The organism is Cupriavidus sp. FW305-F7 (assembly GCF_058782875.1).
In genome coordinates this window covers 56356-163173 of the sequence record NZ_JBYSYC010000015.1, presented here as the reverse complement: position 1 = coordinate 163173, position 106818 = coordinate 56356, and the positions used below count along the sequence as shown (strand labels likewise).

The 106818-nt window shown below is 66.1% G+C and carries 103 protein-coding genes, 1 tRNA gene and 3 pseudogenes (1 of these 107 only partly in view); 44 read left to right on the top strand and 63 right to left on the bottom strand.

Annotation, left to right across the window (positions count from 1 at the left end):
• The 5 genes and pseudogenes from AC3WL8_RS16575 to AC3WL8_RS16555 all read left to right on the top strand — a co-directional run.
• Positions 1-165 (top strand): annotated as a pseudogene (locus tag AC3WL8_RS16575) (NAD(P)(+) transhydrogenase (Re/Si-specific) subunit alpha); the annotation flags it as partial.
• Between the two features lie 57 nt (positions 166-222).
• Positions 223-585: an aspartate 1-decarboxylase gene (panD, locus tag AC3WL8_RS16570; RefSeq protein WP_013957958.1), complete on the top strand. Its 363-nt coding sequence runs from the start codon at positions 223-225 to the stop codon at positions 583-585.
• A 155-nt stretch (positions 586-740) separates the two neighbouring features.
• The gene (locus AC3WL8_RS16565; RefSeq protein ID WP_013957959.1) at positions 741-1082 is read left to right on the top strand and encodes an NAD(P) transhydrogenase subunit alpha part 2; all 342 of its coding nucleotides are present in this window, start codon (positions 741-743) and stop codon (positions 1080-1082) included.
• Positions 1082-2554, top strand: coding sequence for an NAD(P)(+) transhydrogenase (Re/Si-specific) subunit beta (locus AC3WL8_RS16560; RefSeq protein WP_211982330.1), 1473 nt, complete (start codon positions 1082-1084; stop codon positions 2552-2554). The genes AC3WL8_RS16565 and AC3WL8_RS16560 overlap by 1 nt, the downstream gene beginning before the upstream one ends.
• A gap of 223 nt (positions 2555-2777) precedes the next feature.
• Positions 2778-3824: a response regulator gene (locus AC3WL8_RS16555; RefSeq protein WP_010813222.1), complete on the top strand. Its 1047-nt coding sequence runs from the start codon at positions 2778-2780 to the stop codon at positions 3822-3824.
• 27 nt (positions 3825-3851) lie between these two features.
• Here the strand turns inward: AC3WL8_RS16555 and AC3WL8_RS16550 are convergent, their stop codons facing one another.
• The 9 genes from AC3WL8_RS16550 to AC3WL8_RS16510 form a co-directional block, all read right to left on the bottom strand.
• On the bottom strand, positions 3852-5105 hold the full coding sequence (locus AC3WL8_RS16550; protein WP_013957961.1) for a THUMP domain-containing class I SAM-dependent RNA methyltransferase: 1254 nt from the start codon (positions 5103-5105) through the stop codon (positions 3852-3854).
• Between the two features lie 64 nt (positions 5106-5169).
• Complete coding sequence (locus tag AC3WL8_RS16545; RefSeq protein ID WP_013957962.1) at positions 5170-5775, bottom strand: 2-hydroxychromene-2-carboxylate isomerase; 606 nt, start codon at positions 5773-5775, stop codon at positions 5170-5172.
• Between the two features lie 45 nt (positions 5776-5820).
• Positions 5821-6237, bottom strand: a complete 417-nt coding sequence (locus tag AC3WL8_RS16540; protein WP_492378455.1) for a CopD family protein — start codon at positions 6235-6237, stop codon at positions 5821-5823.
• A 50-nt stretch (positions 6238-6287) separates the two neighbouring features.
• Positions 6288-7568, bottom strand: coding sequence for a glutamate-5-semialdehyde dehydrogenase (locus AC3WL8_RS16535; RefSeq protein WP_013957964.1), 1281 nt, complete (start codon positions 7566-7568; stop codon positions 6288-6290).
• Positions 7569-7656: 88 nt separating this feature from the next.
• Positions 7657-8715, bottom strand: coding sequence for a DNA polymerase III subunit delta (gene holA, locus AC3WL8_RS16530; RefSeq protein ID WP_492378454.1), 1059 nt, complete (start codon positions 8713-8715; stop codon positions 7657-7659).
• A 7-nt stretch (positions 8716-8722) separates the two neighbouring features.
• A complete protein-coding gene (locus tag AC3WL8_RS16525) occupies positions 8723-9238 on the bottom strand; it encodes an LPS-assembly lipoprotein LptE (RefSeq protein ID WP_013957966.1) in 516 nt (171 codons plus the stop codon).
• A 34-nt stretch (positions 9239-9272) separates the two neighbouring features.
• A complete protein-coding gene (gene leuS, locus AC3WL8_RS16520) occupies positions 9273-11894 on the bottom strand; it encodes a leucine--tRNA ligase (protein ID WP_013957967.1) in 2622 nt (873 codons plus the stop codon).
• 182 nt (positions 11895-12076) lie between these two features.
• Complete coding sequence (gene dapB / locus AC3WL8_RS16515) at positions 12077-12874, bottom strand: 4-hydroxy-tetrahydrodipicolinate reductase (RefSeq protein WP_013957968.1); 798 nt, start codon at positions 12872-12874, stop codon at positions 12077-12079.
• 111 nt (positions 12875-12985) lie between these two features.
• On the bottom strand, positions 12986-13600 hold the full coding sequence (locus tag AC3WL8_RS16510; RefSeq protein WP_211980286.1) for an outer membrane protein assembly factor BamE: 615 nt from the start codon (positions 13598-13600) through the stop codon (positions 12986-12988).
• Between the two features lie 245 nt (positions 13601-13845).
• On the opposite strand from AC3WL8_RS16510, the gene fur reads away from it, so the two are divergent.
• Positions 13846-14277 carry a ferric iron uptake transcriptional regulator gene (gene fur / locus AC3WL8_RS16505; RefSeq protein ID WP_010813212.1) on the top strand — a complete coding sequence of 144 codons (432 nt, stop codon included), beginning with the start codon at positions 13846-13848 and terminating at the stop codon, positions 14275-14277.
• Between the two features lie 95 nt (positions 14278-14372).
• Here the strand turns inward: fur and AC3WL8_RS16500 are convergent, their stop codons facing one another.
• Positions 14373-15368, bottom strand: a complete 996-nt coding sequence (locus AC3WL8_RS16500) for a LysR family transcriptional regulator (protein WP_013957970.1) — start codon at positions 15366-15368, stop codon at positions 14373-14375.
• A 296-nt stretch (positions 15369-15664) separates the two neighbouring features.
• Here AC3WL8_RS16500 and AC3WL8_RS16495 point away from each other — a divergent pair, with 296 nt between their 5' ends.
• Entirely contained in the window at positions 15665-16276 is a 612-nt protein-coding gene (locus tag AC3WL8_RS16495; protein WP_492378453.1) for a flavin reductase family protein, read from the top strand.
• Between the two features lie 69 nt (positions 16277-16345).
• Here the strand turns inward: AC3WL8_RS16495 and gap are convergent, their stop codons facing one another.
• Both gap and tkt read right to left on the bottom strand, forming a co-directional pair.
• Positions 16346-17344 (bottom strand): type I glyceraldehyde-3-phosphate dehydrogenase, encoded by a 999-nt coding sequence (gene gap, locus AC3WL8_RS16490; RefSeq protein ID WP_492378452.1) that lies wholly within the window; start codon positions 17342-17344, stop codon positions 16346-16348.
• A gap of 84 nt (positions 17345-17428) precedes the next feature.
• The gene (tkt, locus tag AC3WL8_RS16485; RefSeq protein ID WP_211980288.1) at positions 17429-19462 is read right to left on the bottom strand and encodes a transketolase; all 2034 of its coding nucleotides are present in this window, start codon (positions 19460-19462) and stop codon (positions 17429-17431) included.
• Between the two features lie 302 nt (positions 19463-19764).
• Between tkt and AC3WL8_RS16480 the strand changes: the two genes are divergently transcribed.
• The 3 genes from AC3WL8_RS16480 to AC3WL8_RS16470 are packed head-to-tail and all read left to right on the top strand — an operon-like array spanning position 19765 to position 21628.
• Complete coding sequence (locus AC3WL8_RS16480) at positions 19765-20193, top strand: VOC family protein (RefSeq protein WP_013957973.1); 429 nt, start codon at positions 19765-19767, stop codon at positions 20191-20193.
• The gene (locus AC3WL8_RS16475; protein ID WP_013957974.1) at positions 20193-20945 is read left to right on the top strand and encodes a 16S rRNA (uracil(1498)-N(3))-methyltransferase; all 753 of its coding nucleotides are present in this window, start codon (positions 20193-20195) and stop codon (positions 20943-20945) included. Before AC3WL8_RS16480 ends, AC3WL8_RS16475 begins: the two co-directional genes overlap by 1 nt.
• A 59-nt stretch (positions 20946-21004) precedes the next feature.
• Positions 21005-21628, top strand: a complete 624-nt coding sequence (locus AC3WL8_RS16470; protein WP_211980289.1) for a YidB family protein — start codon at positions 21005-21007, stop codon at positions 21626-21628.
• Positions 21629-21704: 76 nt separating this feature from the next.
• Here the strand turns inward: AC3WL8_RS16470 and AC3WL8_RS16465 are convergent, their stop codons facing one another.
• From AC3WL8_RS16465 to AC3WL8_RS16455, 3 genes are all read right to left on the bottom strand, one after another.
• Positions 21705-22322: a barstar family protein gene (locus AC3WL8_RS16465; RefSeq protein ID WP_492378451.1), complete on the bottom strand. Its 618-nt coding sequence runs from the start codon at positions 22320-22322 to the stop codon at positions 21705-21707.
• On the bottom strand, positions 22319-22690 hold the full coding sequence (locus AC3WL8_RS16460; protein ID WP_492378450.1) for a guanyl-specific ribonuclease: 372 nt from the start codon (positions 22688-22690) through the stop codon (positions 22319-22321). Before AC3WL8_RS16460 ends, AC3WL8_RS16465 begins: the two co-directional genes overlap by 4 nt.
• 393 nt (positions 22691-23083) lie before the next feature.
• On the bottom strand, positions 23084-25408 hold the full coding sequence (locus tag AC3WL8_RS16455; RefSeq protein ID WP_153954204.1) for an NADP-dependent malic enzyme: 2325 nt from the start codon (positions 25406-25408) through the stop codon (positions 23084-23086).
• A 402-nt stretch (positions 25409-25810) separates the two neighbouring features.
• Between AC3WL8_RS16455 and thiL the strand changes: the two genes are divergently transcribed.
• The 3 genes from thiL (at position 25811) to AC3WL8_RS16440 (ending at position 28039) form a co-directional block, all read left to right on the top strand.
• The gene (gene thiL, locus AC3WL8_RS16450; protein WP_211980290.1) at positions 25811-26791 is read left to right on the top strand and encodes a thiamine-phosphate kinase; all 981 of its coding nucleotides are present in this window, start codon (positions 25811-25813) and stop codon (positions 26789-26791) included.
• Positions 26792-26917: 126 nt separating this feature from the next.
• On the top strand, positions 26918-27484 hold the full coding sequence (locus tag AC3WL8_RS16445) for a phosphatidylglycerophosphatase A family protein (RefSeq protein ID WP_013957980.1): 567 nt from the start codon (positions 26918-26920) through the stop codon (positions 27482-27484).
• Between the two features lie 57 nt (positions 27485-27541).
• Positions 27542-28039 carry a CinA family protein gene (locus AC3WL8_RS16440; protein WP_013957981.1) on the top strand — a complete coding sequence of 166 codons (498 nt, stop codon included), beginning with the start codon at positions 27542-27544 and terminating at the stop codon, positions 28037-28039.
• Between the two features lie 73 nt (positions 28040-28112).
• Here the strand turns inward: AC3WL8_RS16440 and pyrF are convergent, their stop codons facing one another.
• Positions 28113-28931: an orotidine-5'-phosphate decarboxylase gene (pyrF, locus tag AC3WL8_RS16435; RefSeq protein ID WP_013957982.1), complete on the bottom strand. Its 819-nt coding sequence runs from the start codon at positions 28929-28931 to the stop codon at positions 28113-28115.
• 187 nt (positions 28932-29118) lie between these two features.
• On the opposite strand from pyrF, the gene AC3WL8_RS16430 reads away from it, so the two are divergent.
• Together AC3WL8_RS16430 and corA are read left to right on the top strand one after the other, a co-directional pair.
• Positions 29119-30018 (top strand): DMT family transporter, encoded by a 900-nt coding sequence (locus AC3WL8_RS16430; RefSeq protein WP_153954203.1) that lies wholly within the window; start codon positions 29119-29121, stop codon positions 30016-30018.
• Between the two features lie 583 nt (positions 30019-30601).
• Complete coding sequence (gene corA / locus AC3WL8_RS16425; protein ID WP_013957984.1) at positions 30602-31567, top strand: magnesium/cobalt transporter CorA; 966 nt, start codon at positions 30602-30604, stop codon at positions 31565-31567.
• 61 nt (positions 31568-31628) lie between these two features.
• Here corA and mtgA read toward each other — a convergent pair whose 3' ends face one another.
• From mtgA to mpl, 8 genes are all read right to left on the bottom strand, one after another.
• Positions 31629-32330 carry a monofunctional biosynthetic peptidoglycan transglycosylase gene (mtgA, locus tag AC3WL8_RS16420; RefSeq protein WP_041228464.1) on the bottom strand — a complete coding sequence of 234 codons (702 nt, stop codon included), beginning with the start codon at positions 32328-32330 and terminating at the stop codon, positions 31629-31631.
• Between the two features lie 74 nt (positions 32331-32404).
• Positions 32405-33292, bottom strand: coding sequence for a shikimate dehydrogenase (aroE, locus tag AC3WL8_RS16415; protein ID WP_013957986.1), 888 nt, complete (start codon positions 33290-33292; stop codon positions 32405-32407).
• Positions 33292-34224, bottom strand: a complete 933-nt coding sequence (locus tag AC3WL8_RS16410) for an energy transducer TonB family protein (RefSeq protein WP_013957987.1) — start codon at positions 34222-34224, stop codon at positions 33292-33294. The genes aroE and AC3WL8_RS16410 overlap by 1 nt, the downstream gene beginning before the upstream one ends.
• A gap of 108 nt (positions 34225-34332) precedes the next feature.
• Complete coding sequence (locus tag AC3WL8_RS16405; protein WP_013957988.1) at positions 34333-36435, bottom strand: ribonuclease catalytic domain-containing protein; 2103 nt, start codon at positions 36433-36435, stop codon at positions 34333-34335.
• A gap of 266 nt (positions 36436-36701) precedes the next feature.
• Complete coding sequence (gene fabG, locus AC3WL8_RS16400; RefSeq protein ID WP_492378449.1) at positions 36702-37442, bottom strand: 3-oxoacyl-ACP reductase FabG; 741 nt, start codon at positions 37440-37442, stop codon at positions 36702-36704.
• Positions 37439-38101, bottom strand: a complete 663-nt coding sequence (locus AC3WL8_RS16395) for a chorismate--pyruvate lyase family protein (RefSeq protein WP_492378448.1) — start codon at positions 38099-38101, stop codon at positions 37439-37441. Before AC3WL8_RS16395 ends, fabG begins: the two co-directional genes overlap by 4 nt.
• Positions 38098-38712, bottom strand: coding sequence for a YqiA/YcfP family alpha/beta fold hydrolase (locus AC3WL8_RS16390; protein ID WP_013957991.1), 615 nt, complete (start codon positions 38710-38712; stop codon positions 38098-38100). The genes AC3WL8_RS16395 and AC3WL8_RS16390 overlap by 4 nt, the downstream gene beginning before the upstream one ends.
• 18 nt (positions 38713-38730) lie before the next feature.
• Complete coding sequence (mpl, locus tag AC3WL8_RS16385; RefSeq protein WP_492378447.1) at positions 38731-40116, bottom strand: UDP-N-acetylmuramate:L-alanyl-gamma-D-glutamyl-meso-diaminopimelate ligase; 1386 nt, start codon at positions 40114-40116, stop codon at positions 38731-38733.
• Between the two features lie 202 nt (positions 40117-40318).
• On the opposite strand from mpl, the gene AC3WL8_RS16380 reads away from it, so the two are divergent.
• The 10 genes from AC3WL8_RS16380 to AC3WL8_RS16335 all read left to right on the top strand — a co-directional run bounded on the left by AC3WL8_RS16380 (position 40319) and on the right by AC3WL8_RS16335 (position 49133).
• Positions 40319-41008: a UDP-N-acetylmuramate--alanine ligase gene (locus tag AC3WL8_RS16380; protein WP_492378446.1), complete on the top strand. Its 690-nt coding sequence runs from the start codon at positions 40319-40321 to the stop codon at positions 41006-41008.
• 36 nt (positions 41009-41044) lie between these two features.
• On the top strand, positions 41045-41593 hold the full coding sequence (locus AC3WL8_RS16375; RefSeq protein ID WP_013957994.1) for a TlpA family protein disulfide reductase: 549 nt from the start codon (positions 41045-41047) through the stop codon (positions 41591-41593).
• Positions 41594-41789: 196 nt separating this feature from the next.
• Complete coding sequence (gene aroQ / locus AC3WL8_RS16370; protein WP_211980293.1) at positions 41790-42287, top strand: type II 3-dehydroquinate dehydratase; 498 nt, start codon at positions 41790-41792, stop codon at positions 42285-42287.
• A gap of 165 nt (positions 42288-42452) precedes the next feature.
• The gene (gene accB / locus AC3WL8_RS16365; protein ID WP_114130930.1) at positions 42453-42914 is read left to right on the top strand and encodes an acetyl-CoA carboxylase biotin carboxyl carrier protein; all 462 of its coding nucleotides are present in this window, start codon (positions 42453-42455) and stop codon (positions 42912-42914) included.
• Between the two features lie 246 nt (positions 42915-43160).
• The gene (gene accC / locus AC3WL8_RS16360) at positions 43161-44513 is read left to right on the top strand and encodes an acetyl-CoA carboxylase biotin carboxylase subunit (protein WP_018312111.1); all 1353 of its coding nucleotides are present in this window, start codon (positions 43161-43163) and stop codon (positions 44511-44513) included.
• Between the two features lie 43 nt (positions 44514-44556).
• Positions 44557-45459 (top strand): 50S ribosomal protein L11 methyltransferase, encoded by a 903-nt coding sequence (prmA, locus tag AC3WL8_RS16355; protein ID WP_013957998.1) that lies wholly within the window; start codon positions 44557-44559, stop codon positions 45457-45459.
• 9 nt (positions 45460-45468) lie between these two features.
• Entirely contained in the window at positions 45469-46935 is a 1467-nt protein-coding gene (locus AC3WL8_RS16350) for a DUF3426 domain-containing protein (protein WP_492378445.1), read from the top strand.
• 99 nt (positions 46936-47034) lie between these two features.
• Positions 47035-47535, top strand: a complete 501-nt coding sequence (gene tpx / locus AC3WL8_RS16345) for a thiol peroxidase (RefSeq protein ID WP_013958000.1) — start codon at positions 47035-47037, stop codon at positions 47533-47535.
• A 145-nt stretch (positions 47536-47680) separates the two neighbouring features.
• Entirely contained in the window at positions 47681-48628 is a 948-nt protein-coding gene (locus tag AC3WL8_RS16340; protein WP_211980295.1) for a carbohydrate kinase family protein, read from the top strand.
• Positions 48629-48665: 37 nt separating this feature from the next.
• Complete coding sequence (locus AC3WL8_RS16335) at positions 48666-49133, top strand: outer membrane lipoprotein (protein ID WP_013958002.1); 468 nt, start codon at positions 48666-48668, stop codon at positions 49131-49133.
• Positions 49134-49418: 285 nt separating this feature from the next.
• Here the strand turns inward: AC3WL8_RS16335 and AC3WL8_RS16330 are convergent, their stop codons facing one another.
• Together AC3WL8_RS16330 and AC3WL8_RS16325 are read right to left on the bottom strand one after the other, a co-directional pair.
• A complete protein-coding gene (locus AC3WL8_RS16330) occupies positions 49419-50003 on the bottom strand; it encodes a histone H1-like DNA-binding protein (RefSeq protein ID WP_492378444.1) in 585 nt (194 codons plus the stop codon).
• Positions 50004-51278: 1275 nt separating this feature from the next.
• On the bottom strand, positions 51279-51542 hold the full coding sequence (locus AC3WL8_RS16325) for a hypothetical protein (RefSeq protein ID WP_148271588.1): 264 nt from the start codon (positions 51540-51542) through the stop codon (positions 51279-51281).
• Between AC3WL8_RS16325 and AC3WL8_RS16320 the strand changes: the two genes are divergently transcribed.
• A complete protein-coding gene (locus tag AC3WL8_RS16320) occupies positions 51531-51995 on the top strand; it encodes a DUF2147 domain-containing protein (RefSeq protein ID WP_013958005.1) in 465 nt (154 codons plus the stop codon). The genes AC3WL8_RS16325 and AC3WL8_RS16320 overlap by 12 nt on opposite strands.
• 134 nt (positions 51996-52129) lie before the next feature.
• Here AC3WL8_RS16320 and AC3WL8_RS16315 read toward each other — a convergent pair whose 3' ends face one another.
• Positions 52130-54235, bottom strand: a complete 2106-nt coding sequence (locus AC3WL8_RS16315) for a TonB-dependent receptor (protein ID WP_492378443.1) — start codon at positions 54233-54235, stop codon at positions 52130-52132.
• Positions 54236-54413: 178 nt separating this feature from the next.
• Positions 54414-55292: a LysR family transcriptional regulator gene (locus tag AC3WL8_RS16310; RefSeq protein ID WP_013958007.1), complete on the bottom strand. Its 879-nt coding sequence runs from the start codon at positions 55290-55292 to the stop codon at positions 54414-54416.
• A gap of 130 nt (positions 55293-55422) precedes the next feature.
• On the opposite strand from AC3WL8_RS16310, the gene AC3WL8_RS16305 reads away from it, so the two are divergent.
• The 3 genes from AC3WL8_RS16305 to AC3WL8_RS16295 all read left to right on the top strand — a co-directional run bounded on the left by AC3WL8_RS16305 (position 55423) and on the right by AC3WL8_RS16295 (position 58339).
• A complete protein-coding gene (locus AC3WL8_RS16305) occupies positions 55423-55815 on the top strand; it encodes a tautomerase family protein (RefSeq protein WP_013958008.1) in 393 nt (130 codons plus the stop codon).
• Positions 55816-56018: 203 nt separating this feature from the next.
• Positions 56019-57410, top strand: coding sequence for a GntP family permease (locus AC3WL8_RS16300; RefSeq protein WP_211980298.1), 1392 nt, complete (start codon positions 56019-56021; stop codon positions 57408-57410).
• 95 nt (positions 57411-57505) lie between these two features.
• On the top strand, positions 57506-58339 hold the full coding sequence (locus AC3WL8_RS16295) for an aldo/keto reductase (RefSeq protein WP_211980299.1): 834 nt from the start codon (positions 57506-57508) through the stop codon (positions 58337-58339).
• 22 nt (positions 58340-58361) lie between these two features.
• Here AC3WL8_RS16295 and AC3WL8_RS16290 read toward each other — a convergent pair whose 3' ends face one another.
• A complete protein-coding gene (locus AC3WL8_RS16290) occupies positions 58362-58784 on the bottom strand; it encodes a hypothetical protein (protein WP_211980300.1) in 423 nt (140 codons plus the stop codon).
• Positions 58785-58989: 205 nt separating this feature from the next.
• On the opposite strand from AC3WL8_RS16290, the gene AC3WL8_RS16285 reads away from it, so the two are divergent.
• Positions 58990-59568, top strand: coding sequence for a BPSL1445 family SYLF domain-containing lipoprotein (locus AC3WL8_RS16285; RefSeq protein WP_211980301.1), 579 nt, complete (start codon positions 58990-58992; stop codon positions 59566-59568).
• Positions 59569-59676: 108 nt separating this feature from the next.
• Positions 59677-60576 carry a recombination-associated protein RdgC gene (locus AC3WL8_RS16280; RefSeq protein ID WP_492378442.1) on the top strand — a complete coding sequence of 300 codons (900 nt, stop codon included), beginning with the start codon at positions 59677-59679 and terminating at the stop codon, positions 60574-60576.
• A 54-nt stretch (positions 60577-60630) separates the two neighbouring features.
• Here the strand turns inward: AC3WL8_RS16280 and AC3WL8_RS16275 are convergent, their stop codons facing one another.
• Positions 60631-61074, bottom strand: a complete 444-nt coding sequence (locus AC3WL8_RS16275) for a thioesterase family protein (protein WP_013958014.1) — start codon at positions 61072-61074, stop codon at positions 60631-60633.
• Between the two features lie 284 nt (positions 61075-61358).
• On the opposite strand from AC3WL8_RS16275, the gene AC3WL8_RS16270 reads away from it, so the two are divergent.
• Together AC3WL8_RS16270 and AC3WL8_RS16265 are read left to right on the top strand one after the other, a co-directional pair.
• Positions 61359-62351 (top strand): Bug family tripartite tricarboxylate transporter substrate binding protein, encoded by a 993-nt coding sequence (locus tag AC3WL8_RS16270; protein ID WP_211980303.1) that lies wholly within the window; start codon positions 61359-61361, stop codon positions 62349-62351.
• A 241-nt stretch (positions 62352-62592) separates the two neighbouring features.
• Positions 62593-64095 carry a methyl-accepting chemotaxis protein gene (locus tag AC3WL8_RS16265; protein WP_492378441.1) on the top strand — a complete coding sequence of 501 codons (1503 nt, stop codon included), beginning with the start codon at positions 62593-62595 and terminating at the stop codon, positions 64093-64095.
• Between the two features lie 12 nt (positions 64096-64107).
• On the opposite strand, the gene AC3WL8_RS16260 is transcribed toward AC3WL8_RS16265, so the two are convergent.
• Positions 64108-64815, bottom strand: coding sequence for a FadR/GntR family transcriptional regulator (locus tag AC3WL8_RS16260; protein ID WP_013958017.1), 708 nt, complete (start codon positions 64813-64815; stop codon positions 64108-64110).
• A 93-nt stretch (positions 64816-64908) separates the two neighbouring features.
• Positions 64909-66246 (bottom strand): MFS transporter, encoded by a 1338-nt coding sequence (locus tag AC3WL8_RS16255; protein ID WP_492378458.1) that lies wholly within the window; start codon positions 66244-66246, stop codon positions 64909-64911.
• 349 nt (positions 66247-66595) lie between these two features.
• On the opposite strand from AC3WL8_RS16255, the gene AC3WL8_RS16250 reads away from it, so the two are divergent.
• Positions 66596-67144, top strand: a complete 549-nt coding sequence (locus tag AC3WL8_RS16250) for an ureidoglycolate lyase (protein ID WP_013958019.1) — start codon at positions 66596-66598, stop codon at positions 67142-67144.
• A gap of 49 nt (positions 67145-67193) precedes the next feature.
• Here AC3WL8_RS16250 and AC3WL8_RS16245 read toward each other — a convergent pair whose 3' ends face one another.
• The 9 genes from AC3WL8_RS16245 to AC3WL8_RS16205 form a co-directional block, all read right to left on the bottom strand.
• Positions 67194-67376, bottom strand: coding sequence for a nuclear transport factor 2-like protein (locus AC3WL8_RS16245; RefSeq protein WP_148271590.1), 183 nt, complete (start codon positions 67374-67376; stop codon positions 67194-67196).
• Positions 67377-67677: 301 nt separating this feature from the next.
• Positions 67678-68538, bottom strand: a complete 861-nt coding sequence (locus tag AC3WL8_RS16240; RefSeq protein WP_211980307.1) for a c-type cytochrome — start codon at positions 68536-68538, stop codon at positions 67678-67680.
• A 288-nt stretch (positions 68539-68826) separates the two neighbouring features.
• Positions 68827-69042, bottom strand: coding sequence for a cupin domain-containing protein (locus AC3WL8_RS16235; protein ID WP_492378440.1), 216 nt, complete (start codon positions 69040-69042; stop codon positions 68827-68829).
• Positions 69039-69299, bottom strand: a complete 261-nt coding sequence (locus AC3WL8_RS16230; RefSeq protein ID WP_492378439.1) for a hypothetical protein — start codon at positions 69297-69299, stop codon at positions 69039-69041. The genes AC3WL8_RS16235 and AC3WL8_RS16230 overlap by 4 nt, the downstream gene beginning before the upstream one ends.
• Positions 69300-69609: 310 nt before the next feature.
• Positions 69610-70425: an enoyl-CoA hydratase/isomerase family protein gene (locus AC3WL8_RS16225; protein WP_153954187.1), complete on the bottom strand. Its 816-nt coding sequence runs from the start codon at positions 70423-70425 to the stop codon at positions 69610-69612.
• Positions 70422-71657: a CaiB/BaiF CoA transferase family protein gene (locus AC3WL8_RS16220; protein ID WP_013958024.1), complete on the bottom strand. Its 1236-nt coding sequence runs from the start codon at positions 71655-71657 to the stop codon at positions 70422-70424. Before AC3WL8_RS16220 ends, AC3WL8_RS16225 begins: the two co-directional genes overlap by 4 nt.
• 76 nt (positions 71658-71733) lie before the next feature.
• The gene (locus AC3WL8_RS16215; RefSeq protein WP_211980309.1) at positions 71734-72699 is read right to left on the bottom strand and encodes a Bug family tripartite tricarboxylate transporter substrate binding protein; all 966 of its coding nucleotides are present in this window, start codon (positions 72697-72699) and stop codon (positions 71734-71736) included.
• A 62-nt stretch (positions 72700-72761) separates the two neighbouring features.
• Positions 72762-73700, bottom strand: coding sequence for a LysR family transcriptional regulator (locus tag AC3WL8_RS16210; protein WP_211980310.1), 939 nt, complete (start codon positions 73698-73700; stop codon positions 72762-72764).
• A gap of 200 nt (positions 73701-73900) precedes the next feature.
• Positions 73901-74746 (bottom strand): GDSL-type esterase/lipase family protein, encoded by an 846-nt coding sequence (locus AC3WL8_RS16205; protein WP_063712334.1) that lies wholly within the window; start codon positions 74744-74746, stop codon positions 73901-73903.
• Positions 74747-75343: 597 nt separating this feature from the next.
• Between AC3WL8_RS16205 and AC3WL8_RS16200 the strand changes: the two genes are divergently transcribed.
• A complete protein-coding gene (locus tag AC3WL8_RS16200) occupies positions 75344-76387 on the top strand; it encodes an SGNH/GDSL hydrolase family protein (RefSeq protein WP_041228469.1) in 1044 nt (347 codons plus the stop codon).
• A gap of 199 nt (positions 76388-76586) precedes the next feature.
• Here the strand turns inward: AC3WL8_RS16200 and AC3WL8_RS16195 are convergent, their stop codons facing one another.
• The 3 genes from AC3WL8_RS16195 to AC3WL8_RS16185 form a co-directional block, all read right to left on the bottom strand.
• Positions 76587-77036, bottom strand: a complete 450-nt coding sequence (locus AC3WL8_RS16195; protein ID WP_492378438.1) for a hypothetical protein — start codon at positions 77034-77036, stop codon at positions 76587-76589.
• Between the two features lie 455 nt (positions 77037-77491).
• A complete protein-coding gene (gene dapA, locus AC3WL8_RS16190) occupies positions 77492-78388 on the bottom strand; it encodes a 4-hydroxy-tetrahydrodipicolinate synthase (RefSeq protein ID WP_013958029.1) in 897 nt (298 codons plus the stop codon).
• A 318-nt stretch (positions 78389-78706) separates the two neighbouring features.
• Positions 78707-79681: a LysR family transcriptional regulator gene (locus AC3WL8_RS16185; protein WP_211982334.1), complete on the bottom strand. Its 975-nt coding sequence runs from the start codon at positions 79679-79681 to the stop codon at positions 78707-78709.
• A gap of 98 nt (positions 79682-79779) precedes the next feature.
• Between AC3WL8_RS16185 and dsdA the strand changes: the two genes are divergently transcribed.
• Together dsdA and AC3WL8_RS16175 are read left to right on the top strand one after the other, a co-directional pair.
• Positions 79780-81120, top strand: coding sequence for a D-serine ammonia-lyase (gene dsdA / locus AC3WL8_RS16180; RefSeq protein ID WP_211982337.1), 1341 nt, complete (start codon positions 79780-79782; stop codon positions 81118-81120).
• 93 nt (positions 81121-81213) lie between these two features.
• Positions 81214-81775, top strand: a pseudogene (locus tag AC3WL8_RS16175) (MFS transporter); the annotation flags it as partial.
• 282 nt (positions 81776-82057) lie between these two features.
• Here the strand turns inward: AC3WL8_RS16175 and AC3WL8_RS16170 are convergent.
• From AC3WL8_RS16170 to AC3WL8_RS16140, 7 genes are all read right to left on the bottom strand, one after another.
• Entirely contained in the window at positions 82058-83242 is a 1185-nt protein-coding gene (locus tag AC3WL8_RS16170) for a ribonucleotide-diphosphate reductase subunit beta (protein ID WP_013958036.1), read from the bottom strand.
• 138 nt (positions 83243-83380) lie between these two features.
• Positions 83381-86314 carry a ribonucleoside-diphosphate reductase subunit alpha gene (locus AC3WL8_RS16165; RefSeq protein ID WP_211980311.1) on the bottom strand — a complete coding sequence of 978 codons (2934 nt, stop codon included), beginning with the start codon at positions 86312-86314 and terminating at the stop codon, positions 83381-83383.
• A gap of 493 nt (positions 86315-86807) precedes the next feature.
• The gene (gene ampD / locus AC3WL8_RS16160) at positions 86808-87425 is read right to left on the bottom strand and encodes a 1,6-anhydro-N-acetylmuramyl-L-alanine amidase AmpD (RefSeq protein ID WP_013958038.1); all 618 of its coding nucleotides are present in this window, start codon (positions 87423-87425) and stop codon (positions 86808-86810) included.
• Entirely contained in the window at positions 87422-89044 is a 1623-nt protein-coding gene (locus AC3WL8_RS16155) for a sigma-54-dependent transcriptional regulator (RefSeq protein ID WP_013958039.1), read from the bottom strand. The genes ampD and AC3WL8_RS16155 overlap by 4 nt, the downstream gene beginning before the upstream one ends.
• A 25-nt stretch (positions 89045-89069) precedes the next feature.
• Positions 89070-91175, bottom strand: a complete 2106-nt coding sequence (locus AC3WL8_RS16150) for a sensor histidine kinase (protein ID WP_492378437.1) — start codon at positions 91173-91175, stop codon at positions 89070-89072.
• On the bottom strand, positions 91172-91477 hold the full coding sequence (locus AC3WL8_RS16145; RefSeq protein ID WP_013958041.1) for a PP0621 family protein: 306 nt from the start codon (positions 91475-91477) through the stop codon (positions 91172-91174). Before AC3WL8_RS16145 ends, AC3WL8_RS16150 begins: the two co-directional genes overlap by 4 nt.
• Positions 91478-91483: 6 nt before the next feature.
• Positions 91484-92422 (bottom strand): cytochrome C assembly family protein, encoded by a 939-nt coding sequence (locus AC3WL8_RS16140; RefSeq protein WP_211980314.1) that lies wholly within the window; start codon positions 92420-92422, stop codon positions 91484-91486.
• Between the two features lie 132 nt (positions 92423-92554).
• Between AC3WL8_RS16140 and ffh the strand changes: the two genes are divergently transcribed.
• Positions 92555-93949: a signal recognition particle protein gene (gene ffh, locus AC3WL8_RS16135; RefSeq protein ID WP_013958043.1), complete on the top strand. Its 1395-nt coding sequence runs from the start codon at positions 92555-92557 to the stop codon at positions 93947-93949.
• 54 nt (positions 93950-94003) lie between these two features.
• Complete coding sequence (locus AC3WL8_RS16130) at positions 94004-94546, top strand: hypoxanthine-guanine phosphoribosyltransferase (protein ID WP_013958044.1); 543 nt, start codon at positions 94004-94006, stop codon at positions 94544-94546.
• A gap of 47 nt (positions 94547-94593) precedes the next feature.
• Here the strand turns inward: AC3WL8_RS16130 and AC3WL8_RS16125 are convergent, their stop codons facing one another.
• From AC3WL8_RS16125 to AC3WL8_RS16110, 4 genes and pseudogenes are all read right to left on the bottom strand, one after another.
• The gene (locus AC3WL8_RS16125) at positions 94594-95208 is read right to left on the bottom strand and encodes a LysE family translocator (protein ID WP_013958045.1); all 615 of its coding nucleotides are present in this window, start codon (positions 95206-95208) and stop codon (positions 94594-94596) included.
• A 106-nt stretch (positions 95209-95314) separates the two neighbouring features.
• Complete coding sequence (locus AC3WL8_RS16120) at positions 95315-95797, bottom strand: type II secretion system protein (RefSeq protein WP_492378436.1); 483 nt, start codon at positions 95795-95797, stop codon at positions 95315-95317.
• Positions 95769-96160, bottom strand: a pseudogene (locus tag AC3WL8_RS16115) (type II secretion system protein). The gene AC3WL8_RS16120 and the pseudogene AC3WL8_RS16115 overlap by 29 nt, the downstream one beginning before the upstream one ends.
• Positions 96135-96545: a general secretion pathway protein GspG gene (locus tag AC3WL8_RS16110; RefSeq protein ID WP_211980317.1), complete on the bottom strand. Its 411-nt coding sequence runs from the start codon at positions 96543-96545 to the stop codon at positions 96135-96137. The pseudogene AC3WL8_RS16115 and the gene AC3WL8_RS16110 overlap by 26 nt, the downstream one beginning before the upstream one ends.
• Between AC3WL8_RS16110 and AC3WL8_RS16105 the strand changes: the two genes are divergently transcribed.
• Complete coding sequence (locus AC3WL8_RS16105; protein WP_492378435.1) at positions 96538-96972, top strand: lytic polysaccharide monooxygenase; 435 nt, start codon at positions 96538-96540, stop codon at positions 96970-96972. The genes AC3WL8_RS16110 and AC3WL8_RS16105 overlap by 8 nt on opposite strands.
• A gap of 16 nt (positions 96973-96988) precedes the next feature.
• On the opposite strand, the gene AC3WL8_RS16100 is transcribed toward AC3WL8_RS16105, so the two are convergent.
• From AC3WL8_RS16100 to AC3WL8_RS16090, 3 genes are read right to left on the bottom strand one after another with little or no spacing between them, the layout of a single operon-like run.
• Positions 96989-97882: a 2OG-Fe(II) oxygenase gene (locus AC3WL8_RS16100; protein ID WP_013958049.1), complete on the bottom strand. Its 894-nt coding sequence runs from the start codon at positions 97880-97882 to the stop codon at positions 96989-96991.
• Positions 97879-98622, bottom strand: a complete 744-nt coding sequence (locus tag AC3WL8_RS16095) for a lytic transglycosylase domain-containing protein (protein WP_013958050.1) — start codon at positions 98620-98622, stop codon at positions 97879-97881. Before AC3WL8_RS16095 ends, AC3WL8_RS16100 begins: the two co-directional genes overlap by 4 nt.
• Positions 98623-98627: 5 nt before the next feature.
• Positions 98628-100349 carry a proline--tRNA ligase gene (locus tag AC3WL8_RS16090; protein ID WP_492378434.1) on the bottom strand — a complete coding sequence of 574 codons (1722 nt, stop codon included), beginning with the start codon at positions 100347-100349 and terminating at the stop codon, positions 98628-98630.
• A gap of 192 nt (positions 100350-100541) precedes the next feature.
• Between AC3WL8_RS16090 and AC3WL8_RS16085 the strand changes: the two genes are divergently transcribed.
• On the top strand, positions 100542-101225 hold the full coding sequence (locus AC3WL8_RS16085; protein ID WP_013958052.1) for an RNA pyrophosphohydrolase: 684 nt from the start codon (positions 100542-100544) through the stop codon (positions 101223-101225).
• Positions 101218-101799: a CNP1-like family protein gene (locus tag AC3WL8_RS16080; RefSeq protein ID WP_013958053.1), complete on the top strand. Its 582-nt coding sequence runs from the start codon at positions 101218-101220 to the stop codon at positions 101797-101799. The genes AC3WL8_RS16085 and AC3WL8_RS16080 overlap by 8 nt, the downstream gene beginning before the upstream one ends.
• Before the next feature lie 90 nt (positions 101800-101889).
• Here AC3WL8_RS16080 and proB read toward each other — a convergent pair whose 3' ends face one another.
• From proB to rplU, 4 genes are all read right to left on the bottom strand, one after another.
• On the bottom strand, positions 101890-103008 hold the full coding sequence (gene proB, locus AC3WL8_RS16075) for a glutamate 5-kinase (protein ID WP_013958054.1): 1119 nt from the start codon (positions 103006-103008) through the stop codon (positions 101890-101892).
• A 97-nt stretch (positions 103009-103105) separates the two neighbouring features.
• Positions 103106-104203 carry a GTPase ObgE gene (gene obgE / locus AC3WL8_RS16070; protein WP_013958055.1) on the bottom strand — a complete coding sequence of 366 codons (1098 nt, stop codon included), beginning with the start codon at positions 104201-104203 and terminating at the stop codon, positions 103106-103108.
• A gap of 133 nt (positions 104204-104336) precedes the next feature.
• Positions 104337-104597: a 50S ribosomal protein L27 gene (rpmA, locus tag AC3WL8_RS16065; protein ID WP_010814747.1), complete on the bottom strand. Its 261-nt coding sequence runs from the start codon at positions 104595-104597 to the stop codon at positions 104337-104339.
• 39 nt (positions 104598-104636) lie between these two features.
• Positions 104637-104948 (bottom strand): 50S ribosomal protein L21, encoded by a 312-nt coding sequence (gene rplU, locus AC3WL8_RS16060; protein WP_006576525.1) that lies wholly within the window; start codon positions 104946-104948, stop codon positions 104637-104639.
• Between the two features lie 530 nt (positions 104949-105478).
• Between rplU and ispB the strand changes: the two genes are divergently transcribed.
• Entirely contained in the window at positions 105479-106408 is a 930-nt protein-coding gene (gene ispB / locus AC3WL8_RS16055) for an octaprenyl diphosphate synthase (RefSeq protein ID WP_492378457.1), read from the top strand.
• A gap of 130 nt (positions 106409-106538) precedes the next feature.
• Positions 106539-106615 (top strand) — tRNA-Pro (locus tag AC3WL8_RS16050).
• A gap of 110 nt (positions 106616-106725) precedes the next feature.
• On the opposite strand, the gene AC3WL8_RS16045 is transcribed toward AC3WL8_RS16050, so the two are convergent.
• Positions 106726-106818: the 3' end of a helix-turn-helix domain-containing protein gene (locus AC3WL8_RS16045; RefSeq protein ID WP_249221207.1), read on the bottom strand. The gene runs 189 nt beyond the window's last position; only the last 93 of its 282 coding nucleotides appear in the window; the start codon falls outside the window, past its right edge — the gene reads right to left on this strand; it ends in the stop codon at positions 106726-106728.

Below are 106818 nucleotides of genomic sequence, written 5' to 3'. Positions count from 1 at the left end.
AGCATGGTCGCGGCCGACGCCTCGGCGCTCTATGCCCGCAACGTGCTGGACTTCCTCAAGCTGGTCGTCGACAAGGACGGCCAGTTCACGCTGAACCTTGAAGACGACATCGTCGCGGCCTGCCTGATGTGCAGGGACGGCCAGATCGTGCGAGAGGCGGCGTAATTTCCACGGGAGCCGTGCGCCCACTGCTTTTGCATCAAATATAAGGACGTATCACCCATGCAACGCATCATGCTCCGCGCCAAGCTCCACCGCGTCACCGTGACGCAGGCGGACCTCAACTACGAGGGTTCGTGCGGCATCGATCAGGACCTGCTGGACGCTGCCGACATGAAGGAGTTCGAGAAGATCGAGCTGTACAACGTGAACAACGGCGAGCGCTTCTCCACCTACATCATCAAGGGCGAGCGCGGCAGCGGCGAGATCTCGCTGAACGGCGCCGCGGCGCGCCGCGCGCACCTGGGCGACCAGCTGATCATCTGCACCTACGCGCCGATGAGCGACGAGGAGATCGCCGCCTACAAGCCCAAGGTCATCCTGGTGAACGAGAACAACGGCATCAAGGAAATCAAGAAGTTCTGATGGCGGCCTGCCGCAGGGTTGCTCCCCTCTCCCGCTTGCGGGAGAGGGAGCGCGCCGTCAGTCAGAGCCACTGGCCCTTGGCACGCCGTAATGCAGCAAAGAAAAAACACAGTAAAACGCCGCATCCCGGATTCAAAGCAACGGAGGAGAAGTCGATGGAGATGGTGAACCACACGGTGATCAACCTGATCATCTTCGTGCTGGCGATCTACGTGGGTTACCACGTGGTCTGGACGGTTACGCCAGCCCTGCATACACCCCTGATGGCGGTGACCAACGCGATCTCGGCGATCATCATCGTCGGCGCCATGCTCGCCGCGGGCCTGACCGAAGGCGGGGTCGGGCGCGTGATGGGCACGCTGGCAGTGGCACTGGCCGCGGTCAATGTGTTCGGCGGCTTCCTGGTCACCCAGCGCATGCTGGAGATGTTCAAGAAGAAGGAACCGAAGGCCAAGGCGCCTGAGGCCAAGCCGGCGCTGGCCAGGGAGGGCGCGTGATGACCGGTCTTGTCAGCATGAACCTCGTCACCCTGCTCTACCTGGTGGCCTCAGTCTGCTTTATCCAGGCGCTCAAGGGCCTGTCGCACCCGGCCTCGGCGCGCAAGGGCAATGCCTTCGGCATGATCGGCATGGCCATTGCCGTGGTGACCACGCTGGTCCTGATCATCAAGCTGAAGAATGAATTCCTCGCGGCGGGCACGGCCCAGTCGTCGGTGGGCACGGGCCTGGCGCTGATCTTCGCCGCGCTCGTGGTCGGCGGCGGCATCGGTGCCTACGTGGCGAAGAAAGTGCAGATGACCAAGATGCCCGAGTTGGTCGCGGCGATGCACTCGCTGATCGGCCTGGCCGCGGTGTTCATCGCGGTGGCGGCAGTGGCCGAGCCGGCGGCGTTCGGCATCAGCCCGGCAGGCTCGCACCTGATCCCGCTGGGCAACCGCATCGAGCTCTTCATCGGCTGCTTCGTCGGCGCGATTACGTTCTCGGGCTCGGTGATCGCCTTCGGCAAGCTGGCCGGGCGCTACAAGTTCCGCCTGTTCCAGGGCGCGCCGGTGGTGTTCGCCGGCCAGCACTGGCTGAACCTGCTGCTGGCGGTGGCAATGGTGGGCTTCGGCGTCATCTTCTTCCTGTCGCAGGACTGGCTGCCGTTCCTGATCATGCTGGCGATCGCCTTCGTGCTGGGCGTGCTGATCATCATCCCGATCGGCGGCGCCGACATGCCGGTGGTGGTGTCGATGCTGAACTCGTACTCGGGCTGGGCAGCGGCGGGCATCGGCTTCTCGCTGAACAACCCGATGCTGATCATCGCTGGCTCGCTGGTGGGCTCCTCCGGTGCGATCCTGTCGTACATCATGTGCAAGGCGATGAACCGGTCGTTCTTCAACGTGCTGCTGGGCGGTTTCGGCGGCGCGACGGCGGCGGCGGCGACGGGCGATCAGCAGCAGCGCCCGGTCAAGTCGGGTTCCGCCGACGATGCCGCGTTCCTGATGGGCAATGCGGAGACGGTCATCATCGTGCCGGGCTATGGCCTGGCCGTGGCGCGCGCCCAACACGCGCTCAAGGAACTGACCGAGAAGCTGGCGGAAAAGGGCGTGAACGTGAAGTACGCGATCCACCCGGTGGCGGGCCGCATGCCGGGCCATATGAACGTGCTGCTGGCCGAGGCCGAGGTGCCGTACGACCAGGTCTTCGAGATGGAAGACATCAACAGCGAGTTCGGCCAGGCCGACGTGGTGCTGGTGCTGGGCGCCAACGACGTGGTCAACCCGGCGGCCAAGAACGACCCCCAGTCGCCGATTGCCGGCATGCCGATCCTGGAGGCCTACAAGGCCAAGACCATCATCGTCAACAAGCGCTCCATGGCCGCCGGCTATGCCGGGCTGGACAACGAGCTGTTCTACATGGACAAGACCATGATGGTGTTCGGCGACGCCAAGAAGGTGGTCGAAGACATGTTCAAGGCGGTCGACTAAGGCCGTCCGCGCGCCGCGCGCAGGCCCGGGCCATCCCGGCCCTGCCGCGGGCGCTTCTCCCGCCCGGCGCCCGCCGGGCTCCTCCTGCCGCCGGCCCTGACTGCAAGGCCTGTCTTGCAAGGCAGCCGTGGCGCGCTATACTGGCCTGCGAATGCGCACACCGGCTTGCCGCTTGCGCCACGCCTGTGCCTAACCACTGCGCCGAACCCCTGCCCGCCGCTCCATGACCTTCAACCCGCACGACAGGAACCTGTCGGTCTTCCATCACCCGGTCCTGACCGTCCTGGTCGATGACAGCAAGTCGTTCATCGACAGCCTGGCGTTCCAGATGGATGCCTCGCGCGCGGTGATCACCTTCACCGATCCGCGTGAAGCGCTGCAATGGATCCGCGAGGCCTATGCCACCCGCTTCCCGGGCTTCCTGCCGGTGCGCGTGACGCACGACGACCTGACCTTCCTGACCGAGCGGCGCACCGTGCAGCTCGACATCGACCGCATCTACCGCCAGATACACGACTTCAAGCGCTTCCTGCAGCCGGGCGTGGTGGTGGTCGACTATTCGATGCCGCAGATGGACGGGCTGGAATTCTGCCAGGCGCTGCAGGACCTGCCCTGCAAGACCATCCTGCTGACCGGCACCGCCGACGAGAGCATCGCCGTGCAAGGCTTCAACCACGGGCTGATCGACCGCTACGTGAAGAAGCATGAAAGCAATATGGTCGAGCGGCTGGACCAGGAAATCGAGGCCATGCAGCAGGCGTACTTCGCCACGCTGTCGCGCACGCTGCGCGAGCTGCTGACGCGGCATTCGTTCTCATTCCTGTCCGATCCGGCCATCACCGAGCGCGTGCGCCAGCTCATCGCGCGCTATGGCTTTGTCGAGTACTACCTGTACCCCAACCCGGCCGGCATCCTGCTGCTGACCGCGCAGGGCCACGCCACGCTGATGGTGATCGAGACCCGCGCCGGGCTGATGAGCCAGGTGGAGTCGGCCGAAGCCTACGACGCCCCCGCGGCACTGATCGAAGGCCTGCGCGAAGGCCGGCTGGTGCCGTTCTTCTGGCCCGGCAACGGCATGTACACGCCGGCGTGCGTGGACTGGGAACAATACTGCCTGCCGGCGGAGCGCTGCGAAGGCAATGAAGAATTCATCTATGCGCTGTTCGACCTGCCGCGCCACCTGCTGCAGGAGCCGGTGGTCAGCCTGCAGGGCTTCCTGGCGGACTTCAGCCGCAATCCGGATGCACTGACGGGGCGCAAGCGCCCCTGACCCCGCCGCCCGGCGCCGCGGGCGCCGTCAGTCCGCCTGCGGCACCCGGTTGGCGCCGCGCACCATGTCGAAGCGGAACAGCCGGCATTCGATATTGCCGTTGTAGAGCGGCGTGCGGCGCGACTCCTTGAGTCGCAGCCGGCGCGGGAAACCCATGTCGCCGGTAAACACCCACGCCTGCCAGCCCGCGAAATGCTGCTTGAGCGTGGTGGCAAAGGCACTGGCGAACTGGTTGGCGGCGGCCTCCTCCACCTCGTCGCGCGGCATCTCTTCCTCTGGCAGGCGGCGCTGGCCACGCACCGCGATGCGCTCGCCGTACGGGGGATTCATCAACAGCAAACCCGGCTCTTCAAAAGGCGGCTGCACGAAGCGCGCGTCCACCTGCTTGGTGCGCGCCTCGCCCGGCAGGCCGGCACGCTCCCAGTTGGCGCGCGTGATGGCCAGCATGTCAGTGGAGATGTCCGAACCCACCACCTGCAGTTCATCGGCCGAGGCCAGCATGCGGACGCGCTGCGCGTCCGACTTGAGCTTCTGCCAGGCCTTGGTGTCCATGCCCTTGAGCCATTCGAAGGCAAAGCTGCGGCTGCCGCCCGGCGCGATGCCCAGCGCCACCTGCGCGGCCTCGATCAGGAAGGTGCCGCTGCCGCACATCGGGTCGTAGAAAGGCCGGAAGGTCTGGCCCGGCACCCAGCCCGCCAGGCGCAGGATGCCGGCGGCCAGGTTTTCCTTCAGCGGCGCCTCGCCCTTCTCGGTGCGCCAGCCGCGCTTGAACAGCGGCTCGCCGGTGGTGTCGAGGTACAGCGTGCAGTCATGCTCGGTTAGATGGGCATAAATGCGCACATCCGGGCTGGCGGTATCGACGCTCGGGCGCGCGCCCACGCGCTCGCGCAGGGCATCGCAGACCCCGTCCTTGACGCGCAGCGCGGTGAAATTCAGGCTGCGCAGCGGCGACTTGTGCGACGTGATGTCCACACGCAGCGATTCATCGGGCGAAAACCACTGCTCCCAGCGCACGCCGCGCGCCAGCGTATAGATGTCGTCCTCATGCCGGTAGCCGCGCGCCGCCACGCGCATCAGCACCCGGCTGGCAATGCGCGAATGCAGGTTGACCGCATAGGCGGCGGCCATCTCGCCCGAGAAATTGACGCCGCCCGGCACTTCCTGGTGCACCGTGAACGGCGCCAGCGCGGCCATGCCCGGCATCGCGGCGATCTCGCGCAGTTCTTCGGCGAGCGCGCTCTCCAGGCCGCGCGGGCAAGGGGCAAAGAAGGCTTGGGTCATGTGTTGGGTATCCTACAAACAAAAACGTCCGCCGTAGCGGACGGGGATCTATCCGAAGCTTAGCTCAAGCCGCCGCCAGGGCGCGCTCGAGGAAATCCAGCCGGTCCTGGCCCCAGAAGGGCTGGCCGTCATGGACGTACCACGGCGCGCCGAATACGCCGGCCGAAATCGCGTCCTGGGTGTTCTGCGCATAGGCCGCCTGCACCGACTGCGCCTCGCTGGCCTTGAGCAGGCTGGCGCCGTCCAAGCCGGCCTCGTCGGCGATCTGCGCCAGCGTGGCGGCATCGGCGATATTGCGCTGCTGCGCCCAGACTGCCGCGCCAATGGCGCCGGTCAGCTGCATCGCGCGGGCGGTGCCGTGTGCCAGCTGCGCGGCGATGATCAGCTTGCTGGCCGCGTCGCCCGATACCGGGAAGAACGTCGGCTGCGGATGCAGCGGCAGGTCCAGGAATTCGCTCCAGCGCGCCAGCTCCACCAGGCGGTAGGCCTGGCGCTGGGGCGGGCGCTGCGACAGCGGCAGCCCGCCGGAGACGGAAAACACCTTACCCAGGTCGCACGGCTTCAGGTTCACCTGCGCGCCATGGCGTTCGGCGATGGCGGCAAAGCGCGCATGGCCCAGGTAGACGAACGGCGACTGCGGCGTCAGGTAATAGTCAACCAGCTTGCTCATTTCGGTTCCGCAACAGGATTGGCAACAACAGACCGGGCGCCAGGCTCAGAACGGCTTGACGACCACCAGGATCACCACCGCCAGCAGCACCAGCACCGGCAGCTCATTGAACCAGCGATAAAACTTGTGCGAGCGCGTATTGCGCCCCGCCTCGAACTTGCGCAGCAGCACGCCGCAGCCGTGGTGGTAGCCGATCAGCACCAGCACCAGCGCCAGCTTGGCATGCATCCAGCCCTGCCCCGCGCCGCGGCCGTAGCCCAGGTACAGCCACAGCCCGAACACCACCGCCGGCACCGCCAGCATGGTCATGAAGCGAAACAGCTTGCGCGCCATCAGCAACAGGCGCTGTGTGCTGGCGGCGTCGGTTTCCATGGCCAGGTTGACGAAGATGCGCGGCAGGTAGAACAGGCCGGCGAACCACGAGACCACGAAGACAATATGCAGCGCTTTGACCCAGAGCATCGGCAGAGAGACGTTCGAGAACGATTGTTATTGTTGTTGGCGCGCGAGCGTCAGGTGCGGATCTCGCCGTGCCCGAATACCACGTACTTCAGCGACGTCAGCCCTTCCAGCCCGACCGGGCCGCGTGCATGCAGCTTGTCGTTGGAGATGCCGATTTCCGCGCCCAGGCCGTACTCGAAGCCATCGGCAAAGCGCGTCGAGGCATTGATCATCACGCTGGCCGAATCGACCTCGCGGATAAAGCGCATGCCCGCCGAGTAGTTCTCGGTGATGATCGAATCGGTATGGTGCGAGCCGTATTCGTTGATATGGGCGACGGCCTCGTCCAGTCCGGCCACGGTCTTGATGGCGAGGATCGGGGCCAGGTATTCCAGGCGCCAGTCTTCCTCCGCGGCATCGACCAGGCCGGTGAAGCCCGCCGCTTCCAGCGTGGCGCGGGTGGCCGGGCACACGCGCAGTTCGACGCCCTTCTCCTGGTAGATGCGGCACAGCGGCGGCAGCGCGGCGGCGGCGATGTCCTGCGACACCAGCAGCGTCTCCATGGTGTTGCACGGCGCATAGCGCTGCGTCTTGGCGTTGTCGCAGACGCGCACGGCCTTGTCCAGGTCGGCAGCGGCGTCGATATAGACGTGGCAGATGCCGTCCAGGTGCTTGATCATCGGCACGCGCGCTTCTTCCATCAGCCGCGCGATCAGGCTCTTGCCGCCGCGCGGCACGATCACGTCGACGTATTCAGTCATCGTGATCAGCCGGCCCACGGCAGCGCGGTCAGTAGTCTCGATCACCTGCACCGCCTCGGACGGCAGCCCGGCCGCGGACAGGCCCTCGGCCACCAGCGCCGCCAGCGCGGTGTTGGATTCGATTGCTTCGGAACCGCCGCGCAGGATGGTGGCGTTGCCCGACTTCAGGCACAGCGCCGCGGCGTCGATGGTCACGTTCGGGCGCGACTCGTAGATGATGCCGATCACGCCCAGCGGCACGCGCATCTGGCCGACCTGGATGCCGGTCGGGCGGAACTTCATGTTCGAGATCTCGCCGATCGGGTCGGCCAGGGCGGCGATCTGCTCCAGGCCCGCGGCCATGGTGGCGATGGCCTTGTCCGACAGCGTCAGGCGGTCGATAAAGGCGGCGTCCTGGCCGTTGGCGCGGGCGCGTTCAACGTCACGCGCGTTGACCGCCTTGAGCTTGTCGGCATCGCGGCGGATGGCAGCCGCGATGGTCAGCAGCGCGCGGTTCTTGTCGGCCGTGGAGGCACGCGCCATGGCGCGCGACGCGGCGCGGGCCTGGCGGCCGACGCGGTCCATGTATTGGTTGAGGTCGAGCTCGTTCATGTCAGTGGCCCTGGGGTGGTGGCCGTCAGTGTGTTTTCCGTCCCCCCGCCGCACGCGGCGGGGGAAGCAAACCTGTGGAGTTGCGCGTTCAGCGCGCGATCATCAGGGCAAGCTGCTGCAGCCCGTCCCATGGTTCCGCCGGCAGCGGGCTGCCGCCTGGTGGCGGCAGGTCCGACAGGCCCTTGACCTGGCGGTCCAGCCGCGCCGCCAGCGCCAGCGCCGCGTCCAGCCTTGGCTTCGCCAGGCGCTGCGCGGCCTGCGGCACCAGCCGCTCGCGCGGGCCCCAGACGCGCAGCTCGCGCATCAGCACACCCGCCGGCTTGCCGGCCGCCAGCCCCTGCCGGACCTTGGATAATACGCGAATTTCCTCGGTCAGCGCCCACAGCACCAGCACCGTGGCCTCGCCCTCGCCGCGCAGCCCTTCGAGCATGCGCACCAGCCGCGGCACGTCGCCAGAAAGCATCGATTCAGACAGCTTGAACACGTCGTAGCGGGCCACGTTCAGCACCGCATCGTGCACCTGGTCGAAGGTGAGTTCGCCGGGCGGGTACAACAGCCCCAGCTTCTGGATTTCCTGGTGCGCCGCCAGCAGGTTGCCCTCGACCTTGTCGGCGATAAACTGCAGCGAACGCCGGCCAGGCTCGCCGCCCTCGACGCGCTGCTGCTGCAGCGACAGCCGCTCGCCGACCCAGGCCGGCAGCCGGGTGCGGTCCACGGAGTCGACCTTGATCGACACGCCGGCGCCTTCCAGCGCCTGGAACCAGGCCGACTTGGACGCGGCAAAATCCAGCCGCGGCAGCGTCACCAGCAGCACCACGTCGGGCGACGGCTGGGCGGCCACGGCGCGCAGCGCCTCGCCGCCGTCCTTGCCGGGCTTGCCCGACGGGATGCGGAGTTCAACGATCTTGCGGTCGCCGAATAGCGACATCGACTGCTGCGCCTCGACCAGCTGGCCCCAGTGGAAGCCGCGCTCGGCCACCAGCACGTCGCGCTCGGAGAAGCCGGCTTCGCGCGCCGCGGCGCGCAGGCGGTCGACGGCCTCCAGCACCAGCAGGTGTTCGTCGCCGTGCACCACGTACAGCGGCGCCAGGCCCTTGGCCTTCGCCTGCCGCAGGTGTGCGTCGAGCCCGTCGAGCTTGAGCTGCATGCCGTGATCAGATGGCCTTGACGGCGGCCAGCCGGCGCATCAGCTGCTGCACGATATCGCGTTGCATGTCGCGGTACAGCTGCTGCTCTTCGTAGTCCTTGGCCAGCGTGTTGGCTTCGTTGTAGGTCAGGTCGCGCGTCAGCACCAGCTGCGACGGCGGGATCAGTTCCTTGCCGGCGGCGTCGCGCAGGCGGAAGGTGAAGCGCTGTGTCAGGCGGTATTCGCGCACCACGCCGGTGGTGGTGATCGACAAGATCGACTTGGTGCGGGTGTCCTGCAGCACGTCCAGCAGCGCGTCGGCCTCCTTCTGGTCGACCACCACCTGGGTGTCGGAGCCGCCGTGGATGGCGCGGCGCAGGTCCGCGCCCATCAGCGAATTGGCCGGAATCCCGATATAGAGCCGCTTGAAGGCGAAATCCGAGTTGCCGCGCATGTGGAAGCCGCAGCCGGCCAGCAGGCCTGTTGCCGGCACTGCCAGCATTGCCGCGAGCACCTTGCGGCGCCCCATGTTCAGTCGCTTCATTCTTGGCGATTCCTTGTCAGGTTCCGAGACCAGCTTACAACACCACGTTGACCAGGCGGCCGGGCACCACCACGATCTTCTTCGGCGCCTTGCCCTCGGCGAACTTGGCCACGGTCTCGCTGGCGGCGGCGGTTGCCTCGATGGCGGCGCGGTCGGCGTCGGCGGGCACGGTGATGCTGCCGCGCACCTTGCCGTTGATCTGCAGCACCAGTTCGATCTCGCTGCGCACCAGCGCGGCTTCATCGACCTGCGGCCACGGGGCGTCGAGCAGGTCGCCGGCTTCGGCGGCGTAGCCCAGCTGGTCCCACAGGCCGTGGGTGACGTGCGGCACCACCGGGTACAGCACGCGCAGCAGGATGCCGAAGCACTCGCGGCGCGCGGCCGGCGAAGCGGTCTTGGCGTCGTCCAGCGCGTTCAGCATCTTCATCGTGGCGGACACCACGGTGTTGTACTGGATGCGCTGGTAGTCGTAGTTGGCCTGCTTGAGCACGCCGTGGATCTCGCGGCGCAGCTCGGCGTCATCGGCAGTCGGCGTGCCGCCGGCGCCGTCGCGGATGGCCGCGGCATTGGCATAGCCGTAGTTCCACACGCGGCGCAGGAAGCGCGAGGCGCCCTCCACGCCCGAGCCGCTCCATTCCAGCTGCTGCTCCGGCGGCGCGGCGAACATCACAAAGAGGCGCGCGGTGTCGGCGCCGTACTGGTCGATCAGCGCCTGCGGGTCGATGCCGTTGTTCTTGGACTTCGACATCTTCTCGACGCCGCCGATCACCACCGGCTGGCCGTCGGCGATCAGCGTGGCGCCCACCGGGCGGCCGCGCTCGTCGGTGCGCAGGTCGACCTCGGCCGGGTTGTACCAGTGCTTCTTGCCCGAGGCGTCTTCGCGGTAGTAGGTCTCGTTGAGCACCATGCCCTGCGTCAGCAGGTTGGTGAAGGGCTCGTCGAACTTGACCAGGCCCAGGTCGCGCATGACCTTGGTCCAGAAGCGTGCGTACAGCAGGTGCAGGATCGCGTGCTCGATGCCGCCGATGTACTGGTCCATCGGCATCCAGTAATCGTTGCGCGCATCGACCATGGTGGCCGCGTCCGGGCAGGTATAGCGCATGTAGTACCAGCACGAGTCGATGAAGGTATCCATCGTGTCGGTCTCGCGGCGCGCCGGCTTGCCGCACGACGGGCAGGTGCACTGCAGGAAGCGCGCATCCTTGGCCAGCGGGTTGCCGGTGCCGTCCGGCACCAGGTCTTCGGGCAGCACCACCGGCAGGTCTTTCTCAGGGACCGGCACCACGCCGCAGCTGTCGCAGTGGATCAGCGGGATCGGCGTGCCCCAGTAGCGCTGGCGCGAGATGCCCCAGTCGCGCAGGCGCCAGGTCACTTTCTTCTCGCCGATGCCCTTGGCGCCCAGGTCGGCGGCAATGGCTTCGACCGCGGCCTGGTAGCCGAGGCCGTCATACTTGCCGCTGTGGATGCAGGTGCCGTTTTCCTTGTCGCCGTACCATTCCTGCCAGGCTTCGGTCGAGTAAGGCTGGCCCTTCACGTCGATGACTTGCTTGATCGGCAGCTTGTACTTGAGCGCGAAGGCGAAGTCGCGCTCATCGTGCGCGGGCACGCCCATCACGGCGCCGTCGCCATAGCTCATCAGCACGTAGTTGCCGACCCACACGTCGACCTTCTCGCCGGTCAGCGGGTGCACCACCTGCAGGCCGGTCGGCATGCCCTTCTTCTCCATGGTCGCCATGTCGGCTTCCATGACCGAGCCGTGCTTGCATTCGTCGATGAAGGCAGCCAGTTCGGGGTTGTTCAGTGCGGCGTGCGTGGCCAGCGGGTGCTCGGCGGCGACCGCGCAGAAGGTCACGCCCATGATGGTGTCGGCGCGCGTGGTGAACACGTACAGCTTGCCGTCATTGATCGGCTTGCCGTCCTCGCCCGGGATGTCGTGCGGAAACGCAAAGCGCACGCCCACGCTCTTGCCGATCCAGTTCTGCTGCATCACCTTGACGCGCTCGGGCCAGCCCAGCTGGTCCAGGTCGCCCAGCAGTTCCTCCGCATACTCGGTGATGCGCAGGTAGTACATCGGGATCTCGCGCTTTTCCACTACCGCGCCCGAACGCCAGCCGCGGCCGTCGATGACCTGCTCGTTGGCCAGCACGGTCTGGTCGACCGGGTCCCAGTTGACGGTGCCGGTCTTGCGGTAGGCGATGCCCTTTTCCAGCATCTTCAGGAACAGCCACTGGTTCCAGCGGTAGTAGTCCGGGCTGCAGGTGGCGACTTCGCGTGACCAGTCGATCGCCAAGCCCATCGACTGCATCTGCTTCTTCATGTAAGCGATGTTGTCGTAGGTCCAGGCCGCCGGCGCCACGCCGTTGTTCAGCGCGGCGTTCTCGGCCGGCATGCCGAAGGCGTCCCAGCCCATCGGCATCAGCACATTGTTGCCGTTCATGCGCAGGTAGCGCGCCATCACGTCGTTGATGGTGTAGTTGCGCACGTGGCCCATGTGCAGCTTGCCCGACGGATACGGCAGCATCGAGCAGGCGTAGAACTTGGGCTTTTCCTTGCCGTCGGCCCCGGCCGCATGCTCCGACACGCGATAGGCGTCGATGGCTTGCCAGTGCTGCTGGGCGGCTTGTTCAACGGCGGAAGGAAGGTATTTGTCTTGCATGGTCGGGACAGCAGTCAGGACAACGTTTGCGCGGCAACTGGCCTGCCGGCATCCGGGGGAATCGTTGGAATGAGAGCAGCGGGCGCGCCGCTTGCGCGGCGCCCGCCGGGCGTGCAATGCGAAAGAAGACGATTATAACCGTGGCGGCAGGCCAGTTTCGGCCCTGCGCGCCCCGCTGCGCCTTACTTCAGGCCCAGCACGTCCTGCATGTCGAACAGGCCGTTGGGCTTGTCGGCCAGGAAACGGGCGGCGCGCACGGCACCGTCGGCATACGACTGGCGGCTGGACGACTTGTGGCTGATCTCAATGCGCTCGCCGATGCCGGCGAACATCACGGTGTGGTCGCCGACGATATCGCCGCCGCGCACGGTGGCAAAGCCGATCGAGTTGGGGTCGCGCTCGCCGGTGTGGCCTTCGCGGGCATAGACGGCGCAGGTCTTGAGGTCACGGCCAAGCGCATCGGCAATCACTTCACCCATCTTCAGCGCGGTGCCCGAGGGAGCATCGACCTTGAAGCGGTGATGCGCCTCGATCACTTCGATGTCATAGCCGGTCGACAGCAGCCTGGCGGCCACTTCCAGCAGCTTGAAGGTGGCGTTGACGCCGACGCTGAAGTTGGCGGCAAAGACGATGCCGATCGACCTGGCGGCCTCAGCCAGCGCGGCCTTGCCGGCTTCGTCGAAGCCGGTGGTGCCGATCACCATCTTCACGCCCAGTTTCTTAGCCGCGGCCACGTGGGCAAGCGTGCCTTCGGGGCGAGTGAAGTCGATCAGGCAGTCCGCGCCGGCCAGCACCGCTTCCACATCGGCGCTGATCGCCACGCCGGTCTGGCGGCCCAGCAGCAGGCCGGCGTCCTGGCCCAGCGCCGGCGAGCCCGGCACGTCGAGCGCGCCCGCCAGGCTCACGCCCTCGGTGTTCAGCACGTGTTCGATCAGCATGCGGCCCATGCGGCCCGATGCGCCTGCAATGGCGATGTTCATGGTGTCTGGCTCAGCGGAATATGCGCAATGCGCGGAAAGTGATCGAGCCGGCCATGCCTGGCCGGCCCGGAAAACTGGGGGCGCGCCGCCGCCGGCGCGCCGTGTGGCGGATCAGTTGGCGGCCGGCTTGGGGGCCTCGGCCGGCACGGTGGCCTGGGCCGGCGATGCCGCAGCGGCGGGTGCCGCTTCCGGCTGCTGCGCCTGCCGCGGTACAAAGTTCTCCACCGTGGTCTGCGGTTCGGCCGGTGCGGCCGCGGTGGCTGCCGCGCCAGTGGAGATCTTGCCCGGCGTCTGGTCCTTCAACGCCTTTTTCATGCCGTCGATCTCGGCAATCAGCTCATACTCGGACGGCAGTTCATCGCCGCTGAATTTGACCAGCCGGTCGCCTTCAAAATACACCGTATAGCGGCGCTGCTGCACCACCGGGGTATTGCCGCGGCGGAACGAGAACACGTAGTCCCAGCGGTCGGCGTGGAACACGTCATTCAGCAGCGGCGTGCCGAGCAGGAACTTGACCTGGTCGCGCGTCATGCCTTCGCGCAGTTGCGACACGGCCTCGCGCGAGACGAAATTGCCCTGCACGATGTTGATCCGGTACGGCGTAATGGCGTTGGCTACCTTGCGCGAGGTGGAATCGTAGGCTGAGCAGGCGCCGGCCAGCAGGGCCGCGGCCAGCAGGGAGACAACCAGCGTCGGGCGCATGGCGGACGAACGGATAGAACGCATGTATCTCGCTTCCGGGAGGGAAAGAAAAGTACGGCGGCAAGGTACCGCAAGGCGGGCACAAAAACGGCGCAAAATGCGCCGATTGCACCACACACGCCTGTTGCGCCTGCCGCGACAACCACATGGGACGGCAACTGTGCCGGGCGCGTGATGCCGACTTGGGACATCACTACCGCGAGCGACTTTTGCTGCCAAAACCCTTATGATTCAACTATCCAGTCATTGTACTCTAGGGAGTCACCCACATGCCGAGTCCGGCGGACCTCAAGAACATCGGCCTGAAGGCGACCGTGCCCAGGCTGAAGATTCTTGAAATTTTTCAGACCAGTGAACAGCGGCACCTGAGCGCGGAAGACGTCTACCGTATCCTGCTGAACGAGCATATGGATATCGGCCTGGCAACCGTCTACCGCGTGCTGACCCAGTTCGAGCAGGCAGGCCTGCTCTCGCGCAACAACTTTGAATCCGGCAAGGCGATTTTCGAACTCAACGAAGGCAAGCACCATGATCACCTGGTGTGCCTCGACTGCGGCCGCGTCGAGGAGTTCTTCGACTCTGAAATCGAGCACCGCCAGCAAAGCATCGCGCGCGAGCGTGGCTTTACGCTGCAGGAACATGCACTGTCGCTGTACGGCAATTGCACCAAAACAGACTGTCCCCACAGACCCAAACGATAAGCCTGCACGCTCCCCAGCGGAGCGCAGACGGCAACAAAAAACCGGCGCCTGGCGCCGGTTTTTTGTTTGGGCTGCTCGCCGCAGGATGCTGCTGCTCAGGGCGCCTGCAGGTCTTGCAGGTCCTGTTCGGTCACCACCCGTGCCGGGCGTGCCGGCGGCAGGCCGACGAACTCGCCCACCACCTGGCGGAACAGGCTGCGCGCCCACACCAGCATCGGATGGGTGTTGCGGCTGCGGTGCCAGAACATGTTCAGGCCGAGCGTGGTGTTCAGTTCCGCCGGCAGCGGGAACGCCTTCAGGCCATAGGTCTCGCAGGCCATGTCCTTGGTCAGCGCATTGACGGTGAAGATCATGTCGGTCTGCGAGGCCAGTTCGGCCTGGGCACGCCATGAATGTACCGTCAGCGTCGCATTGCGCTTGAGCCCGCGCTGCTGCAGCGCGTAGTCGAGCGGGATCAGCGACGGCGCCGGGCGGCCGGCGCCGCCGGAATGCGCCATGAAGATATGGCCGCAATCCAGGTATTGCTCCAGCGAGCAGTGGTTCTTGAGCACCGGATGGCTCTTGCGCGCGCAAACCCACAGGTTCAGCGACGTCACCATCTCCTCGACGATTTCCGGGTGGCGGGTCGGGAACGGGGAAAAGGCCAGGTCAAGCTCGTTGGCGCGCATCGAGGCGACGTCCGTTTCCCACGAATGGGATTCGACCAGCTTGATATGCAGGTCCGGCGCCAGCTGCTTGATGCGCAGCACAAAACGGTTGAATACCGTGTCGCCCAGCTCGGCGGCAAAGCCGATGCTCAGCGTGCCGGTGGCAATGGCCGGATCGAAATTGTCGGCATCACCCTCGTTGATCGACGACCACAAGTCCAGCATGTCGCGGATCTTCGGGCCCAGTTCCAGCGCACGCGGCGTTGGCGTCAGGCCGTGCGGGACGCGGATGAAGAGGGGATCGTCAAAGATTTCACGCAGCCTGCCCAGCGAGTGCGATACGGCCGGAGCGGTCATATGCATCTTTTCCGCGACATAAGTGGCGTTTCGCTTGCTCAGTAGTTCGGTGAAGATCACTAAAAGCTTCGTGTCTACGTTCACCATGATCAGGCCTCGGTCAGATTATTCTTAGCTAGATGGCCCCACCACTTACACTGGCTGCACATCAGATTTCAACGGCGTCTTAATAGTGTAAGAGGAAAAAACAAGCTCGGAAAGCAAATTCGGCATTTCTAAAATGGCCGTCTACGACATAATTCTGAAAAATTGCGCGTTTTTTCCACTAATGACCGCATTTGTGGACATTTCCCGCGCTGCAGCATCCACCAGTGCATCGTTGTATAGTGGGTCCGCCGCTTCCATTTTTATCATTCTTTTCCGACGGCTCGATCCCGGCCATCATGCCTGAACATTTCCGCCTCCCCGTACCACTCCGGAAAGCCTACCGCTTGCTGAACCACGGCCCCACCGTGCTGGTCAGCGCCGCCGCCGCCGGCAAGCGCAATATCATGGCCGCCGCCTGGGCCATGCCGCTGGACTTTTCCCCGCCCAAGGTGGCAGTGGTGCTGGACAAGAGCACCTGGACCCGGCGCCTGCTGGAAGACAGCGGCGAGTTCGTGCTGCAGGTCCCGACCGTCAGCCAGGTCGACCTGACCGAGGCGCTGGGCTCCAGCTCCGGCCTGGCGCTGATGGAGCAGGAAGGCACCGACAAGTTCGACGCCTACGGCCTGGGCACCTTTGCCGGCACGGTGGTCGGCGCGCCGCTGCTGGACGGCTGCGCGGCCTGGCTGGAATGCCGGCTGCTGCCGGAACCGGCCACGCAGCAGACCTACGACCTGTTCCTTGGCGAAGTCGTGGCCGCGCACGCCGACGCGCGCGTGTTCAGCAACGGGCGCTGGCATTTCGACGGCCATGATGCGCTGCGCACCATCCACCATGTGGCTGGCGGCCATTTCCTGGTGGACGGCGACGCAGTCGACGCGCGCCCGCTGCCCCCCCGCCCGGCTGCCTGAACATCACTGCGCCGGAAAATGAAAAACGCGCCCGAAGGCGCGTTTTTCTTGACTGCGGAAGCTGCCGGATTACTTGGCCGCGACGCGGACCATTTCCAGCACCTTGTTCGAGTAGCCCCACTCGTTGTCGTACCAGCTCACGACCTTGATGAAGGTGCCGTCCAGCGCGATGCCTGCTTCAGCGTCGAAGATCGAGGTGCGGGCATCGCCGCGGAAGTCGGTGGCGACGACCTTGTCTTCGGTGTAGCCCAGCACGCCCTTGAGCGCGCCCTGGCTCTGGGCCTTCATCTCGGCGCAGATTTCTTCGTACGTCGCCGACTTTTCCAGCTCGACGGTCAGGTCAACCACGGACACGTCCGAGGTCGGCACGCGGAACGACATGCCGGTCAGCTTCTTGTTCAGCTGCGGAATCACCACGCCCACGGCCTTGGCAGCGCCGGTCGACGACGGGATGATGTTCTCCAGGATGCCGCGGCCGCCGCGCCAGTCCTTGTTGGACGGGCCGTCAACGGTCTTCTGGGTGGCGGTGGCAGCGTGCACGGTGGTCATCAGGCCGCGCTTGATGCCCCACTTGTCGTTCAGCACCTTGGCCACCGGTGCCAGGCAGTTGGTGGTGCAACTGGCGTTGGAGATGATCGCCTCGCCATTGTACGACTCGTGGTTCACGCCGTACACGAACATCGGGGTGTCGTCCTTAGACGGGGCCGACATGATCACCTTCTTGGCACCCGCGTCGAGGTGCTTCTGCGCGCCTTCCTTGGTCAGGAAGATGCCGGTCGACTCGACCACCACGTCAGCGCCGATCTCGCCCCACTTCAGCTCGGCCGGATCCTTGACCGCGGTCAGGCGGATCTTCTTGCCGTTGACGACCAGGGTGTTGCCGTCGACCGACACTTCGTCGTCGAAGCGGCCATGCACCGAGTCGTACTTCAGCATGTACGCCAGGTAGTCGGGCTCCAGCAGGTCGTTGATGCCAACGACTTCGATGTCCTTGAAGTTGGCGACTGCGGCGCGGAACACCATGCGTCCGATGCGGCCGAAGCCGTTGATGCCGATCTTGATGGTCATGACTGTCTCTCCTGAGGATCGATTGAAACCTGTGGGCGCCGCTGCTGCCGCGCGGCGCACCACGCGGCTCCAGCGCCCGGATGCTTAGATAAGGGTGTCCTTCACCGTGCGGACCACGTTGTCGACGGTAAAGCCGAAGTGCTTGAACAGCACGCCGGCCGGGGCCGATTCACCGAAGGTGTCGATGCCCACCACCGCCTGGACCTGGTACTTCCACCAGAAGTCCGTCACGCCCGCCTCGACCGCCACGCGCGGCACGCCGGCCGGCAGCACGCTGGCCTTGTAGGCGGTGTCCTGCTTGTCGAACACGGTGGTGGCCGGGACCGAGACCACGCGCACATGCACGCCTTCGGTAGCCAGTGCGTCAGCGGCGCCGACGGCCAGGCCCACTTCGGAGCCGGTGGCCAGGATCACGGCGTCCGGACGCTTGGTCTTGGGGTTGACGCTGTCGCGCAGCACGTAGCCGCCGCGCGCGATGCTGGCACGGGTGGTTTCGTCGCGGCGCTGGAACGGCAGGTTCTGGCGGCTGAAGATCAGGCAGCTCGGTCCGTTCTCGCGGCGGATCGACTCGGCCCAGGCCACGGCGGTCTCGGTGGTGTCGGCGGTGCGCCAGACGTCCATGTTCGGGATCAGGCGCAGGCTGGCGACGTGCTCGATCGACTGGTGGGTCGGGCCGTCTTCGCCCAGGCCGATCGAGTCATGGGTGAACACGAACAGCGAGCGGATCTTCATCAGCGCCGCCATGCGCAGCGCGTTGCGGCTGTAGTCCGAGAAGGTCAGGAAGGTGGCGCCGTAGGGAATGTAGCCACCATGCAGCGTGATGCCGTTCATGATGGCGCTCATGCCGAACTCGCGCACGCCGTAGTTGATATGGTTGCCCCAGGCATCCACGCGCACGGCCTGGCTGCCCGACCAGTTGGTCAGGTTCGAGCCGGTCAGGTCGGCCGAGCCGCCGAGGAACTCGGGCAGCACCGGGCCGAAGGCCTCGATGGTGTTCTGGCTGGCCTTGCGGGTGGCGATGGTCTCGGCCTTTTCCTCGCACTTGGCGATAAATGCTTCGACGGCGGCGTCGAACGAACCCGGCAGCTCGCCTTTCATGCGGCGGCGGAACTCGCCGGCCTCATACGGGTGGCGCTCGGCGTAGGCATCGAACAGCGCGTTCCAGGCACGCTCCAGCGCCTGGCCATTGGCCTTGGCGTCCCAGGTGTCGTAGACCTCGGCCGGCACTTCGAACGGGGCGTGGGCCCAGCCCAGCGCCTCGCGCGTGGCCAGCACTTCGGCGCCGCCCAGCGGGGCGCCGTGCACGTCGTGGCCGCCTTCCTTGTTGGGCGCGCCCTTGCCGATCTTGGTGCGGCAGCAGATCAGGGTCGGCTTGTCGCTGGCCTTGGCCTGCGAGATCGCCATGTCGACGGCGGTCACGTCATGGCCGTCGATGCCGCGGATCACGTTCCAGCCATAGGCTTCGAAACGCTTCGGGGTATCGTCGTTGAACCAGTGCACCACGTCGCCGTCGATCGAGATGCCATTGTCATCCCACAGCGCGATCAGCTTGTTGAGCTTCAGCGTGCCGGCCAGCGAGCTGGCTTCGTGCGAGATGCCTTCCATCAGGCAACCGTCGCCGAGGAAGACATAGGTGTGGTGGTTGACGATGTCGAAGCCGGGGCGGTTGAATTCTTCGCCCAGCAGGCGTTCGGCCAGCGCCATGCCGACGGCATTGGTGATGCCCTGGCCGAGCGGGCCGGTGGTGGTTTCCACGCCCGGGGTGATGCCGTATTCCGGGTGGCCGGCGGTCTTGCTGTGCAGCTGGCGGAAATTCTTCAGCTCTTCGACCGGCAGGTCGTAGCCGGTCAGGTGCAGCAGCGCATAGATCAGCATCGAGCCGTGGCCGTTGGACAGCACGAAGCGGTCGCGGTCGGCCCACTGGGGGTTGCTCGGGTTGTGCTTCAGGTGCCGGCCCCACAGCGCCACGGCGATGTCTGCCATGCCCATCGGCGCACCGGGGTGGCCGGAATTGGCCTGCTGGACGGCGTCCATGGCAAGCACGCGGATGGCGTCGGCCATCAGCTTGGCGGGCTGGGAAGCAAAAGGACTTGTGGCGGGATGGGCAAGGGCGGACATTCTGGCGGATTCGGGCGTGAGCCTGACGGCAGGAAAACCGCAATTTTAGCAGAAGCTAGGGGGTTTTCCGGACTCCCGGACAGCGCCTGCGGCGCAGCGAGGGCGATCACCGCAAGCCCCATGCGCCCCCCGCCCCCGGTCATCGGAACTATCCGGCCACGGACATGCCTGATGCTTCACCCCAACCAGCCCGGCCGGCCGCTGCGCCGCACTTCGACAGCGTAGCGCGGCACGCGTAAGATGCACTCTCGCACCGCGCGGCACGCCAGCCGCGCCGGGTTTCCCGCACTCAGGAGACGATCATGACCAGACCGGCCAACACCCCCTGGCTCACCCCCTACCTGACCGTCGCCAACGGGCGCGCCGCACTGGACTTCTACAGCCGAGCCTTCGGCTTCGCCGCCGGCAACGTGGTCGACGAAAACGGCGTGCCGACCCATGCCGAGATGCACTACCAGGGCCAGCTGGTGGTGATGTTCGCGCCCGAGGGCGCCTGGGGCAGCACCGCGCGCACGCCGCGCTCGCTGGGCGTCGAGTGCCCGCAGACCTTCTATGTCTATTGCGACGATGTCGACGCCATGCACCAGCGCGCGGTCGACGCCGGCGCGGTCAGCCTGATGGCGCCGGCCGACCAGTTCTGGGGCGACCGCTATTGCATGGTCGAAGATCCCGACGGCTACCGCTGGGGCTTCGGCAAACCGCTGGACCAGGCAGCAGGCCAGGCAAGCTGATGGCACCTCGCTTCTTCGTCGGCGGCACAGACACCGTCCTGGCCGCCGAGTCCGATTTCCCGCTGCCCGAGCCAGTGGTGCGCCACGCGCAGGTGCTGCGCCTGGTGCCGGGCGACGCCATGACGCTGTTCGACGGCCGCGGCGGCAGCCACGCGGCCACGCTGGTCGAGCTGGGCAAGCGCCACGCGCTGGCGCGCATCGGCGCGCATGACGCGGCCGAAGCCGAGCCGCCCTTCCGCGTCACGCTGGCGCAGGGCCTGGCCGGCGGCGACAAGATGGACTGGCTGATCGAAAAGGCGGTCGAACTGGGCGTCACGGCAATCCAGCCGCTGCAGGCCAGCCGCTCGGTGGTGCGCCTGTCGGGCGAGCGCGCGCACAAGCGCCACGCGCACTGGCAGGCACTGGTGCAGGCCGCCTGCGAGCAATGCGGACGCAACCGCTTGCCGGAGGTTGCGCCGGTCGCTAACTTTGAAACATGGCTGGCGCAGTCCGCGGCTGGCGGTGCCAGGCTGCTGGTATCGCCGCGCGCCACGTACTCGCTGCCGGCGTTCATCGCCGAACAACGCGAAGCCTTGCTGGCCGGCGGCGTCACGCTGCTGATCGGCCCCGAAGGCGGCCTGGCGCCCGAGGAGGAGCAGGCGGCAAGGCAAGCGGGTTTCACCGGCGTGTCGCTCGGCCCCCGCATCCTGCGTACTGAAACCGCCGGGCTGGCATGCCTGGCAACCCTTAATGCCTTGCTTGGCGGATTCTGACGGCGGCGGCCATCCGGTCATCGCGTCAACCTTGCAACCCTGACTGAAAGGAGTCGACCATGGGACTACTCGATAGCGTGCTGGGCGGTGTGCTCGGACAACTCGGCGGCGCGCGCGGCGAGGCTGGCGATACCGGCGGCGGGCTCGACCCCAAGCTGATGATGGCGCTCGGCCTGCTGGCAACGCTGGCCATGCGCGGCCGCGGGCAAGCCGGCGGCGGCGCGGGCGATGCGCCGGCGGCCGATGATGGACTGGGTGGCCTGGGCAGCCTCGGCGGGCTGCTGGGCGGCATGCTCGGCGGCGGCGGTGCCGGCGCGGCGCCCGGCGGCGCCACCGGCGGCCTGGATCTTGGCTCGTTGCTCGGCGGCCTGCTTGGCGGCCAGGGTGGCGCGCCGGCCAACAGCCAGGCGCTGGGTGCGGCCGCCGGCGGCATCGGCGCGCTGCAGCAGATCCTGGCGCAGGCCGGGCTGGGCGAGCAGGTGAACTCGTGGATCGGCAGCGGCGCCAACCAGCCGGTCACGCCGTCGGCGCTGAGCAGCGCGCTGGGCAACACCGGCGCGCTCGAATCGCTGGCACAGACCACCGGCATGTCGCAGGACGACGTGGCCGCGCAACTGAGCGAAGGGCTGCCGGAGCTGATCGACCGGCTCACGCCACATGGGCATCTGCCGGCGCAGGAGTAAGGCCAGCACCTCGCCGGAAAGCAAAAAGCCCGCTGATGCGGGCTTTTTGCTTGCTATACCGGCCAGGCCAGCGCAATCAGGCGAACGAATAAAACACCCGGAACTGCACCTTGCGCTCGCCCCAGTACTCGGCGGCGTCGCGGAATACGTCGAGCAGCACCTCGCGCCCTTCCTTGTCGAACTTCTGCGCAATCGGCAGGCCTTCCAGCACGATCACAAAGCCCGGCTGCGGGCCGGCCTTGTAGATCATGTCGGTCAGGCAGTCAGCCAGCGCGTCGAAGTTCTTGCCGAAGTGCTTCGGGAAGGTGAACGACGTGGCGATGGTTTCCAGGATCTCGGCCTTGCTCGCGCAATGGGCGCAATTGGCATAGAGGAAATGCTGCCCGAGATCGGCGGCCGCCTGGGCCAGCTCAGGCACGCGGAAGGCGCGGATCGACTGGACGATGTTCGGACGCACCGTCTTGAACAGATTCATGGCCCCCTCGCTGGTGCCGTCATTCCAACCGGGACCGGCGGGCATGGCCACGGGCGCGGTCGCGGGCGGGAGTTTTTGCATGAGCTCCTGGCTCGGCATCATCAGCACGTTGTCGTATAGGTTCTGGGCCTGCTGCTGAGCCCGCTGCCAGCCATCTCCGGCGCCGCGCTCTTCGCGGGCGGCAAGGGCGTCGCCCAATCCGAAAATGTCAGTCATCATTTGAGTATCCGTTTGAAGCTGTTGTAGTGATCTTCCGTGTAGTAACAATCGTTGGCAGCGCGTTGTTCCCCGCCGCAGACGATCCGCTTGGCTCCCCGGTTCCGGCTCCTGGCGCTCTTGACCGTGTATTCGCGGTAATACCCGCGTTCACGTTGCGGCAGGATGCGCTCGTAATTGCCGAATCTCGATCCGTCCTTGTCATACAGGAACGGGCCGCCGGCTTCGATGCGCTCCAGGATCTGCCGTGCATCGTTGGGCAACTGCTGCACTGCAATGGTTCCCATCCCTTCGGTCTGCACCTGCCGCGCCAGTGTCGGCTGCGCCAGGGCCAGCACCAGCGCCGCGCCGGTCATGGACCGGGCCAGCATGCGCGTTGCGTGCCGCATCAGAGAAACTTGGAAACCCACGTTGCTTGTCTTGGTTGAACCGGAAATCGAGCCTGCCGCTGGTTGGGTAGACGATCTATCTGTCCGGGCCACCCTGGCCAGCGCCCTGCGCTACCCGTAGAGGAGCGCGATGGATGCCGGCCGTACCGGGGCGCTCATGGCGAGCGCCTGTATCAAAGGCGTAAGGTTACGCGCATGCACGAAATTAAGCAATCCCGGCCCGGCGGCACCGATAATTCTTCAATTGTTTCAATATGTTAAGCGTATGTGTGCGCATACTAACCATGCATATATGGATGCAAAAAAAGCCGGGCGAACCCGGCTTTTCGTCACAATAGCCTGCTACCGGCCATGCAACCGGCGCTACCAGGCGGTTTAGCGCTTGGCAGCGGCGTCCACCACGACCAGCGAGGTCATGTTGACGATGCGGCGCACCGTGGCCGACGGCGTCAGGATGTGCACCGGCGCCTTCACGCCCAGCAGGATCGGCCCGATCGCGACGTTGTTGCCCGCAGCAACCTTGAGCAGGTTGTACGAGATATTGGCCGCGTCGATGTTCGGGCAGACCAGCAGGTTGGCTTCGCCCTTGAGCGCGCCGTCCGGCACCAGCTGGTCGCGCAGCTTCTGGTCGAGCGCGCTGTCGCCGTGCATTTCGCCGTCGATCTCCAGGTCCGGGGCGCGATCACGCAGGATGGCGAGGGTTTCGCGCATCTTGCGGGCCGAAGGCGCTTCGGACGAACCGAAGTTCGAATGCGACAGCAGCGCGATCTTGGGCTCGATGCCGAAGCGCTTCAGTTCCTCGGCGGCCATCAGCGTGATCTGGGCCAGTTCTTCGGCGGTCGGGTCGACGTTGACGTGCGTATCCACCAGGAATATCTGGCGGCCCGGCAGCACCAGGCCGTTCATCGCCGCGTAGACCTTGTTGGTGCCGCCCAGCACCTGGTCGATATAGCGCAGGTGCGCCGCGGTGTTGCTGACGGTGCCGCAGATCATGCCGTCGGCCTCGCCCTTCTTGACCAGCATGGCGCCGATCAGCGTGGTGCGGCGGCGCAGCTCCAGCTTGGCGTACTCGGGCGTGATGCCCTCGCGCGCCATCATGCGGTAGTAGGCGTCGGAGTAGTCGCGGAAGCGCTCGTCGTGCTCGGGGTTGACCACGGTGAAGTCCACGCCGGCGCGCAGGCGCAGGCCGAAGCGCTCGATGCGGTGCTGCAGCACGGCCGGGCGGCCGATCAGGATCGGGTTGGCCAGCTTTTCGTCAACGATCACCTGCACCGCGCGTAGCACGCGCTCTTGCTCGCCTTCAGCGAAGACGATGCGCTTCTTCTCCATCTCGACCTTGCGCGCGGCGGCGTAGATCGGCTTCATCAGCGTGCCCGAGTGGTACACGAACTGCTGCAGCTGCAGGCGGTAGGCGTCCATGTCCTCGATCGGACGGGCGGCCACGCCGGACTTCATCGCGGCCTCGGCCACGGCAGGCGCCACCTTGACGATCAGGCGCGGGTCGAACGGCTTCGGAATCAGGTACTCGGGGCCGAACGACAGGTCCTGGATGCCATAGGCAGTGGCGACGATGTCGCTCTGCTCCTGGCGTGCCAGCTCGGCCAGCGCATTGGCCGCGGCGATTTCCATCTCACGCGTGATGGTGGTGGCGCCGCAGTCCAGCGCCCCGCGGAAGATGAATGGGAAGCACAGGACGTTATTGACCTGGTTCGGGTAGTCGGTACGGCCGGTGGCCATCACCGCGTCCGGGCGCACTTCCTTGACCAGCTCCGGCGCGATTTCCGGGTTCGGGTTGGCCAGGGCCAGCACCAGCGGCTTGTCGGCCATGCGCTGGACCATGTCCTGCTTGAGCACGCCAGCGGCGGACAGGCCCAGGAAGATGTCGGCGCCGTCGATCACTTCGGCCAGCTTGCGCTTGTCGGTCTTCTGGCAGAAGCGCGCCTTTTCCGGGTCCATCAGCTCGGTACGGCCTTCGTAGACCACGCCGGCCAGGTCCGTCACCCAGATGTTCTCAATGGGCAGGCCGATATCGACCAGCAGGTCCAAGCAGGCCAGCGCGGCCGCGCCGGCGCCCGAGGCTACCAGCTTGACCTTCTTGATGTCCTTGCCGACCACCTTCAGGCCGTTGATGATGGCCGCGGACACCACGATGGCGGTGCCGTGCTGGTCATCGTGGAAGACGGGGATCTTCATCTTCTCGCGCAGCTTGCGCTCGACGTAGAAGCACTCCGGTGCCTTGATGTCTTCCAGGTTGATGCCGCCGAAGGTGGGCTCCAGCGCGGCGATGATCTGGACCAGCTTCTCCGGGTCCTTTTCGTCGACCTCGATATCAAACACGTCGATACCGGCAAACTTCTTGAACAGGCCAGCCTTGCCTTCCATCACCGGCTTGGAAGCCGCGGCGCCAATGTCGCCCAGGCCCAGCACGGCGGTGCCGTTGGTGATCACCGCGACCAGGTTGCCGCGGGCGGTGTAGCGGAAGGAGTTGGCCGGATCGGAAACGATCTCTTCACAAGCGGCGGCCACGCCCGGCGAATAGGCCAGGGCCAGGTCGCGCTGGTTCGACAGCGGCTTGGTCGGCGTGACCGAGATCTTGCCGGGGGTGGGAAACTCGTGGTACTCGAGCGCCGCTTTGCGCAGCGCCTCACGCTGCTGCTGTTTCAGATCGTCTTGGGACGGGGACTGCTGAGGGCTGGTCATCGGCGCATCTTCCAATCGGTGGAGCCGTCATTGACGAGGCAGGGGACGATCGGCGGACCGGCTCCACGTGCCCGCCCTTCTCTTCCTTTGGAACCCAGCATTTTATATAGTGAAATACTATTTCACAATAAGCGTTTTGCTTGGGGCACCTTTGCGATTCGGTACAATATGCCCCATCCTCCGGGGCAATACCAGCAAGCGTAGCGCCTGCCCGCAGAAGTGGCGCACCGCGTGCCGGTCATGGCTGTCGTGCGCGGCAGTATCTTGCTGAAATGCCGAGCGCACCCCATCCTGACGCGCTGCGCCGGCGCCGCGGGATTGCCCCGGATCGCCAATCATCTTCGCGCAACGCGCAGCCCTTCCGATCCCGTCCACCCGGCGGGGCGGATCTTCCCGACGACGATGTCCCACGCCCAGCCAGCCCAGCTTTCCGAGTTCGACCTGATCCGCCGCTATTTCACGCGGCCGGTGCGCAAGGCCGCGCTCGGCGTAGGCGATGACTGCGCGCTGATTGAGGGCCGCCCCGGCCATCACCTTGCCATCAGCACCGATATGCTGGTCAGCGGCCGGCATTTCTTCCCGGACGTGGCGCCGCGTGCACTCGGCCACAAGGCGCTGGCCGTGAACCTGTCCGACCTGGCCGCCATGGGCGCCGAGCCGCGCGCGTTCACACTGGCGCTGGCCCTGCCCGAGGCCGACCCCGCCTGGCTGGCCGAACTGGCCGACGGCATGCTGGCGCTGGCCGACGCCCACGGCTGCGAACTGGTCGGCGGCGACACCACGCGCGGTCCGCTGACGCTCTCGCTGACGGTGTTCGGCGATGTGCCGCTGCGTGCCGCGCTGCGCCGCGACGCCGCCCGGCCCGGCGACGATATCTGGATTTCCGGCACGCTTGGCGACGCCCGCCTGGCGCTGGGCGACTGCCGCGGCGAATGGCTGCTGCCGGAGCCCGAGTTCAGCCAGGTGCGCCCGCGCATGGACACGCCCACGCCACGCGTGGCACTGGGCATGGCCCTGCGCGGCATGGCGCATGCCGCACTCGACATCTCCGACGGCCTGGTCGGCGACCTGGGCCATATCCTGGAACGCTCGCAAGTCGGCGCGCTGGTCGACGTCGATGCGCTGCCGCGCTCGGCGGTGCTGGCCGGCCAGCCGGACGCGATCCAGCGTGAATGCGTGCTGGCCGGCGGCGACGACTACGAGCTGTGCTTCACCGCACCCGCCGGCAACCGCGACGCCATTGCGGCGATCAGCGAACGCCTGGCGCTGCCGCTCACACGTGTCGGCGCGATCACGCCCGAGCCCGGCCTGCGGCTGGTCGACGGTGCCGGCAACCCGACCCGGTACGAAGGCGCCAGCTTCGACCATTTCGCTGCCCCCTGACACCGGGTCACAGGCATGTCATGATGCCGGCATCGGCGCGCTGCGCGGGCGCGGGAGTCCCGCAGGCATGGCAGTGCAAGCCGGCCATAACCATAAGCAGTAACTGCATCACACGAGCCAACTTTGATGTCCACCTTCCCTCCCGGGGCCGCGCCGCGCGACCCCGCCCTGACCCTGGAAGCCGGCCAGACCGTCAAGGTCACGCGCCCGAGCGCGCGCTTCATGCTGGCCCATCCGGCCCACCTGATCGCCTTCGGCTTCGGCTCGGGCCTGTCGCCCGTTGGGCCGGGCACGGTCGGCACGCTCTACGGCTGGCTGTCGTTCGTGGTGATTTCGCTGTGGATCGCGCCCACCACCTGGCTGTGGATCATCGCCGGCGGCTTCCTGGTCGGCCTGTGGGCGTGCGCACGCACGGCGCGCGACATGGGCGTGCACGACCATGGCAGCATGGTCTGGGACGAGATCGTTGCCTTCTGGCTGGTGCTGGCCTTTGTCATGCCGACCGGCTTCTGGGGGCAGTTTGCCGCCTTCCTGTGGTTCCGGCTGTTCGACATCGCCAAGCCGGCGCCAATTGGCCACTATGACCGCACGCTCAAGGGCCCGGGCCTGCGCGGCGGCTTTGGCGTGATGTTCGACGACATCTTCGCGGCCTTCTATACGCTGCTGGTGTTTGCGCTGTGGCGCTCGTTCTGAGCCACGCATCGCCAGCCATGACAAGCTGATTCCCCCCAAAACTACCCTGTATCCACCATGTCTGTCAGCCGCCTGCTCGACCAGCTCGCCATCCAGGCCGGCGTCGCCCTTGCCGACAAATCCCTGATGCTGGCCACTGCCGAATCCTGCACCGGCGGGCTGGTGGCTGCCGCCATTACCGATGTATCCGGCTCGTCCGGCTGGTTCGAGCGCGGCTTCGTCACCTATTCCAATGAAGCCAAGTCCACCATGCTGGGCGTGCCCGCCAAGCTGATCCGCGACCACGGCGCGGTCAGCGAGGAAGTGGCGCGCGCCATGGCCGAAGGCGCGCTGCTCAACAGCCGCGCTCAGGTGGCGCTGTCCGTCACCGGCGTGGCCGGCCCCAACGGCGGCACCCCGGAAAAGCCGGTGGGCATGGTCTGCTTCGGCTGGAGCAACCGCATTACCACGCATACCGAGACCCAGCGCTTTCGCGGCGACCGCGGCCAGATCCGCCGGCAGGCGGCCGAGCATGCCATGCGGGGGCTGCTGGAGCTGATCCGGAACGAGGCCTGAAGCCGGCGGCCGGCAACCTCCGCCCAGTAAAAAACCGCGCCGTCTCCGGTGCGGTTTTTTTCCGTGCCCGGCCTCAGCCGTGGCGATAGCGATTGATAGTCTCGCGCGTCTGCAGCGCGACATTGCGCGCCGCAGACGCAAAATCCTTCTCGCGGCTGGCGTAAAGGATGGCGCGCGACGAGTTGATCATCATGCCAGTGCCGTCCGCGGTGCGCCCCGCCTTGACCGTGGCCTCGATGTCGCCACCCTGGGCGCCGATGCCCGGGATCAGCAGCGGCATGTCGCCGACGATCTGGCGCACGCGCGCAATTTCGTTGGGGAAGGTCGCGCCGACCACCAGGCCCATCTGGCCGGTGGTGTTCCAGCGCTCGCGCGCAGCCTCGGCCACCAGCTGGTACAGCGGCTTGCCGTCGACCTGCAGGAACTGCACGTCCGAGCCGCCCGGGTTGGAGGTGCGGCACAGCACGATTACGCCGCGGTTCGGGTAGGCCAGGTAGGGCTGCATCGAATCGAAGCCCATGTACGGGCTGACCGTGACCGCGTCAGCCCTGTACCGCTCGAAGGCCTCCAGCGCGTAATGCTCGGCGGTCGAGCCGATGTCGCCGCGCTTGGCGTCCAGGATCACCGGGATGCCGGGGTGGGCGTCGTGGATATAGTGGATCAGCTGCTCGAGCTGGTCTTCGGCGCGCTGCGAGTGGAAGTACGCAATCTGCGGCTTGAAGGCACAGACCAGGTCGGCGGTGGCGTCAACGATCTCGCGGCAGAACGAAAAGATGGCGCCGCCCGCCCCGGTCAGGGACAGCGGCAGCTTCTGCGGGTCAGGGTCGAGCCCGACGCACAGGAGGGAATCGTTGCGCTGCCAGGCGGCAGCAAGCTGCTCGGTGAAAGTCATGGGTACTCGGAATATCCTGGTGGCGCCGGCGCACCATTGGCCGCGACCGGCGCGGTTGGCCGCAGCGGCGTGAAAACCTCTCACCCCTGCAGCATATGTCGCTTCCGGCAATTTTACCCGCTGCGTGCTATCGTTTTGCGCTTCCTCTCAAAACAAAGCGCGGCATGACGCACAGCCGCGCCCCGTCATGTCTCTCGATCGCCGCGGTATCTTCCTGCTTGTCGTGCTCACCCTTGCCTGGGGTATCAACTGGCCCATCATGAAGGTAGGCGTAGCGCACTTTCCGGCACTGGGCTTCCGCCTGCTGTGCATGGCGGGCGGGCTGGTGGCGCTGGGGCTGGCGCTGCGGCTGCGCGGCGATTCGCTGGCCGTGCCGCGGCGCGAATGGGGCACGGTGGTCCGCCTGGCCATTCCCAACATGGTGATCTGGCACCTGTTTGCGATCTGCGCGGTCAAGATGCTGTCCTCGGGCCGCGCCGCCATCCTGGGCTACACCATGCCGATCTGGGCAGTGGTCTGGGGCCTGGTGTTCTTCCGCGAACGCATTGGCGCCTGGGCCTGGCTGGGCATCGGCTGCGCGCTGGCCGGCACGGTGCTGCTGCTTTCCGGCGAGATCACCGCGCTGACCGGCAGCCCGGCCGGCACGCTGCTGATGCTGCTGGCCGCGGCCGGCTGGGGCTTCGGCACCCAGCTGATGAAGCGCACCCAGACCGACGTGCCCATCGGCGCCATGACGTTCTGGATGCTGGCCGTGACCCTGCCCTTCCTGGCGGCCGGCTCGCTGCTGCTGGAAGACGGCTGGCGCATGCCCACGGCCATCGAATGGGGCGCCATCGCCTACAACGCGGTGGTGGTCTTCGCCTTCTGCCACCTGGTCTGGTTCGGGCTGGCGCGCAGCCTGCCGCCGGTGGTATCGAGCCTGTCGATCATGTTCATCCCGGTGGTCGGCGTGTTCTCGGGCATGTGGATGCTGGGCGAGCAGCCGCACTGGCAGGATTACGCGGCGATCGTGCTGATGTTCCTGGCGCTGTCCTCGGTGATGCTAGCGCCGCTGCTGTGGCGCCGGCTGCAGGGCGTGCTGGGCTGATCGCCGAGTGGGCGCGCCCCCCGGTCGTGAGAGGGCAACAGCGGGCCGTGTGCGCGGAGATTTCACTTAACAAGCCACCCAACGTTGGGCTACACTCGCGGCCATCACAATCCCGGAGAAATTACGTGGGCAGTAGCATCGGGTGTTCGAGTTGCCGCAGCAGCGCTGCGACCTCTGCGAATGCCATGTCACTGCGGGCTGCGTAACGACGACCCGCCCGGAGCACCCGGCTCCGCGCCTCGTCGGCCTCGCCCGCAGCAGAACTGCGGGCGAGTGTCTTTCCGTGCCACCGGCGGCGCCATCCATGCGCGCCGCACCGCGTGCGGATTTTCCCTCTCCCGGCTAGCCAGCCAACCCAGGCAAACGCCATCGCCTTGTACTGCCCGCCGAGTCCGTTGCGTCCGGCAGCCGCGGTACAGCGCGATCACGCTTGCCCGTGGCCCGGCCCTGGCAGGGCGCCTTCCGGCGTCTCGCCAGGCCATGCAGGGCATGACGGACTACCTGGGAATGCGGCGAGCCGCCTGCGCTTGTCTTCGCGCTTGTCTTTGTTTTTCGTCGCAATCAGCAATAAGGAATCCCGGGGATGATCAACCTGTTCGTCCTGCAGAAAGGCCGGCTTGCCCAGGAGCAGGTCGACGAGCGCAATGAGCTGCTGCAGCACAAGCCGATCTGGATCGATGTCGTCAATCCCGACGACGAGGAACTGAACTGGATCAAGGAAGCCTATGGCGTCGCCCTTCCCGAACTGGAGGACCTGGGCGACCTGGAAGCGTCCGCGCGATATTTCGAGGGCGAGGACGAGAATATCCATATCCGCACCGACTTCCTGCTGGACGAGGAAGAGGCCTTATCGCGCAACGTGCGCGTGGCTTTCGTGCTCACGCGCGACGTACTATTCTCCATCCACGACGAAGACCTGCCGGTGTTCCGGCTGGTGCGGCTGCGCGCGCGTATGCGCCCGGGCTCGGTGCGCAATGCCAAGGACGTGCTGATGGACCTGTACGCGACCGACGCCGAATATTCCGCCGACTCGATCGAGGAAATCTACGAGCGGCTTGAAGAAGCGAGCCGCCGCGTATTGGCCGAGAACGTGACCGATGCCGCCGCCGCCGACGTGCTGGAAACCATCGCCCGCGAGGAAGACTTGAACGGGCGCATCCGCCGCAACGTGATGGACACGCGCCGCGCGGTGTCCTTCCTGATGCGCAGCCAGTTGCTGTCGGCCGAGCAGCAGGACGAGGCCCGCCAGATCCTGCGCGACATCGACTCGATCGAGAACCACACCGCGTTCCTGTTCGACAAGATCAACTTCCTGATGGACGCGACCGTCGGTTTCATCAACATCAACCAGAACAAGATCATCAAACTGTTCTCGGTGGTGTCGGTGGCGCTGATGCCGCCCACGCTGATCGCCAGCATCTATGGCATGAACTTCAAGTTCATGCCGGAGCTGGACTGGGCCGCGGGCTATCCGTGGGCGATTGCGCTGATGGCGGTGTCGGCGGCGATTCCGCTGGTGTATTTCCGCAGGAAGGGCTGGCTGAGCTGAGGCGCTGAATCTGCCGCTGCCTCGCTCCCCTCTCCCGCGCGCGGGAGAGGGGAGCAAACCCTCAGTCGGGCAGCGTGGCTGCGCCCATCCGCCGCGCGATGATGCCCGCCTTGGCGCGGAAGTTCACGCGCACGTTGGCGCAGTACTCCTTCTTGTCGAAGCACTTGGGCGCAGGCAGCGCCGCGGCCAGGCGCGCGGACTGGCCCACGCTGAGCTTGTCCGCGCCGGTGCGGAAGTAGTGCTGCGCCGCGGCCTGCGCGCCGAACACGCCCTCGCCCCACTCCACCGAATTCAGGTAGATCTCGTAGATGCGCTGCTTGTCCAGCCAGAACTCGAGCATCCACGTGATGGCCAGTTCCTGGCCCTTGCGCAGGTAGTGCTGCTCGGACGACAGGAACAGGTTCTTGGCCAGCTGCTGCGTGATTGTGGAACCGCCGCGCACGATGCGCCCGCGCTTCTTGTTGCGCTCCCACGCATCGAGCATGGCATCGAGCTCATAGCCGGGGTGGTTGACGAAGTCGGCATCCTCGCTGGCGATCACCGCGCGCTTGAGGTTGCGCGAGATGCGGTCGTAAGGCACCCATTGCCGGTCGAGGCCGCAGTTCCAGACGTTGATGCCGCACAGGCGCCAGCGCTCGGCGCGCATGAAGGTGGTGGTGGTCGGGTTGATGTACTGCCACGAGGCGATCTGCACGAAGAAGTACAGCTGCATCGCCACCACGCCCGCGGCCACGCAGCCGAGCAGGTAGCCCAGCCAGCGCACCGGGTTGAACACGGCACGGGCCGGCGCGGCGCTGGCCGTGCGGTTGCGGTTGGCCACGGCTGGCGGCGCCCCGGTCAGCCCTTGCGTTCGGCCTGCAGCGCGGCGCGCAGCTCGGCCAGCACGGGCGCGGTGCGGGGCCGCACGCCACGCCAGATATAGAAGGCCTCGGCGGCCTGTTCGACCAGCATGCCCAGGCCGTCGCTCACGCGCGCGCCGCAGCGGGTGGCGAACTGCAGGAACACGGTAGGCTCGGCGCCGTACATCATGTCGTAGGCCAGCACGCCTTCGCCCAGCAGGAACTCGGGCACCGGCGGCACTTCGCCATGCAGGCTGCTGGACGAGGCATTGATCACCACGTCGACGGCTTCGTCCTCGGACAGCCCGTCGAGCGCGTCGAGCCCGCCGCCCCACAGTTCCACGCCGTACTGGTCGGCGGCTTCGACAAATTCTTCCAGCATGTCGCTGGCGCGCGACGCGGTGCGGTTGGCCACCACGATGCGCGACGGCCGGCATTCGATCAGCGGCAGCATCGCGCCCATGGCGGCGCCGCCAGCGCCCAGCAGCAGCACGCGCTTGCCTTCGATCAGCGTGTCGAGGTTGTCCTGGATATCGCGCACCAGGCCGATGCCGTCGGTGTTGTCGCCATGGATCATGCCCTCTTCGATCCACAGCGTGTTGACCGCGCCAGCGGCCTCGGCGCGCTCGGTCAGGCGGTCGGCCAGGTCATAGGCCTCCAGCTTGAACGGCACCGTCACGTTGCAGCCGTAGCCGCCATCGGCAAAGAACTGACGCACGGTGTCGGCAAACCCGTCCAGCGGCGCCTCCAGGCGGTCGTATTGCACCGCTTCGCCGGTCTGGCGCGCAAAGGCGGCGTGGATCGCCGGCGAGCGGCTGTGCGCCACCGGGTTGCCGATCACCACATAGCGGTCGGAAGTGGCTTGGGAAGAATCAGTTGATGTCATCAGCGTGCCTGCAAGCGGGTTTCCAGCCCGCTGCGCGAAAACTTGAAAGTGGAAATGACTTCAAGGATGTCCTGGCGCGACGCCATCTCGGCGGTAAAGGGGCCGAACGGCGCGGCCGCGCGCACGATCGCCACGGCCTGGCGGTCCAGCGCGGGATCGCCCGAGCTCTTGACCACGTCGATGGCATCGACGTTGTAGCCGTCGCGGTTGTAGCCGAGCTTGCCCAGCCGATTGACGTTGATCACCAGGATCAGCTGGCCGTACAGCGGCTTGCCGTTGCGTTGCGGGAAATCAGTTGTGCCGCGCGCCTCGATCTTGTGGCGCAGCCGGTCGTAGTACTGCGCGTAGTCGACCGCCTGGGCGCTGGTGGCGGTCAGCTGGAAGCGCTTGGGCCGCTTGGCGTAGTGGTCCAGGTTGCGGCCGATCTCGGCCTCCAGCCTAGCCATCTCGTCGGTCGAGGTGCGCTCGTCCTGGCCGCGCTGCGGGGTGTCCTGGCGCTTCTCGCCGGGCTTGAGCGGCTGGTTGCGCACCGGCGGCGCGGCCTCGCGCGACTGGGTCAGCAGGCGTTGCTGCTCCTGCTCCAGCTGCTCGACGCGGCGCTGCACCTGGCGCACCAGGTCGCCTTCCTGCGTCTGGGTCTGCGCGGGCAGCGGCGTGGTGGCGCGCTGCAGGTCATGGTCGCCGCCGCCGTCCAGGTTGGCTTGCGCCAGCGCGGTCGGGTTGCGCGGCTTCTGCGCCGACTTGGCATTGACCAGCACCACGTCCAGCGCGGCATCGCTGCGCTTGATCTCGAACACCTCGGGCGCGGCCACCCGCACCATCAGCAGCAGCACGTGCACGGCCACGGAAATGGCCAGCGCCTTGGCCAGCGTACTGCTGTTGTGCCACCTGGCATGCCACCAGTGGCGGGGAGCGGCGAGAGTGGCGTTCACGATGGATGGAGGGTGGCTGAAGGGGCCGGCGGCGGCCTGGCAAGACCGGGGCCACTAGCCCCGGATCAGACAGGCATTGTAAGTGAGCGCCGCCGATTTCCGAAGGCTTCAGCCGGCCGCCGGGGTGCCGGTGTCGCGCTCGCCCGACGCCGCCCCGGCATCGTCGTCGCCAGGTTCGGCCGGGGTTTCGGCCGAGACCCCGGCGGCCTGCTCAGCGGCTTCCTCGGCGGCCGCCTCGGCAGCGGCTTCGGCGGACAACTCTGCGGCTTCCTCGTCGCTTTCCAGCTCTTCCTCGGGCACTTCGCCTTCACCGGCGAAGATTTCCAGCACCCGGCAGGACACTTCCAGCGTGATCTCGTCGGTCTCGCCGATCTCCAGCAGCACCTGCGTGCCGCGCTGCGCCTGGACCAGCTCGGGCACGCGCGTGACCAGCGGGATCTCGGTAAAGCGCACCGCGCCTTCCTTGAGCACCGAGGCCACCATGCGCTCGCGCTTTTCCTGCTTGAGCCAGCGCAGGCACCAGTAGCGCTCCATGGTCGACTGGTGGTCGGCATAGGCGGCGTAAGTGCCTTCGAAGTCCGCCACCGCGGCAAGCAGGTCGGCGTCCTTGGGCTTGAACGGCGCCACCAGCTTGGCGGTCACGCCGTGCTGGGCCACCGCCAGGATCTGCCACTGGTTGACCAGGTCGACATAGCGGCGCAGCGGCGAGGTGCTCCACGCGTACTGCGCCACGCCCAGGCCCTCATGCGGCGCCGGGTAGGTCTGCATGCGGGTGCGGTGCATGCCCCACGCCTTCTGCGTGCGGTAGATGCCCGGCACGCCGTTGTCGGCCAGCAGTTTGCCCCAGGTGCTGTTGGCCAGGATCATCAGCTCGGCCACGATCTTGTCCAGCGGCGAGCCGCGCTTGCGCTGTTCGATGCGCACGCGCTGGCTGCCGTCGGCCTGGTCGTCCAGGTAGAAATTGAAGTCGGCGCGGTTGTGGGTCTCGGGGCGCAGGCCGCTGGCCAGGCGCGCCTTCTGGCGCTCGTCGTACAGGTAGCCGGCAAAGTGCCACAGCTGCGTCAGTGCGTCGCGGAACGGGTAGTCGCCGGTGCCCGCGGCAAGCGCAGCCTCGGTGATGACATCGTCGAGCAGGTTGTGGCGCAGGTTGGCGGCGATCGGCACCATCTCGGCGCGGGTCTCGCTGCCGGTGATCAGCCACACGGTCGGGTCCACCGTCACGTACAGCGACAGCGCCGGGCACGTGCGCCCTTCCTGCAGCGTGTAGCGCTCCACCACGGCGTCGGGCAGCATGGTGATCTTGTCGCCCGGGAAATAGACCGTGGACAGCCGCTGGCGCGCGACCGCATCGAGCGGTTCGCTGCGGCGGATGCCCAGCGCGGGCGCGGCGATATGGATGCCGATGCGCAGCTTGCCGTCGGGCAGCCTGGTCACGGACAGCGCATCGTCGATCTCGGTGGTGGTGACGTCGTCGATGGAGAATGCCTCCACGTCAGCCACCGGCAAATCGGCGGGCGGCTCGGGCACGTCGGTATCCGGGAAGCCGGTGCCCTTGGGGAAGCATTCCGCCAGGAACTTGGCCTCATGCAGCGCGCGCGCGCTGGCGACACCGCCGGCGGCCACCATCAGCCGCATCGGGGTCATGCCCAGCGCCGTGCAGGCCGCATCCATGGCCTTGAATTCCAGGCTGTTCTTGTCCGGCTTGAACAGCAGCTGCAGCACCTTGTTGCGGAACGTCTCCGGCAGCGTCAGCGCCTTGAGCTGGTCTTCATACTCGGCCTGCACCAGCGCCTGCTGGCGCTTGCGCTCGAGCGCGGCCAGCGCCGCCTTGAGCTGGTCTTCGGGCGCGCGCTGGTAGCGGCCGCGCCCCTTGCGGCGGAAGTACACCGGGTTGCCATGCAGCGCCATCGCCAGCGCCGCCTGCTGCACCGGGCCGGGCTCGGCGCCGTAGTACTCGGCGGCCAGCTCGGCAAAGCCGAATTCTGCCTCTGGCGCGCATTCCCACAGGAAGTCCAGGTCGATCTCGGCCGTCATGTCGCCGGTCTGGCGCACCAGCTCGATTGCCGACGGCTGCGCGAACTGCAGCAGCACGTCGCGCGACTTGACCTTGGTGCGCTTGCCCGCTGGCAACTCCACCTGGTAAGCCTCGCCCTGCTGGTTCAGCACGGTGCCGGCGCGGATTTCGCCGCCTTCTTCGAACAGCAACTGCATCGATCGGTACTTTCAGAAATGCGCGGAACCGCGCCTGGCCGCCAAGAGGCAGCGCCGGGGCGGGTCCTGTGGGAGAAATGGTGCAACCGGGCGCAAATTCGTGCGAACGGAAGCGAGTGCGGCGCGCGGGGTGCGAATCGCTGGCCGCGAGCCGCGCCGTATCGGTACGGCCCGAGACCTGGAATGATACCGCACCCCGCTCCGGCGGCTGCGGGGGCCGGCGCACCGGCAAGGTGCGTGCACCCGGCCCGCAGCGGCGCGCAGGCTCAGAGCGACATGCCGCCGCTGGCCTCGATCGCCACGCCGTTGACGTAGCTGGCGTCGTCGCTGGCCAGGAAGGCGTAGATGCTGGCGATCTCGGCCGGCTCGGCCAGGCGGCGCAGCCAGCAGGACGATTTCATGCCGTCCAGCACCTTTTCCGGCACGGTCTGCAGGATCTCGGTATTGACGAAGCCCGGGCACACGGCGTTTACGCGCACGCCCTTGGGGCCCAGCTCGCGCGCCCAGGTCTTGGTAAAGCCGATCACGCCGAACTTGCTGGCGGCGTAGTTGGTCTGGCCGAAGTTGCCGTACAGGCCGACCACGCTGGAAGCGTTCAGGATCACGCCCTTGCCCTGCTCGGTCATCAGGCCGGCCACGGCCTGCGCGCAGTTGAAGACGCCCTTCAGGTTGACGTCGATGACGGCATCGAACTGGGCCTCGGTCATCTTGGCCAGGCGTGCATCCTTGGTGATGCCGGCGTTGTTGACGAGGATGTCGACGCGTTCGTGCGCGGCCAGCACGGCGGCCACCATGGCATCGACTTCGTCGCGCCGGGTCACGTCGACGCGGTAGGCCGACACGGTGGCGCCGGTGGCGGCCAGCTTGTCGGCGGCCTCGCGCACGCGCCCTTCCTGCACGTCGCACAGGACAACGATGGCGCCGTCGGCGGCAAAGCGCTGCGCGGTGGCAAACCCGATGCCGGCGGCGGCACCGGTGATGACGGCAACCCGACCCTGCAGTTTCATCTCGCGATCTCTTTCTTGGTTTCGGTAGTGTGTGTGGAGGGGCTTCGGTCTGTGGTCCGCAAATACCTGGGATGCGGAATCGCCTCGGTCCCCGGGGATGGCCGCGACAGCAGGTCCGGCAGGAACACTTCTGTCACGAGCATGACGCCGCCGCCTCGCCGGAACACCGAGCGCCGCGCCGGCAGCATGGGCAGTGGCGCCATGGCCGGCAGCACGCGCTGCAAGGCCTGGCGCAGCGGATGGTGCGGCAGCAGCCGCGCAAACTGGAACGGCTCGCGCGCCACCGCCGGATCGACAAACAACCGACCGCCAAGCGGGCGCTCGCCCAGCCCGCGCAGGAACGGCCAGTCGCGGCGCGCATGGCGGCAGCGCACCACGGTATGGGCAAACACGGCGGGAATATCGTCGCAGATCAGCAGCACCTCGCGCGTCAGCGCGGGGGTGCGGTCGTGCTGGCCCAGCACCTGCCATTCATCGGCCAGCGGGCGCTGCGGGCGCTGCAGCAGGCGCGCCACGCGAAAGCGCTCCGACGCTGCCACCAGGCGCGCCGTCAGCGAGCCGTCGTCACCGGTCACCCAGCGCCGCAGGTTGGGCGTGATGACTGCATCGAAGGCCAGGTGCGGGCTCCAGCCGCAGCGGCGCGCGGACTGCGCGCTCATGCCGGGCCTGCGCCGGCCGGCACCTTGCCGCCGGGGCCATAGCCGCAGAAGGCGAGCACATCGTCGACGTAGTCGGCAAATTCGCTGATGCCGTGGTCGCTGCCCTCGATCACGCGGATGTTCGCGCCCGGGCAGGCCGCGACCATCTCTCGGTAGTCCAGTACCTCGTCGCCGGTGGCGGCGATCAGGTAATAGCGTTCGGGATCGGTGATGGTGTCCACGCGCAGGTCCAGCAGCTCCTGCAGGTGGCGGCGCTCGACCGTGACCGAGCCGCCGCCGTGCCACAGCGGCTGTTCACCCAGGTACGTTTCCAGGTCGGTCCAGGGGTGGATGGCCGGATTGAGCAGCACGGTCTTGCAGCCATGGCGCTCGCCCAGCCAGCGGGCATAGAAGCCGCCCAGCGACGAGCCGACGATGGCGATCTCCTGGTCGCCGCCGGCCTGCGCGGCGCGGATCGCGGCCTGCGCCTGGGCAATGGCCATTTCGGGCGAGACATTGAGCGTGGGGCAGGCGTAGTAGCGGCCCACGCCCCACTCGCGCATGCGCTCCTGCACCAGCCGGGCCTTGAACGACTGGGGCGAGGAGCGGAATCCGTGCAGGTACAGCAGCATGGTCGTCCTTCCCGCCGGTCAGCGTGCGGCGCCCTGAGCCAGGGCGTCCAGCAGCTTCTGGTGCACGCCGCCGAAGCCGCCGTTGCTCATCACCAGCACGTGGTCGCCCGGCTGCGCCGCGGCACACACGGCCTGCACCAGCGCGCCCAAGTCCTGGAAGGCGGCAGCCTTGTCGCCCAGCGGCGCCAGCGATTCGGCCAGGTCCCAGCCCAGCGCGTCCCTGCCGGCCGGGGCGCCGTAGCCGAACACCAGGTCGGCCTGCTCCAGGCTGGCCGGCAACTGCGCCTTCATCACGCCCAGCTTCATGGTGTTGGAGCGCGGCTCCAGCACCGCCAGGATGCGGGCATCGCCGACGCGGCGGCGCAGCCCTTCCAGCGTGGTCTGGATCGCGGTCGGATGGTGGGCGAAGTCGTCATAGACCGTCACGCCGCCGGCCACGCCGCGCACTTCCATGCGGCGCTTGACGTTGGCAAAGCGGGACAGCGATTCGATCGCCTGCGCGGCCGGCACGCCCACATGACGCGCGGCGGCGATCGCGGCCAGCGCATTCATGCGGTTGTGGGTGCCCTGCAGGTCCCATACCACGGTGCCCTGGACGGCACCGCCAAACCAGACGTCGAAGGCGTCCTTGCCGGGCGCCGCCGTGGTGGCAGCATCGCTCTCGCGCCAGTCGCCTACGCCAAACTGCTCGACCTCGCTCCAGCAGCCGCGCTCCAGCACGCGTGCCAGGCTTTCCTCCACGCCGTTGACGACGATCCGGCCCTGGCCGGGCACGGTGCGCACCAGATGGTGGAACTGGGTCTCGATCGCCGCCAGATCCGGGAAGATGTCGGCGTGATCGTATTCCAGGTTGTTCAGGATTGCGGTGCGCGGGCGGTAGTGGACAAACTTGCTGCGCTTGTCGAAGAAGGCGGTGTCGTACTCGTCGGCCTCGATCACAAAGAAGTCCGATTCGGTCACGCGTGCCGAGATGCCGAAGTTCTGCGGCACCCCGCCCACCAGGAAGCCGGGGTTATAGCCGGCATCCTCCAAGATCCAGGCCAGCATCGACGTGGTGGTGGTCTTGCCGTGCGTGCCGGCCACCGCCAGCACCCACTTGCGCGCCAGCACGTGCTCGCCCAGCCATTGCGGACCCGACACATAGGGCAGGTTGCGGTCGAGGATGGCCTCCATCAGCGGATTGCCGCGCGAGACCACGTTACCGATCACGAACAGGTCCGGCTCCAGCGACAGCTGGGCGGGGTCGAAGCCTTCGATCAGCTCGATCCCCTGGGCCTCGAGCTGGGTGCTCATCGGCGGGTAGACATTGGCATCGCAGCCGGTGACGCGGTGGCCGGCCTCTTTTGCCAGTACCGCCAGGCCGCCCATGAAGGTGCCGCAGATGCCAAGGATATGAATATGCATGGGTTCCCGGAAAGACTTGAAGCCCGCAGGCGTGGGGATTCGGCACCCGGCGTGGCGCGGCGGCACGGCGGCTGTTTCAGGCCGTGTCTTGCGGTGCGGTGGCCGGGCAGGAAGCCTTCGATTGTACCCGAGCGCCCGCGGCCTTCGCTGCACTGCGGCAGCGCGCGCGCCGGTTGCGCGGGAGCCTCCGGTATCATGGGGCATGACCCGACGCACCACCCCCGACCCTACCCGCCTGCGCGAGGAAATCGCCCAGGCTGCCGCCCGGATGATTGCCGAGGACGGTGCCGACTACGCCACCGCCAAGCGCAAGGCCGCCCGCCAGGTGCTGGGCGAGCAGCGCGTGCCCGGCGAATGGCTGCCCGACAACGAGCAGGTCGAAGCCGAGGTACGCGCCTACCAGGCGCTGTTCCACGCCGACAGCCAGCCCCGCGTGCTGGCGCTGCTGCGCCGGCTGGCTGTGCTGGCCATGGAAGACCTGGCGCCGTTCCGGCCTTACCTGGTCGGCGCCGTGCTCAACGGCACCGCCACCGAGCACTCCGATATCTATCTGCAGTGCTTCTGCGACAGCGCCAAGGATGCGACGCTGCACCTGATCAACGCCGGCGTGGACTTCGAGACCAGCGAGAGCCGGCATTTCAGCGGCCGCGGCGAGGTCGAGACCCTCAGCTTCCTGTGGAAGGGCCAGTGGCCCGACCGCCGCGAGGCCCGGCTTCTCGCCGGCGAGGTGCGCGCGGAACTGGGTGCCCCAGTCGGCATTCATATAGCACTGTATGATGCCGTCGACGAACGCGGCGCCGTGCGTGCCGACGCCTCGGGGCGCCCGGCCCGCGCCGACGTGCAGGCGGTACGGGCGCTGATGGACGCGCCCGGCGATGCCGACCCGGCCTGACGCCCGCCCCCTACTACACAGGTCCGAGCCATCCCCATGACTGAAACCGTTTCCTCGCCCGCCCGCCGCTCCCGCCTCTGGCTGTGGATCGCCGTGGCCGTGGTCGCCTGCGCCACCGGCGCACTGGCCGGCCATTTCGTGTTCTCGCCCAAGCCCGCCAGCGACCAGGCGGTGGAAACCTTCTTCCAGACACGCCTGCCCGACGCCGCCGGCGCTGACCTGGACCTGGGCAAGCTGCGCGGCAAGACCGTGGTGATCAACTTCTGGGCGCCCTGGTGCGGGCCGTGTGTCGAGGAAATGCCGGAGCTGACCGCGCTGCATGAGGAATACAAGAGCCGCCAGGTCGAGTTTGTCGGCATCGGCATCGATTCCGCCGCCAATATCCAGCAGTTCACCACGAAGGTCCCGGTGGCCTACCCGCTCGCCGTGGCCGGTTTTGCCGGCACCGAGCTGTCGCGCAACTTCGGCAACAGCGCCGGCGGCCTGCCCTATACGGTGGTGATCAACCCGGACGGATCGGTGAAGTATCGCAAGATGGGACGGGTGACGGCTGAGGAACTGCGGGCCGTGCTGCCACGGGCCTGAGCATATTCTTCCGCCAAGTTCGCTGAATTTCGGTTTTCTTCAGCGATTTGTTTCGCCGGGGCACCAAAACGGCCGAAAAGTGCTTCAAGGGCCGCCGAAGCGTCGCAAAGGTCGCCAAGCCTTGTATCGCGCGCTAGACAAATCCCTCTAAGCTACGGTAATCTCCGCGCAATTTCGTTGATCTGGTCGAGCCGCCGTGACTGCAACCCGCTCCCTCCGTCGCTCAGCCCGCTACCGCAAGGTGCTGGTCCTGCATGGGCCAAACCTGAACCTGCTGGGCACGCGCGAGCCAGAAACCTACGGGCACACGACGCTTGCCGATATCGACGCGGCCCTCGCCGAACGCGCGGCAAAAGCCGGCGTTTCGCTGGATACGTTCCAGTCCAACCATGAGGGGGCACTGGTCGACCGCATCCACGCCGCACGCGCGGAAGGGGTCGAGTTCATCATCATCAACCCGGCTGCCTACACGCACACCAGCGTGGCACTGCGCGATGCCCTGGCCGGCGTGGCGATCCCGTTCGTCGAGGTGCACCTGTCCAACGTGCACCGGCGCGAAAGCTTTCGCCACCACTCCTATTTCTCTGACGTGGCGGTCGGAGTGATCTGCGGGCTCGGCTGGCAGGGTTACCTGCTGGCGCTGGACTATGTGCTGGACCAGGAGCAGCCGCCACCCGAGAGTTCGGGGAGCTGAACTCCCAAGATTTTTTCGACAACCTGCGCGCGCCGCCCGGCGGCCTGCGCCCGTTGGCGTGCCTCGGCACGGCGGGCGCGGATTTCCGGTGGCCGGCAACACGATTCTTCCGCCGCGGCCCGTCCCGGGCAGCGGCCGGATAACCCGATTCAGGAGGATAAAAAGATGGACCTGCGCAAGCTGAAGACGCTTATCGACCTGGTGGCCGAATCCGGCATCTCCGAGCTGGAAGTCACCGAAGGCGACGGCAAGGTACGCATCGTCAAGCAACCGCCGCAAATCGTCGCCGCGCCGATGGCCATGCCGCAGATGCAGGCGCTGCCGCCCGCCGCGGCCGCCGCACCGGCTGGTGCCGCGGCACCGGCTGCAGAGCCCGTCGCCCAGCTGCCCGCCGGCCATGTGGTGACCTCGCCGATGGTAGGCACGTTCTACCGTGCGCCGTCGCCGGGCGCCGCGCCGTTCGTCAACGTCGGCGACTCGGTCAAGGAAGGCCAGACCGTCTGCATCATCGAAGCCATGAAGCTGCTCAACGAAATCGAGTGCGACAAGGCCGGCGTCATCAAGGAAATCCTGGTCGAGAACGGCCAGGCCGTCGAATACGGCCAGCCGCTGTTCGTCATCGGCTGATCCTGACCGGCATGCCATGCCGCACGCTGCCATCGGCCACGCAAGTGGTCCCCGCAGCAGTGCCCGCGCGGCATGCCGTGGCGTTGTTTGGCGCCAGGGACGTTGTGGGCTTCGCGGCCCGTTCCGTGCAGTTCCATGCAGTTCCGCGCAGTATGGCGGCCGCGGCGGCGACAGCCCCCGGGCCGCGCGCCCGGCGTGCCGTTGCGGCACGCAGCGGGACCGCTACTGTTCTCGCAGAGAGAGACCATGTTTGAAAAAATTCTGATCGCGAACCGCGGCGAAATCGCTCTTCGCATCCAGCGCGCCTGCCGCGAACTGGGCATCAAGACGGTCGTGGTGTACTCCGAGGCCGACAAGGAGGCCAAGTACGTACGCCTGGCAGACGAAGCCGTCTGCATCGGCCCGGCCCCGTCGCCGCTGTCGTACCTGAACATGCCGGCCATCATCTCGGCCGCCGAAGTGACCGACGCGCAAGCCATCCACCCCGGCTACGGCTTCCTGTCCGAGAACGCCGATTTTGCCGAGCGTGTGGAGAAATCCGGCTTCGTCTTTATCGGCCCGACCGCCGACAGCATCCGCCTGATGGGCGACAAGGTGTCGGCCAAGCAATCCATGATCAAGGCCGGCGTGCCGTGCGTGCCCGGCTCGGACGGCGCCCTGCCCGACGACCCCAAGGAAATCCTGGCCACTGCGCGCCGCGTGGGCTACCCGGTGATCATCAAGGCCGCAGGCGGCGGCGGTGGCCGCGGCATGCGCGTGGTGCACACGGAAGCCGCGCTGATCAACGCCGTCAACATGACGCGCGAAGAAGCCGGGCGCGCCTTCGGCAATCCCGAGGTCTACATGGAGAAGTTCCTTGAGAACCCGCGCCATGTGGAAATCCAGATCCTCGCTGACCAGCACCGCCAGGCGATCTGGCTGGGCGAGCGCGACTGCTCGATGCAGCGCCGCCACCAGAAGGTGATCGAGGAAGCGCCCGCACCGCACATTCCGCGCCGCCTGATCGAGCGCATCGGCGACCGCTGCGCCGAGGCCTGCAAGAAGATGGGCTATCGCGGCGCCGGCACGTTCGAGTTCCTGTATGAGAACAACGAGTTCTATTTCATCGAGATGAACACGCGCGTGCAGGTCGAGCACCCGGTCACCGAGATGATCACCGGCATCGACATTGTGCAGGAGCAGATCCGCATCGCCTTCGGCGAGAAGCTGCGCTTGCGCCAGAAGGATGTGCAGTTCCGTGGCCACGCGATCGAATGCCGCGTGAACGCCGAGGATCCGTTCAAGTTCACGCCGTCGCCGGGCCGCATCACCGCCTGGCACATGCCCGGCGGCCCGGGTGTGCGGGTCGACTCGCACGCGTATGATGGTTACTTCGTCCCGCCCAACTACGATTCGATGATCGGCAAGATCATTACTTACGGTGCCACGCGCGAGCAGGCCATTGCCCGCATGCGCATCGCGCTGTCGGAAATGGTGGTGGACGGGATCCAGACCAACGTGCCGCTGCACCGCGAGCTGATGATGGATGCCAACTTCGTTGAAGGCGGCACCAGCATCCACTACCTCGAGCATCGCCTGGCGGAGCGCGCGAAGGCCTGACGCAACGTTACCCGCAATAGACAAGCAGCAAGCAAGGAAGCCCGTGGCATTTCAGGAATGTGTGATCGAAGTGGCGCAGGACCAGGCCGAAGCCTGGTCTGATGCCCTGTTCGACCTCGGCGCGCTGTCGGTCTCGGTGGAAGATGCCGATGCCGACACGCCCGACGAGCAGCCGCTCTTTGGCGAGCCCGGGCTGGAACCGAAGCAACTCGCGTGGAACCGCTCGCGCGTGGTGGCGCTGTTCGGCGACGATGCCGATCCGGCCGTGGTGGTAGCGGCAGCCGCCAACCAGCTTGGCATCGATCCGGTGCCGGCCTACCAGCTGCGCGCGGTCGAGGACCAGGACTGGGTGCGGCTGACGCAATCCCAGTTCGAGCCGATCCGCATCGGCGAGCGCATCTGGGTGGTGCCGTCGTGGCACGAAGCACCCGAGCCCGATGCCGTGGTGCTGGAACTCGACCCGGGCCTGGCCTTCGGCACCGGCAGCCATCCCACCACGCGGCTGTGCATGCAGTGGCTGGAGCAGAACCTGAAGCCGGGCGAGACCGTGCTCGACTACGGCTGCGGCTCCGGCATCCTGGCCATCGTGGCGCGCAAGCTGGGCGCGGGCGACACCGTCGGCATCGACATCGATCCCAACGCAGTGGAAGCGTCGCGCTACAACGCCGAGCGCAACCGGGTGGAAGCCTCGTTCGCGCTTCCCGAATCGGTATCCGAGGCCAGCTACGACCTGGTGGTCGCCAATATCCTGTCCAATCCGCTCAAGCTGATGGCCGCCATGCTGAGCGCGCGCGTGCGCGCCGGCGGACGGCTGGTGCTGTCCGGCGTGCTGGAGCGCCAGGCGGATGAAGTCGCCGCGGCCTACGCGCCCTGGCTGCCGCTGACGGTGTGGCGCAGCGAGGAAGGCTGGGTGTGCCTGCATGGCACCCGCGGCACCCGCCCCTGATTCACACCGATGGCCGCCGTCAAGCTAGTCACGCGCTGCCCGGCCTGCCGCACCGCCTTCCGGCTGGTCGCGGACCAGTTGCGCCTGCGCCAGGGCCTGGTGCGCTGCGGCCAGTGCGAAACGGTGTTCGACGCGCGCGAGCACCTGATCGAGATTCCGCTGCCGACCGACGCTGCGTCCTCGGCATCATCGGCGCCATCTGCGGCAACTTCACCGGCCGCGCCTGCCGCCCCCTCGGCGCCACCCGCATCGGCTGACGCCGCGCCTGCGCCGCAGCCTGCCTTCACCCCGACCATCGACCCCGGCTATGACGTGCCGGCGCTGGACGCGCCGACGATGCTGATGTCGTCGCCGGAGGACATGGCCATGCCGGCACCCGCCGGCATGGAAGACACCGAGATCGATCAGGCGCTGCGCGAAGCCAACGAAGCCGTCGCCCATCGCGATGCACGCGACGCAGAACGCCAGGCTGCCGGCCCGGATGCGGCAGGGCCCGCCCCCGTCACGGCACCGGAGCAAGCCGAGGATACGCCGCCACAGCCGGCCCCTGCGTCGGCCTGGCCGGTACTCGATCACGGCGCGCTCGATACCCCGGCCGCACCGGCGGCATCCCCGACTTCTGCGGCGGCACCGGCAGCGCCGCAACCCGCCGACGCCGAGCCCGCGCCAGTGGCACCCGCTGCCAACATCCCCAGCGCAAGCGAGTTCCTGCGCGCGGCGTCAGCCGATGCCGGGTCCGAGCCGACCGCGTGGCCGGATGAGGCATCGGCCCGCCCCGCCGCCCCACCCGCCTCACCCACCGTTGGTGACAACGACAACGCCCCCGGCCCCGACACCGGCCAGCCCTTCAGCGTCACCGGCGGCGCCGTCGCTCGCGAGCAGACCACGCGCCGCTGGGCGCGCACCGAAGCACCAACCGGCCCGGTCTTCGCCCCCGACTTCCTGCGCCATGCGCGTGAGCGCGAGCGCGAACGCCAGCCCCGCAAGCCAGTGGCCGTGCCGCGCTCCGCCTGGCGCGTGGCCGCCGTGGTGCTTGCCATCGCCGCGGCCGTGCAAGTGGTCTACCTGGCACGCAGCCAGCTGGCCGGCCAGTTCCCGATGCTGCGCCCGGCACTCGAGGCCGCTTGCGCGCCGCTGGGCTGCGACGTGCCGCCGTGGCGCGACATCGATGCGCTGCGCATAGAGACCTCGCAGCTGCAGCGCCAGGATGAAGACGGCGACACCTACCTGCTGGCGGTCACGCTGCGCAACCTGGGCCGCGCCAGCACCGCCCTGCCCGCGATCGAGCTGGTGATGACCGACCTGCAGGACCAGCTGCTGCTGCGCCGGGTGCTGCAACCCGCGGAGTACCTGGAGCCGTCGCAGAAGGCCTTTGCCGCGCAGGGTCTTCGCGCGGGCACGGAGCTGCCGGTTCGGGTACGATTCCGAACGCAGCAGGCGCCAGCCAACTATCGCGTGCTGATTTTTTACCCCTGAATTCCCGGCCCGCCGCCGGACCCAATCCGAGTCCGGCGGCAGGCCGCGCCCCCCGCTCCGGACACGAACCGGAAATCCATCAGACAACAAGGAGTAGACATGAGCAACGTCACCCTCGGCGGCAACGCCATCGAAGTCGCAGGCAAGTTCCCGCAAGCCGGCGACAAGGCCCCCGCCTTCTCGCTGGTCGGCAAGGACCTGAAGGACGTCACGCTGGCCGACTTCGCCGGCAAGCGCAAGGTGCTGAACATCGTCCCGAGCCTGGATACCCCGGTGTGCCAGGCCTCCGCGCGCAAGTTCAATGAAGCCGCCAGCGGCCTCGCCAACACCGTGGTGCTGACGATCTCGGCCGACCTGCCGTTCGCCATGGGCCGCTTCTGCACCGCTGAAGGCCTGGCCAACGTAGTGCCGCTGTCGACCATGCGCGGCGCCGAGTTCAAGGGCAACTACGGCGTGGACATCAAGACCGGCCCGCTGGCCGGCGTGACCGCCCGTGCCGTGGTGGTGCTCGACGAGAACGACACCGTCAAGTACAGCCAGCTGGTGCCGGAAATCAAGACCGAGCCGGATTACGACGCCGCCCTGGCCGCTCTGAAGTAATCAGCGGCACGCCCGGGAACCCTCGGGTTCCCGGACGGCAGCGGCCGCCCGCATCCCGGGGCGGCCGCTTTTTTGTTTTCTGCCTGACCGATATCGCCCGCAAGGGCTCCGTTCCACTCAATCATCCCAAACACCTGGAGAGAGCATGGCCAGCCTGATCTGCGGCTCCGTCGCCTACGACACCATCATGACGTTCGACGGACGCTTCCGTGAACACATCCTGCCGGACCAGATCCACATGCTGAACGTCTCGTTCCTGGTGCCCGGCATGCGCCGCGAGTTCGGCGGCTGCGCCGGCAACATCGCCTACACGCTGAAGATGCTGGGCGGCGATCCCGTGGTGATGGCCACCGTCGGCACCGATGCCGAACCCTACCTGGACTACCTGCGCAAGCTGGAGATCGCCACCGGCCACATCCGCGTCCTGCCTGAGACCTTCACCGCGCAGGCGATGATCACCACCGACCTGGACAACAACCAGATCACCGCCTTCCACCCTGGCGCGATGAGCCAGTCGCAGCTGAACAACGTCAAGGATGCGCTGGGCGGCGCCAGCGCGCCGGGCCTGGGCATCGTCGCGCCCGACAGCCGCGAGGGCATGCTGCACCACGCGCGCCAGTTCGCCGAGGCCGGCGTGCCATTCATCTTTGACCTGGGTCAGGCCATGCCCCTGTTCAACGGGGAAGACCTGCGCGAGTTCGTTGAACTCGCCAGTTACGTGACAGTCAATGACTACGAGGCGCAGGTCCTGCTGTCCCGAACCGCCTGGACCAGCGCCGAGGTTGCCGCCAAGGTTCGTGCCTTCATCGTCACGCACGGCGAGCGCGGCGCCAGCATCTTTGCCGATGGTCACCAGTACGCGATCCCGGCCGTTGCTGCCGAGCGCATCGTGGACCCGACCGGGTGTGGCGACGCCTTCCGTGGCGGCCTGCTTTACGGCATTGAAAACGGATTAGACTGGGAAACGACTGGCCGCCTGGCATCGCTGATGGGTTCGGTCAAGATCGCGCAACAGGGTCCGCAGAACCACTGGTTGTCGCGCGAGGAAATCGGCAACCGGTTCCAGTCTGCATTCGGGTACCGCTACGCCTGACCTGCGGCCAGCGCGTGGCTTTTTTTCGGGAAACGACATGAACAACAAGCTACGTGGCGGTGCCGTTGCCGTCCTTGCCGTCACCGCCCTGGTTGCCGGCTGCGCTACGCAATCCAACTCCAACAGCGTCTATGGCACGGGCCAGGCGCAGCGCGAACAGACCGTGCGCTACGGCGTGGTCGAAGGCATCCGCGAGGTCACCATCCAGGGTAACCAGAGCGGCGCCGGCACGCTGGCGGGCGGTGCCATCGGCGGCATTGCCGCCGGCAGCACCATCGGCGGCGGCAACGGCGCGGTGGCGGCCGGGATCCTCGGCGCGGTGCTCGGTGGCATTGCCGGCAGCGCGGCCGAGAACAAGATCAACCAGCGCCGCGGGCTGGAAATCACCGTGCGCCTGGAGAACGGCGAGATGCGTGCGATCACGCAGGAGGCCGACGAAGCCTTCCGCCCCGGCGAGCGCGTACGGCTGCTGTCCTCGGGCGGCGTGACCCGGGTCACGCACTGAGCCCTCGCGGCCCCGCAGGGCCGCCCCGGGGCGCAGCAAAGCGCGCCGCACCCGCAAGGGTCGCGGCGCATTTTCTTTTCGGCTTTGCAATTCCGTAACAGTGGCGGACCGCTCCCGCACGCGGCGCGCGCCCATGAAAAAACCCGCCGGGCGGATGCCATCGGCGGGTCGGCAAGACCTGGTGTCTTGCGGACCGGATACGCAGTATCCGGTCATGCGGGCACGCGCTGCGTGCCGGTGCGGTTCCTTGCGGAACGCGTAAGGTCCACTCCGTGGCGGAGCAGCTTACGGACGGTTGCCCGTCGGGAACGGCCAGGCAGCAGCCGGGTTCAGCGCGGTCTTGGCAGCCGAAGCGGGAGCAACGGCAGGGGCCGCGGCAGGCTTGGCGGCAGCCTTCTTGGCAGCCGGCTTCTTGGCAGCAGCCTTCTTGGCAGCCGGCTTCTTGGCGGCAGCCTTCTTGGCAGCAACCTTCTTCACTGCAGCCTTCTTGGCCGGAGCCTTCTTGGCGACAGCCTTCTTGGCGACAGCCTTCTTGGCGACAGCCTTCTTGGCCACGACCTTCTTGGCGGCAACCTTCTTCACTGCAGCCTTCTTGGCCGGAGCCTTCTTGGCTGCAACCTTCTTGGTCGCGACCTTCTTGGCGGCTACCTTCTTCACCGCAGCCTTCTTGGCCGGGGCCTTCTTGGCGGCTGCCTTCTTGGCCGGTGCAGCCTTCTTGGCTGCGACCTTCTTCACAGCGGCCTTCTTGGCCGGTGCCTTCTTGGCGGCCGGTGCTGCCTTCTTGGCGGCTACCTTCTTCACAGCAGCCTTCTTGGCGGCCGGCTTGGCGGCCTTCTTAGCCGCCGGCTTTTTCTTTGCAGCAGTTGCCATGGATAACTCCTTCACTAGAGAGTGAATATCGAATGACCTAAGTTGGCGACCCGACCGACCCGAGGCGCACTACAGCAGCGCGGCCCCAGTCGAGCGAGCGATTCATCGGCGTGCGGCCCGACCACTGCTGCACGCTAATGAATTTGGTTGCAGGCGCACCGCCCGTGGCGGTGACTTGGCGGCCGGAGCGAGCCCGCAAGCGGGTCTCGGGCACGTGCCGCGCCCTGGAATATTCGATCAGCCCGCACCGCCCGTTGAGCCGGCGCACGGCCAGAAATGAGGAGATATCGGACAGCTGGCCTGCGGTGCGGGCTTGGCCTCGCGCACGGCAGGCGGCATTCATTCGGTGGTAGCGGGTCCAACCCGTTAATGGACCAAGGGAGACTGCACGCGTTTTAAGAAGCCGGTCCGGCCTGGTCTGCGTCAAAGTTCTCGTGCTCCTCAGCTACTACCTTCGTCACTGCATCGAAGCGCGCATCGCGCTCGTCGTTCCATCTTGCTTCCTGCTTCTCTGCAATGAAGTGAGACTCTTGTCAAGGCGAATCATAATTCGTTTGCACGATGATGTTAAGAAAAAAGTGCAAAAAAACTTGCCTGCATGTTTCGCTCGAACTAGTTCTCACGCGCGGTGTCACGAAGACGTTGCCGATAGCATCGCAACGCGTCGCTCGCACGCTGGTGCCGATGCTCGTTTCGCACGCTCGCACAGGCAGCGCGACACCCCATCGCACGCACCGCGCATCGCAGCTTTTACACACCGCGACAGACGCTGACGACCAGCATCGCAACGCGCGCCTGACGACTGCGCAACGACGCTGCGCGTGTCATCACGTTTTCCGAAAAGCCGCATGGACAAAGGCTTTGCGGGCGATGCACCGATACGCGTGCGGCAGCCGTCGACTGGTGCGGACACGTTCCAGAACACGCGCGCGCCGCGTTGTGCGGCAGACGCCCTGCATGCTTTACACACTCGGCAGCGCACGCACACGCCGCCATGCGAGCGAGCCTCGCTCATGCTCGCCTCGCGCTTCGCGCGACAGCGTCGCACACACCGTCCGAGAGTGATGCGTGCACGCAACGGTTTGCATCGACGCAACAGCGCGAAGACATCGCGAGGGCATCAAAGCGTTGCGATCGAGCCAAGCCGCGACGCTCGCGAAGCATCGCGGCAACACTTCGGCAGACGCTTCGATCAAGTCATCGGCATGCGTGTTCGATCTGCGCGCTTGCCGTGCGATCCGGATCGCGCGCGCCGTGCCTCGCGTGTTCGCGCTCTCACCCTCGCCGCTCGCCGCACCACTCGCCTCGCCCTGCCGGCAGCGCGTCGTACGTCCGCTTAGAGGATTGCTTCAGCGCCCGCCCGCCGGTGTCTTTTGCTGCATCACAATAACCCGCAAACGGCAGCTGCATGCGGCTTTGCGGGTAGCGGGCGATGGCGGCGGAAAGGCGCGCGCCGCGCCGCGCCGGATTGCGGCGCGGCCCCGGCGCCAGTAGATTGGCGTGGCTACGAACCTCAAAGGAGACATCATGCGCATCCATTCCCCCCTTGCTTCGACCCTGCGCGCCGCCGTGCTTGCCGCCACCCTGCTCGGCAGCGCCGCGGCGATGGCGCAGGCCACGCCCAGCGGCACGTGGAAGACCATCGACGACAACACCGGCAAGCCGCGCGGGCTGGTGGAGATCACCGAGAAGAGCGGCGTCTTCAGCGGACGCCTGGTCAAGACCTTCGTCGAGAGCGACGGCAAGCCGCGCGTGTGCGACAAGTGCACCGACGCACGCAAGGACCAGCCCGTCATCGGCATGACCATCCTCTCCGGCCTGCGCAAGACCGGCGACAACGAGTGGAGCGGCGGCGAGATCCTGGATCCGGAGAACGGCAAGGTCTACAAGAGCAAGATGTCGCTGGCCGAGGACGGCAACAAGCTCAACGTGCGCGGCTTCATCGGCATCAGCCTGATCGGCCGCACCCAGACCTGGGAACGCGACCACTGACCCTGCCGGCGCGGCACAGGACTCAGGGTTTCTCCGGGGCATGCCGCTGCGTGCCCAGCCGAAGGAGAAATGGCAGTCGAAAAAAAACCGGGCGGTTCATCACCGCCCGGTTTTTTTGTCCACGATGCTGCGCTTTACATCCGGTAGCGCAGGGTGGCCATCACGCTGCGCGGGGCACCCGGCATGTTCAGGTTGGCATTCGAACCATGCGCCGAGACGATGTAGTTCTTGTTGAACAGGTTGTACAGGTTCAACTGCGCCTCGAACGGACCATGGCGGTACCAGGCCATCATGTCCGCCGTGACATAGCCCGGGAGCGTGACGGTATTGGCCTGATCGGCCATGCGGGCGCCGACCAGGTTCAGGCCGCCGCCGATGCCAAAGCCGTTGCCCAGCGTCTTGGTCAGCCAGACGTTGCCGGAGTGGCGAGGCGTCAGCGTGGCACGCTTGCCCTGGAACAAGGGGGTCGACTTGGTCACCACTGCATCCAGGTAGGCATAGCCGGCCAGCACGCGCCAGCCGCTGCCGAGCTCCGCGGCGCCGCTCAGCTCGATGCCGTCCGTGCGCTGCTCGCCAACCGGAATCAGCGCCGTGCCGGTGGCATTGGCTATCTTCATATTGTTCCGTTCCAGCCGGAACACGGAAATCGTCGTGCTCGCCTTGCCGTCGAGCCAGTCGTACTTGGCGCCGACTTCGGCATTGTTGGTCGTCTCTGGTGCCAGTTCGGCGTTGTTGGCGGCCAGCGCGAAGGTCTCACCCGAGGGCTGGAACGACCGGCTCCACGACACGTAATACGACTGCACCTTCGACGGCTGCCAGACCAGGCCCGCACGCGGGCTCCAGGCATTGTCGGTGCGCGACAGGTTCTTCTGGCCAGCCAGGCGCTGGTTGGTGTCCTGCTGGAAGTTGTCGTAACGCACGCCGAACAGCGCCTTCCACTGCTCGGTAAAGGTGATCATGTCCTGCGTGTAGAACGCCAGGGTCTTGGCGGTAGCCAGGTTGCTCGTGGCAGGCGTGCCACCGACCAGGCGCGGCAGCGTCGGCAGTACCGGGTTGAACAGATCGAAGGTGCCTGGCACGGCCTTGGAGAAATTGACGAGATCCTTGTTCTGCTGGCCGATCTCCATCCCGTACAGGATTTCGTGCCTGGTACCGAAGATCGTCGCCTTCTGCGTCAGGTCCGTCTGGTTGAACCAGCCGTGCTCCTCGCGGTAGACGTTGGAGTGCGACATCGTCAGCCGCTGTGTCACCTCGTTGACCGCGCTGGTCAGCGTGTTATTGCGATCCAGCGAGTAGTGGTAGTACCGCGTGGCGTTACGGATCGACCAGTCGTCGTTGAAGCGATGGTTGATCGTGGCAGTGCCCGAGTACACACGCGACTGGCTATAGTCGGCGTCGCGCGCATTGGCCGCGCCGTAGTAGCGCGAGGCCGGCACGTCTACCGGGCGCCCCTTGTAGGCCGGGACGCCGAAGTCCGTCACGCGGCGGTCTTCGAGGTAGTCGGCCTGCAGCAGCACGGTGGTCTCTGGCGCGATGCGCAGTTCCAGGGACGGCGCCACGGCGGCACGGTCCAGGAACTGCTGTGAGCGGTAGCTGTTGGCCTTCTCCACCGCACCGGTCACGCGGAAAGCGGCGGCGCCGTCGGCGAACACGCGGCCCACGTCGGCCTCGGCGCGGCGGTCGGCCCACATGCCGTAGCTAAGCGCGAAGTCGGTGACGTCGATGCCGGGCTTCTTGGTCACGCGGTTGATCAGGCCACCCGACGAACCGCGGCCGTACAGCACCGCTGCCGGCCCCTTGATGACTTCGACGCGGTCGACGTTGGACAGGTCGCGGAAGTACAGCGCATCGTCGCGGATGCCGTCGACGAACTGGTCGGCGATGGCGGAAAAGCCGCGGATCGACACCTGGTCGCGCTGGCCATCGCCGGTGGAGAACGACACGCCCGGCACGTTCTTCAGCGCATCCTGCATCGAAGTGGCGTGCTGGTCGCGCATGACATCACCGGTGACCACATTGACGGTCTGTGGGATGTCGCGCAGCGGCGCCTCGGTCTTGGTCGCGCTGACCGCATTGGGCGGGTTATAGCCGGTGCCAAGCTCGCGGCTGACATCGGCCCTGACCGTGACCTCAGGCAACTGCGCCGAAGCGTCTGGCGCGGCCTGGGCCCACCCCAGCATCGGTTGAAATACGAAGCTCCCCGCCACCGCGGCACAGATCGGGTGAAGTTTTATTCTCATTTCCGTGTAATCGGCTGTAATAGTTTTGAAAACGCGGGCGCATTATCGATTACAGGATTGTCAGGGTCAACGAGATTGCGAATTATTCCTATTCGTGGTCAATATATGTTGCATTGATCACAACCATGGCTGGCACGGCCATTTCTGTGGCGGGTCCCGAACTTCTGCAACGCATTTCCTACACCAGCTGCCCGGCAAGGGCATCGCGCGCCTCAGCAACAAAGGCTGACTCACCGCGCCGGCCCGGCAACAGGAAAAACTCCGCCTCCGGCAGTCGCGGCAGGCCCAACCGCGCAATGGTGGCGGCATCCAGCGGTGCCACGCCGGGGCCGATCGCCGACGCATTCAGGCACGACAACCCCAGCCCCGCCGCCAGCGCCAGGTGCAGCCCCGCGACGCCCGACGCCGAGTGCGCAACCTCGAATGGCAGCCGCTTGCGCAGCAACAGCTGCACCACGTACTGATGCAGCGAGCAGGTATCGGGCAGCAGCACCAGCGGCAGCGTGGCGGGCAGGCTGTCGGCCTCGGCCGGCGCGGCGACCCAGGCCAGCGGCTCGCGCCGCAGCACCGTGCCGCGCGTGCCCGCACCCTGCCCGCGCGTGCCGGGCAGGCGCATGCTGAGGCCGATATCGAAGGTGTCCATCTCCGCGGCGGCATCGATTGCCGCGCTCTTCATCACCGTCACGTGCAGCCGCAGGTACGGGTAGCGCTCGCGCAGGCGCCGCAGCATGCCGGCGATCTCGCCCGGGCGGAAGTAATCGGTCACGGCCAGCCGCAGTTCGCCCGCCAGCGCGTGGCCGCGCAGCTCCTGCAGGGCCAGCTCGTTCAGCGCCAGGATACGCCGCGCGTGTTCCAGCAGCCGCTCCCCCGCCGGCGTCGGCACCGCGCCATGCCGTCCGCGCGACAGCAGCGGCACGCCGGCGCGCTCCTCCAGCTTGCGCAGCTGCTCGCTGACCGAGGACTGCGACAGGAACAGTCTGGGCGCCGCCGCTGACAGGCTGCCGCTGTCCGCGACCGTGACAAAGGTGCGCAACTGGTCGGTTTCGAATCCACGCATGGCAAGGCTCCGGCAAGGGTGGCATTACTTCGGATAACCCGATGGTCCACATCGGCTATTCCCGCTTTTCCGATACTACACCACCCCCTACCATGGCATCACCCACCCACGCAAAAGCAAGGAGCCAGCCATGCCCCACATCGTCCTGCACCTGTCCGGCCAACCCGATGCCGCCCTCACCCGCCGCAGCGCCAGGGCGATCGCCGACCTGACCGAGCGCGTGCTCGGCAAGAAGCGCGACGTGATTGCCGTCACGGTCCAGTACATCCCGCACGACAGCTGGATCATCGCCGACATGCCGCTGTCGGAGCAGGGCCGCAACGCCTTCCACCTGGACATCAGCGTGACCGATGAAACCAACACCAAGGCGGAGAAAGCGCAGTTCATCGAGGCCGTGTTCGAGACCATGTCGGGGCTGCTGGGCAAGCTGCATCCGGTGTCGTACGTGCACGTGATCGACGCCCGCGCAGCGGCCTATGGCTACGGCGGGCGCACGCAGGAGTATCGCCACCAGCACGGCTGAAACAGCGCATCGCCTTCATGCCGGCCGCTGTCATCCCAGTGCCCCGCGGCGAGACCAGAGGTTTCGCCGCGGGCCAAGCTGTGGCACAGTCGCCCGCTGATCCCTTTTCCTGACGGACTGACAGAGACAAGGCGCCACAAGCGCCAGCCCCCGCGCGGCAAACGGACCGCACCTCAGGACAAGGCAACCCTGAAGGAGATCCGATGTCGTTTCTGATCGTGCTGGCAGCCCTTGCCTTTCTGATGTTCGCCGCGTACCGCGGCTACAGCGTGATCCTGTTCGCGCCCATCGCCGCGCTGGGCGCGGTGCTGCTGACCGACCCGTCCGCGGTCGCACCGGTGTTCACCGGCATCTTCATGGAGAAGATGGTCGGCTTCGTGAAGCTGTATTTCCCCGTGTTCCTATTAGGCGCGGTATTCGGCAAGGTAGTTGAGCTGTCCGGCTTCTCCGAGTCCATCGTCGCCGCAGCGATCCGCTATATCGGGCGCTCGCGCGCCAACGCGGTGATCGTCACAGTGTGCGCGCTGCTGACCTATGGCGGCGTGTCGCTATTCGTGGTGGTGTTCGCGGTCTATCCGTTCGCGGCCGAGCTGTACCGCCAGAGCAACATCCCCAAGCGGCTGATGCCGGGCGCGATCGCGCTGGGCGCGTTCTCGTTCACCATGGATTCGCTCCCGGGCACGCCGCAGATCCAGAACATCATCCCCACCAACTTCTTCAACACCACCTCCTGGGCCGCACCGGTGCTGGGCGTGGCCGGCTCGCTGTTTATCCTGGTGGTGGGCCTGAGCTACCTGGAATGGCGCCGCCGCGGCGCCGCCGCGCGTGGCGAAGGCTACGGCACCAACCTGCGCAACGAGCCCGAGCGCAGCCAGTCCGGCAAGCTGCCGCACCCGCTGCTGGCGCTGCTGCCGCTGGTGGTGGTGGGCGTGGCCAACTTCTGGCTGACGCGGATGATCCCGCTCTGGTACGGCCCTTCCAACAGCGTGGCGCTGCCGGGCCTGCCCAAGCCGGTGGAAACCAAGATCGCCAGCGTGACCGCGATCTGGGCAGTGGAAGGCGCGCTGCTGCTGGGCATCGCCGTGGTGCTGGTGACCGCCTTCGGCGCCCTGCGCGAGCGCTTTGCCGAGGGCACCAAGGGCGCCGTCGGCGGCGCGCTGCTGGCGTCGATGAACACGGCATCGGAATACGGCTTCGGAGGGGTCATCGCCGCCCTGCCCGGCTTCCTGGTGGTCAGCGACGCGCTGCGCGCGATCCCCAACCCGCTGGTCAATGCCGCGGTCTCGGTCAGCACGCTGGCCGGCATCACCGGCTCGGCCTCGGGCGGCATGAGCATTGCGCTGGCGGCGATGTCGCAGACCTTTATCGCGGGCGCGCAGGCCATGCAGATCCCGCTGGAAGTACTGCACCGCGTGGTGTCGATGGCCAGCGGCGGCATGGATACGCTGCCGCACAACGGCGCCGTGATCACGCTGCTGGCGGTGACCGGCCTGACCCACCGCGAGTCCTACCGCGATATCTTCGCCGTCACAATGATTAAGACCGCCGCGGTGTTCTTCGTCATCGCCGTGTATTTTCTGACCGGACTGGTCTGAAGCAATCCCGGCCCACGCGGCTTGTACATTCCAGGTGTTGTTAACAGTGTGGTTGGGTGCCGCCGGGCACCGGCCCGGCAAACCAGGAAGCCAACATGAAGCAAGTCACCCTGCCCGACGGCGAGCGCGTCCCGGCGCTCGGCATGGGAACGTGGAATATGGGCGAGTCGCGCGCAGCGCGCGCCGAGGAAGTCGCCACGCTGCGCCTGGGCCTGGACCTTGGCCTGCGGCTGATCGATACCGCCGAGATGTATGGCGAGGGCCAGTCCGAGGAAATGATCGGCGAGGCCATCGCTGGGCGCCGCGACGAGGCCTTCCTCGTCAGCAAGGTCTATCCCTTCAACGCCAGCCGGCGCGGCACCGTGCAGGCCTGCGAGCGCAGCCTGAAGCGGCTGCGCACCGACCGCATCGACCTCTATTTATTGCACTGGCGCGGCGGCGTGCCGCTGGAAGAGACCGTGCAGGCCATGGAGGCGTTGCAGCGCGACGGCAAGATCCGCCGCTGGGGCGTGAGCAACCTGGACCTGTCCGACCTGCAGGAGTTGTGGGACGCGCCGGGCGGCGACCGACTGGCCACCAACCAGCTGCTGTACAACCTGGGCCGGCGCGGCATCGAATGGGACCTGCTGCCGTGGCTGCGCCAGCGCGGCGTGCCGGTGATGGCCTATTCGCCGATCGAGCAGTCGCGCCTGTTGGGCAACCCCGGGCTGAAGCGCTTTGCGCGCGACCACGGCATGACGGCGGCACAGGCGGCACTGGCCTGGCTGCTGGCGCAGGAAGGCGTCATCGCCATCCCCAAGACCGGCCGGCGCGAGCGCCTGCAGGAGAACCTGGGCGCGCTGTCGCATACGCTGTCGGCCGCCCAGCTGGCCGAGCTCGACCGCATCTTCCCGCCGCCCGACGGCCCGGGCCCGCTGGAAATGCTCTGACCAGGCTGCCGGGCGCGTGCCCTCAGGGTACGCGGGCCACGTAGCGCTCGCGCTCAACGTAGCGCACCAGGTAGCTGCGCGCCTTTTCGCGCGTATCGGTGGTCACGCGCGCCGCTGCCTGGCGCGCGCTGCTCTTGCCGTGCGACGACGACATCTGCGCATCCAGGTAGGTGCGAAAGGAATCATGCATGGCGTTCAGTTCAGGCTCGCACGCGGCCAGCGCCAGGTTGGCCACGTCCTTGGGCTGGCCCTTGGCCGACAGGTTGTCGTTGGCCTTCTTCTGGGCGCAATCCATGTATTTGGCGCGCAGCGCCTGCCAGCCGCTGCTGTCGACGGCCGACTGCGATCCGGCACCCGCGGCGCCGGCGTCATTGGAAGAACCCGAAGGATGTGAAGCGCACGCGGCCAGGAAGGCCAGCGGCAGGGCGGTCAGGAGTTTTTTCATGGAAGGATGATGCTGTCACGGCGCATTGGCCACCCCCATGTGTCAGCCATGGGACGTTCCGGGCGCAAGACTGACTATTCTTGCCGCGAATGCCCCCCCGGCACCACCTTCGTCACAAATGGAAACGTCTCTGCGCGGTCCGGCATTTGCCCGGGTGCTTCCGGCGCCTATGCTTCAAAGACGACAACAACACCAAGGAGACGAGATGAAACGTCGAACCTTCCTTTCGGCCAGCGCGGGTCTGGCCCTTGGCAGCCTGGCCCTGGGTGCCTGCACCACCACCAAACCCGAAGCCACCAGCGACAAGGCCGCCCGCCGGCGCGAGCTGGATTCCGGCGTGGACGGCACGCTGTCGCGCCTGTACGACTCGGTCAAGGGCTCGCGCGAGCTCGGCAACCGAGCACGCGGCATCCTGGTGTTCCCGAAGACGCTGACGGCGGGCTTTATCGTCGGCGGCGAGTATGGCGACGGTGCCCTGCGCTCGGGCGGCGCGACGCGCGGCTACTACCGCCTGATCGCCGGCTCGGTGGGCTGGCAGATCGGTGCGCAGTCCAAGGCCGTGATCCTGATGTTCCTGACGCCGGATGCCTACGACAAGTTCGTGCGCAGCAGCGGCTGGACCGCGGGCGTCGATGCCACTGTGGCGGTGGCCACCATTGGCGCAAACGGCGTGCTGGACACCAACACCGGCCAGCAGCCCATCGTCGGCTTCGTCATGACCAATGCCGGCCTGATGGCGGGCCTGAGCTTCGAGGGCAGCAAGATCAGCAAGCTCGACCTGTAAGGGCGGACCTTCGGTGACCGCCGCGCGGCTTGCGTGCTGCGCGGCGCCCTCCTTTTTCGCGTCCGCGGGCCGCGAGAGGATAGAATTCGTCCCTTTGGCCGAATTCCCATGTGGTTCAAGAATCTGCAGGTCCATCGTTTCTCCGCCCCGTGGTCGCTGAGCGCCGACGAGGTTGAAGCCAGCCTGGCGAAGCACGCCTTCTTCCCCGGCACCAGCCTCGAAATGCAGACCCAGGGCTGGGCCTCGCCGCGTGACAACGGCCGGCTGGTCCATACCGTCGGCCGCCAGATGCTGCTGACGCTGCGCACCGAAAAGAAGCTGCTGCCCACCACCGTGGTCAACCAGGTCACGCGCGCCCGCGCCGCGGAAGTCGAAGAGCAGCAAGGCTACAAGCCGGGCCGCAAGCAAATGAAGGAACTGAAGGAGCAGGTCACCGAAGAACTGCTGCCGCGCGCCTTCAGCATCCGCCGCGACACGCGTGTGTGGATCGACCCGGACAACGGCTGGCTTGCCATCGACGCCGCCGCCACGGCCAAGGCCGATGAAGTGCGCGGCATGCTGTTCAAGGCGCTGGATCCGCTGCCGCTGATCAACCTGCACGTCAACCAGTCGCCGGTGGCGGCCATGACCGAATGGCTGGCCGGGGATGCGGCACCGGGCGGCTTCACCGTCGACCAGGAAATCGAGTTGCAATCCGGCGCGGAAAGCAAGGCCACCGTGCGCTATGTGCGCCACCCGCTGGACCCGGAAGACCTGCGCCGCCATATCGCCGCCGGCAAGCGCTGCACGCGCCTGGCGATGACGTGGAACGACCGGGTGTCGTTCGTGCTGACCGACGGGCTGGTGGTCAAGAAGGTGGCCCCGCTCGACGTGATCAAGGAACAGGCCGATGGCACGGCGCACGATGAAGACGAGCGCTTCGACGCCGATTTCACCATGATGGCCGGCGAACTCTCCGGCATGCTCAGCGACCTCACCGAGGCGCTGGGCGGCGAGCGCAAGGCGTAAGCCGAATTTCTTGCAGGAACGTGGCGCTGTCGAAAGACAGCGCCACGCTGGCGGTTACTCGACCCAGTTCACCTTCGGGAACCGCCCGGCAAACCCCTCCGGCATCGCCACCACGTTCTTCCCCACGTAGTCGAAGAAGACAAAGCCCGACTTGGCCATCGCGATCAGCGCGCCATCGGCCGGCCGCGTGATGCGGAAGATGATGTCGCCGCCGTACTTGTTGAAGTCCATCACCCCCACCTCGAACTGCAGCTGGTCGCGCGCATGTGCCTCGTTGCGGTACATCGTGGCCAGGTCGGTCACGATGATGCCCACCCCTTCCTGCCGAACATCCTCGCTGCCGAATTCATACAGGAACCGCGCCCGCGCCTCGGAGATCATCGAGATCATCGAATCGTTGGCAAGGTGGTTGGCCGAGTTGATGTCGGTCACGCGCACGGTCAGGTGCGTGGCGTAGCAGAACTGGTCGGCAGGCAGGTCGAGTTTGAGGCGGGCCATGATGGAACAAGCAAGAAATGGATCGGGCGCCGCACGGGATCAGGCAGGCAAGCGGCAGAGACGGCGGCGGCGCCCATCATAAGGGAAACGCCGGTTCGGATTGCGGCACTGCCGCATAAACCCTCCCGCACATGCCCCCGGGTAAGTACTCCCCACTCTTTTCGTCCATCCCGCCGATGCCCCGGCATGGCGCTGCCTCGTAGGCTGCGGGTTGCCGTGGTCACTGGCGCCCTGGCGCACCCGTACCGCGCACCGACACGATGTCAACGACTGGAGGAAACACGATGCAAGCCGACCGCCGCAAAGTCCTGCACTGGCTGGGAGCAGGTTCCCTGGCCGCCACCGCCTCGACCCTTGGAGTCAACCGGGCGCGGGCCCAGCAGGCTTACCCGTCGCGCCCGGTGCGTCTGGTCGTGCCCTACCCGCCCGGCGGTGCCACCGACGTGCTGGCGCGCGCGCTGGGCGACCCGCTCAGCAAGCTGTGGCAGCGCCCGGTGATCGTGGAGAACCGCCCCGGCGTGGGCGGCATGATCGGCGCCGACGTGGTCGCCAAGGCGCCGGCGGACGGCTACACCCTGCTGCTGGCCCTGCCCAGCCTGGTGCAGACGCCCTATATGGTGGCCAAGCCGCCGTTCGACCCGCTGCGCGACCTGACCGCCATCAGCCAGCTATGCACCACCAGCCTGGTGCTAACCGCCAGCAGCGCCATGCCGCGCACGCTGCCGCAGATGATCAGCCTGGCCAAGTCCCAGCCCGACAAGTATTCCTATGGCACCTATGGCATTGGCACCGGCGCCCATCTCTACATGCAGGTCTTCCTCAAGGGCGCGGGCGCCCAGCTGGTCCATGTCCCGTACAAGGGCGAAGCCCCCATCGCCACCGACCTGATCGGCGGCCAGATCTCGCTGGGCACGCTGTCGCCGATGACCGTGCGTCAGCATGCGCGCACCGGCAAGCTCCAGCCGCTGGCCGTTACCGGCAATACCCGCGCGCCGATGCTGCCGGATGTGCCAACCTTCCAGGAACTCGGCTACAAGGGGCTGGATGGCCCGGCCTGGTTTGGCCTGTTCACCACCGCCGGCACGCCGCAGGCCATCGTCGACAAGATCTCGGCCGATGTGGAAACGGTGATGGCCGCGCCGGAGATCCGCCAGCGCCTGGCCGAGCTGGGGCTGATCGTCAAGACGACGCAGCCGGCGGCGTTCGCGGCGGCGACCAGAGCGGATCAGGCGTACTGGGGCAACGTGATCAAGGAAAACAATATCCGGCTGGACTGAGGCATGGCGACTGAAGCAGCGCCGCGGGCCGCGCCGGCACATCGTAGCGCCTGGCGCCGGCTCTGAACATCACTCAATTGCAGCAATTTTCCCGCGGTGTTGCGCGGCTGCGCCATGGCCTGTCGCAGCCGATAGGCGTCGATATAATCAGCCGCGCAACACCATAAAGTAAGACATTAGAACAATTAGCCATCAGGCGAACGGGGTGCAGCGTCTTCTCGACTTACGCTGCGAGGGAACCATGATCAGCGCTGACCACGCCCTGACCGGACGGCTGTCCGCGACCATCCCTGCCCGCCGTGCCGCGGGCAGTTCCGTTTCTGCGCAAGCCGCGCCGCACACCCCGCTGCTGCAAGGCGTGCACCGCCGCGCAGACCAGTTGATGACGGCCATGCTGTGGGTGCTGAGCCTCCTGTCGCTGATCGTCGGCAATCACTATGGGTCGACCGGGCTGACGCTGGCGCTGGGCTTGCCAATGGCGCTGCTCGGCACGCTGATGGCGGTCACCCTGCCCGCCCGCCTGGCTACGCGGCTGGCGATGGCCGTGCTGCTGATGATCTTCGTCGCACTGCTGATCCACCAGGCGCACGGGCAGGTGGAATTCCACTTCCTGGTGTTCGTCTCGCTGTCGCTGCTGCTGGCCTACCGCGACTTCCGCGTGATCCTGCTGGCGGCGGCGGTGATCGCGTTGCATCACCTGAGCTTCAACTTCTTCCAGCAGTGGGGCTGGAACACCATCTGCTTCACCGACCCGAGCTTCAATATGGTGCTGTTCCACGCCGCCTTCGTCATCGTGCAGACCGGCGTGCTGTGCGTGATCGCGTGGCGGCTGGAGCGCGATGCCCACTCCACCGATGAACTGAGCGCCCTGGCCGCGGGCATCGAACGCGAACCCGGCTACCTGACGCTGACCGCCGATGGCACCCACCCGGACAGCGACTTCGCGCGCGCCTTCCGCAAGACGCTGGACACTGTGCGCCAGACACTGCTGCAGGTACGCAACACCGCCGATACCGTGGCCAACGCGGCTGGCAACATCCTGGACACCAGCGCCACCGTCGCCCGCCGGACCGACGAACAGGCTCGCACCGTGGCGCACACCATGCAGGACATGCAGGCGCTGACCCAGGCCGCCCGCGCCAGCGCCGACCAGGCCCGCGGCGCCTGCGAACTGGCCGGGGCCTCCAGCACCGTGGTCGCGCGCGGCAGCGGCGAGATCCTGTCGGTGATCCACACCATGGGCGAGATCAACGAGGCCTGCGGGCGCATCACCGAGATCATCGGCGTGATCGACAGCATCGCCTTCCAGACCAATATCCTGGCGCTGAACGCCGCCGTGGAGGCCGCGCGCGCGGGCGACCACGGCAAGGGCTTTGCGGTGGTGGCTGGCGAGGTCCGGCAACTGGCGCATCGCTGTGGCGCCGCGGCCAAGGAGATTCGCGGGCTGATCAATACCTCGGTCGAACGCGCCCACGCCGGCACCGAGTTGGTCGGCCATACCGGCGAGACCATGAACGAGGTGGTGGCCAGCATCGGCAAGCTTGCCACGTTGGTAGAGGAACTGGCGACGCTGGGCGACAACCAGCGCAGCGGCATCGAAGGCATGGCCCGGCGCGTGGCGGAGATCCAGGCGGCATTCGAGGAGAATGCAGAGTTGGTGGCCAGTGCCGCCGAAGCTGCGCGGGTGCAGCGGCAGCAGACGGAGGGGCTGAACCGGGCGGTCGGGGTGTTCCGGCTGGGCTGACACCCGCTCAGCTCAATCCTCTTTCTCGTCCCCCGTGGGGAAATGCACGCCTGCACGGCGCGCCGCCAGCATGATGTGGCGCTCCATCGCGCGCTGCGCCTGCTCCGGCTGGCGGGCGGCCAGCGCCTCTATGATGGCGCTGTGCTCGGTGAAGGTGGCATTGCGCGCGCCGCGCCGGTAGTACGGCAGGCGCTGGCTCTCGCGCATCACCTCGGCGCTTTCGCGCAGGATCTCGCGGATGACCTGGTTTCCGGACACCGTGACGATCAACGTGTGAAATTCATAGTCGAGCTGCGAGGCTTCGTCATAAGCATCCGCCTCGATCGCCCGCTGCATCGTGGCCGCGTTCTGGCGCAGCTGTTCGATCTCGTTCTCGGAGATGGCCAGCGCGGCCAGCCGTGCGGTCAGCCCTTCCAGCGCGAAGCGCAACTGGTAGATATCGATCAGCGAATGCGTGGCCGCAAAACGCCAGGGCGGCGTGGCTGCGGCGCTGTCGCCGGCGGCCGTCACGTAGACGCCCTTGCCCGGGCGCGACACCACCACGCCCATTCCCTGCAAGGTAGAGATCGCCTCACGCAGTGACGCGCGGCTGATGCCGACCTTCTCCGCCAGCTCCCGCTGCGCCGGCAGCAGCGTGCCCGCGGGGAACGTGCCGTCGCGCACCCATTGCTGGATAAGGCTGACAGCCTGGTTGGCGACGGAGGTGGAAGATCCTGTCATACGTGAGGGGGGGTGACCAGTAAGAGGTGACGCACAAGGGGCGCGAAGCCGGTTGCCGGAAATTCTAGCCGACAAACCGGCCTGTCCTGCCCCTTACTTGTTGACCAGCCTGGCCGGCACCGAATAGGTCAGCAGCGCGCCGCACAGCAGCACCGCTGCCAGCACGAACATCGCGGCATCCGTGCTCCGGGTGGCATCCTTGATCAGGCCGATCATGTACGGGCTGATAAAGCCGGCCAGGTTGGCGAACGAGTTGATCAGCGCAATGCCCGCCGCCGCGCCCACGCCCGACAGGATGGACGTCGGCAGGCTCCAGAACAGCGGCGAGGTAGCCAGGCTGCCGCCGGCGGCCAACGCCAGCGCTGCCAGCGACAGCGCAGTGTTATGGCTGAAGACCGCGCTCAGCACCAGGCCCGTGGCCGCGCAGCAGAACGGCACGATCAGGTGCCAGCGGCGCTCGCGCATGCGGTCAGAGCTACGGCTGACCAGGATCATCGAACACACCGCCACGCCAAACGGGATCGCGGTCAGCAAACCCACGTCCAGCACGCTCTTCACGCCGGTCTGCTTGATCAGCGTGGGCAGCCAGAAAGTCAGCCCGTACTGGCCCATCACCGTGCAGAAGCAGATCATCGTCATCTTCAGCACGCGCGAGTCCGTCACCAGCGTGCGCAGCGACATATGGGCGGACTTCTGTGCGTTTTCGGCGGCGATATTGCGCTCCAGCAGCGCCTTTTCATCGGCCGTCAGCCAGCGCGCCGACTGGATGTTGTTGTCCAGGTACCAGAGCACGGCCACGCCCACCAGCAGCGACGGCACGGCCTCGATCACGAACATCCACTGCCAGCCGCGCAGGCCGTTGACGCCGTGCATGGCCTCCATCACCCAGCCCGACAGCGGCCCGCCGAAGATGCCCGAGATCGGAATCGCCGCCATGAACAGCGCCACCATGCGCGCGCGCCGGTGCGACGGGAACCAGTAGGTCAGGTACAGGATCATGCCGGGATAGAAGCCCGCCTCCGCCGCGCCCAGCAGGAAGCGCAGCACATAGAACTGCGTGCTGGTCTGCACGAACATCATCGCCGCGGAGATCAGGCTCCACAGGATCATGATGCGCGAGATGGTGGCCTTGGCGCCGATGCGGTGCATCAGCAGGTTGCTGGGCACCTCGAAGAAGAAATAGCCGATAAAGAACAGCCCCGCGCCCAGCCCGTAGACCGCCTCGCTGAACTGCAGGTCGGCCAGCATGCTCAGCTTGGCAAAGCCCACGTTGACCCGATCCAGGTAGGCCACCACGTAGCACAGCATCAGGAACGGCAACAGCCGCCAGGCCACCTTGCGGTACACCGCGTCCTCCCTGGCCTGTGCCTGCGCCTGCGCCTGCGGCACGGAAATGGCATCCGGCCCGGCATGGGCGGTTTCAGTCGGAATCATGGAAGTCTCCTTGGTTTTGTTCGAGTCATCGGCGTGGCAAAGCCTGGATCGCATCCGGCACGACGCCAAATCGTCATACCGGTCTGACCAGTAGATGCCGAATGGTAGGGAGGCACCTTGCCGGTGTCAAGGAGCGATTGGACTGGGGAAAGCCCGTATCTGCAGGCCGATTTTGGCGAGAGTGCCCGCTTGCGTGGGGATCGCACCAAACTCCGCCGCTTGTGCAAAATCGAGACTTGCTGCAAAATCCGGCACAACTGGTCCGACCAGTTGAGGCTGGCCCACATGATGCGTGCCACAGGGCAGACAGCCGCTTGCCGGCCCGACCTTCAGCTAGGAGACTTTGATGGGAACCACGCCCCCGCTCATGGCATCAGCCATGGTGCGCCTGCATCCGCTGCCGCTGAGCGCGGCCGCCTTTGCGCCCTTCGGTGACGTGATCGAGGCGCGCCCAGCCGGCGACCCCGGCGCCTTTCCGATCAACGGCGGCATGGTCATGCGACACCACGACCTGGCTGCCGTCGAACTGGAAGGTGGCCGGGCCCTGATCAACCTGTTCGAGGCCAAGCCCTACGCGTATCCGCTGGAGATCGCAATGCTGGAACGCCATCCGCTCGGCAGCCAGGCCTTTATCCCGCTATCGGAGCAGCCCTTTGTGATCGTGGTGGCGCCAGCTGGCGACGTGCTGGATCCCGCTTCGCTGCGCGCCTTCATCACCAACGGGCGGCAGGGCGTCAACTACCGCCGCGGCGTCTGGCACCACATGCTGCTGGCCGTGGGCGTGCCGGCGCGCTTTGCCGTGATCGATCGCGGTGGGGATGGCAACAACTGCGAGGAGCGCACGCTGGCGCAGCCGTTGCTGCTGGAACTCCCGCCGGCGCTACACGCCGCATGAGTGTGTGGAGGCAACCGCGACAGGCCGCGGTTGCACCAGCCCGTCGCGCTTACTTGGCGTCCGGCCAGGAGACCTGCTTCCAGTAGGCCTCTTTCGAGCGGATCTTGCCATTCACCACCCGGTAGACCTCCAGCCCGGCTGCGTCCACTTTCTTCTTCCCGCCGCTGGCCGGCACCCGCACGCGGAAGCGCATGATGGCCAAATCACCGCTGTACTCAAGCTTGACGTCCACTAGATGGGCAATGACTGGTTGTCAAGTGACACCAGAAAATAAGCACAATCCGAGTGGATCGGAGCATTGTCTTTGGACTGGCCCGAGCGGGCGTTGAGAGGACTCTGGAATCGGCGGAAACGAAGTCGTAGCCAGCATCTTGCTACGCTGGTCGAGGGCTTGCCATCATGCGGATCTCCTGCGCGCTGGCAGAATGAGACAGCCAACGGGCCGGAGCGCAATACTTGCCTAGCGCAGCGGTATTGGGAGACGAAGATCCCGCAAGGCAGCGCGCAGAGATTTGTCGACGCGGCCGGGCCGGTTACTCCTTGCCGCCGAATGGCTGCGGCTTGAGCGAGCCAAGGTAAGCGACCAGCGCGTTCATGTCGGCACCACTGATGTTCTTGTACCAGTCGAACGCCATGGGCGGCTTGTAGTGCATGCCGTTCTTGCCTGTGCCTCGGATGGCCTGGGCGATCTCTTCCTTGCTCCAGTTCTTGAGCCCGCTCTCATGGGGAGTCAGATTGCGTGCCACACTCTCGCCCCAAGGACCTTTGAACACCTGGCCGCCGGCGCCCAGACGCGTGAGCACCAGCTCTCCCTTTTCATCCCGCGGCGTGTGACATTCCATGCAATGCCCGATATCGGCGAGGTACCGGCCATACGTGATCGTCTCCTTGGGCGAGGGCGCGCTAACGCCTTTCACAGCCGGGCCGTAGCTGGGCGGCAACGGGATGTTGTACTCGGACTTCCTGACGGTATTCTTCACGGGCGGCTGTACCCTCAGATAGGCGATGATCGCTGCCAGGTCTGCGTCAGACATGCGCCGGTAGAACTCGATAGGCATCGGCGGACCGATGATGGTCCCGTCCGGCCGGATACCTTCGCGGATCGCCTTGCCGAGCTGTGCATCGGTCCACTTGCCGATCCCTGTCTCAGGGTCTGGCGTAATGTTGGCCGCGTACGCCTTGAACGGCGGGTGATCGAAGACCATGCCACCCGACAGGCCCCTGGAGAAGACAGGCGCCCCATTTTCCGCTCGGGCAACATGGCAATTGCCACAAGCCACCACCCCCTCCATCAGGTATTTGCCACGCGCGATGCGCGCCTGGTCCTGCCCGCTGCTTGCGCCAATTTGAGACATCAGGAACAAGCCTGCGGCCAACCTCAGGAATATCGCCATGGTTACCCCTTGCCTGGATTCCTGGCCAATGCGCCCGGACTGAATCCATCGAAGTATCGGCAAATCCTGTCTGAATGGAATCCTCCAAACAGTTGAGTACGGCGGTGGAGGGGGCCGATATCCAGCGCTGCGGCAGGAGTTCGGCGATGTCACCGGTCTCCTGGACAGGCAGGCGCTGGAGCACGTCCGTAGCCCCCTGCCCCACGGCATCTGCCAGCCCGAAAGCTGCCCCGGCCCATCCGGCGGTGTGCCGAATGTTGCCTCGCCCGGATCGCCCGGCACCAGGCATCACTTCTTCTTCCTGGGATCATCAGCCGGGTTGACGAAGTTGAAAGCCCAGGGCCCCGTCGCATTGATCTGGATAATGGTTTCGTCCTTCGTCCAGCCAAAATGGTGCATCTTGGGTGGCATGACAATCAGGCTGCCGGGGCCGAGCGGCGAGGTCTTTTCCGGGTCGAGCTTGTCGCCCATGCCATAGTTGAACGTCCCTGAAAGCACGGTCACCCGCTCCACGCCTGGGTGCCAGTGCGCTGCCACCTTAGCATCCGCGGGTACTTGATCCGGGCCGTGAACGGCTCTTTCTTGTCCATCTGCCCCTCGAGAACGGCGAGTTTGGCACCCGGTATCAGTGGCAGGTCCGCCCATTTGATCTCGTCGGCGGTGACCTTGATCATGCTGCCCGCAGGGGCAGCCAATGCCGCAGACATCGTCAGGCAGACGCCGAAGGCCAGTGTGGCAATCGGGGGAAGCTTGTTTTTCATGGCGCGCTCCTTCCTGAGACGGCAACCAGACAGCCGGAGCGGTGACGGCACAGACCGCATTGATGCCATCTGGCACCCGATTCCGCCACCAGCCGCGCTGGAGACATCCACTGCACGGCACAGGTTCAGGCATGCATGCTCGAGCGTCTTCATCGCCCGAAGCAATAATCTGATGCATATCGCGGGCCACCCGTGGTGGGAGGGTGACGGGCGGGTGCGTGACGCTTGCCCGGTGTGTCGGTTGCGCGGTAAATCGGCCAGATCGTTTCAGCTGTGAAACACCGGCGGCTAGCGTACCAGGCCCCGACTTTCAACTCCCCTTCCACACCGGCGACCGCCGGCCCACAAACGCATCCACTCCTTCACGAAAGTCGCTACTGCCATAGCACAACCGCACCAGATCGTCCGTGTCGGCCACCGACTGCACGGTCTGGCGCCGCAACGCCTCCTTAACGACCGTCTGCGTGACAGGCGCCAGCGCGCCAAGCCGGTCGCATAGCGAAGCGACCTCGGCCTCTAGCGCCTCCGCGGCATATACGCCCTCCAGGAAACCGCAGGCCAGCGCGGCGTCCGCGTCGAGGATCTGCGCCAGCAGCAGCATGCGGCGCACCGGCTGCAGCCCCCAGGCCGCTCGCAGCTTGGCAAGATTCAACGCCGACAGCGTATTGCCCAGCGTGCGCGCAATCGGCACGCCAAAGCGGCCCTTGGGAGTAGCGACACGGAAGTCGCACGCAGTAGCGATAGCCAGGCCGCCGCCCACCGCCCAGCCTTCGATAACCGCCACAGTTGGCATCGGCAGTTGCTCGACCAGGCGGATGCCTTCGTCGATACGCGCTTCGTAGGCAACCCCGTCGTCGCCGCTGGAGAACTGCTGGAACTGCGCGATGTCGGTGCCAGCAACAAAAGCCTCACCGCCCGCGCCGCGCAGCACCACCACGCGCGCACCCGCATTGCCTTGCGCCGCAAGCCTGCGGCAATGCGTGCCGAGTTGCTCGTACATGGCCCACGTCATCGCATTGCGCGCGGCAGGACGGTCGAACGTCAGCGTCGCGACCTGCCCCTGCATCGTGAGCGTGACCTGTCCGTCGTTGCCGGAACCGCCTTCCGGCGGCAGCGCGGCCTTCATGATCCGAATGCGCCGGCTACAGCCAGCGACTGCTGTTCGTCCTTCGGAATACCCAGTTCGGCCAGGATTTCTTCCGTGTGCTGGCCAAGCAGCGGCGGGGGGCGCCGTACCTGCTGGGGCGTGCCGCCCATCTTCACGGCGAAGCCGATATTGGGCACCTTGCCCTCGATCGGATGATCGATCTCGATGCGCATCTGGCGGTGCCGGCCGTGCTCGCTGTCGAAGGCCTGCGGGTAGGTCAGGATCGGCCCAGCCGGGATGCCTACGCCGAGCAGGCGTTCGATCCAGTAGTCGCTGCTCTCCTTGACGAAGCTCGCCTCCAGCGTCGCGATCAGTTGCTGCCGGTTGGCCAGGCGCAGCGCCACGGTGGCAAAGCGCTCGTCCGCCAGCAGATCGGCCCGCTCAAGCGTGTTGCACAGCAGCTGCCACAGCTTCTGGTTGGTGGCCCCCATGACGAAGTAGCCGTCGGCGGACTTCATCGCCTGGTAGGGCGCGCTCATGCGGTTGGCCGTGCCCAGCGGCTCGGGCTCGCGGCCCGTGCCCCAGTATTCGCAGGTGTCCCACACCGAGAACGCCAGCGCGGAATCGAACAGCGACGCATCGACATACTGCCCCTTGCCCGTCTCCCTGGCGCCGATGTAGGCAGACAGCATGCCGTAGGTCGCGAACAGTGCGCAGCCGATATCTGCCACCGGCACGCCCGCCTTCACCGGCGCGCCACCCGGGTAGCCGGTGACGCTCATCACGCCCGACATCGCCTGCGCCATCAGGTCAAAGCCCGGCCGCCCGGCCCACGGCCCGCTCTGGCCAAAGCCCGAGATGCTGCAGTAGACCAGCTTCGGATTGATCCTGGCGAGGGTCTCGTAGTCGATCCCCAGCCGCTTCATCACACCGGGGCGGTAGTTCTCCACCAGGATGTCAGCCGTTTCCGCCAGGCGATAGAGCACCTGCCGGCCGGATTCGGTCTTCAGATCCAGCGTGACGCTGCGCTTGTTGCGGTTCATGTTGAGGAACCCCATGCTGTCCGAGCCCTTCATCTTGAAGCCCATCGCGCCGCGCGTCTGGTCGCCTCCATCGGGCGGTTCGATCTTGATCACATCGGCGCCGAGGTCGGCCAGCAGCATGCAGGCGTAGGGCCCGGCCATGACCTGGCTGACGTCGAGCACGCGCACGCCGGCCAGCGGCAAGGTGGAGGCAGGCGCCTGTGCGCCGGAGTCGCGGAAATCTGTCATGGGGTGCTTCTTCCTGGATAAATGGATGGGGCAACGTGCGCGCGTGCGTCGGTTCTCGGCCATCGTCTTGCAGCGCTCAGCTCTCGGCCTTTACGCCGGCGTCCTTCACGACCTTGGCCCACTTGGTGGACTCAGAGGCGATGAATGCACCGAACTGCTGGTTGGTGCCGCCGGAGTCCTCGGCGCCAAAGCTCTTGAGCCGCTCGGCAACGTCGGGCATGGCCAGCACGCGGTTGACGTCCGCGTTCATGCGCTGCACCAGCGCCGGCGGCATATTCTTCGGGCCCACCAGGCCGTACCACGACGCCGCGTCCAGCCCGGGAAAGCCGGACTCAGCCAGCGTCGGCACATTGGGATGGCTGGCCGCGCGCTTCAGGCGCGTCTGCGCGATCGCAATCACCTTGCCCTGCTGGATAAATGGCGTGGCGGCGGTCATGGTGTCGAACGCATAGTCGATCTGCCCGCCGATCAGGTCCGCCACCAGCGGGCCCGAGCCCTTGTAAGGCACGTGCACCACGTCGAGCCTGGCTTGCAACCGGAACATCTCCAGCGCCAGGTGCTGCGCCGAACCGATGCCGGACGAACCAAAGGAGATCTTCCCCGGCTTCTGCCGGCACAGCGCCACGATGTCCGAAACGCTGCGCACCTTCTGTTCCGGACGGCAGGTCAACATATTGGGCGTGACGCCCACCATCGAAATCGGCGTGAAGTCGGTGCGCGGGTCGTACTTGACGTCCAGCAGCGCCGGGGCGATCGCGTGGCTGTTCACATGCGCCATCAGCAAGGTAGTGCCGTCAGGCGGCTGCTTGGCCACATAGGCGGCGGCGATGGCGCCGGTGGCGCCGGGCTTGTTCTCCACCAGCACGCTGGTGTTCCACATGACCCCCAGCTTCTGCCCGATCACGCGTGCCAGCACGTCGGTGCCGCCCCCGGGGGCGAAGCCCACCACAATGCGCACCGGGCCGGCGATATCGGCGGCTCGCACCAGGCTGGGCATCACCAGCCCAGCCGCTGCCGCCAGAATGAATTGTCTGCGCTGCATTGCGTGTCTCCGTCCTGTAGTTATGGAGCCATCATCCGCAATGCATCCGCCGCGGGCTATCGCTATTTGGGGGATTCTGGTTTCGCGTTTTGCGCAAGCACCGCCAGCACGCTGACCGCCGCCGAGGAAAGTGTCCCATGGGGCCGATGGCACAGCACAAACTGCCGCTGCGCCCAGGGCGCGGCAATGGGCAGCCGCACAAAGCGGCTGCCGCCCGCCACCTCACGCGCAATCGCCTCCGGCATCACCCCGCCGCCCAGGTTCTGCGCCACCAGCGCGGCCATGCTGTCGAAGCCGCCCACGCGCATGCGCATGCGCAGCACGCGGCCGGCCTCCTCCGCCAGCCGCTCCAGCACGATCGAGATCGCCGAGCTCTCGCTGAGCACGATCAGGTCGCAGTCCAGCACGTCGTCCGGCGTGACCTTGCGGCGCCGCGCCAACGCATGGCCGCGCGCCACCACCAGGACCAGTTCGTCATTCCGATAGGGCGCGGTCGGCAGGTCGATCACGCCCAAGCTGCCGTCGTAAATGCCGATGTCCACGGTGCCGCGGCGCAGCGACTGCTGGACTTCCGCGCTGTTCATTTCCTGCAGGTCGATGCGCACGCCGGGGCAGGCGACGGCGCAGCGTTGGATGTCGAAGGGGAGGAACTGGATGACTGCGGACTTTGGCGCCGCTACCCGGACCACGCCCAGGTCGCCGCCGACGAAGGAGGCGGCGTCGTCCTGCATGCGCTGGACGGTATGGGTGATGCCGCGGGCGTGGGCCAGCAGTGCGCGACCGGCTTCGGTCAGGGCCATGCCGTGGGGGAGGCGTTCGAAGAGGGAGACGCCTAGTTGGGCTTCCAGTTCGAGCACGCGTCTTGACGCGGCAGCGGGGGCCAGATGGAGACGCTCCGCGCCGCGGGTAATGCTGCCGGCGTCGGCCACGGCGATGAAAAGCTGGACGGTGGTGAGGTCAAAATGCAGGCGGGTGGTGCGCAAGGGGGGTGAGGACGTCACGATGGTCGGCGCTTATGCAGGCGTCGTCGCAGGGGGCGAGCTACGGATTGAGGGAAGAGGAAACCGTTACGGGCGCCATCTGATTCTCCACTTATCAAGCGGCGTCAGCAACTGCGGATTTCCCGCGCAACCCTCGCGAGGGTGTCCGGCGTGACTGGCAGACCAGACCACGCGTCGACGGTGGAACTGCGAGCTTTCGCTCAGGGAATATGGAGAACCTCCGCGATCTTGTCGACGAACTTTACCCCGAGCTTTCCGTAGCCGTCCGCAGTCGGGTGAATCTCGTTCTCCCAGTCTGCCGTGGCGCCATCGTCGTCGGTCCCGGCCGGGTCCAGCGTGTCGCGCGTCTCGGCCACATGAAAATTCGGGATACCGGCCTGGCGAATGACTTCATCGGCAAGTCGGTCGGTGAATTCATTGGCCAGGTCAATCCAATTTCCCTCGGGAATGCCATAAACCTGCAGCGCCGGAAACAACCATGGCCCACGGCCCAGCCCCGCACCGCTGTTGCGCGGCGTGGCGTAGTCGTAGGTGTGCGTGATGATCGGCGTGTTCTGGTTCTGCGCGCTGATCCGGCGCAAGAAATCCAGGGCTCGGTACTGGTCCAGCATATACCGTGTGAATGCAATCCAGCCCGGTCGGGAGATAAATGTACTGATCGCGTCAGGGCCATCCCATTCATCTTCGGTCAACAGCAGTCTGTCGTTGGGCGGCCTGCGATGGCCGTTGGCATCGTTCGGCGTGGTCTGGATGGCGTCGATCAGGTCATTGCCGCCACCGGACAACAGGATGACGCTCCAGGCCTGGTCGTGCGGACCGACGAGGAAACTGTAGAACAGGGGATCCTGGCGGCTGTCGAGCATATGCGCCAGGGTATCGCCAGGATCCGCGCAATCCACGGCGATGGCGCTGCGCGACAGCCACATGTTCATCAGCAGATTTGAGCCGCTAAACGGCCTCAACGTATTAATGGAGAACCAGGAGTCCCCCTGGGCCAGGCATTGCAGGCTGAAGTCGCCGAGCATCGGCGCGCCTTCGCGCATCATCTCAAAGGACTGCACTGGCTTGAGTCGGTTGGGGCGTTCAGCTGATCCCGGCATCGCACATCTCGCTCTACTCTCGACAACTTTCCAAACCCGCCTGGCCGGTCATCAGCCGTCGTTGAAGGAAATCGTAGGCGCTGCCATGGCAATACCAAGTCATCGCGCTTGAAGTCTGGTCTGCACGGAATTAACAATGCTTCAGTCATGAAACATCTCGCACGTGCAGCGAGCATTATTTACACGGCGCATCGAGCGTCCCTGGTGGCAGCCGGGGCTCCACCTGTACACAGCGTTTAGCAGTCGTTGGGCAAACGCCTGCGGCTCGCAACGCCCTGGCTGCTGCCTGCTTCTATTCCACTTGCCTTTCCCGTGAAACCCAATAGCTTTGTACTAAACAGAGTTCGATTGCCCCGCTAGTGACAAGGCAACTGTCGAGGCTGCGGTTCCAGGCCTGGGAAGTCGAGCAAGCGCGCGTAAATACTTTGCTGACTGACAGTAAAGGGGCGGTTTCTTTGTCTGTTACGTCATACAAGCGCGTTTCACTCCATTGGCGCCTTGATGGGCGCGAACGACTGGGGCACTTACCATTGGACGGTTCCCATGAAAGCACGCCATCAATCCCTTTTCGATCTCGTCCGCTCAGGGCTTCTATGTGTCACTGTGGCACTGTTCGCCGCCTGCGGCGGAGGTGACGACGGGAAACCAGCTGTCAATCCGCCTCTCCAATTCCAGGTGGTGTCGTTTGGCGACAGCATTTCTGATGTAGGAACCTATGCGCCAGTTGCGCAACTGGTCGGCGGCGGGCGTTTCACCACCAACCCTGGGCAGGTGTGGACCCAGGATGTTGCAAACTTCTTCGGCGGGACACTGACCGCGGCGCAAACCGGTGGCTATGGTGCGCCAGTGCGGAATCACGCAGACGGATTGGGTTACGCCCAGGGAGGCGCCCGTGTAACGGATCCCAATGGCATCAACTTCAAGGCGAATGGACTCGGCGCGTTGACGGTGCCGATTGCAACGCAGCTGCAAAACCACCTTTCAGCGCACGGCAACTTCAATGACGGCCAGCTTGTTCTTGTCCAGGGAGGCGGCAGTGATATCCTGATCCACGCCGACGCGGTTGTAGGAGGAAGTGAGACACTTGGTGATGCGAATCAGGCCGTGACGCTTGCCGCGCAGCAATTGGCGGCAATCGTCGGAAAGATCCTCCAATCCGGTGCCAAGCATGTCGTTGTCTCAAACGTTGGCAATATCGGCGTGTCGCCGTTGGGGGTCAGCGACAACAGCCTCGGGTCCCTTCTCACCGGGATGACGCTCACCTTCAATTCTGCGTTGACGAACGCGCTCCAGACTGCAGGCATCCAGAACCAGGTCATCAACATTGATCAGTTCGGCTTCATCAACGATGTCCTTGCCCATTTCAAGGAGAAGGGATTCCAGGTCAGCAATACCGGGACCGGCTGCAACCTGCAGCTTCTGTCCAAGGAGATCGAAGTGAGTTCGCTGTTCTGCTCACCGAAGACCTACACGGTGCCGGACGCTGATCAGACCTATATGTTTGCTGATGAGGTCCATCCGACCACGCATCTTCATGCGCTGTTTGCGACGCTGGTGGAGCAGGCAGTGCAGGCGGCGAGCAAATAGGAGAGCGGATGGGGGCAAATCGATCGTTCCACATACTTTAGTTGCGCACCGACAACGGCACGCATCGCGGCCTCGACCCAGCCCCCCCCCCACTTATCGCGGCACAAACAATTGCGGATTCGCCGCATAACCTCGCGAGCATGTCGGGCGCGACTGGAGAACCGGCCCGGCGGATCATCGGAGCGCTACAGATGAACGGCTATCGTATCGATGCCCCGCCATTCGCCTTACAGCCATGGCGGTCTTGCGGCACGATGGAAGCGGTGTGCGCATCAAAATATATGCCATCGTACCGGCCTCCGGAATAAAGAAACGTGTAGAGCAGCTTACGTTTGAATTGCCCCCTCAGGCGAAGCACGGGACTTGCGCAAGCCTCGGCAGACAAGGCGCTGACATTCCGATATTTGAGCAGCGGTTTGTCAGACCCCTTGTGCAGCACGACAACATCCCATCCGATAAACCGCATCGGGGTATCGCTCTCGTTGCCGAACGTTCTGGCATGTGTCTGGCCGTTCGCGTCGCCAGCCTTTAGCACTCGATACTGTACGTGGCACTCTCCGCAGGCATACTGCATATGTATGACATCGACTGTTGTGTCTTTTTCCGACAGCTGAAAGGGGTATAGGAACGCAGCCAGGAGCTCACGCATGCCTCCGGTACTGGTCGCGTCTCCATTTCGTAGCGCGCAGCGAACGTCAACCATAGTTCTCCTCGTTCGTCATTGAACTGAAGATCTATAAGCTACGTGCGTAGTGCCGGCTGTAGGCCACGTCCTAAAATGAGGTCGAAATTTCCGCGCTTGAGCGGAGTTACGCGGCTCTCGCGATGCGGGACGGTGATATCCACGCTTCATGCCCGTGAGTTGTTGGAATACCTCTGTTTTCCTGTGGAGAAAAGGTTGGATTTCCTGCATGCACCCGAGCGGTACCGCCTGGCTGGCTGAACCGGTGCGCATAGTGTATTTGCGGGCAACTTTCCCCCGCATCTGGTGCTGTGGTGCCTTTCATACGCGCAGCTCTCACCGAGACACGCCTCTGCCGAACTTCTGCCTTGAACATGGCAGGCATACGGCAGTGACCGTACGCCTACCTCTAGCCTGCGCAATTACAACGCATTCGCACGTACTGAATCCAACGCGTCACATGCAATTGCCAATTGCTCGGCGAGCGCGGTTGAAGCCGACGTCATTGGCAAACGCAGTTCATCAGACAGCCAGCCATGCCTGGCCAGTAATGTCTTGACCGGACCTGGGTTAGGTTCTGCAAACATGAGTCGAATCAGGGGAATTAAGGCATGGAAAAGGTGGCGCGCGACGCTCAGACGCTGCTCAGCCACAGCGCGCCACAACGCCGAGAAGAGATCAGGCCGAATGTGCGCTGACGCAACGATTGCGCCCTGACCGCCCATGCACAGCGTGGCAAGCAGTTGGTGGTCCTCTCCCGAAAGGACAGCTAGGCGGCCATCGGCGATCAACGCCTGTGTAGTTTCAGCGTTACCGCCGCAGTCCTTGATACCTCGAATATTGCCGTGGTTCGCCAACGAGAGCAGCGTTTCGGCGCTCAGCGTCACACCGGTTCGGTAGGGGATGTCATACAGCACCAGCGGTGCCGTAGATCTATCGGCCAGGTCGCGAAAGTATCCCTTCAATCCTTCCTGCGACGGTCTTATGTAGTACGGTGCAGGCGCTAAGACCCCCGCCAGCGGACGCTCGCCAATCCTGTCCAGACGGCTCAACACATCCCGAAGATTGTTGCCAGCCAAGCCCATCATGACCGGCAGTTCCCCGGCCTCGGCCAGCACGGTATCCAGGACGGCCAACTGTTCCGCCTCATCGAGCGCGGCGGCTTCGCCGGTGCTCCCGCACACCACCAACCCCGCCAAGCCGCTACCGCGGTAATGGGCCACTAGCCGCCGCAGCGCGACGTGATCCACCTCATGGTTGCGAAAAGGGGTGACCAGGGGTAGCCAGATACCACGATAGAGATAATCCACTTCTTGCATTGCATGCTCCGGATCGACCGATTCGGAAACCGCGCAGGCAAGCGACGGAGCAAGATGCGCTCAAGACGGCAAGGGAGGGATTGGCAGACCGTCTTCTACACTGATGCTGTTCCGTCGCTCAACTGACGGAACAGCACGCTCCGGTCAGATGAGCGACTGTTTTTTGGATTTGGCGCGCGCGCCCCACTGCGGCTGGTTCGCAGTGAGATCAAGAGAGAGGGAGGCGGGGCGGCGGCTCATGGTTGCGTCAATCTATCCGCTTCTCGGCAAGCTCGTCAAGCCTGGCCTGGGAGGGCTCTCTTCCAAGGGGCTATCGAATCAACGCCCCAACCTGGCTCTTCGCGGTACTCCATCCAGCGAAAGCAACTCCATTCGCGCGGTATCGAAGCGCGCACACTCTGCCTTGAGCCACGTCGAGAAAATGATCACGCGCCTATCCTCAGGATTACGAGAAAGCAGCATGTAGCGCGCCGGCGCGCGTACGTGCTTGCCGAAGACATTCACCAGCCGTCCGCTCCTGATCTCGTCATAGACCAGGGCCGTACGCCCCATCGCCACCCCCTGGTGGTTCAACGCCGCGCTGATGGCAAGGCTCGACAGATTGAACTGCGGCCCCTCCAGATGCCCAATCCATGTCGGGTGAAAGGCCTCAAGCCATGTCCGCCATTCCACAAACTCGGCTGCGCCGACCCATGGCGATGCGTCATGCAGCAACACGACGCCGTCGAGCGAAGCCCCGTCAGATAGCCCAGGATGCTGGGTGAGGTACTCGGGTGTGGCCACCGGAATCAGGAACTCGTCCAGCAAAACGTCAGCTTGCAACTGGCTGTAGCGGACGGGGTCGTAACGCACTGCCACGTCAATGTCTTCCGCCTCCATCGATTGCCTGTCCAGGGCCTGGAACTCGGCTTTCAGGCGCACGGATACGTCCGGCTGCTCGCGGTGGAACTCAGTCAGGCGCGGCATCAGCCATTGCAGCGCATACGACGGCAGGCAATTGACCTGCAAAGGCGCATTTGGCAGGCCGAGTCGCTGGATCGTCTGCTGAATCTCGTGCAGTGCGCGCGTGGTCGTCTCGAACATAGCCTCACCCTTTGGCGTCAGTTTCAAGTTGCGCGGCTGGCGCACGAAGAGCATGTAGCCGAGACGGTCTTCCAGATGGCGAATCTGCTGGCTCACCGCGCTTTGGGTGAGGCTCAGCGATTCGGCGGCCTTGGTAAAGCTCAGCAAGCGCCCCGCGGCTTCGAAACACCGCAACGCGCCGAGAACAGAGGAATCGAGCTGCATTCGTATTAGCCTGACTAATGCATGCGTTAGAAACGATCGCTATTTTTGCACGATTACAGCGTCTACGATCACGGTTCATAAGGAATTCCTTGGAGAAGGACGTGATGGCCACCCTGCCGCTCACTCGTGATCTATTAGAAATACTTCAATCGAGACAGCCGCTGCTTTGGCTGAATCCGAGGCTGGGGCAACCCCTGCCGGCTTCCGCCCCATCGACGGAACTGATCGCATCGGCCGAGGCGCGCCTTGCGCGCTGTGCACCACTCATGGCGACGCTGTTTCCCGAACTGGGGTCAAGCCATGGGCAAGTGGAATCGCAATTGATGCCGGCCACCGCACTCCAACACGCGATCGTCGGCAACGATGGCGCCGAGGGGGCATGGTTCATCAAGCGGGACGACGAACTGCCGATTGCAGGTTCCATCAAGGCTCGCGGCGGCTTTCATGAAGTGCTGGCGATTGCCGAATCTATCGCGATCGAGCACGGTGTCCTGAAGCCTGCGGGTGATCGCCGCCTGCTGGCGACGGCGGCAGCGCGCGCGCTGTTCTCGCAATACTCGGTAACGGTCGGCAGCACGGGCAACCTCGGCTTGAGCATCGGCGTGATGGCGGCTGCTCTCGGGTTCGATGCGGTTGTACATATGTCCGCGGACGCCAAGGCGTGGAAGAAGGACCGCCTGCGCAAACGCGGCGTACGCGTCGTGGAACATGAAGGCGACTACGCTGAAGCAGTGGCAGCTGGCCGGGACCAGGCGCTGGCAGCGCCGCGCTGCCATTTTGTTGATGACGAGCGCTCCGCCCTGCTCTTCTTCGGATACGCTGCCGCGGCACGCCACCTGGCGCGCCAGCTGGCCGAAGCCGGCCGCGTCGTGGATGCCGCGCATCCGCTCTTCATCTATCTGCCCTGCGGTGTCGGCGGCGCACCCGGTGGTATCACTTACGGGCTCAAGGCACTGTTCGGCGAGCATGTGCACTGTTTCTTCGCCGAGCCCGTGGCCTCGCCATGCGTACTGGTGCAGTTGGCCTCAGGTGCGCAAGCTCCCGTATCCGTCTACGACATCGGCCTGGATAACCGGACCGACGCCGATGGCCTCGCCGTCGGCCAGGCATCCCATCTGGTCAGCCCGTTGATGGCTTCCCAACTCGCCGGCGTGTTCACCGTCCCCGACGATCAACTCTACGTTCAGTTGCTCGCGCTCAAGACGTCGATGGGCGTGGAAGTCGAGCCGTCAGCGGCCGCCGGCATCGGAGGCCCGGGCTGGCTGCGTCGCTCGCCCGAGGGCCAGGCGTATGTGCGCGATCACGGATTGCACATGCACGACGCCACGCATGTGATCTGGGCCACCGGCGGCTCGCTCGTCCCGCCCGAGGAGCTTCGCCGGTTCCAGGATTACGCCGCAACACTGGCCGGCCATGCTTCTGGCGCGATGCAACAGGCAGCCTGACCCTCTCGTCGTCGCGCCCCCCACAATACAAGGAGACACTTTCATGGAGCAGCATCGCCCGATGTTCAGGGGCGGCCTGACACTTACGCATTTGAAGACGCCACCTATCGCAAGGTCGCCCTGCGCTTCATCCCGTTCCTGATGCTGTGCTACGTCGTCGCGTATCGCGATCGCGTGAATATCGGCATCGCCAAGCTCAACATGCTGGCCGACCTGCAATTCAGCGAGGCGGCCTATGGGCTCGGCGCAGGGCTGTTCTTTATCGGCTACATGCTGTTCGAGGTACCGAGCAACCTAATCATGCATCGTGTCGGCGCGCGACGCTGGATTGCCCGCATCATGATCTCCTGGGGCCTGCTCTCAGGAGTCATGGCATTTGTCACGACACCATTGCAGTTCTACACGGTACGCTTCCCTGCTCGGCGTCGCCGAAGCCGGCTTCTACCCCGGCGTAATCCTCTATCTGACGTACTGGTTTCCGAATCGCCGCCGCGCTAAAGTCACTGCCATATTTCAGGCGGGCATTCCAATCGCCGGCTTGCTCGGCAGCCCTTTGTCGGACTGGATCCTGGAGCGCTTTCACCTGGTCGGCGGTCACGCCGGCTGGCAATGGGTGTTTGTGCTCGAAGCCCTGCCGACGCTCCCGCTGGCGATCGGCGTGAAATACGGCCTGACGACGAATTCACAAACACGTCAATCCCGCCCTGAGTGTCCTCTTCGACCGTTTATCTTTGGAAGTGGGTCGTTGAGCACCTCGCCATAGATGCGGGCGCACATATCTTCCAAGGCCGAATCGTCTGTTGGCTTCGAAATTTCAAATTGCACGACGCGCATGCCCTTCCCTTGTGCTTGCTCCTCTCGTGAAGGCGCCAATGCGCAAACAAAAAATGGGAGCGAGTTGCTCCCATTCTTTGTCACTTAGCATCTATCTACTGCCTCAATCCCAGCTCAACGCCCCACCCGTCTGATACTCAATAACGCGAGTCTCGAAGAAGTTGCGTTCCTTCTTCAGATCGATCATCTCACTCATCCACGGGAACGGATTCTCCTCATTCGCGAACAACTGATCCAACCCAATCTGCTGGCAACGACGATTGCAAATGAACCGCAGATACCCCTTAAACATCGGCGCATTCAACCCCAACACCCCACGCGGCATCGTATCCTCCGCATAGCGATACTCCAGATCCACCGCCTTCTTGAACAGCTCAGTAATCTCAGCCTTGAACTCCGCCGTCCACAGATGCGGGTTCTCCAGCTTGATCTGGTTGATCAGGTCGATACCAAAATTGCAGTGCAGCGACTCATCGCGCAGGATGTACTGATACTGCTCGGCAGCACCAGTCATCTTGTTCTGCCGGCCCATCGCCAGGATCTGCGTAAAGCCCACATAGAAGAACAGCCCTTCCATGATGCAGGCGAACACGATCAGGCTCTTCAGCAGCTTCTGGTCGTTTTCCGGCGTGCCGGTCTTGAACGACGGGTCGGTCAGGGTGTCGATGAACGGGATCAGGAACTCGTCCTTGTCGCGGATCGACTGCACTTCGTGGTACGCGTTGAAGATCTCGGCTTCGTTCAGGCCGAGGGACTCCACGATGTACTGGTAGGCGTGGGTGTGGATGGCCTCTTCAAAGGCCTGGCGCAGCAGGTACTGGCGGCATTCCGGCGCGGTGATCTGGCGGTAGGTGCCCAGGACGATGTTGTTGGCGGCCAGCGAGTCGGCGGTGACGAAGAAGCCGAGGTTGCGCTTGATGATGCGGCGCTCGTCTTCGGTCAGGCCGTTGGGGTCTTTCCACAGGGCGATGTCGCGGGACATGTTGATTTCCTGCGGCATCCAGTGGTTGGCGCAGCCGGCCAGGTATTTTTCCCACGCCCACTTGTACTTGAACGGCACCAGCTGGTTGACGTCGGTCGAGCCGTTGATCACGCGCTTGTCGGCGGCATTGACGCGGCGGTTGCTTTGCGCGGCGGCGGCGTTGGGATTGTCGCCCAGGATACCGGGCTGCGTGGCGGCCGGCGGCAGTACGCCTTGCTGGTCGGCCGTGGCGGCAACAGCGGGTTGCAGGGCAGGCTGCGGTGCGGCCTGCGGGGTGGCTTGAACGTCGTCGTCCCAGCTCAGCATGATGTGGTTCTCCGTGATTCGATTTGGGGGCGGCGGTTTGGTCGGATTTGACGCTTCACTTCGTGGTGGCGCCGGCCCTCACCCCCGCCCCTCTCCCGCAAGCGGGAGAGGGGCGGGGGTGGCTTTTACTCTCTTACGTTATTGGCAGGCTTCGCACTCTTCAAAGCCAGGGTCGCCCGGGCGCATCGTGCAGACCGCGCCTTCGGCTTCCGGCATGGCCGGGGCCGATGCTGCGGCTGCGTCCAGGGCGGAGCCGCTGTCGCTGCCCGACGACACTGCGTTCAGCGAGCCGCGCGACACGGTGGACTTCTCCACGTGCGTCGCAGCCATGGTGCGCAGGTAGTAGGTGGTCTTCAGGCCGCGCAGCCAGGCCAGCTTGTAGGTGTCGTCCAGCTTCTTGCCCGAGGCGCCGGCCATGTAGATGTTCAGGGACTGGGCCTGGTCGATCCACTTCTGGCGGCGGCTGGCGGCTTCCACCAGCCAGGTCGGCTCCACTTCGAACGCGGTGGCGTAGATGTCGCGCAGGTCTTGCGGGATGCGGTCGATGCGCGACAGCGAGCCGTCGAAGTACTTCAGGTCGGCAACCATCACCTCGTCCCACAGGCCGCGCTCCTTCAGGTCGCGCACCAGATAGTCGTTGACCACGGTGAACTCGCCCGACAGGTTGGACTTGACGTACAGGTTCTGGAAGGTCGGCTCGATGCAGGCCGACACGCCGATGATGTTCGAAATGGTCGCGGTCGGGGCGATCGCGATGCAGTTCGAGTTGCGCATGCCGTGCTGCTTGATGCGGGCGCGCAGCGCGTCCCAGTCCATCGTGCTGGACAGGTCCACGTCCAGGTAGCCGCCGCGCTCTTCGGCCAGCAGCTTGAGCGAGTCTTGCGGCAGGATGCCACGGTCCCACAGCGAGCCTTCATAGGTGCTGTAGCGGCCGCGCTCTTCGGCCAGCTCGGTCGAAGCCTTGTAGGCGTAGTAGCACACCGCTTCCATCGAGGTATCGGCAAACTTGACGGCGGCGTCGCTGGAGTACGGCGTGCGCAGCACGTGCAGGCAGTCCTGGAAGCCCATGATGCCCATGCCGACCGGACGGTGGCGCAGGTTGGAATTGCGCGCCTTGTCCACGGCGTAGTAGTTGATGTCGATCACGTTGTCGAGCATGCGCATGGCGGTGCGCACGGTCTTCTGCAGCTTGGCGTGATCCAGCGCGTAGGTGCCGTCGGCCTGCTTGGTCATGTGGGCGACCAGGTTGACCGAGCCCAGGTTGCACACGGCGATCTCGCTCTCATTGGTATTGAGCGTGATTTCCGTGCACAGGTTGGAGCTGTGCACCACGCCCACGTGCTGCTGCGGGCTGCGGATGTTGCACGGATCCTTGAAGGTGATCCACGGGTGGCCGGTCTCGAACAGCATACCCAGCATCTTGCGCCACAGTTGCAGCGCCGGCAGCTTCTTGAACAGCTTCAGTTCGCCGCTGGCGGCCTTGGCTTCATAGCCCAGGTAGGCCTTTTCGAATTCCTTGCCGACCTTGTCGTGCAGGTCCGGGCAGGTGGCGGGCGAGAAAAGGGTCCATTCGCCGGCTTCCATCACGCGCTTCATGAACAGGTCCGGAATCCAGTTGGCCGTGTTCATGTCGTGGGTGCGGCGGCGGTCGTCGCCGGTGTTCTTGCGCAGTTCCAGGAATTCTTCGATGTCCAGGTGCCACGTTTCCAGGTAGGCGCAGACGGCGCCCTTGCGCTTGCCGCCCTGGTTCACCGCCACGGCGGTGTCGTTGACCACCTTCAGGAACGGCACCACGCCTTGCGACTTGCCGTTGGTGCCCTTGATGTGCGAGCCCAGTGCGCGCACGTTGGTCCAGTCATTGCCCAGGCCGCCGGCGAACTTGGACAGCAGCGCGTTTTCCTTCAGCGCTTCATAGATGCCTTCCAGGTCGTCCGAGACGGTGGTCAGGTAGCACGACGACAGCTGCGAGCGGCGGGTGCCGGAGTTGAACAGGGTCGGCGTGGACGACATGAAGTCGAACGACGACAGCAGCTGGTAGAACTCGATGGCGCGCGCTTCACGGTCCTTCTCGTTCAGCGCCAGGCCCATGGCCACGCGCATGAAGAAGGCTTGCGGCATTTCGATGCGGGTTTCATCGATATGCAGGAAGTAGCGGTCGTACAGGGTCTGCAGGCCCAGGTAGTTGAACTGGAAGTCGCGGCCGGCGTCCAGCGCCGCGCCCAGGCGGGCCAGGTCGTAGGTGGCCAGTTGCTCGTCCAGCAGTTCGGCTTGAATGCCGCGGGCGATGAACTTGGGGAAGTACTCGGCGTAGCGGCTGGACATCTCGGCCTGGGTCACTTCGGTGCCCAGGATTTCCTTGCGGATGGTGTGCAGCAGGATACGGGCGGTGACCTGGCTGTAGTCCGGGTCCTTTTCGATCAGGGTACGCGCGGCCAGGATGGCGGAGTCGTACACCTGCGTCATCGGTACGCCGTCGTACAGGTTCTTCAGGGTTTCCTTCAGGATCGGCTCGGCGCTCACTGCATTGCCAAGGCCGCTGCAGGCATTGTCGATCAGGGCGTGCAGCGCGGCGATGTCCAGCACGTGCGTGACGCCGCCATCGGTCACGTTGACCGAGATGCCGCCTTCCTGCACGCGGGCCACGGCCTGGGCGTTGGCCTGGGCGCGCTCGTCCTTGCGCTTCTCGCGGTACAGCACATAGGCGCGGGCCACTTCATGCTCGCCCGAGCGCATCAGCGCCAGTTCCACGTGGTCCTGCACGTCTTCGATATGGATGGCGCCGCCGTTGGGGCGGCTGCGCACCAGTGCGCGCACGACGTTGTCAGTCAGTTGCTCGACGATCTCGCGCACACGCGCGGACGCAGCGCCCTGCCCGCCGTTCACGGCGAGGAAGGCCTTGGTCATGGCAACGGCGATCTTGGACGGCTCGAAAGCCACCACGGCGCCGTTGCGTCGAATGATCTTGTGATCCGGGTAGTTCGTATTGGCGGCGTTGGCGGGGGTCTGCTGCGCGGTCGGTGCAATACCGGCGGCGGCGCCACCCGTGGTGATTTCGTTCTGGGCCGTTTGCATGAGAACTCCTGTTTTTACCCTGGAAATAAGAGACAAAAGAGTCCCTGGCGAAATGCGGCGAAAAGAACGTCCCTCCCGGCGTGAAGTCAGGGCGGACAGACTGCCTTTACGTGAACATTTCGCCAGGGACTCTTGTGATTCGCTGGCCTTAGCGGGCGGTTTCGAGACGATGCACGAACTTCGTGATCCCTGACTCGCCCTTGGGCCGGCTCCCCGGTTTGACTACTAGATATAGTGTGTGACGCGTGAAACTGGGCTAAGTATAGTGAAACGAATCCGAATGACCAGTCTTGACAAGCGCTATTTCGGAGGCGGTTGCGCCGATGCGGCAGCGCCACATGCCCGCAACCCTAATACTCGCAAGGGTTTTCGCCAGACCGTTCGCAACTGCACATTTCACAAAAATTTTTTTGATTGTTGCGAGGTTGCGATAGCCCCACGCCGAGGTAGGGCATGTGCGCCGGAACGGGGCGCACGGGGATGGGGAATGACGTTAAGAATTCGTCACCTGGCCAGCCGCGCCAGGGCACTGGTAGGGCAACATGCCCGGCGCCACGCCCGCCTGCCTGGCGAAGCGCGCCCAGTCGAAATGCGGGCCGGGATCGGTCTTGCGCCCCGGGGCGATGTCGCTGTGGCCGGCAATCGCGCGCACCGGGTAGGCGACCAGCAGCGCGGGCACCAGCGCGGCCACGGTGTCGTACTGGGCCAGGGTGAACGGCAGGTCGTCGCAGCCCTCGATCTCGATGCCGATGGAAAAATCGTTGCAGCGGGCGCGGCCGAAGAAGTCTGACTGCCCGGCGTGCCAGGCCCGCTGCGTGCACGGGACGAACTGCACCAGTTCACCCTCGCGGGTGACCAGGAAGTGCGCGGACACCTGCACCTGGTGGATGGTGGCAAAGAACGGGTGCTTATTGGGATCGAGCCGGTTCTGGAAGAAGGCCTCGATGTCGCCGCTGCCGAACTGGCCGGGCGGCAGGCTGATGTTGTGCAGCACCACCAGGTCCACCGGCATGCCGGCCGGGCGCTCATCGAAATTGGGCGACGGCACGCGGCGCGCGGCGGGGACCCAGCCGTCGGCATCGGGCAGGTAGCGGTGCTCAGGCTTGCTCATGGCGTGCCCTCGCCTTCCACGGCGCTGCGGTCGGCGGCGTCCATGGCTTCGCGGATGCCCAGTTGCTGGATGCGGTAGCGCAGCTGGCGCAGGTTCAGGCCCAGCAGCGGCGCGGCCGCGGTGCGATTGAAGTTGGTCTGCGCCAGCGCCTGCAGAATCAGCTCGCGCTCCACGGCTTCCAGCCTGGCCGGCAGGTCGATCGGGAAGACGATGCCGCGGCAGGCACGTTCGGCGGGGTCGCCGGCGGGCTCGGGTTCGGGCGCGCTGGCCGGGGTCGGTGCCACGGGCGGCGGCTCTGCCAGGGCCGGCGCGGGCGCGGCGGCCGGCGGCACCGGCGCCCACATGCCTGCGGCACCCCAGGGTGCGTAATAGTTAGGCGCCATCGCCGGCGCGGGGGCATGCATCAGCCCGGCCCGTTCGGCACCGGCGTCCAGCGGGCCCAGATCGGCCAGCTCGATCTCTTCGCTCTCGGCAAAGGCGTAGGCGCGCTCCAGCAGGTTCTCCAGCTCGCGCACGTTGCCCGGGAAGGGATAGGCCACCAGCCGTTGCAGCGCCGCCGGCGACAGCCGCTTGGGGCGCGGGTCGCCGTAGCGCACCGCCAGGTGGTCCAGGATGGCGCGCGCCAGCACCGGGATGTCTTCACCGCGCTCGCGCAGCGTGGGCATGCGCAGCGCCAGCACGTTCAGGCGGTAGTACAAGTCCTGCCGGAACTGCCCGGCCGCCACCATCGCGGCCAGGTCCTTGTGGCTGGCGCACATCACGCGCACGTCGACGGCGTCTTCGCGGCTGGCGCCGATCTTGCGCACGCGGCGCTCCTGCAGCGCGCGCAGCAGCTTGACCTGCATCGGCAGCGGCAGGTCGGCCACCTCGTCCAGCAGCAGCGTGCCGCCGTTGGCGGCCTGGAAGAAGCCGCCGCGCTCCCCGTCGGCACCGGTGAAGGCGCCTTTGACATGGCCGAAGAACTCGGACTCCATCAGGTTCTCGGGGATGGCGCCGCAGTTGACGGCGATAAAGGGATGCGCGGCCCGCCCGCTGGTGGCGTGAATGGCGCGTGCGGCGCGCTCCTTGCCGCTGCCGGATTCGCCGCTGATCACCACCGGCGCCATGCTGCGCGCCAGCCGCGACAGCGAGCGGCGAACCTCCTGCATGGCGGCGGAATGGCCGGGCAGCAGGGCCGCGGCGCGGTCGGCGGCCTGCTCGGCCGCGGCGGCTTCGGCATCGGTGCTGTCGCGTTGCTGGCGGCCCAGCGCGTTCAGCACCAGGCTGCGCAGCTGCTCCAGCGAGACCGGCTTGGCGATGTAGTCGAAGGCGCCGGCCTTGAGTGCTTCCACGGCGTTGTCGGCGCTGCCGTAGGCGGTGATGACCGCCACCGGGATGCGCTCCGGCGCGGCCGACAGCTGGCGCACGATCTCTATACCCAGGCCGTCGCCCAGCCGCATGTCGGTCAGCACCAGGCTGTAGCGGCCCTGTGCCAGCTTCTCGCGCGCCTCGGCCAGGGAGCCGGCCAGCACCACGTCATGGCCCATGCGGCGGATCGAGATGTCCAGCAGCTCGCGCAGGTCGGCCTCGTCGTCGATGACCAGGATGGGGTCGGGCGCTCGGGGCATTCGGGGTGGCATGGGGTGGTGGCTGGGTTGGGACAGGTCAGGCGGCGGCCGCATCGGCACTCTCGATGCGCAGCGTCAGCACGAAAGCCTTGGCCGGCAGTGTATCGCGCGCGGCGGGGGCCAGCATGCCGGTGCGCTCGAGCAGCGCCGGCAAGGCGATGGCGCCGTAGCGCACCTGGGCGTCATTGGCGCCGCACAGCTCGCGCGCCATGAACAGGCCCAGCCCGGTGCCCTGGGCGTTGCTGGTGAAGAACGGTTCGAACAGGCTGCGCTGGTGCTCGCGCGCGACTTCGGCGCCGTCGTTCCAGACGATCAGCTCGGCATGGTGCTGGTCCAGCGCATGCGCCAACAGCCGGATCGAGCCCGGCAGCCGGCTGCAGTAGCGCCAGGCGTTGTCCAGCAGGTTGCCCAGTACCTGTTGCAGCTGCGAGGCGTCGAACACCACCGGCTGGGCCACGTCCACGGTCAGCCGGATGGCATTGGCGTTGATGTCGGCCCGGCCCGCCGGGCGGGTCTCGCCTGCGCGCGGGCGGCGCGAGCGCATTTCGGCGCGCCAGCGCTCGACGATCTCGGGCAGCGCCTGCGCCAGGTGCACGGTGCTGCGGCCGGTGCGCGGGCGGCGCGACATCTGCAGCACGTCTGACACCACCTGGTCCAGCCGGCGCACGTTGTCGTTGATGATGCGCAGCAGGCGGGCGTCGATATCGACATCGGCGCCGCCATGGTCCTGGGCGGCGGGGTCGCGCCGGCCGGAATCGCCCAGCAGCTCGCTGGCCTGGCTGATCGCCGCCAGCGGGTTGCGGATCTGGTGCGCGATGCTGGCCACCAGCCGGCCCATGGCGGCCAGCTTTTCCTGCTGCACCTGCTCGGCGATGCGTTCCCAGCTTTCGATGTGGACCAGCACGGTGTCGCGCATCTCGTTGCGCAACAGGGCCTCATCCTCCTGCGACCAGGCCATGGCCTCGTTCTGGGCGATGGCCAGGCGCAGGCGGCCGGCGGCTTCGGGCGACAGTTCGCTCCAGGCGGCCGTATCCAGCGTGGCCGGCACGGTGCGGCCATGCGCCATGGTCGAACGCAAACCTGCCAGCCCCGGCAGCACAAAGCGCAGCCGCAGCCGGGTGTGCTGCATGGTGCCGTCTGCCAGCGCGGTGCCGGACGCCATCGGCAGCAGCTGCAGGATGCGCGGCACGTCGTCCTTGCTGTGCAGCCAGTCGCGCAGCATCTCCATCAGCGGCTGCAGGCGCGGGATGCGGCGCAGGTCGAACAGCACGGCTTCGCCGCCCTGCCCTGCCGCACCACCCAGCCGGCGTGAGTAGATGCGCTCATGCGGCTGCACGCCCAGCAGCACCACCGCCGCGGGGTTCGCCGCCACCACCGCGCCGTTGGCACGCACCAGCATCACGCCGTCCTGCATATCGTTGACCATCAGCCGGTTGACCAGCTGCTGCAGGCGCAGCTCCTGCTCGCGCGCCAGCGCCAGCCGCTCCTGCGCGATCTGGCGGTTGGCCAGCATATACATCAGCAGCGCCGCGATCATGAACACCAGCCCGAACAGGCCCGAGCCCAGCAGCCCGGCATCGGCCTGGCGCAGCAGGATGGTGTGCATGAAGGGCCCGCTCATCACCACCAGCGCGGAGATCGAAGCGGCAAACAGCGCGAACAGCAGGCTGGTCAGCGCGCCGGCTTCCAGCGCCGGCAGCAGGAAGATCATGGCCAGGCCCTCGGCCTGCCCGCCCCGCCCCAGCACGCTGAAGACCAGCGCCAGCAGGGCCAGGTCGGCCAGCACCTGCACCCGCACGCGCAGATGGAAGTGCCGGCGCCACAGCGTGCCGGCCAGCATCGCCACGGCAATGCCAAGATAGGGCACGGCGATGGTCATGGCCGCCGCGTGCTCGATGCCGCCCAGGGCCCCAAGGTCGAACGGCACGGGCGGGATCGCATTCGTGACGGCGGTGACGGATGCCGGCTCGCCGCGCCGCATCAGCGCAAAGCCGACCAGCAGCAGGCCCACGGCCACGCGGGTCCAGCAGAAATAGCGCAGCAGGCGCCAGTGGAAGTCAGGCGGTTCGGGCTGGCGCCACAGCTGGGCCAGGCCGCGCCAGGCGTTCAGCCGCTGCCAGCCCGACGACGCCGGCTCTGTCATGGGCGGGGGCCGCTGCTGCCGTCACCGCCTTCAGCCCGACTCTCGTCAGGCAGATGGCTGCGGCGGCAGTAGTGCAGGCCGCGCCAGGCAATGGCCTCGCCCTGCGGCAGGTGCACGCCGCACTGGGCGCACTGGACCATGGGTTCGGCGGTGGCGTCGTCGGCCGGGCCGGCTGCGCCAGTGCGCTCGCCGGCCTGGCGGGCCTGGCGTGCGCGGTGTTCAGCCAGCCGGGCCTCGGCGCGGGCGCGCAGCCACCAGATGACGCCCAGCACCACGGCCAGCAGGATCAGGATACGTGCCATGGAAGATCAGAGACGATGCAGGACGACTTCAATCACGAAACGGCTGCCGACATAGGCCAGCAGCAGGATGCCGAACGAGGCGATGACCCAGCGCAGCGCCACCTTGCCGCGCCAGCCGCGGAAGATGCGCCCGGCCAGGATGCCGCCGAACATGGCCCACGAGATCAGCGCGAACACCGTCTTGTGGTCCAGCCGGAAGGCGCGGCCGAACAGCTCTTCAGAGAACAGCAGGCCCGAGCCGATGGTCAGCGTCAGCAGCACAAAGCCGGCGCCGATCAGCCGGAACAGCAGCTTCTCCAGCGTCAGCAGCGGCGGCAGCAGGTCAAGCCAGCGGCCCAGCCATTCGCTGGGTTGCTGCTCCGGCGGCCGCGCGGGCGCGTGCCGGAAGCCGTGCAGGCGCCGTTCGGCCAGCAGCATCAGGAAGGCGTGGAACGCCGCCAGCGTGAACAGCCCGTAGGCCACGTTGGCGATGATGAAATGTAGCTTGAACAGCGGCCGCGCCGCGTAGCCCAGGATCTGCGAGCCGGGGAAGGCCAGGGGCATCAGGCTGGCTACCAGCGCCACCGGGATCACGATCAGCCCCAGGCCCGCCAGCGAGAAGAAGAAGCTTTCTATCCAGTAGATGCCCACGCCCAGCCACAGCATGGCCGACAGCGCAAAGGCAAAGCCGAACATCATGCGCTCGGCCGGGAAGATGGTTTCATGCAGCAGCAAGCCGTGGCTGGCCAGCGCCGCCAGCATCAGCACGTGCCACCAGGCCGGGCGCCCTTCGCCATGCGCGCCGCCTACCGGGGGGATGGGGCCACCGCCGGCCACCAGCACGGCCGAGGTCGCCCCCCCTGCCTGGCCGGCAGCGGTGGCAACGCGTGGATGGCGCGTGGCCCAGCCGTGATAGGCCAGGCCGCAATAGAGAAGTGCCGTCAGGGCATACAGTACAATGACCATTTACGCAGTTTACCTTAGTGCCCACGGACGGTGGCGGCCGGTTGAACAGGTGTTCCAGGCGCGCCCCGTGTGCCAGACTGCCTCCGAATTTCAGCCCCGAGCCCTGCTCCGACTTCTCCCCCGATTCCTGCCATGCTGGACAATCTCACTCAACGCCTGGCGCGTGTGGTCAAGACCATGCGCGGCGAGGCGCGCCTGACCGAGGCCAACACTGCCGAGATGCTGCGCGAAGTGCGCCTTGCCATGCTCGAAGCCGACGTGGCGCTGCCGGTCGTGCGCGAATTCGTTGCCCGCGTGAAGGAAAAGGCCATGGGCGAGGAGGTTGTCAGCAGCCTCACCCCGGGCCAGGCCCTGGTCGGCGTGGTCCAGCGCGAGCTGACCGCCGTGATCGGCGGCGCCGACGCGGCCAGCGGCAACAACAAGGAAGCCGAGCTGAACCTGGCCGTGCAGCCGCCCGCCATCATCCTGATGGCCGGCCTGCAGGGCGCCGGCAAGACCACCACCGTGGGCAAGCTGGCCAAGTGGCTCAAGGAAAACAAAAAGAAGAAGGTGCTGACGGTCTCGTGCGACGTCTACCGTCCCGCCGCTATCGCGCAGCTGAAGACGGTTTCCGAGCAAGTCGGCGCTGACTTCTTCCCGTCACAGCCGGACCAGAAGCCGGTGGACATCGCCCGCGCGGCGGTGGACTGGGCGCGCAAGCACTACCACGACGTGCTGATCGTCGACACGGCCGGCCGGCTCGGTATCGACGAGCTGATGATGCAGGAAATCGCCGCGCTGCACGCGGAGCTGAAGCCCGCCGAAACCCTGTTCGTGGTCGACGCCATGCTGGGCCAGGACGCCGTCAACACCGCCAAGGCCTTCAACGACACCCTGCCGCTGACCGGCGTGGTGCTGACCAAGCTGGACGGCGATGCGCGCGGCGGTGCCGCACTGTCGGTGCGCCATATCACTGGCCGCCCGATCAAGTTCGTCGGCGTCGGCGAAAAGCTGGACGGCCTGGAGCCCTTCTACCCCGACCGCATGGCCCAGCGCATCCTGGGCATGGGCGACATCCTCGCGCTGGTCGAGGAAGCCCAGCGCGGCGTGGACATGGAAGCGGCCGAGAAGCTGGCCAAGAAGATCAAGAAGACCGGCGACTTCGACCTGGAAGACTTCAAGGCCCAGATCGGCCAGATGAAGAAGATGGGCGGCCTGGGCAGCCTGGTCGACAAGCTGCCGGCGCAGTTCGCCCAGCAGGCGCAGGGCGCCAACATGGACCAGGCCGAGAAGCAGGTGGCCCGCATGGAAGGCATCATCAACAGCATGACGCCCACCGAGCGCGCCAAGCCCGAGCTGATCAAGGCCAGCCGCAAGCGCCGCATTGCCGCGGGCGCCGGCGTGCCGGTGCAGGAAGTGAACCGCCTGCTCAACCAGTTCGACCAGATGCAGTCCATGATGAAGAAGCTCAAGGGCGGCGGCATGATGAAGATGATGCGCCAGATGGGCGCGATGAAGGGCGGCATGAAGGGTCTCTTCAACCGCTAGAATCCGTCTGCGCACCTCGACTTGCCTCCCCCGCAAAAGAACAGGAAAGACATCATGATGAGCGCCGTACAGGCCCGCGAGCTGTGGGCCAACTCCGAAGAAATCGTCTCCGCCGCGGAAGTCCAGGCGTCGCTGGACCGCATGGCCACGGAAATCACCGCCAAGATGGGCGATGCCTTCCCGCTGGTGCTGTCGGTGATGGGCGGCGCGGTGGTCTTCACCGGCATGCTGCTGCCCAAGCTGGCCTTCCCGCTGGAGTTCGACTACATCCACCTCTCGCGCTACAACAACAAGACCGTGGGCGGCGAGATGCAGTGGCGCGTGGCCCCGCGCGAGTCGGTCAAGGATCGCGTGGTGCTGGTGCTGGACGACATCCTGGATGAAGGCGAGACCATGGCCGCCATCCGCGAGCGCATCATGGACATGGGCGCCAGGGAATTCCACGCCGCCGTGCTGTGCGAGAAGACGCTGACCAAGATCAAGCCCATGCATCCGGACTTCTGCGGCTTTGCAGTGCCGGACCGCTATGTCTTTGGCTGCGGCATGGACGCCAAGGGCTACTGGCGCAACCTGGACTCGATCCGCGCGCTGGTTTGATCAGTTGAATACAGGCACCCGCCCGGGTGCCTGCCCCGGCGCCATCCTCAGGCGCCCAGGATCGGCCACAGCGAGGCCAGCAGCAGCACGGCCATGCCGATATTGAAGGCGCGCAGCACCCGCGGACGCGCCAGCCAGCGCCGCAGCGCCGAGCCGCACAGCGCCCACATCGCCACGCTGGGCAGGTTGACCACCCCGAAGATCCCCGCCAGCAGCAGCACGTTGAGCAACAGGTTGCCGTGCAGCACGTAGGTGCTGCACGCGCCCACCGCCATCACCCACGCCTTGGGATTGACCCACTGGAACGCCGCCGCGGCCCAGAAGCCCATCGGCCGCTTGACCTGCTGGTCCTGCACGCCGCCGGCAGTGGCCAGCTTCCACGCCAGCCATATCAGGTAGACCGTCGCCACCACGCGCAGCACCTGCCAGGTCCACGGGAAGGCGTGGAACAGCGATCCCAGCCCGAGCCCGACCAGCCCTACCATCAGCGCAAAGCCAATGCTGACGCCAAGCAGGTGCGGCACCGTGCGCACGAAGCCAAAGTTCACGCCCGAGGCGAGCAGCATCGTGTTATTGGGACCAGGGGTGATCGACGACACCAGCGCAAAGCCGGCAAACGCGGCAAAGACACCGGTTCCGGCGGCGAGTTGTGATACTTCCATGACTGACTCCAAGGCATTCAGGGAATCAGTCTACGGTCAGCAAACGGTACAGTACCGGTACACTTTGACGGAAATACGCCGATACAGGGATGCCGCCGGCCGCCGGTCAGTTTGCTTCCGGCTGGTGGACAAAGATCCACTCCTGGTAGCTGCCCTTGTCGGCAAACCCTGCGTTTGCCGGCGTAAAGCCGCCCACGCGAAGCGGGGTGCCTGGGGCCTGGCTGTACACGCCGACGATGCCGTTGTCCGGTCCGGGGACGATGCCCCACTCGCCGCCTTTCGGGAGCGGGTCGCGCCAGGCCCGGCGCAGGTAGCGCGCGACCACCGGCTGCCTCGGATCGAGCACCAGTTCATCAAGGCGCTTCGGGTACTGCCCGGCCGGGTTGGCATCGTAGTAGGCGCCGATTGCGCGGCGGATCTCGTTGCCGTGCGCGAGCAGGTCAGCCTCGCGCGCGCGCCGGTCCTGCGTGGCCCACAGCACGCCGAACTGGCTCAGCATCACGCCCAGGATAGCCAGCGCCACCAGCGCGCCGATGTAGACGGAGCCGCGGCTGTGCCGATCACCAGCTTGCATAGTCGGTCCCGTCATGCGCCTTGCCGGGCGCGCCGCTGTGCACGTCGGCAATGCCGCCCTTGGGCGAGCGCTCGAACACCCAGCTGTCGCGCCGGTTGTGAGCGGGTCCAGCGGCAGCTCGCGCAAGTAGCGGCGCTGCACCAGCTCGTCGAGCGATTCCGGGGATTTGCCACGGTCGTCGCGGTAATCGTCCAGCGCCTTGCGCAAGGTCACCAGGTTGTGGCGCAGCACGGTCTCGCGCGCCTTGTCCTGCTGGCGGAAGTACTGCGGCATGGCAAGCGACAGCAGCGTGGCGATAATGGCCAGCACCACCAGCAGCTCGATCAGCGTAAAGCCGCGGCGGCGCATGCCGTCACCACTGGTCATAGTGGTTGCCATCCAGCGCCTCGCCGCTATTGCGCGACATCACGTCGAACACAACGCCCCCCTCGCGCGGATCGTCGGGCGGGCTCTGGTAGCTGCGCAGGCGCCAGTTGCGCGCGGCGGGCTCATCGGGGCAGCCGCACAGCGGGTCGCGCGGCAGGCGCCGCAGGAAGTAGAGGCGGCGCTCGCCGGCGGGATCGGTGGCGTCGGGCACGCCCTCGGCCAGCGCTTCCAGCGACGGCGGATAGCCGCTGTCGCCGACCTTGCGCTGGATCTTGCCGGCGTCCGCCGCGTCCTTGTAGTCGTCGATGGCCTTGCGCAACTCGCGCAGTACGCGGCGCAGCTCGTTTTCCTGCGCGCGACGCACCGTCAGTTCGGCGGACGGCTCGGGCGTGCCCAATGCCGCTTGCCGCGAGGCCTTCCGGCGCAGCGGCGCCTATCCCTTCCAGCAATGGAACGAGATCACCGGGTTCCCGCAGGACTACAGCCAGGCCTCGGTCGAGCAAGCCATCAAGGACTGCACGCTGTGCAGCGGCGGCGACCTCAGGAAGGCGGGGCTCGACGTGCGCTCGACGCAGTGGCACAAGACCCCGATCAAGCCCCAGAGCGGCAAGATCCGCGTGATGTTCTACGCCACGCTGCAGGCCCTGCGCGCGCTGCGGCAGGAAGCCGGCGCGGCCGAGGACGACCCCCACCTGCTGGCGCGCATCGATGCGCTGCTGGAGTTGCTGACGCTGCTCGGCGGCTGGATGCACGGCATGCAGCGGCTGGACGATGAGGCCGTGCGGCGCGCATTGCGCCATGGCGCTGCGCCGGAGCCGCCCTAACGGGCCATGGGGTGGCTCACCGCTCGCTGCGGTATGGGCGTTCGCGCAGCCATTTGGTGGCGATCCACTTCTCGCCGGACGCCACCGGCAGGCCGGCGTGCAGCGTGCGTTCGTCCAGCGTGCCGTCGGGCAGCAGGTAGCTGAAGTACACCGCGTTGCCCTTGACCGGCGCCACCTCCAGCCCCACGCGCGGGAACGCCGTGGCGCCGCCCGCCTCGGGCGTGTTCAGGTAGATCACCAGGGTGGCGATGCGCTGCCCGCCGACGGACAGTTGCCGCGCCTCGCCCGGGCGCTGCGGGTTGAAGTAGTCGAAGTGCGGCTGGTACTCGCCGCCGGGCTTGTAGTTGAGGATCTGCAGCCCTTCGCCGTGCTCGGCGGGTACGCCGGTGACGGCGGCGATGCGCGCCTCGATGCGCGCGATCAGGGCGTGCTCGGCCACCTGGAACATCGCGCCCATGCTGGTGCGGGCGTCGATCAGGTTCTCGTCGCCGGTATCGGGGTTGACCACCGGCGAGCGCGCCAGGCGGCCGCGCGACAGCGCCACCAGGGCATCGCACTCGTCGTCGGTCAGCAGTTGCTGGAACAGCTGGACCTGCGGCGACGCCAGCCGGAACAGGATCGGGACCTGGCGGTCGCCGCCATCGGCCGCGTAGACCGCGGGCGTGCCGGCGGTGGCGGCAGGGCGGGCCGGCGCGGGCCTGGCCGGCGCGGCGCCATCGGCGCCTTGTGCAAAGGCCGAGGCCACGGCCCGGCGCGCAAAGGCCTCGTCATAGCCCGAGCGCAGCATCGACAACACCAGCGCATCGGCGGCAAAGCCCTGGGCGATATGCCGGGCCAGCCATTGTTCAAGTTCGGGCGAGGATTCGGTGTAGCCGGTCTTGCCGCCGGCAACGGAGGCTTCGCGGATCATGACGGATTGGCGGCGACGCGTTGCGACGAGAACGGGTTGCGGGCAGGCGGCTCGGACACCGGTGCGCGCGGGCGCGACGGCGCGATCTCGGGATCGCCGGCCACGGTGACCGTGGCTTCGGAATACTGCCAGCGCTTCCACGCCGCCAGCACCGCGTTCGGGTATTCGGGGCGGCCGCGGCTGCCGTTGTAGCGGCCCAGCGCCAGATACAGGTCGCCCTGCTCGCGGTCCAGGTAATAGCGCAGGATGGTGCAGCCGTAGCGCAGGTTGCTCTGCAGGTGAAACAGCTTGCGCGGGTCGCTGTCGCCGATGGCGCGCACCCAGAACGGCATCACCTGCATCAGCCCGCGCGCACCGGCCGAGCTGATCGCGTACTTGCGGAAGTTGCTTTCGACCTGGACCAGGCCCAGCACCAGCGCGGGCTCCAGCCCGGCGCGCTTGGCCTCGTAGTAGGCCACCTCGATCAGTTCCACGCGCACCTGCGGCTCGGGGATGCGCGAGGCCAGGCGGGCGGACATCTCGCCCAGCCATTTCAGGTAGGCCAGGCGCTCGCCGCCGGACGCAAATACCGGCCGCGTGGGCCGGTCATCGGCAATGGCGGCGGCCAGCGCGCCGCGCACGGAATCGGCCAGGTCTTCTTCCTTTTGCGCGCCGGCGTGGGCTGCCATGGCCGCCAGGGCCAGCAGCAACCCGCCCGCGCAGCGGCGGGCGGCGTCGGTCATGCCGCGGGCGGCGCGCATGGGGCTCAGTTCGCCAGCTGGCTGCGCACGTGGCCGACCACATCGGCCACGCTGACGGCGGTGGCCTGCGCGTCGCGCCGGCCCTGGTACTCGACCTTGCCTTCCTTCAGGCCGCGGTCGCCCACCACCACACGGTGCGGCACGCCGATCAGCTCCCAGTCGGCAAACATCACGCCCGGGCGCTCGCCGCGGTCGTCCAGGATGACGTCCACGCCGGCGGCCAGCAGCTCGGCATGGATGCGGTCGGCCTCGGCCTTGACGGCTTCGGAGCGGTCGTAGCCCACCGGGCAGATCACCACCGCGAACGGCGCGATCGCGGCCGGCCAGATGATGCCGCGCTCATCGAAGTTCTGCTCGATCGCCGCGCCCAGGATACGGGTGACGCCGATGCCATAGCAGCCCATCTGCATCGGCTGGGTCTTGCCGTTCTCGTCCAGGAAGGTGGCGTTCATGGACTCGGAATAGCGCGTGCCGAGCATGAACACGTGGCCCACCTCGATGCCGCGGCAGATTTCCAGCGTGCCCTTGCCGTCCGGCGAGGCGTCGCCTGCGACCACGTTGCGCAGGTCGGCCACGATCGGCTCGGGCAGGTCGCGACCCCAGTTGACGCCGGTGTAGTGGTAGTCGCGATAGTTGGCGCCACAGACGAAGTCGCTCATGTTGGCGACGGTGCGGTCGGCCACCACCTTGACCGGCTTCTTCATGTCGATCGGGCCCAGGTAGCCCGGCGGCGAGCCGAAGGCGTCGACGATCTCGTTCTCGGTGGCAAAGCGGAAGTCGGCCAGGCCCGGCACCTTGGACGCCTTGACCTCGTTCAGTTCGTGGTCGGCACGGATCAGCAGCAGCCAGATTTCGGCGCCCGCTTCGGTATCCTTGGCCACAACGATCGACTTGACGTTGCGCTCCAGCGGGATGTTCAGGAATTCCGCCACCTGCTCGCACTTGACCTTTTCCGGGGTGAAGGTCTTGACCAGGTCTTCCTTGGGCGAGGCGCGCTCGGCAAGCAGGGGCAGCGCCTCGGCTGCCTCCATGTTGGCGGCGTAGTCCGAGGTCGGGCAGTAGACGATGGCGTCTTCGCCGGTGTCGGCGATCACATGGAACTCATGCGAGCCCGAGCCGCCGATGGCGCCGTTGTCGGCCGCCACGGCGCGGAATTCCAAGCCAAAGCGGCGAAAGATGCGCACGTAGGCGTCGTACATGTTCTCGTACGACTTGCGCAGGCCGTCCGTGTCGCGGTCGAAGGAATAGGCATCCTTCATGGTGAACTCGCGCCCGCGCATGATGCCGAAGCGCGGCCGGCGCTCGTCGCGGAACTTGGTCTGGATCTGGTAGAAATTGACCGGCAGCTGCTTGTAGCTGCGGATTTCCGAGCGGGCGATGTCGGTCACCACCTCTTCCGAGGTCGGCTGGACTGCGAAGTCGCGCTCATGGCGGTCTTTCAGGCGCAGCAGTTCGGGGCCCATCTTGTCCCAGCGGCCGGTTTCCTGCCACAGCTCGGCCGGCTGGATCACCGGCATGGACAGCTCCACCGCGCCGGCGCGGTTCATTTCCTCGCGCACGATGTTCTCCACCTTGCGGATCACGCGCAGCCCGATCGGCATGTAGTTGTAGATGCCGGCACCCAGCTTCTTGATCATGCCGGCGCGCATCATCAGCTTGTGCGAAACGATTTCCGCGTCGGCGGGCGCTTCCTTGAGGGTGGAAATGAAGAATTGCGAGGCTTTCATCCGTAATTTCTCTCTGGGCCGCTAGGTTCGGGAAAATCCGTCCCGGCAAAATCCGGGGGCCGGCGGCACTGAATTGTGTGCACGCGCCTGAAACTGCCCTTCCGCTCGGGGAAAACCAGCATCCCCCGGTCCGGGCCCGGCTGCGCGCTTCCTTTATAATCAGCGTAATTCTAAAGGATTCGAGGTGCAGTCATGCTCGATCGTGAAGGCTTTCGCCCGAACGTCGGCATCATCCTCCTCAACGCACGAAACGAGGTTTTCTGGGGCAAGCGAATCGGCGAACACTCCTGGCAGTTCCCGCAAGGTGGCATCAAGTACGGCGAAACGCCTGAACAGGCCATGTACCGCGAACTGCATGAGGAAATCGGCCTGCTTCCGGAGCACGTCAGGATCGTCGGTCGCACGCGCGACTGGCTGCGTTACGAGGTGCCGGACAAGTTCATCCGCCGCGAGATCCGCGGCCACTACAAGGGCCAGAAACAAATCTGGTTCCTGCTGCGCATGGCCGGCAGGGACTGTGATATCCATCTGCGTGCCACCGAGCACCCTGAGTTCGACGCCTGGCGTTGGAGTCATTACTGGGTGCCGCTGGAGGCGGTGATCGAGTTCAAGCGCGATGTCTACCAGCTGGCGCTGACGGAGTTGTCACGCTTCCTGAACCGGCACGCGCGTGTGCCGCTGAGTCCGTATGGCACACACGGGACGCACGGCCCCCACGGCATGCATGGCCGCCACGGCGGACCACGCAGCCAGGCGCTCAGCCGCGCCCAGCAGGCGCAGCAGGCCGACGCCGACTGCAATGCCGAGGCCGAGCACGCGACAGAGCACGATTCACCGGCAACGCCGGTTTCCACCTCACGGAGCACTGATGACTAGTTTCACCGGCCTGGGCCGCCGCGGCGGCCTGACCGCTGCCGGAATGCTGATTGCCGCGGCCAGCCTTGCGCTGGCCGGCTGCAAGACCACCGGCAAGGAAATGGCGGAGGAAGAAAGCACCTGGATCAACCCGTTCGGGGCCAAGACCTTTGAAGAGGCCAAGGCCATGCTGCCGGCGCCGCCGCAGGACGCCAACCTGATCCCGTTCACGGTGTCGGGTACCGGCTCGCTGTCGTTCGCGGTGGACGGCAAGTCGGTCTCGGTCGGCAAGGACAACGTGGTGCGCTACACGGTCGTCACCACCAGCCAGAGCGGCGCGCGCAACGTGACCTTCGAAGGCCTGCGCTGCGATGCGTTCGAGCGCAAGCTCTACGCCACGCTGCCCAAGGGCGCGACGGAATGGGTGCCCAACAGCAGCGACTACGGCGAGACCTGGCACCGCATGGAGACTGGCGTGCGCAATGCCTACGCCGCCACGCTGGCGATCGATTTCTTCTGCGAGGGCCGTACCGTGGCCGGCACCGCCGACGCCATGGTGCGCGACCTGCAATCGCGCGCGCCGCGCAAGCGCTGAAGCGCACAGCGTCGGCATGAAAAAACGGCGGGACTGCCTGGCAGCCCCGCCGTTTTCATTTCCGCCTGGCCTTTGCGCCGGGATGCCGGATCAGACCAGCACCAGGTTGTCGCGATGGATCAGTTCGGGCTCGTTCAGGTGTCCCAGCACGGACTCGATCTCGGACGAGGGCTTGCGCGCAATCAGCCGCGCCTCGGCACTGGAATAGTTGGTGATGCCGCGCGCCACCTCCTTGCCCTGGGTGTCGACGCAGGCGATTACCTCGCCACGGGCGAACTCGCCCTGCACTTCCGTCACGCCGATCGGCAGCAGCGACTTGCCGCCGCTGGTGAGCTTCTCGACCGCGCCGTTGTCGATCACGACCCGGCCGCGCAGTTGCAGGTGATCGGCCATCCATTGCTTGCGCGCCGTGAGCCGCCCGGTCGGCGCCAGCAGCTGTGTGCCGATGGCCTCGCCCGCGGCCAGTCGCTCCAGCACGTTGGCCTCGCGCCCGGAGGCGATGGTGGTGTGGGCACCGGACTTGGCCGCGCGCTTGGCCGCCAGGATCTTGGTCAGCATGCCGCCGCGCCCGATCGACGTGCCGGCGCCGCCGGCCATGGCTTCCAGCTCGGGGGTGCCGGCCAGGGCCTCGTCCACGAACTGCGCGGCCGGGTCCTTGCGCGGATCGGCGGTATACAGGCCGCGCTGGTCGGTCAGGATCACCAGCGCGTCCCCTTCGATCAGGTTGGTCACCAGCGCGCCCAGCGTGTCGTTGTCGCCGAACTTGATTTCGTCGGTGACCACGGTGTCGTTCTCGTTGATGATCGGCACCACACCCAGGGACAACAGCGTGAGCAGGGTCGAGCGGGCGTTGAGGTAGCGTTCGCGGTCGGCCAGGTCGGCGTGGGTCAGCAGCACCTGCGCGGTGCGGATGCCGTAGCGGCCGAACTGGCTTTCATAGACCTGCGCCAGGCCCATCTGGCCGACGGCGGCGGCGGCCTGCAGCTCATGGATTTCCTTCGGGCGGCGCACCCAGCCCAGGCGCTGCATGCCTTCGGCGATGGCGCCGGAGCTGACCAGCACCACTTCCTTGCCGGCTACGCGCAGCTTGGCGATCTGGGCCGCCCAGCGGGCGATGGCGTCGTGATCCAGCCCCTTGCCGTCGTTGGTGACCAGGCTGGAGCCGACTTTAACGACGATGCGCTTTGCCTGCGCGATGACCGATTGCATGAAGGGAATCCTGTCTCCCGGGCAGCCGGCGGCGGGCGCCGCGCCCGAATTGTCCGTGGGTATTCTTCTGTGGTGGGGCGCCAGCGGCGGCCCCGGCTTATGCCTCGCCCTGCCCCTGGTCGACGTTGTGCAGCCGCTCGTCCAGGCGGATGTCCGGCTCGGCCAGCGCCGCGGCCTCTGCGGCCTTGATCGCCAGCAGGTGATCCTTGATCGCGTAGATCAGCTCGCGGCAGCCTTCGCCGGTCAGCGCCGAAATCTGGAACACCGGCCCCTTCCACTTGTAACGCTTGATGAAATCCTTCACGCGGGCGGCGCGCTCTTCCCCGGGAACCACGTCGAGCTTGTTCAGCACCAGCCAGCGCGGCTTGTCGTACAGGGTTTCGTCGTACTTCTTCAGCTCGTTGACGATGGCCTTGGCCTCAGCCACCGGGTCGACTGCCTCGTCGAACGGCGCCAGGTCGACGATATGCAGCAGCAGGCCGGTGCGCTGCAGGTGGCGCAGGAACTGGTGGCCCAGGCCCGCGCCTTCGGCGGCGCCTTCGATCAGGCCGGGAATGTCGGCGACCACGAACGATTGCTCATGGTCCACGCGCACCACGCCCAGGTTCGGGTGCAGCGTGGTGAACGGATAGTCCGCCACCTTCGGACGCGCGTTGGAGATATGCGAGATAAAGGTCGACTTGCCGGCGTTGGGCATGCCCAGCAGGCCGACGTCGGCCAGCACCTTGAGTTCAAGCTTGAGCATGCGTCGCTCGCCCGGCTTGCCGTCCACCTGCTGGCGCGGCGCGCGGTTGGTACTGGACTTGAAATGCAGGTTGCCCCAGCCGCCCATGCCGCCTTCGGCCAGGCACACGCGCTGGCCGTGCTCGGTCAGGTCGGCGATGACTTCGCCGGTGTCCATGTCGGTGATCAGCGTGCCCACCGGCATGCGCAGCGAGATGTCCTCGCCGGCGGCGCCGTAGCAGTCGGAGCCGCGGCCATTCTCGCCGTTGCGGGCCACGTGCTTCCTGGCGTAGCGGAAGTCGATCAGGGTATTGATGTTGCGGTCCGCCACGGCGAACACGCTGCCGCCGCGGCCGCCATCGCCACCATCCGGGCCGCCGAAGGGCACAAACTTCTCGCGCCGGAACGAGGCGCTGCCATTGCCGCCGTTGCCGGCGATGGCTTCGATTCGGGCTTCGTCTATGAACTTCATGATGATGGGTTTCCGTGATGGATCGGCGGATCAGCGGCTGGAAGCCTCCAACCGGGCTGGCGAACTGACATTGTCGCCAGAAAAGAAAAGGCCCCGCAAGCGTTGCGGGGCCTTCATCCTGCAAAGGCTGTTATCAGGCCGCCGGAACGACGCTGACTTGCTGCTTCTTGGCAGGGCCCTTGACGGCGAACTGCACGTGGCCGTCCACCAGGGCAAACAGCGTGTGGTCCTTGCCCACGCCGACGTTGTCGCCGGCATGCACGCGGGTACCGCGCTGGCGGATGATGATGCCGCCGGCGTTGATGGCCTGGCCACCAAACACCTTCACGCCCAGACGCTTCGATTCGGAATCACGGCCGTTCCGCGTGGAACCGCCGCCTTTTTTCTGTGCCATGTCTTACTCCTGTCGCTTTACCTGGTTACGCTCGATCGATCAGGCAACGATCGCTTCGATGCGCAGTTCGGTGTAATTCTGACGATGGCCTTGACGCTTCTGGTAGTGCTTGCGACGGCGCATCTTGAAGATCTTCACTTTGTCGTGACGACCTTGGGAGATAACGGTAGCCTTGACGGAAGCCCCGCTAACCAGCGGCGTACCAAACTTGATTTGGTCGCCGGCGCCCACTGCGAGCACCTGGTCGAGCGTGATTTCTGCGCCAATGTCTGCCGGTATCTGTTCTACTTTCAGTTTTTCGCCAGCAGCAACCTTGTATTGCTTGCCGCCGGTTTTTACGACCGCGTACATTGTCGAACCTCTCGGATGTGAATAAAACGCCGTATGCCGGCACTGGCGCATCCTGCGCGGCCGGTCAATTGCACGGCCTGGCGTCTGGATGGGCTCACTGCGGCCCGGTTATCTCCCGCCGGCCAGAACCCGCAAAGCGAGCGCAGCTACCGGAGGAAACCGGGAATTGTAAACGAGATCAGGGAAAAGCGCAAAGAAAACAGGCACATAGCCTGCGTGCGGCGGCATCGCCACAAAGGAACCGCGCCCTGGCTCAGGTCAGGTCGGCGAGCAGGAATCCCGCCAGCGCCGCAAACGCCACCCAAAGGGCAGTGCGGCGCAGGTGGCGGCGAGGAACAGACTTGTTCATGGCTGCATTATAGATGCGCGCCTTGCGAACACCCTGAGCGCATACCCTGAGCACGAATCTTTAGAAGAGCCCCATAAGTAGAACGCCACGCGCATCGCATATAATCGTCCGGTTTTGCGTAACGGTGATCATCTTGTCCCAGCCTTCCGCCACTGCCTTGCTTGCCCCGGTCGCTGCAGACATGCGCGCGGTCGATGCTGTTATCCGCCAGCGGCTGTCTTCTGAAGTCCCCCTGATCGAGCAGATCGGCGAATACATCATCGGTGCCGGCGGCAAGCGCCTGCGCCCGGTGATCCTGCTGCTGACGGCGCGCGCGATGGGTTACGACGGCAATCGCCACCATGAGCTGGCCGCCGTGGTGGAGTTCATCCACACCGCCACCCTGCTGCACGACGACGTGGTCGACGAGTCCGAGCTGCGGCGCGGGCGTGATACCGCCAATGCCGTGTTCGGCAACGCCGCCAGCGTGCTGGTGGGCGACTTCCTCTATTCGCGCGCGTTCCAGATGATGGTCGATGCCGGCAGCATGCGCATCATGGAGATCCTGTCCAACGCGACCAACGTGATCGCCGAGGGCGAGGTCCTGCAGCTGCTGAACATGCACGACCCCGACGTCACCGTCGAGCGCTACCTGCAGGTGATCCGCTACAAGACCGCCAAGCTGTTCGAGGCCGCCGCGCAACTCGGCGCCGTGCTGGCCGGCGCCGACGCCCAGATGGAAGAAGCCGCGGCAGAGTATGGCCGCCGCATCGGCACCGCCTTCCAGCTGATCGACGACATGCTGGACTACACCGCCAGCGCCGAGCAGATGGGCAAGAACGCCGGCGACGACCTGCGCGAAGGCAAGCCCACCCTGCCACTGCTGCACCTGCTGGAACACGGCACGCCCGAGCAGCGCCAACTGGCGCGCGACGCCATCGTGCAAGGCGGCACCGAGCATTTCGACGCCGTGTTCGCCGCGATCCACGCCAGCGGCGCGCTGGACGTCACCTTCGAAGCGGCACGGCGCGAGGCCGAAGCCGCCGAACAGGCAGCACGGCAGTTCCCGCCGTCGGAACTGAAGGAAGCCCTGATCCAGCTCTGCGCGTTCTCATTGCAACGGCAGTCCTGACGCAACCGCGGGGAAGGCAGCGGAAGCGGGCTGAACGGCGATTTTCCTCGCCCTCTTCCATTCCCTAAAAAACGCTGCTAAACTTACGTTCTTTGCTGCAGACAGTCAGACGTTTGCCAGCAAACCAAATCGGGGTGTAGCTTAGCCTGGTAGAGCGCTACGTTCGGGACGTAGAGGCCGGAGGTTCGAATCCTCTCACCCCGACCAGATTTAAAAGGCCGAACCAACGTCAGTTGGTTCGGCCTTTTGTCTTTCTGCCCCCTCCTGCCCTCCGGCAACTCATCCCTTGATCGCCTTGCGCTGACGCTTGAATGCCTTCAGGTCGGCCGCGGAGAACAGCTGGCTACGCCCACTTCCGCATGAGGCGCCAGCTTGCCGTCGCGCACCCTCCGCCGGAAGGTGGCAATTGA

What these genes read in the sequence shown, in the direction of transcription:
- AC3WL8_RS16085 (WP_013958052.1), top strand. Translation starts at nt 100,542, where the DNA reads ATGCTCGATCGTGAAGGCTTTCGCCCGAACGTCGGCATCATCCTCCTC.
- AC3WL8_RS16565 (WP_013957959.1), top strand. Translation starts at nt 741, where the DNA reads ATGGAGATGGTGAACCACACGGTGATCAACCTGATCATCTTCGTGCTG.
- AC3WL8_RS16475 (WP_013957974.1), top strand. Translation starts at nt 20,193, where the DNA reads ATGGCACCTCGCTTCTTCGTCGGCGGCACAGACACCGTCCTGGCCGCC.
- aroE (WP_013957986.1), bottom strand. Translation starts at nt 33,292, where the DNA reads ATGACATCAACTGATTCTTCCCAAGCCACTTCCGACCGCTATGTGGTG.
- leuS (WP_013957967.1), bottom strand. Translation starts at nt 11,894, where the DNA reads ATGCAAGACAAATACCTTCCTTCCGCCGTTGAACAAGCCGCCCAGCAG.
- AC3WL8_RS16080 (WP_013958053.1), top strand. Translation starts at nt 101,218, where the DNA reads ATGACTAGTTTCACCGGCCTGGGCCGCCGCGGCGGCCTGACCGCTGCC.
- obgE (WP_013958055.1), bottom strand. Translation starts at nt 104,203, where the DNA reads ATGAAGTTCATAGACGAAGCCCGAATCGAAGCCATCGCCGGCAACGGC.
- AC3WL8_RS16285 (WP_211980301.1), top strand. Translation starts at nt 58,990, where the DNA reads ATGAAACGTCGAACCTTCCTTTCGGCCAGCGCGGGTCTGGCCCTTGGC.
- AC3WL8_RS16205 (WP_063712334.1), bottom strand. Translation starts at nt 74,746, where the DNA reads ATGATGCGCGAAGGCGCGCCGATGCTCGGCGACTTCAGCCTGCAATGC.
- AC3WL8_RS16145 (WP_013958041.1), bottom strand. Translation starts at nt 91,477, where the DNA reads ATGGCACGTATCCTGATCCTGCTGGCCGTGGTGCTGGGCGTCATCTGG.
- proB (WP_013958054.1), bottom strand. Translation starts at nt 103,008, where the DNA reads ATGCAATCGGTCATCGCGCAGGCAAAGCGCATCGTCGTTAAAGTCGGC.
- accB (WP_114130930.1), top strand. Translation starts at nt 42,453, where the DNA reads ATGGACCTGCGCAAGCTGAAGACGCTTATCGACCTGGTGGCCGAATCC.
- AC3WL8_RS16510 (WP_211980286.1), bottom strand. Translation starts at nt 13,600, where the DNA reads ATGCGTTCTATCCGTTCGTCCGCCATGCGCCCGACGCTGGTTGTCTCC.
- thiL (WP_211980290.1), top strand. Translation starts at nt 25,811, where the DNA reads ATGTCCCACGCCCAGCCAGCCCAGCTTTCCGAGTTCGACCTGATCCGC.
- AC3WL8_RS16220 (WP_013958024.1), bottom strand. Translation starts at nt 71,657, where the DNA reads ATGACAGATTTCCGCGACTCCGGCGCACAGGCGCCTGCCTCCACCTTG.
- AC3WL8_RS16555 (WP_010813222.1), top strand. Translation starts at nt 2,778, where the DNA reads ATGACCTTCAACCCGCACGACAGGAACCTGTCGGTCTTCCATCACCCG.
- AC3WL8_RS16275 (WP_013958014.1), bottom strand. Translation starts at nt 61,074, where the DNA reads ATGGCCCGCCTCAAACTCGACCTGCCTGCCGACCAGTTCTGCTACGCC.
- pyrF (WP_013957982.1), bottom strand. Translation starts at nt 28,931, where the DNA reads ATGACTTTCACCGAGCAGCTTGCTGCCGCCTGGCAGCGCAACGATTCC.
- mpl (WP_492378447.1), bottom strand. Translation starts at nt 40,116, where the DNA reads ATGCATATTCATATCCTTGGCATCTGCGGCACCTTCATGGGCGGCCTG.
- ampD (WP_013958038.1), bottom strand. Translation starts at nt 87,425, where the DNA reads ATGAGCAAGCCTGAGCACCGCTACCTGCCCGATGCCGACGGCTGGGTC.
- AC3WL8_RS16350 (WP_492378445.1), top strand. Translation starts at nt 45,469, where the DNA reads ATGGCCGCCGTCAAGCTAGTCACGCGCTGCCCGGCCTGCCGCACCGCC.
- dapB (WP_013957968.1), bottom strand. Translation starts at nt 12,874, where the DNA reads ATGAACATCGCCATTGCAGGCGCATCGGGCCGCATGGGCCGCATGCTG.
- AC3WL8_RS16550 (WP_013957961.1), bottom strand. Translation starts at nt 5,105, where the DNA reads ATGACCCAAGCCTTCTTTGCCCCTTGCCCGCGCGGCCTGGAGAGCGCG.
- AC3WL8_RS16405 (WP_013957988.1), bottom strand. Translation starts at nt 36,435, where the DNA reads ATGCAGTTGCTGTTCGAAGAAGGCGGCGAAATCCGCGCCGGCACCGTG.
- fur (WP_010813212.1), top strand. Translation starts at nt 13,846, where the DNA reads ATGCCGAGTCCGGCGGACCTCAAGAACATCGGCCTGAAGGCGACCGTG.
- AC3WL8_RS16140 (WP_211980314.1), bottom strand. Translation starts at nt 92,422, where the DNA reads ATGGTCATTGTACTGTATGCCCTGACGGCACTTCTCTATTGCGGCCTG.
- AC3WL8_RS16325 (WP_148271588.1), bottom strand. Translation starts at nt 51,542, where the DNA reads ATGGATGCGCATGATGTCTCCTTTGAGGTTCGTAGCCACGCCAATCTA.
- AC3WL8_RS16230 (WP_492378439.1), bottom strand. Translation starts at nt 69,299, where the DNA reads ATGAAAAACAAGCTTCCCCCGATTGCCACACTGGCCTTCGGCGTCTGC.
- AC3WL8_RS16390 (WP_013957991.1), bottom strand. Translation starts at nt 38,712, where the DNA reads ATGCTGCTGTACCTGCACGGATTCCGCTCCTCGCCCCAGTCGTTCAAG.
- AC3WL8_RS16200 (WP_041228469.1), top strand. Translation starts at nt 75,344, where the DNA reads ATGAAAGCACGCCATCAATCCCTTTTCGATCTCGTCCGCTCAGGGCTT.
- fabG (WP_492378449.1), bottom strand. Translation starts at nt 37,442, where the DNA reads ATGAAACTGCAGGGTCGGGTTGCCGTCATCACCGGTGCCGCCGCCGGC.
- AC3WL8_RS16545 (WP_013957962.1), bottom strand. Translation starts at nt 5,775, where the DNA reads ATGAGCAAGCTGGTTGACTATTACCTGACGCCGCAGTCGCCGTTCGTC.
- AC3WL8_RS16215 (WP_211980309.1), bottom strand. Translation starts at nt 72,699, where the DNA reads ATGCAGCGCAGACAATTCATTCTGGCGGCAGCGGCTGGGCTGGTGATG.
- corA (WP_013957984.1), top strand. Translation starts at nt 30,602, where the DNA reads ATGATCAACCTGTTCGTCCTGCAGAAAGGCCGGCTTGCCCAGGAGCAG.
- AC3WL8_RS16500 (WP_013957970.1), bottom strand. Translation starts at nt 15,368, where the DNA reads ATGGTGAACGTAGACACGAAGCTTTTAGTGATCTTCACCGAACTACTG.
- AC3WL8_RS16310 (WP_013958007.1), bottom strand. Translation starts at nt 55,292, where the DNA reads ATGCGTGGATTCGAAACCGACCAGTTGCGCACCTTTGTCACGGTCGCG.
- AC3WL8_RS16395 (WP_492378448.1), bottom strand. Translation starts at nt 38,101, where the DNA reads ATGAGCGCGCAGTCCGCGCGCCGCTGCGGCTGGAGCCCGCACCTGGCC.
- AC3WL8_RS16250 (WP_013958019.1), top strand. Translation starts at nt 66,596, where the DNA reads ATGGGAACCACGCCCCCGCTCATGGCATCAGCCATGGTGCGCCTGCAT.
- tpx (WP_013958000.1), top strand. Translation starts at nt 47,035, where the DNA reads ATGAGCAACGTCACCCTCGGCGGCAACGCCATCGAAGTCGCAGGCAAG.
- AC3WL8_RS16445 (WP_013957980.1), top strand. Translation starts at nt 26,918, where the DNA reads ATGTCCACCTTCCCTCCCGGGGCCGCGCCGCGCGACCCCGCCCTGACC.
- AC3WL8_RS16535 (WP_013957964.1), bottom strand. Translation starts at nt 7,568, where the DNA reads ATGAACGAGCTCGACCTCAACCAATACATGGACCGCGTCGGCCGCCAG.
- AC3WL8_RS16290 (WP_211980300.1), bottom strand. Translation starts at nt 58,784, where the DNA reads ATGAAAAAACTCCTGACCGCCCTGCCGCTGGCCTTCCTGGCCGCGTGC.
- rplU (WP_006576525.1), bottom strand. Translation starts at nt 104,948, where the DNA reads ATGTACGCGGTCGTAAAAACCGGCGGCAAGCAATACAAGGTTGCTGCT.
- AC3WL8_RS16260 (WP_013958017.1), bottom strand. Translation starts at nt 64,815, where the DNA reads ATGACAGGATCTTCCACCTCCGTCGCCAACCAGGCTGTCAGCCTTATC.
- AC3WL8_RS16295 (WP_211980299.1), top strand. Translation starts at nt 57,506, where the DNA reads ATGAAGCAAGTCACCCTGCCCGACGGCGAGCGCGTCCCGGCGCTCGGC.
- dapA (WP_013958029.1), bottom strand. Translation starts at nt 78,388, where the DNA reads ATGCAAGAAGTGGATTATCTCTATCGTGGTATCTGGCTACCCCTGGTC.
- AC3WL8_RS16560 (WP_211982330.1), top strand. Translation starts at nt 1,082, where the DNA reads ATGACCGGTCTTGTCAGCATGAACCTCGTCACCCTGCTCTACCTGGTG.
- gap (WP_492378452.1), bottom strand. Translation starts at nt 17,344, where the DNA reads ATGACCATCAAGATCGGCATCAACGGCTTCGGCCGCATCGGACGCATG.
- AC3WL8_RS16090 (WP_492378434.1), bottom strand. Translation starts at nt 100,349, where the DNA reads ATGAAAGCCTCGCAATTCTTCATTTCCACCCTCAAGGAAGCGCCCGCC.
- ffh (WP_013958043.1), top strand. Translation starts at nt 92,555, where the DNA reads ATGCTGGACAATCTCACTCAACGCCTGGCGCGTGTGGTCAAGACCATG.
- AC3WL8_RS16265 (WP_492378441.1), top strand. Translation starts at nt 62,593, where the DNA reads ATGATCAGCGCTGACCACGCCCTGACCGGACGGCTGTCCGCGACCATC.
- AC3WL8_RS16240 (WP_211980307.1), bottom strand. Translation starts at nt 68,538, where the DNA reads ATGGCGATATTCCTGAGGTTGGCCGCAGGCTTGTTCCTGATGTCTCAA.
- AC3WL8_RS16470 (WP_211980289.1), top strand. Translation starts at nt 21,005, where the DNA reads ATGGGACTACTCGATAGCGTGCTGGGCGGTGTGCTCGGACAACTCGGC.
- AC3WL8_RS16375 (WP_013957994.1), top strand. Translation starts at nt 41,045, where the DNA reads ATGACTGAAACCGTTTCCTCGCCCGCCCGCCGCTCCCGCCTCTGGCTG.
- AC3WL8_RS16380 (WP_492378446.1), top strand. Translation starts at nt 40,319, where the DNA reads ATGACCCGACGCACCACCCCCGACCCTACCCGCCTGCGCGAGGAAATC.
- AC3WL8_RS16095 (WP_013958050.1), bottom strand. Translation starts at nt 98,622, where the DNA reads ATGCGCGCCGCCCGCGGCATGACCGACGCCGCCCGCCGCTGCGCGGGC.
- AC3WL8_RS16460 (WP_492378450.1), bottom strand. Translation starts at nt 22,690, where the DNA reads ATGCTGGCCCGGTCCATGACCGGCGCGGCGCTGGTGCTGGCCCTGGCG.
- AC3WL8_RS16320 (WP_013958005.1), top strand. Translation starts at nt 51,531, where the DNA reads ATGCGCATCCATTCCCCCCTTGCTTCGACCCTGCGCGCCGCCGTGCTT.
- accC (WP_018312111.1), top strand. Translation starts at nt 43,161, where the DNA reads ATGTTTGAAAAAATTCTGATCGCGAACCGCGGCGAAATCGCTCTTCGC.
- AC3WL8_RS16340 (WP_211980295.1), top strand. Translation starts at nt 47,681, where the DNA reads ATGGCCAGCCTGATCTGCGGCTCCGTCGCCTACGACACCATCATGACG.
- AC3WL8_RS16225 (WP_153954187.1), bottom strand. Translation starts at nt 70,425, where the DNA reads ATGAAGGCCGCGCTGCCGCCGGAAGGCGGTTCCGGCAACGACGGACAG.
- AC3WL8_RS16525 (WP_013957966.1), bottom strand. Translation starts at nt 9,238, where the DNA reads ATGAAGCGACTGAACATGGGGCGCCGCAAGGTGCTCGCGGCAATGCTG.
- panD (WP_013957958.1), top strand. Translation starts at nt 223, where the DNA reads ATGCAACGCATCATGCTCCGCGCCAAGCTCCACCGCGTCACCGTGACG.
- AC3WL8_RS16170 (WP_013958036.1), bottom strand. Translation starts at nt 83,242, where the DNA reads ATGCTGAGCTGGGACGACGACGTTCAAGCCACCCCGCAGGCCGCACCG.
- AC3WL8_RS16540 (WP_492378455.1), bottom strand. Translation starts at nt 6,237, where the DNA reads ATGCTCTGGGTCAAAGCGCTGCATATTGTCTTCGTGGTCTCGTGGTTC.
- AC3WL8_RS16305 (WP_013958008.1), top strand. Translation starts at nt 55,423, where the DNA reads ATGCCCCACATCGTCCTGCACCTGTCCGGCCAACCCGATGCCGCCCTC.
- AC3WL8_RS16195 (WP_492378438.1), bottom strand. Translation starts at nt 77,036, where the DNA reads ATGCGTGAGCTCCTGGCTGCGTTCCTATACCCCTTTCAGCTGTCGGAA.
- rpmA (WP_010814747.1), bottom strand. Translation starts at nt 104,597, where the DNA reads ATGGCACAGAAAAAAGGCGGCGGTTCCACGCGGAACGGCCGTGATTCC.
- AC3WL8_RS16165 (WP_211980311.1), bottom strand. Translation starts at nt 86,314, where the DNA reads ATGCAAACGGCCCAGAACGAAATCACCACGGGTGGCGCCGCCGCCGGT.
- holA (WP_492378454.1), bottom strand. Translation starts at nt 8,715, where the DNA reads ATGCAGCTCAAGCTCGACGGGCTCGACGCACACCTGCGGCAGGCGAAG.
- AC3WL8_RS16440 (WP_013957981.1), top strand. Translation starts at nt 27,542, where the DNA reads ATGTCTGTCAGCCGCCTGCTCGACCAGCTCGCCATCCAGGCCGGCGTC.
- AC3WL8_RS16495 (WP_492378453.1), top strand. Translation starts at nt 15,665, where the DNA reads ATGCCTGAACATTTCCGCCTCCCCGTACCACTCCGGAAAGCCTACCGC.
- dsdA (WP_211982337.1), top strand. Translation starts at nt 79,780, where the DNA reads ATGGCCACCCTGCCGCTCACTCGTGATCTATTAGAAATACTTCAATCG.
- AC3WL8_RS16480 (WP_013957973.1), top strand. Translation starts at nt 19,765, where the DNA reads ATGACCAGACCGGCCAACACCCCCTGGCTCACCCCCTACCTGACCGTC.
- AC3WL8_RS16130 (WP_013958044.1), top strand. Translation starts at nt 94,004, where the DNA reads ATGATGAGCGCCGTACAGGCCCGCGAGCTGTGGGCCAACTCCGAAGAA.
- AC3WL8_RS16330 (WP_492378444.1), bottom strand. Translation starts at nt 50,003, where the DNA reads ATGGCAACTGCTGCAAAGAAAAAGCCGGCGGCTAAGAAGGCCGCCAAG.
- AC3WL8_RS16335 (WP_013958002.1), top strand. Translation starts at nt 48,666, where the DNA reads ATGAACAACAAGCTACGTGGCGGTGCCGTTGCCGTCCTTGCCGTCACC.
- ispB (WP_492378457.1), top strand. Translation starts at nt 105,479, where the DNA reads ATGCGCGCGGTCGATGCTGTTATCCGCCAGCGGCTGTCTTCTGAAGTC.
- AC3WL8_RS16280 (WP_492378442.1), top strand. Translation starts at nt 59,677, where the DNA reads ATGTGGTTCAAGAATCTGCAGGTCCATCGTTTCTCCGCCCCGTGGTCG.
- AC3WL8_RS16465 (WP_492378451.1), bottom strand. Translation starts at nt 22,322, where the DNA reads ATGATGACTGACATTTTCGGATTGGGCGACGCCCTTGCCGCCCGCGAA.
- AC3WL8_RS16100 (WP_013958049.1), bottom strand. Translation starts at nt 97,882, where the DNA reads ATGATCCGCGAAGCCTCCGTTGCCGGCGGCAAGACCGGCTACACCGAA.
- AC3WL8_RS16300 (WP_211980298.1), top strand. Translation starts at nt 56,019, where the DNA reads ATGTCGTTTCTGATCGTGCTGGCAGCCCTTGCCTTTCTGATGTTCGCC.
- AC3WL8_RS16125 (WP_013958045.1), bottom strand. Translation starts at nt 95,208, where the DNA reads ATGGAAGTATCACAACTCGCCGCCGGAACCGGTGTCTTTGCCGCGTTT.
- AC3WL8_RS16155 (WP_013958039.1), bottom strand. Translation starts at nt 89,044, where the DNA reads ATGCCACCCCGAATGCCCCGAGCGCCCGACCCCATCCTGGTCATCGAC.
- AC3WL8_RS16315 (WP_492378443.1), bottom strand. Translation starts at nt 54,235, where the DNA reads ATGAGAATAAAACTTCACCCGATCTGTGCCGCGGTGGCGGGGAGCTTC.
- AC3WL8_RS16430 (WP_153954203.1), top strand. Translation starts at nt 29,119, where the DNA reads ATGTCTCTCGATCGCCGCGGTATCTTCCTGCTTGTCGTGCTCACCCTT.
- AC3WL8_RS16270 (WP_211980303.1), top strand. Translation starts at nt 61,359, where the DNA reads ATGCAAGCCGACCGCCGCAAAGTCCTGCACTGGCTGGGAGCAGGTTCC.
- AC3WL8_RS16455 (WP_153954204.1), bottom strand. Translation starts at nt 25,408, where the DNA reads ATGACCAGCCCTCAGCAGTCCCCGTCCCAAGACGATCTGAAACAGCAG.
- AC3WL8_RS16150 (WP_492378437.1), bottom strand. Translation starts at nt 91,175, where the DNA reads ATGACAGAGCCGGCGTCGTCGGGCTGGCAGCGGCTGAACGCCTGGCGC.
- tkt (WP_211980288.1), bottom strand. Translation starts at nt 19,462, where the DNA reads ATGTCCGCCCTTGCCCATCCCGCCACAAGTCCTTTTGCTTCCCAGCCC.
- AC3WL8_RS16120 (WP_492378436.1), bottom strand. Translation starts at nt 95,797, where the DNA reads ATGACGGGACCGACTATGCAAGCTGGTGATCGGCACAGCCGCGGCTCC.